At 72.8% G+C, this 110,625-nt stretch carries 105 protein-coding genes and 2 pseudogenes (2 of these 107 only partly in view); 44 read left to right on the forward strand and 63 right to left on the reverse strand.

Annotation, left to right across the window (positions count from 1 at the left end; translation table 11 throughout):
- Both AB5J73_RS29820 and AB5J73_RS29825 read left to right on the forward strand, forming a co-directional pair.
- Window positions 1-292: the final stretch of an SDR family NAD(P)-dependent oxidoreductase gene (locus AB5J73_RS29820; RefSeq protein ID WP_370961987.1), read on the forward strand. It extends 416 nt beyond the left edge of the window; 292 of the gene's 708 nt are visible here — the last part of the coding sequence; its start codon lies beyond the left edge, outside the window; its stop codon occupies window positions 290-292.
- Window positions 292-651, forward strand: a complete 360-nt coding sequence (locus tag AB5J73_RS29825; protein ID WP_370961988.1) for an SgcJ/EcaC family oxidoreductase — start codon at window positions 292-294, stop codon at window positions 649-651. The genes AB5J73_RS29820 and AB5J73_RS29825 overlap by 1 nt, the downstream gene beginning before the upstream one ends.
- Here AB5J73_RS29825 and AB5J73_RS29830 read toward each other — a convergent pair.
- The 7 genes from AB5J73_RS29830 to AB5J73_RS29860 are packed head-to-tail and all read right to left on the reverse strand — an operon-like array spanning window position 620 to window position 7,032.
- The gene (locus tag AB5J73_RS29830; RefSeq protein WP_370961989.1) at window positions 620-2,167 is read right to left on the reverse strand and encodes an FAD-dependent oxidoreductase; all 1,548 of its coding nucleotides are present in this window, start codon (window positions 2,165-2,167) and stop codon (window positions 620-622) included. The genes AB5J73_RS29825 and AB5J73_RS29830 overlap by 32 nt on opposite strands.
- Entirely contained in the window at window positions 2,164-2,868 is a 705-nt protein-coding gene (locus tag AB5J73_RS29835; protein ID WP_370961990.1) for a class I SAM-dependent methyltransferase, read from the reverse strand. The genes AB5J73_RS29830 and AB5J73_RS29835 overlap by 4 nt, the downstream gene beginning before the upstream one ends.
- Complete coding sequence (locus AB5J73_RS29840) at window positions 2,865-3,182, reverse strand: lycopene cyclase domain-containing protein (RefSeq protein ID WP_370961991.1); 318 nt, start codon at window positions 3,180-3,182, stop codon at window positions 2,865-2,867. Before AB5J73_RS29840 ends, AB5J73_RS29835 begins: the two co-directional genes overlap by 4 nt.
- A complete protein-coding gene (locus AB5J73_RS29845; protein ID WP_370961992.1) occupies window positions 3,182-3,538 on the reverse strand; it encodes a lycopene cyclase domain-containing protein in 357 nt (118 codons plus the stop codon). Before AB5J73_RS29845 ends, AB5J73_RS29840 begins: the two co-directional genes overlap by 1 nt.
- 1 nt (window position 3,539) lies before the next feature.
- Window positions 3,540-4,478, reverse strand: coding sequence for a phytoene/squalene synthase family protein (locus AB5J73_RS29850; RefSeq protein WP_370961993.1), 939 nt, complete (start codon window positions 4,476-4,478; stop codon window positions 3,540-3,542).
- Entirely contained in the window at window positions 4,475-5,947 is a 1,473-nt protein-coding gene (gene crtI, locus AB5J73_RS29855) for a phytoene desaturase family protein (protein ID WP_370961994.1), read from the reverse strand. The genes AB5J73_RS29850 and crtI overlap by 4 nt, the downstream gene beginning before the upstream one ends.
- The gene (locus tag AB5J73_RS29860; protein WP_370961995.1) at window positions 5,944-7,032 is read right to left on the reverse strand and encodes a polyprenyl synthetase family protein; all 1,089 of its coding nucleotides are present in this window, start codon (window positions 7,030-7,032) and stop codon (window positions 5,944-5,946) included. The genes crtI and AB5J73_RS29860 overlap by 4 nt, the downstream gene beginning before the upstream one ends.
- Window positions 7,033-7,162: 130 nt before the next feature.
- Between AB5J73_RS29860 and AB5J73_RS29865 the strand changes: the two genes are divergently transcribed.
- Window positions 7,163-8,137 (forward strand): DUF5914 domain-containing protein, encoded by a 975-nt coding sequence (locus tag AB5J73_RS29865; protein ID WP_370961996.1) that lies wholly within the window; start codon window positions 7,163-7,165, stop codon window positions 8,135-8,137.
- A gap of 106 nt (window positions 8,138-8,243) precedes the next feature.
- On the opposite strand, the gene AB5J73_RS29870 is transcribed toward AB5J73_RS29865, so the two are convergent.
- Both AB5J73_RS29870 and AB5J73_RS29875 read right to left on the reverse strand, forming a co-directional pair.
- Entirely contained in the window at window positions 8,244-8,534 is a 291-nt protein-coding gene (locus tag AB5J73_RS29870) for a hypothetical protein (RefSeq protein WP_370961997.1), read from the reverse strand.
- Window positions 8,531-9,079, reverse strand: coding sequence for a MarR family winged helix-turn-helix transcriptional regulator (locus tag AB5J73_RS29875; RefSeq protein ID WP_370961998.1), 549 nt, complete (start codon window positions 9,077-9,079; stop codon window positions 8,531-8,533). Before AB5J73_RS29875 ends, AB5J73_RS29870 begins: the two co-directional genes overlap by 4 nt.
- A 152-nt stretch (window positions 9,080-9,231) precedes the next feature.
- Between AB5J73_RS29875 and AB5J73_RS29880 the strand changes: the two genes are divergently transcribed.
- From AB5J73_RS29880 to AB5J73_RS29890, 3 genes are all read left to right on the forward strand, one after another.
- Window positions 9,232-11,244 carry a phosphocholine-specific phospholipase C gene (locus AB5J73_RS29880; RefSeq protein WP_370961999.1) on the forward strand — a complete coding sequence of 671 codons (2,013 nt, stop codon included), beginning with the start codon at window positions 9,232-9,234 and terminating at the stop codon, window positions 11,242-11,244.
- A 355-nt stretch (window positions 11,245-11,599) separates the two neighbouring features.
- The gene (locus tag AB5J73_RS29885; RefSeq protein ID WP_370962000.1) at window positions 11,600-12,880 is read left to right on the forward strand and encodes an MFS transporter; all 1,281 of its coding nucleotides are present in this window, start codon (window positions 11,600-11,602) and stop codon (window positions 12,878-12,880) included.
- 87 nt (window positions 12,881-12,967) lie between these two features.
- Entirely contained in the window at window positions 12,968-13,264 is a 297-nt protein-coding gene (locus AB5J73_RS29890; RefSeq protein ID WP_370962001.1) for a DUF1540 domain-containing protein, read from the forward strand.
- A 21-nt stretch (window positions 13,265-13,285) separates the two neighbouring features.
- Here AB5J73_RS29890 and AB5J73_RS29895 read toward each other — a convergent pair whose 3' ends face one another.
- Window positions 13,286-14,275, reverse strand: a complete 990-nt coding sequence (locus AB5J73_RS29895; protein WP_370962002.1) for a methyltransferase — start codon at window positions 14,273-14,275, stop codon at window positions 13,286-13,288.
- Window positions 14,272-14,553 carry a hypothetical protein gene (locus AB5J73_RS29900; protein ID WP_370962003.1) on the reverse strand — a complete coding sequence of 94 codons (282 nt, stop codon included), beginning with the start codon at window positions 14,551-14,553 and terminating at the stop codon, window positions 14,272-14,274. The genes AB5J73_RS29895 and AB5J73_RS29900 overlap by 4 nt, the downstream gene beginning before the upstream one ends.
- 309 nt (window positions 14,554-14,862) lie before the next feature.
- Here AB5J73_RS29900 and AB5J73_RS29905 point away from each other — a divergent pair, with 309 nt between their 5' ends.
- From AB5J73_RS29905 to AB5J73_RS29935, 7 genes and pseudogenes are all read left to right on the forward strand, one after another.
- A complete protein-coding gene (locus AB5J73_RS29905) occupies window positions 14,863-15,495 on the forward strand; it encodes a helix-turn-helix domain-containing protein (RefSeq protein WP_370962004.1) in 633 nt (210 codons plus the stop codon).
- A gap of 60 nt (window positions 15,496-15,555) precedes the next feature.
- The gene (locus AB5J73_RS29910; RefSeq protein WP_370962005.1) at window positions 15,556-16,722 is read left to right on the forward strand and encodes an NAD(P)/FAD-dependent oxidoreductase; all 1,167 of its coding nucleotides are present in this window, start codon (window positions 15,556-15,558) and stop codon (window positions 16,720-16,722) included.
- A 2-nt stretch (window positions 16,723-16,724) separates the two neighbouring features.
- A complete protein-coding gene (locus tag AB5J73_RS29915) occupies window positions 16,725-16,973 on the forward strand; it encodes a (2Fe-2S)-binding protein (RefSeq protein ID WP_370973381.1) in 249 nt (82 codons plus the stop codon).
- Window positions 16,970-18,256 carry an NAD(P)/FAD-dependent oxidoreductase gene (locus AB5J73_RS29920; RefSeq protein ID WP_370962006.1) on the forward strand — a complete coding sequence of 429 codons (1,287 nt, stop codon included), beginning with the start codon at window positions 16,970-16,972 and terminating at the stop codon, window positions 18,254-18,256. The genes AB5J73_RS29915 and AB5J73_RS29920 overlap by 4 nt, the downstream gene beginning before the upstream one ends.
- Window positions 18,253-19,164 (forward strand): dihydrodipicolinate synthase family protein, encoded by a 912-nt coding sequence (locus tag AB5J73_RS29925; protein ID WP_370962007.1) that lies wholly within the window; start codon window positions 18,253-18,255, stop codon window positions 19,162-19,164. The genes AB5J73_RS29920 and AB5J73_RS29925 overlap by 4 nt, the downstream gene beginning before the upstream one ends.
- A complete protein-coding gene (locus tag AB5J73_RS29930) occupies window positions 19,165-20,166 on the forward strand; it encodes a proline racemase family protein (RefSeq protein ID WP_370962008.1) in 1,002 nt (333 codons plus the stop codon).
- A gap of 67 nt (window positions 20,167-20,233) precedes the next feature.
- Window positions 20,234-21,036, forward strand: a pseudogene (locus AB5J73_RS29935) (IS5 family transposase).
- A gap of 3 nt (window positions 21,037-21,039) precedes the next feature.
- Here AB5J73_RS29935 and AB5J73_RS29940 read toward each other — a convergent pair.
- Both AB5J73_RS29940 and AB5J73_RS29945 read right to left on the reverse strand, forming a co-directional pair.
- On the reverse strand, window positions 21,040-22,389 hold the full coding sequence (locus AB5J73_RS29940; protein ID WP_370962009.1) for an NAD(P)/FAD-dependent oxidoreductase: 1,350 nt from the start codon (window positions 22,387-22,389) through the stop codon (window positions 21,040-21,042).
- Window positions 22,390-22,413: 24 nt separating this feature from the next.
- A complete protein-coding gene (locus tag AB5J73_RS29945) occupies window positions 22,414-23,772 on the reverse strand; it encodes a nucleotide disphospho-sugar-binding domain-containing protein (RefSeq protein ID WP_370962010.1) in 1,359 nt (452 codons plus the stop codon).
- Between the two features lie 211 nt (window positions 23,773-23,983).
- Between AB5J73_RS29945 and AB5J73_RS29950 the strand changes: the two genes are divergently transcribed.
- Both AB5J73_RS29950 and AB5J73_RS29955 read left to right on the forward strand, forming a co-directional pair.
- The gene (locus AB5J73_RS29950) at window positions 23,984-24,505 is read left to right on the forward strand and encodes a pyridoxamine 5'-phosphate oxidase family protein (RefSeq protein WP_370962011.1); all 522 of its coding nucleotides are present in this window, start codon (window positions 23,984-23,986) and stop codon (window positions 24,503-24,505) included.
- Entirely contained in the window at window positions 24,502-25,281 is a 780-nt protein-coding gene (locus tag AB5J73_RS29955; protein WP_370962012.1) for a trans-aconitate 2-methyltransferase, read from the forward strand. The genes AB5J73_RS29950 and AB5J73_RS29955 overlap by 4 nt, the downstream gene beginning before the upstream one ends.
- Before the next feature lie 47 nt (window positions 25,282-25,328).
- Here the strand turns inward: AB5J73_RS29955 and AB5J73_RS29960 are convergent, their stop codons facing one another.
- Window positions 25,329-26,492 (reverse strand): aminotransferase class I/II-fold pyridoxal phosphate-dependent enzyme, encoded by a 1,164-nt coding sequence (locus tag AB5J73_RS29960; protein ID WP_370962013.1) that lies wholly within the window; start codon window positions 26,490-26,492, stop codon window positions 25,329-25,331.
- A gap of 170 nt (window positions 26,493-26,662) precedes the next feature.
- Between AB5J73_RS29960 and AB5J73_RS29965 the strand changes: the two genes are divergently transcribed.
- Window positions 26,663-27,307 carry a dTDP-4-dehydrorhamnose 3,5-epimerase family protein gene (locus AB5J73_RS29965; protein ID WP_370962014.1) on the forward strand — a complete coding sequence of 215 codons (645 nt, stop codon included), beginning with the start codon at window positions 26,663-26,665 and terminating at the stop codon, window positions 27,305-27,307.
- A 128-nt stretch (window positions 27,308-27,435) separates the two neighbouring features.
- Window positions 27,436-29,028 (forward strand): MFS transporter, encoded by a 1,593-nt coding sequence (locus AB5J73_RS29970; RefSeq protein WP_370962015.1) that lies wholly within the window; start codon window positions 27,436-27,438, stop codon window positions 29,026-29,028.
- A gap of 51 nt (window positions 29,029-29,079) precedes the next feature.
- On the opposite strand, the gene AB5J73_RS29975 is transcribed toward AB5J73_RS29970, so the two are convergent.
- The 9 genes from AB5J73_RS29975 to AB5J73_RS30015 form a co-directional block, all read right to left on the reverse strand.
- Entirely contained in the window at window positions 29,080-29,436 is a 357-nt protein-coding gene (locus AB5J73_RS29975) for a darcynin family protein (protein ID WP_370962016.1), read from the reverse strand.
- Window positions 29,437-29,447: 11 nt separating this feature from the next.
- Window positions 29,448-30,338 (reverse strand): SDR family oxidoreductase, encoded by an 891-nt coding sequence (locus AB5J73_RS29980; RefSeq protein ID WP_370962017.1) that lies wholly within the window; start codon window positions 30,336-30,338, stop codon window positions 29,448-29,450.
- Window positions 30,339-30,433: 95 nt separating this feature from the next.
- Window positions 30,434-32,014 (reverse strand): cellulose binding domain-containing protein, encoded by a 1,581-nt coding sequence (locus AB5J73_RS29985; RefSeq protein WP_370962018.1) that lies wholly within the window; start codon window positions 32,012-32,014, stop codon window positions 30,434-30,436.
- Between the two features lie 105 nt (window positions 32,015-32,119).
- A complete protein-coding gene (locus AB5J73_RS29990) occupies window positions 32,120-33,505 on the reverse strand; it encodes a family 2B encapsulin nanocompartment shell protein (RefSeq protein ID WP_370962019.1) in 1,386 nt (461 codons plus the stop codon).
- A 2-nt stretch (window positions 33,506-33,507) separates the two neighbouring features.
- The gene (locus AB5J73_RS29995) at window positions 33,508-34,911 is read right to left on the reverse strand and encodes a family 2B encapsulin nanocompartment shell protein (protein ID WP_370962020.1); all 1,404 of its coding nucleotides are present in this window, start codon (window positions 34,909-34,911) and stop codon (window positions 33,508-33,510) included.
- A gap of 30 nt (window positions 34,912-34,941) precedes the next feature.
- Entirely contained in the window at window positions 34,942-36,048 is a 1,107-nt protein-coding gene (locus AB5J73_RS30000) for a family 2 encapsulin nanocompartment cargo protein terpene cyclase (protein ID WP_370962021.1), read from the reverse strand.
- Window positions 36,049-36,075: 27 nt separating this feature from the next.
- Window positions 36,076-36,927, reverse strand: coding sequence for a geranyl diphosphate 2-C-methyltransferase (locus tag AB5J73_RS30005; RefSeq protein WP_370962022.1), 852 nt, complete (start codon window positions 36,925-36,927; stop codon window positions 36,076-36,078).
- Between the two features lie 255 nt (window positions 36,928-37,182).
- The gene (locus AB5J73_RS30010; RefSeq protein WP_370962023.1) at window positions 37,183-38,721 is read right to left on the reverse strand and encodes a multicopper oxidase family protein; all 1,539 of its coding nucleotides are present in this window, start codon (window positions 38,719-38,721) and stop codon (window positions 37,183-37,185) included.
- On the reverse strand, window positions 38,714-39,112 hold the full coding sequence (locus tag AB5J73_RS30015) for a hypothetical protein (RefSeq protein WP_370962024.1): 399 nt from the start codon (window positions 39,110-39,112) through the stop codon (window positions 38,714-38,716). Before AB5J73_RS30015 ends, AB5J73_RS30010 begins: the two co-directional genes overlap by 8 nt.
- Before the next feature lie 76 nt (window positions 39,113-39,188).
- On the opposite strand from AB5J73_RS30015, the gene AB5J73_RS30020 reads away from it, so the two are divergent.
- A complete protein-coding gene (locus AB5J73_RS30020) occupies window positions 39,189-40,070 on the forward strand; it encodes a LysR family transcriptional regulator (RefSeq protein WP_370962025.1) in 882 nt (293 codons plus the stop codon).
- Between the two features lie 669 nt (window positions 40,071-40,739).
- Here AB5J73_RS30020 and ligD read toward each other — a convergent pair.
- The 3 genes from ligD to AB5J73_RS30035 all read right to left on the reverse strand — a co-directional run bounded on the left by ligD (window position 40,740) and on the right by AB5J73_RS30035 (window position 45,042).
- Window positions 40,740-42,728: a DNA ligase D gene (gene ligD, locus AB5J73_RS30025; protein WP_370962026.1), complete on the reverse strand. Its 1,989-nt coding sequence runs from the start codon at window positions 42,726-42,728 to the stop codon at window positions 40,740-40,742.
- Between the two features lie 59 nt (window positions 42,729-42,787).
- Window positions 42,788-44,236, reverse strand: a complete 1,449-nt coding sequence (locus AB5J73_RS30030; RefSeq protein WP_370962027.1) for an FUSC family protein — start codon at window positions 44,234-44,236, stop codon at window positions 42,788-42,790.
- Window positions 44,237-44,484: 248 nt separating this feature from the next.
- Complete coding sequence (locus tag AB5J73_RS30035; protein WP_370962028.1) at window positions 44,485-45,042, reverse strand: TetR/AcrR family transcriptional regulator; 558 nt, start codon at window positions 45,040-45,042, stop codon at window positions 44,485-44,487.
- Window positions 45,043-45,165: 123 nt separating this feature from the next.
- Between AB5J73_RS30035 and AB5J73_RS30040 the strand changes: the two genes are divergently transcribed.
- Window positions 45,166-45,864 carry an alpha/beta fold hydrolase gene (locus AB5J73_RS30040; RefSeq protein ID WP_370962029.1) on the forward strand — a complete coding sequence of 233 codons (699 nt, stop codon included), beginning with the start codon at window positions 45,166-45,168 and terminating at the stop codon, window positions 45,862-45,864.
- A 3-nt stretch (window positions 45,865-45,867) separates the two neighbouring features.
- On the opposite strand, the gene AB5J73_RS30045 is transcribed toward AB5J73_RS30040, so the two are convergent.
- Genes AB5J73_RS30045 through AB5J73_RS30075 form a run of 7 tightly spaced genes read right to left on the reverse strand, consistent with a single transcriptional unit; the run spans window position 45,868 to window position 52,508 of the window.
- Window positions 45,868-46,824, reverse strand: a complete 957-nt coding sequence (locus tag AB5J73_RS30045; protein ID WP_370962030.1) for an NAD(P)H-dependent flavin oxidoreductase — start codon at window positions 46,822-46,824, stop codon at window positions 45,868-45,870.
- Window positions 46,821-48,392 (reverse strand): AMP-binding protein, encoded by a 1,572-nt coding sequence (locus AB5J73_RS30050; protein ID WP_370962031.1) that lies wholly within the window; start codon window positions 48,390-48,392, stop codon window positions 46,821-46,823. Before AB5J73_RS30050 ends, AB5J73_RS30045 begins: the two co-directional genes overlap by 4 nt.
- On the reverse strand, window positions 48,389-49,141 hold the full coding sequence (locus tag AB5J73_RS30055; protein ID WP_370962032.1) for an enoyl-CoA hydratase/isomerase family protein: 753 nt from the start codon (window positions 49,139-49,141) through the stop codon (window positions 48,389-48,391). Before AB5J73_RS30055 ends, AB5J73_RS30050 begins: the two co-directional genes overlap by 4 nt.
- The gene (locus AB5J73_RS30060; protein WP_370962033.1) at window positions 49,138-50,322 is read right to left on the reverse strand and encodes a CaiB/BaiF CoA transferase family protein; all 1,185 of its coding nucleotides are present in this window, start codon (window positions 50,320-50,322) and stop codon (window positions 49,138-49,140) included. Before AB5J73_RS30060 ends, AB5J73_RS30055 begins: the two co-directional genes overlap by 4 nt.
- Window positions 50,319-51,038, reverse strand: coding sequence for an enoyl-CoA hydratase/isomerase family protein (locus AB5J73_RS30065; RefSeq protein WP_370962034.1), 720 nt, complete (start codon window positions 51,036-51,038; stop codon window positions 50,319-50,321). The genes AB5J73_RS30060 and AB5J73_RS30065 overlap by 4 nt, the downstream gene beginning before the upstream one ends.
- Entirely contained in the window at window positions 51,035-51,964 is a 930-nt protein-coding gene (locus AB5J73_RS30070; protein ID WP_370962035.1) for a hydroxymethylglutaryl-CoA lyase, read from the reverse strand. The genes AB5J73_RS30065 and AB5J73_RS30070 overlap by 4 nt, the downstream gene beginning before the upstream one ends.
- 52 nt (window positions 51,965-52,016) lie before the next feature.
- Window positions 52,017-52,508: a MarR family winged helix-turn-helix transcriptional regulator gene (locus AB5J73_RS30075; RefSeq protein WP_370962036.1), complete on the reverse strand. Its 492-nt coding sequence runs from the start codon at window positions 52,506-52,508 to the stop codon at window positions 52,017-52,019.
- A 100-nt stretch (window positions 52,509-52,608) separates the two neighbouring features.
- Here AB5J73_RS30075 and AB5J73_RS30080 point away from each other — a divergent pair, with 100 nt between their 5' ends.
- Window positions 52,609-53,949, forward strand: a complete 1,341-nt coding sequence (locus AB5J73_RS30080; RefSeq protein ID WP_370962037.1) for an MFS transporter — start codon at window positions 52,609-52,611, stop codon at window positions 53,947-53,949.
- On the opposite strand, the gene AB5J73_RS30085 is transcribed toward AB5J73_RS30080, so the two are convergent.
- On the reverse strand, window positions 53,946-54,824 hold the full coding sequence (locus AB5J73_RS30085) for an RNA polymerase sigma-70 factor (protein ID WP_370962038.1): 879 nt from the start codon (window positions 54,822-54,824) through the stop codon (window positions 53,946-53,948). The genes AB5J73_RS30080 and AB5J73_RS30085 overlap by 4 nt on opposite strands.
- Before the next feature lie 133 nt (window positions 54,825-54,957).
- Between AB5J73_RS30085 and AB5J73_RS30090 the strand changes: the two genes are divergently transcribed.
- Window positions 54,958-55,431 (forward strand): carboxymuconolactone decarboxylase family protein, encoded by a 474-nt coding sequence (locus AB5J73_RS30090; protein WP_370962039.1) that lies wholly within the window; start codon window positions 54,958-54,960, stop codon window positions 55,429-55,431.
- Between the two features lie 23 nt (window positions 55,432-55,454).
- Complete coding sequence (locus tag AB5J73_RS30095) at window positions 55,455-56,060, forward strand: class I SAM-dependent methyltransferase (RefSeq protein ID WP_370962040.1); 606 nt, start codon at window positions 55,455-55,457, stop codon at window positions 56,058-56,060.
- Here the strand turns inward: AB5J73_RS30095 and AB5J73_RS30100 are convergent.
- Window positions 56,014-56,664: a hypothetical protein gene (locus AB5J73_RS30100; protein ID WP_370962041.1), complete on the reverse strand. Its 651-nt coding sequence runs from the start codon at window positions 56,662-56,664 to the stop codon at window positions 56,014-56,016. The genes AB5J73_RS30095 and AB5J73_RS30100 overlap by 47 nt on opposite strands.
- A 242-nt stretch (window positions 56,665-56,906) precedes the next feature.
- Window positions 56,907-57,656: an HAD family hydrolase gene (locus AB5J73_RS30105; protein WP_370973383.1), complete on the reverse strand. Its 750-nt coding sequence runs from the start codon at window positions 57,654-57,656 to the stop codon at window positions 56,907-56,909.
- Between the two features lie 40 nt (window positions 57,657-57,696).
- Here AB5J73_RS30105 and AB5J73_RS30110 point away from each other — a divergent pair, with 40 nt between their 5' ends.
- Window positions 57,697-58,428: an ATP-binding protein gene (locus AB5J73_RS30110; RefSeq protein ID WP_370962042.1), complete on the forward strand. Its 732-nt coding sequence runs from the start codon at window positions 57,697-57,699 to the stop codon at window positions 58,426-58,428.
- 23 nt (window positions 58,429-58,451) lie between these two features.
- Here AB5J73_RS30110 and AB5J73_RS30115 read toward each other — a convergent pair whose 3' ends face one another.
- From AB5J73_RS30115 to AB5J73_RS30140, 6 genes are all read right to left on the reverse strand, one after another.
- Entirely contained in the window at window positions 58,452-58,661 is a 210-nt protein-coding gene (locus tag AB5J73_RS30115) for a DUF2188 domain-containing protein (protein WP_370962043.1), read from the reverse strand.
- 61 nt (window positions 58,662-58,722) lie between these two features.
- Window positions 58,723-59,589 carry a 4-hydroxyphenyl-beta-ketoacyl-CoA hydrolase gene (couO, locus tag AB5J73_RS30120; protein WP_370962044.1) on the reverse strand — a complete coding sequence of 289 codons (867 nt, stop codon included), beginning with the start codon at window positions 59,587-59,589 and terminating at the stop codon, window positions 58,723-58,725.
- Window positions 59,590-59,600: 11 nt separating this feature from the next.
- On the reverse strand, window positions 59,601-60,494 hold the full coding sequence (locus AB5J73_RS30125) for a 3-hydroxyacyl-CoA dehydrogenase NAD-binding domain-containing protein (RefSeq protein WP_370962045.1): 894 nt from the start codon (window positions 60,492-60,494) through the stop codon (window positions 59,601-59,603).
- Complete coding sequence (locus tag AB5J73_RS30130; protein ID WP_370962046.1) at window positions 60,491-62,371, reverse strand: acetoacetate--CoA ligase; 1,881 nt, start codon at window positions 62,369-62,371, stop codon at window positions 60,491-60,493. Before AB5J73_RS30130 ends, AB5J73_RS30125 begins: the two co-directional genes overlap by 4 nt.
- On the reverse strand, window positions 62,368-63,144 hold the full coding sequence (locus tag AB5J73_RS30135) for a crotonase/enoyl-CoA hydratase family protein (RefSeq protein WP_370962047.1): 777 nt from the start codon (window positions 63,142-63,144) through the stop codon (window positions 62,368-62,370). Before AB5J73_RS30135 ends, AB5J73_RS30130 begins: the two co-directional genes overlap by 4 nt.
- On the reverse strand, window positions 63,141-64,712 hold the full coding sequence (locus AB5J73_RS30140) for a long-chain fatty acid--CoA ligase (protein ID WP_370962048.1): 1,572 nt from the start codon (window positions 64,710-64,712) through the stop codon (window positions 63,141-63,143). The genes AB5J73_RS30135 and AB5J73_RS30140 overlap by 4 nt, the downstream gene beginning before the upstream one ends.
- 371 nt (window positions 64,713-65,083) lie before the next feature.
- Between AB5J73_RS30140 and AB5J73_RS30145 the strand changes: the two genes are divergently transcribed.
- Window positions 65,084-65,503, forward strand: coding sequence for an STAS domain-containing protein (locus AB5J73_RS30145; RefSeq protein ID WP_370962049.1), 420 nt, complete (start codon window positions 65,084-65,086; stop codon window positions 65,501-65,503).
- A gap of 46 nt (window positions 65,504-65,549) precedes the next feature.
- On the opposite strand, the gene AB5J73_RS30150 is transcribed toward AB5J73_RS30145, so the two are convergent.
- Window positions 65,550-67,340: a thiamine pyrophosphate-requiring protein gene (locus tag AB5J73_RS30150; protein WP_370962050.1), complete on the reverse strand. Its 1,791-nt coding sequence runs from the start codon at window positions 67,338-67,340 to the stop codon at window positions 65,550-65,552.
- A gap of 105 nt (window positions 67,341-67,445) precedes the next feature.
- Complete coding sequence (locus AB5J73_RS30155; RefSeq protein ID WP_370962051.1) at window positions 67,446-68,690, reverse strand: low temperature requirement protein A; 1,245 nt, start codon at window positions 68,688-68,690, stop codon at window positions 67,446-67,448.
- A 449-nt stretch (window positions 68,691-69,139) separates the two neighbouring features.
- Here AB5J73_RS30155 and AB5J73_RS30160 point away from each other — a divergent pair, with 449 nt between their 5' ends.
- The 4 genes from AB5J73_RS30160 to AB5J73_RS30175 are packed head-to-tail and all read left to right on the forward strand — an operon-like array spanning window position 69,140 to window position 73,703.
- Window positions 69,140-72,025: an ATP-binding protein gene (locus AB5J73_RS30160; protein WP_370962052.1), complete on the forward strand. Its 2,886-nt coding sequence runs from the start codon at window positions 69,140-69,142 to the stop codon at window positions 72,023-72,025.
- A complete protein-coding gene (locus AB5J73_RS30165) occupies window positions 72,022-72,525 on the forward strand; it encodes a roadblock/LC7 domain-containing protein (RefSeq protein WP_370962053.1) in 504 nt (167 codons plus the stop codon). Before AB5J73_RS30160 ends, AB5J73_RS30165 begins: the two co-directional genes overlap by 4 nt.
- A complete protein-coding gene (locus AB5J73_RS30170; protein WP_370962054.1) occupies window positions 72,522-72,902 on the forward strand; it encodes a DUF742 domain-containing protein in 381 nt (126 codons plus the stop codon). The genes AB5J73_RS30165 and AB5J73_RS30170 overlap by 4 nt, the downstream gene beginning before the upstream one ends.
- Before the next feature lie 12 nt (window positions 72,903-72,914).
- Complete coding sequence (locus AB5J73_RS30175) at window positions 72,915-73,703, forward strand: MHYT domain-containing protein (protein ID WP_370962055.1); 789 nt, start codon at window positions 72,915-72,917, stop codon at window positions 73,701-73,703.
- On the opposite strand, the gene AB5J73_RS30180 is transcribed toward AB5J73_RS30175, so the two are convergent.
- The 7 genes from AB5J73_RS30180 to AB5J73_RS30210 form a co-directional block, all read right to left on the reverse strand.
- Window positions 73,683-76,079, reverse strand: a complete 2,397-nt coding sequence (locus tag AB5J73_RS30180; protein ID WP_370962056.1) for a hypothetical protein — start codon at window positions 76,077-76,079, stop codon at window positions 73,683-73,685. The genes AB5J73_RS30175 and AB5J73_RS30180 overlap by 21 nt on opposite strands.
- 295 nt (window positions 76,080-76,374) lie before the next feature.
- A complete protein-coding gene (locus AB5J73_RS30185) occupies window positions 76,375-77,073 on the reverse strand; it encodes a GntR family transcriptional regulator (protein WP_160701166.1) in 699 nt (232 codons plus the stop codon).
- 95 nt (window positions 77,074-77,168) lie between these two features.
- Complete coding sequence (locus tag AB5J73_RS30190; protein WP_370962057.1) at window positions 77,169-78,662, reverse strand: beta-N-acetylhexosaminidase; 1,494 nt, start codon at window positions 78,660-78,662, stop codon at window positions 77,169-77,171.
- Window positions 78,662-79,480 (reverse strand): carbohydrate ABC transporter permease, encoded by an 819-nt coding sequence (locus tag AB5J73_RS30195; RefSeq protein WP_370962058.1) that lies wholly within the window; start codon window positions 79,478-79,480, stop codon window positions 78,662-78,664. Before AB5J73_RS30195 ends, AB5J73_RS30190 begins: the two co-directional genes overlap by 1 nt.
- Entirely contained in the window at window positions 79,477-80,418 is a 942-nt protein-coding gene (locus tag AB5J73_RS30200; RefSeq protein ID WP_370962059.1) for a carbohydrate ABC transporter permease, read from the reverse strand. The genes AB5J73_RS30195 and AB5J73_RS30200 overlap by 4 nt, the downstream gene beginning before the upstream one ends.
- A gap of 76 nt (window positions 80,419-80,494) precedes the next feature.
- Window positions 80,495-81,769 carry an extracellular solute-binding protein gene (locus tag AB5J73_RS30205; RefSeq protein ID WP_370962060.1) on the reverse strand — a complete coding sequence of 425 codons (1,275 nt, stop codon included), beginning with the start codon at window positions 81,767-81,769 and terminating at the stop codon, window positions 80,495-80,497.
- Between the two features lie 33 nt (window positions 81,770-81,802).
- Complete coding sequence (locus AB5J73_RS30210; protein WP_370962061.1) at window positions 81,803-82,984, reverse strand: carbohydrate-binding protein; 1,182 nt, start codon at window positions 82,982-82,984, stop codon at window positions 81,803-81,805.
- A gap of 181 nt (window positions 82,985-83,165) precedes the next feature.
- On the opposite strand from AB5J73_RS30210, the gene AB5J73_RS30215 reads away from it, so the two are divergent.
- The 5 genes from AB5J73_RS30215 to AB5J73_RS30235 all read left to right on the forward strand — a co-directional run bounded on the left by AB5J73_RS30215 (window position 83,166) and on the right by AB5J73_RS30235 (window position 88,545).
- Window positions 83,166-84,332, forward strand: coding sequence for an acyl-CoA dehydrogenase family protein (locus AB5J73_RS30215; RefSeq protein WP_370962062.1), 1,167 nt, complete (start codon window positions 83,166-83,168; stop codon window positions 84,330-84,332).
- Window positions 84,329-85,102, forward strand: coding sequence for a MaoC family dehydratase N-terminal domain-containing protein (locus tag AB5J73_RS30220; protein WP_370962063.1), 774 nt, complete (start codon window positions 84,329-84,331; stop codon window positions 85,100-85,102). Before AB5J73_RS30215 ends, AB5J73_RS30220 begins: the two co-directional genes overlap by 4 nt.
- Before the next feature lie 121 nt (window positions 85,103-85,223).
- Window positions 85,224-86,246 carry an amidohydrolase family protein gene (locus AB5J73_RS30225; RefSeq protein ID WP_370962064.1) on the forward strand — a complete coding sequence of 341 codons (1,023 nt, stop codon included), beginning with the start codon at window positions 85,224-85,226 and terminating at the stop codon, window positions 86,244-86,246.
- Window positions 86,243-87,157, forward strand: a complete 915-nt coding sequence (locus AB5J73_RS30230; RefSeq protein WP_370962065.1) for an amidohydrolase family protein — start codon at window positions 86,243-86,245, stop codon at window positions 87,155-87,157. The genes AB5J73_RS30225 and AB5J73_RS30230 overlap by 4 nt, the downstream gene beginning before the upstream one ends.
- Before the next feature lie 20 nt (window positions 87,158-87,177).
- Window positions 87,178-88,545 carry an MFS transporter gene (locus AB5J73_RS30235; protein ID WP_370962066.1) on the forward strand — a complete coding sequence of 456 codons (1,368 nt, stop codon included), beginning with the start codon at window positions 87,178-87,180 and terminating at the stop codon, window positions 88,543-88,545.
- A gap of 7 nt (window positions 88,546-88,552) precedes the next feature.
- On the opposite strand, the pseudogene AB5J73_RS30240 reads toward AB5J73_RS30235, so the two are convergent.
- The 3 genes and pseudogenes from AB5J73_RS30240 to AB5J73_RS30250 all read right to left on the reverse strand — a co-directional run.
- Window positions 88,553-89,372: pseudogene (locus AB5J73_RS30240) on the reverse strand (IS481 family transposase); the annotation flags it as partial.
- Window positions 89,373-89,547: 175 nt separating this feature from the next.
- Window positions 89,548-90,855, reverse strand: coding sequence for an MFS transporter (locus AB5J73_RS30245; RefSeq protein ID WP_370962067.1), 1,308 nt, complete (start codon window positions 90,853-90,855; stop codon window positions 89,548-89,550).
- A gap of 75 nt (window positions 90,856-90,930) precedes the next feature.
- A complete protein-coding gene (locus tag AB5J73_RS30250) occupies window positions 90,931-91,719 on the reverse strand; it encodes an NAD(P)-binding domain-containing protein (RefSeq protein ID WP_370962068.1) in 789 nt (262 codons plus the stop codon).
- Between the two features lie 75 nt (window positions 91,720-91,794).
- On the opposite strand from AB5J73_RS30250, the gene AB5J73_RS30255 reads away from it, so the two are divergent.
- The 6 genes from AB5J73_RS30255 to AB5J73_RS30280 all read left to right on the forward strand — a co-directional run bounded on the left by AB5J73_RS30255 (window position 91,795) and on the right by AB5J73_RS30280 (window position 98,201).
- Window positions 91,795-92,469: a GntR family transcriptional regulator gene (locus tag AB5J73_RS30255; RefSeq protein WP_370962069.1), complete on the forward strand. Its 675-nt coding sequence runs from the start codon at window positions 91,795-91,797 to the stop codon at window positions 92,467-92,469.
- Window positions 92,470-92,522: 53 nt separating this feature from the next.
- Window positions 92,523-93,227, forward strand: coding sequence for a 4-carboxy-4-hydroxy-2-oxoadipate aldolase/oxaloacetate decarboxylase (locus AB5J73_RS30260; RefSeq protein WP_370962070.1), 705 nt, complete (start codon window positions 92,523-92,525; stop codon window positions 93,225-93,227).
- Entirely contained in the window at window positions 93,224-94,267 is a 1,044-nt protein-coding gene (locus tag AB5J73_RS30265) for a 4-oxalomesaconate tautomerase (RefSeq protein ID WP_370962071.1), read from the forward strand. The genes AB5J73_RS30260 and AB5J73_RS30265 overlap by 4 nt, the downstream gene beginning before the upstream one ends.
- Window positions 94,268-94,277: 10 nt before the next feature.
- The gene (locus AB5J73_RS30270) at window positions 94,278-95,234 is read left to right on the forward strand and encodes a catechol 2,3-dioxygenase (RefSeq protein ID WP_370962072.1); all 957 of its coding nucleotides are present in this window, start codon (window positions 94,278-94,280) and stop codon (window positions 95,232-95,234) included.
- Window positions 95,235-95,308: 74 nt separating this feature from the next.
- Window positions 95,309-96,526 (forward strand): MFS transporter, encoded by a 1,218-nt coding sequence (locus tag AB5J73_RS30275; RefSeq protein ID WP_370962073.1) that lies wholly within the window; start codon window positions 95,309-95,311, stop codon window positions 96,524-96,526.
- Between the two features lie 397 nt (window positions 96,527-96,923).
- Window positions 96,924-98,201 (forward strand): diguanylate cyclase, encoded by a 1,278-nt coding sequence (locus AB5J73_RS30280; RefSeq protein WP_370962074.1) that lies wholly within the window; start codon window positions 96,924-96,926, stop codon window positions 98,199-98,201.
- Here AB5J73_RS30280 and AB5J73_RS30285 read toward each other — a convergent pair.
- Window positions 98,198-99,190 (reverse strand): LacI family DNA-binding transcriptional regulator, encoded by a 993-nt coding sequence (locus AB5J73_RS30285; RefSeq protein WP_370962075.1) that lies wholly within the window; start codon window positions 99,188-99,190, stop codon window positions 98,198-98,200. The two genes, AB5J73_RS30280 and AB5J73_RS30285, sit on opposite strands and share 4 nt — an antisense overlap.
- 79 nt (window positions 99,191-99,269) lie before the next feature.
- On the opposite strand from AB5J73_RS30285, the gene AB5J73_RS30290 reads away from it, so the two are divergent.
- Window positions 99,270-100,118 (forward strand): phytanoyl-CoA dioxygenase family protein, encoded by an 849-nt coding sequence (locus AB5J73_RS30290; protein WP_370962076.1) that lies wholly within the window; start codon window positions 99,270-99,272, stop codon window positions 100,116-100,118.
- 40 nt (window positions 100,119-100,158) lie between these two features.
- On the forward strand, window positions 100,159-100,299 hold the full coding sequence (locus AB5J73_RS30295) for a hypothetical protein (protein WP_370962077.1): 141 nt from the start codon (window positions 100,159-100,161) through the stop codon (window positions 100,297-100,299).
- A 41-nt stretch (window positions 100,300-100,340) separates the two neighbouring features.
- Here AB5J73_RS30295 and AB5J73_RS30300 read toward each other — a convergent pair whose 3' ends face one another.
- The 3 genes from AB5J73_RS30300 to AB5J73_RS30310 form a co-directional block, all read right to left on the reverse strand.
- Window positions 100,341-100,466, reverse strand: a complete 126-nt coding sequence (locus AB5J73_RS30300; RefSeq protein ID WP_255481994.1) for a hypothetical protein — start codon at window positions 100,464-100,466, stop codon at window positions 100,341-100,343.
- A gap of 169 nt (window positions 100,467-100,635) precedes the next feature.
- On the reverse strand, window positions 100,636-100,971 hold the full coding sequence (locus tag AB5J73_RS30305) for a hypothetical protein (RefSeq protein ID WP_370962078.1): 336 nt from the start codon (window positions 100,969-100,971) through the stop codon (window positions 100,636-100,638).
- A gap of 17 nt (window positions 100,972-100,988) precedes the next feature.
- Window positions 100,989-101,594 (reverse strand): SRPBCC family protein, encoded by a 606-nt coding sequence (locus AB5J73_RS30310; RefSeq protein ID WP_370962079.1) that lies wholly within the window; start codon window positions 101,592-101,594, stop codon window positions 100,989-100,991.
- 93 nt (window positions 101,595-101,687) lie between these two features.
- Between AB5J73_RS30310 and AB5J73_RS30315 the strand changes: the two genes are divergently transcribed.
- Together AB5J73_RS30315 and AB5J73_RS30320 are read left to right on the forward strand one after the other, a co-directional pair.
- A complete protein-coding gene (locus AB5J73_RS30315; protein ID WP_370962080.1) occupies window positions 101,688-102,317 on the forward strand; it encodes a TetR/AcrR family transcriptional regulator in 630 nt (209 codons plus the stop codon).
- Window positions 102,318-102,480: 163 nt separating this feature from the next.
- Window positions 102,481-106,128, forward strand: coding sequence for a CARDB domain-containing protein (locus AB5J73_RS30320; protein ID WP_370962081.1), 3,648 nt, complete (start codon window positions 102,481-102,483; stop codon window positions 106,126-106,128).
- 58 nt (window positions 106,129-106,186) lie between these two features.
- Here AB5J73_RS30320 and AB5J73_RS30325 read toward each other — a convergent pair whose 3' ends face one another.
- The 5 genes from AB5J73_RS30325 to AB5J73_RS30345 all read right to left on the reverse strand — a co-directional run bounded on the left by AB5J73_RS30325 (window position 106,187) and on the right by AB5J73_RS30345 (window position 109,808).
- The gene (locus tag AB5J73_RS30325; RefSeq protein ID WP_370962082.1) at window positions 106,187-107,056 is read right to left on the reverse strand and encodes a trypsin-like serine protease; all 870 of its coding nucleotides are present in this window, start codon (window positions 107,054-107,056) and stop codon (window positions 106,187-106,189) included.
- A 67-nt stretch (window positions 107,057-107,123) separates the two neighbouring features.
- Window positions 107,124-107,750, reverse strand: a complete 627-nt coding sequence (locus AB5J73_RS30330; RefSeq protein ID WP_370962083.1) for a TetR/AcrR family transcriptional regulator — start codon at window positions 107,748-107,750, stop codon at window positions 107,124-107,126.
- Between the two features lie 9 nt (window positions 107,751-107,759).
- Entirely contained in the window at window positions 107,760-108,656 is an 897-nt protein-coding gene (locus AB5J73_RS30335) for a CU044_5270 family protein (RefSeq protein WP_370962084.1), read from the reverse strand.
- Window positions 108,649-109,236 (reverse strand): RNA polymerase sigma factor, encoded by a 588-nt coding sequence (locus AB5J73_RS30340; RefSeq protein WP_370962085.1) that lies wholly within the window; start codon window positions 109,234-109,236, stop codon window positions 108,649-108,651. The genes AB5J73_RS30335 and AB5J73_RS30340 overlap by 8 nt, the downstream gene beginning before the upstream one ends.
- Window positions 109,237-109,343: 107 nt before the next feature.
- Window positions 109,344-109,808, reverse strand: a complete 465-nt coding sequence (locus tag AB5J73_RS30345) for a MarR family winged helix-turn-helix transcriptional regulator (RefSeq protein WP_370962086.1) — start codon at window positions 109,806-109,808, stop codon at window positions 109,344-109,346.
- Between the two features lie 66 nt (window positions 109,809-109,874).
- On the opposite strand from AB5J73_RS30345, the gene AB5J73_RS30350 reads away from it, so the two are divergent.
- Window positions 109,875-110,625: the 5' portion of a helix-turn-helix domain-containing protein gene (locus tag AB5J73_RS30350; RefSeq protein ID WP_370973385.1), read on the forward strand. The gene runs 110 nt beyond the window's last position; only the first 751 of its 861 coding nucleotides appear in the window; its start codon is at window positions 109,875-109,877; the stop codon falls past the right edge of the window.

Genomic DNA, 110,625 nt, shown 5'->3' on the forward strand with positions numbered 1-110,625 from the left:
CTCGGTGCCCTCGGCGCTGGCGTCGCTGACGAAGGGCGGCCTCAACGCCGTCACGAAGGCGCTGGCGATCGAGTACGCGACGCGCGGGATCCGCGTGAACGCCGTGTCGCCCGGCGTCATCCGCACGCCGATGCACCCCGCCGGAACCCACGAGTTCCTGGCGGCGCTGCACCCGGTCGGGCGCATGGGCGACATCGCCGACGTCGTCGGCGCGGTCGCCTACCTGGAGGGCGCGCCGTTCGTCACCGGCGAGATCCTGCACGTCGACGGCGGCCAGAGCGCGGGCCACTGATGACCGCCGAAGCGGACGTCCTCACCGGCGTCCTGGACGAGTGGAAGTCCGCGGTCGACGCGCACGAGCCGGCCCGGGTCGCGGAGTCTTTCACCGAAGACGCCGTTTTCCAGGGCCTGCACCCCTACAGCGTCGGGCGCGCGGGCGTCGCCGAGTACTACGCCGCGCAGCCGCCGGGCCTGACGGCGGACTACCGGGTCCTGGAGACCCGGCGGCTCGCCGAGGACGTGGTGCTGGGCTACGTGAGCGTCGACTTCGGCTTCACCGACCGGCCGGTGCTGCCGGTCACCCTCGGCGTCGTGCTCCGCCGCGCCGGCGGCGCCTGGCTCATCGCGCACTACCAGGTTTCGCGGCGCTGACCGGCCGGGCCGCGAGCCGGTCCAGCAGCGGCAGGCGGCCGCGGTTGGGCACCGTGCGCAGCGGGTGGCCGGCCAGGCCCCAGCCGCCGAGGAGCTCGTTCGCCGCCGCCCAGCCGGTCGTCGCCGCGCGTTCCATCAGGGCCACCGGGAGGTCGACGCGGATCGCGTCGCCCGCCAGGACCAGCCCGGGTTCCGGGGTGCGCACCGGCGGCCGGCGGGCGAACCCGCCGACCGGGAACAGCGGGCAGTCCTGCCGCACCAGCGTGATCTCGCCCAGCACCCGGGCCGCCGCGGTCTCGGGGTAGAGCCGGTGCAGCCGGTCGTCCAGCGCCCGGCTGACGTCTTCGCGGCCGGCCGCGTAGGCGTGCAGCTCCACCACGGAGCCGCCGGTGCGCCGGGCCCAGCGGCGGGCCTCGCCCTCGTAGCGGTCCAGGACGCTGATGTTGTCCAGCGGCGGCAGCCCGCCGGTGCCGAGGAACGCCGGGCGGGCCGCGTCGACGGGCCGGTCGAGCCACAGTCGCCGGACGACGAACGGCGGGGCCGTGCGGAGGTCTTCGACCGCGGCCCGCCACGACGGCGTGCCGAGGCCGGGCGAAGCGGCGACGATCCGGCGCAGCCCCGGGACGTCGCAGGCGAGCACGACGGCGTCGAAGCGCTCCCCGTCGATCGCGAACCCGGCGCCGTCCCGCCGGATCGCGGCCACCTCGGTGCCGCGGCGGAGATCCGCCCGCCGCTCGGCGAGGTGACCGGCGAGCGGGTCCCACAGCGCCTGCGGGAACGGCTCGGCCGGGACGTCGAAGAGCAGGCCTTCGGCCGACCCGAGGAAGTACAGGTGGAACATGGTGGCGAGCTCGGCGGCCGAAAGCTCGCCGGGGTCGGCGAAGAAGCTGCGCGAGAACACTTCGAACGCCAGGTGCCGCGCCGCGGCCGGGAAGTTGATCGCCGCCAGGAACGACGCCGCGTCGAGGTGGTCGAGCTGGTGGTAGACCCGCGGAACGCTGACCGTCGCCAGTGGCAGCGCCCGCCGCCCGTCCAGGCGCAGCAGGTCGCGGGCGCGGAACGTCGGGCTGCGCAGCGCGAACGCGAGCGCGTTGACCGGCGGCGTCCGCGGCAGCCCGGCGAAGGTGTCGGTGCGCCCGTGCGGGTCGATCAGCGGGTAGTCGGGGACCGGGGTGAGCCGGTCCAGGCCCGGGTCGGTGCGGGCCAGGAGCGCGCGCAGGTTGTAGTACTGGCGGAAGAACGCGTGGAAGCCGCGGCTCATCGTCACCGGGGTGCCGTCGGTGAGCCGGTCCGCCCAGCCGCCGGCGCGGCCGCCCAGGTGGGCTTCGCGCTCGAACAGGGTGACCTCGACACCGCGTTCGGCCAGGCCGGTCGCCGCGGTGAGCCCGGCGATCCCGCCCCCGACGACGGCGGTGCGCGGGCGGCGGCCCAGCCGCCCCGCGTCGGGGAGCCCGGCGGGCGCGGGGAGGGTCTCGGCCCGCCGGTCGCGGCCGGTGACACCGGCGTCGCGCCTCACGCCGCGGTGCCCAGTACCGTGTGGACGATCCCGCGGTGCCAGCCCGGCATCGTGCCGGTGCGGACGTCGGTGAAGCCCGCGGCGGTGAGCCGCGCGCAGAGGTCGCCGACGCCGTCGAAGGCCAGCACGCTGCGGCGCAGGTGCCGGTAGAGCGTGGCGTCCCCGGTGGCGAGCCGGCCGGCCGGGATGACGATCGCGCCGCACACCGCGTTCCACACCGCGCGCGAGCGGCGGGAGTCGCGCACCGAGTACTCGTGCAGCGCGAGCACCCCGCCGGGCCGGAGCCGCCCGCGCAGGGTGCGCAGGGTGGCGTCGGGGTCGGCGACGTTGCGCAGCAGGTACGCGGCGAGGATCGCGTCGAACGGGCCGTCGGCGGCGGACAGCTCCTCGACCGGGACGTGCCGGAAGTCCACTGTGGACGGCCAGGTCTTCGCCCGCGCGCGGGCGAGCATCGAGGCGGAGGCGTCGATCGCGGTGACGCGCGCGGCCGGGGCGGTGGCGAGCAGGGCCGCGGTGGACGCGCCGGTGCCGCACCCGGCGTCGAGGACCCGCTGCGCGGAGCCGCCGTCGAGCAGGCGGCGCGCCGAGATGCGGAGGTCGCGGTGGTAGCCGGGGTTCAGCCCGACGAGCCGGTCGTAGGACGCGGCGCCCGCGTCGAACGCCGCCGGCACCTCGGCGCGGGGCAGGCCGTTGCCTTTCATGCACTGTCCTTTCGCGACTTCCCGCGCTCCCACAGGAGCAGGACCGCGGTGACGAGGGCGTAGCCGAAGAGGAAGTCCTCCACGGGGATGTCCCAGGGGAACCGCCAGCCGGTGATCCCGCCGGGGGAGTACCGCACGATCGGTGCCGAGAGCTTGGTCAGCCAGCCGTCCACCGGGATCTGGAAGGCCACCACGATCGCCATCGTGACCCAGTAGGCGGGCCGCCGGAACAACCCGGTGCGCAGCGCGAGAAGCTCCGCCGCGACGACCGCGAGCACGGCGGCGACGGCGGGAACGGTGTAGCCCCACGGCATCAGCCGCGCACCTTCCGCCGGCCGGCCCGGGCCCGCGTCAGCCGCCGCAGCAGCTGCCCGGTCAGGCCGACCGCTTCGTAGGTCAGCACCCCGCAGACCGGGATCACGACGAAGAACAGGACCTCTTCCAGCGGGATCCCGAACGGCGCGCGCACGCCGGAGACGAACGCCGGGTCGAAGTCCCAGACGCCGGCCGCGATGGCCGCGGCGTCCCAGACCAGGAAGATCGCGGCCACCGGGAGCACCGCGCGGGCCAGCCGGGCCGGCCGGCGGTAGACCCGCGAACCCGCCAGCTCCAGCGGCAGCGTGACCACCACGCAGGCCAGGAGGACGAGCAGGTATTCCGCGCGGCCCACGTCAGGCCACCGCCCGCCGCCGGGCCCACTGCGCGCGGACGAGCGCGTCGCAGGCGGCGATCAGCCGCCGGTGCTTCGGCACCCGGGCGCGGCCCGCGAAGACGTTGTACCCGGCGGCTTCTATGCGGTCGAGGATGCCGCCGTAGAGGACGAACGCCGTCCCGACGCACGGGCGCGACGCCGGGTGCAGCATGGCGATGCCCGGCTCCGCTTCGGCGTAGACCCGGCGGGTGCGCTCGACCTGGGCGGCGAGCGCGCGGCGGACCGGCGGGTCGACCCCGCGGGTGCGGGCGCACCAGCGGAGCCGGTCGCGGTCGACGCCGTCCGCGGCCAGTTCGTCGGCGGGCAGGTAGACCCGGCCGCGGTCGAGGTCCTCGGCGACGTCGCGCAGGAAGTTGGTCAGCTGGAAGGCCTTCCCGAGGGCGGCGGCGCGCGGGGCGGCCTCCGCGCGGGGGACGACGGTGCCGAGCACCGGCAGCACCTGCAGCCCGATGACCTCGGCCGAGCCGTGCACGTACTCGTCGAGGGCGGCCCGGGTCGGGTAGCCGGTGACGGTGAGGTCCATCCGCATCGAGGCGAAGAACGCGCGGAAGTGCGCTTCGTCGATGGCGTACCGGGTCGCGGTGTCGATCACGGCCGCGCGCAGCGGGTCTTCGCTGTGCCCGGCGGAAAGTTCGCCGAGGAAGCGGTCTTCGGTGGCGCGCAGCGCGGCGGCGATCGACTCCGGGGTGGCGCCGGCCGGCGGTTCGTCGACCACGTCGTCGACCCAGCGCGCGAACCCGTAGAGCGCGTGGACGGCGGGGCGCTGCGCGGGCGAGAGCAGGCGGGTGGCGAGGAAGTAGGTCCGCCCGTGGCGGGCGTTGAGCTCCCGGCACCGCTGGTAGGCCAGCCGCAGCCGGGCGCCGGTGATGCCGGCGGCGTCGAGTTCCCGGCGGGTCATCGCGCTCCTTCCCCGGTGATCCGGCCGGCGGCGAGCCGGCCGGAGAGCAGGACCGTGGGGACACCGACGCCGGGCACGGTACCGCCACCCGCGAGGACGACGTTTTCCGTGCCCGGCGGGAGGTTCCGGGGCCGGAACGGTCCCGTTTGGACGAACGAGTGCGCGTAGCTGAACGGCGTGCCCGCGACCATCCCGCGCCGCGCCCAGTCGGCCGGGCTCAGGACGTGCCACGCCTCCGGCTCGAACCCGGGCAGCAGGCCGGCGCGGACCCGGTCCAGGATTTCCTTCGCGTACGGCTCGGCTTCGGTGTCCCAGTCTTCGGGGCCGCGCTGCAGGTTCGGGACCGGCGCCAGGATCGAGAACAGCTCGCGCCCGGGCGGGGCGAGGCCGGGATCGGTCGCCGTCGGGCGGGTGATCAGCAGCGACGGGTCGCTCATCCGGCTGCCCTCGGTGATCAGCTCGCGGAACGTCGACGCCCAGCCGTTGCCGAACGAAATCGTGTGGTGCCCCACCGGCCAGTAACCGGGGCCGCCCACGTGCAGCACCAGCGCCGACGGCGCCGGGCGCAGCGGGACCGGGCGGCGCGGGGCCCGGCCCAGCAGCCGGTAGCTCTCGTGCGGTTCGGTGGTCAGCACCACGGTGTCGCAGGGGATCCGCTCCCCGGCCGTGCGGACGGCGGTGACCCGGGCGCCCCGGCGTTCGAGCGCGGTCACCGCCGCGCCGAACCGGAACTCCACGCCGGCCGCCGCCGCGACCCGCGCCATCGCCCGCGGCACCGCGGCCATCCCGCCCTGGGGGAAGTAGACCCCGCCGACGGTGTCCATGTAGGAGATCACCGCGTACAGCGCGAGCGCCCGCATCGGCGACTCGCCGGCGTACAGCGCCTGGAAGGTGAAGACGCGCTTGAGGCGCTCGTCGCGCAGGAAGGTGCCGATCTTGCGGTCCAGGCGCCGGAACCCGCCGAGCGCCACGAGCCGGGCGAGGTCGCGGGAGACCAGGCCGAGCGGGGAGTCGATGTTGCTGCCGACGAACCGGTCGAACTCCGCCGCGTACAGCCGGGTGAGCCAGGCGCGGAGCCGGCGGTACCCGGCGGCCTCGGCCGGGCCGGCGAAGTCCCGGACCGCGTCGGTCATCCGCTCGGCGCCGGTGTGCACCGGCAGCACGGACCCGTCGGCGAAGCGCGCGGTGTAGGCCGGGTCGAGCCGCGTCAGCCGCAGCTCGGAGGCCAGGTCGGCGCCGGCCGCGGCGAACGCGTCCGCGAGGATCGACGGCATGGTCAGCACGGTCGGGCCGGTGTCGAGGTGGTAGCCGCCGGTCTCGAGCCGGCCCGCGCGGCCGCCCGGGCCGTCGTCGCGTTCCACCACGACGACCTCCCGGCCGCGGCCGGCCAGGTGCAGCGCGGCGGACAGCCCGGCCAGTCCCGCGCCGACGACCACGACCCGGCCGGTCGGCCCGGCGACCGTCCTCATCGGACCCGCTCGGTGCAGTGGCGCGCGAGCACCGTCAGCGCGGCGGCCGGCTGCTCGGGCAGGTCCACCAGGTCGATCGCTTCGAGCGCGCGGCGGACGCGCTCGTCGATGAGCTTCTCCAGCTGGTCGCGCGCGCCGGTCGCGGTGATCAGGTCCCGCCAGCGCCCGACGGCCGCGCCGTCGACGACGTCGAGGGCGAGCAGGCCGTCGAGTTCGGCGCGCTGCCCTCGGCCGGCCAGCTCCGCGGCGAGCACCACCACGCTGGACGCCTTGCGCTCGCGCAGGTCGTCGCCCGCGGGTTTCCCGGTGACCGCCGGGTCGCCGAACACGCCCAGCAGGTCGTCGCGGAACTGGAACGCTTCCCCGAGCAGCCCGCCGTACGTGCCGAGCGCGGCGAGGACACCGTCCCCGCAGCCGGCCAGCGCCGCGCCGAATTCGAGCGGGCGGCGGACGGTGTAGTTGCCGGACTTGCGGCGGACGACGTCGAGGACGTCGGCCCAGGACGGCAGCGCGCGGGCGTCGTTCACCAGGTCCCCGAGCTGCCCGACGGCCAGTTCGGACCGCAGCCGGTCGTAGACCACCCGCCCGCGGGCCAGCGCGCCGGCGTCGAGACCGCTTTCGTGCAGCAGCTGCCCGGACCAGACGAGGTAGAGGTCGCCCATCAGCACCGCGGCCGACTCCCCGAACCGGTCCGCCGGCCCGCCGAGGCCCTGGCTTTCGTGCCAGCGGGCGAAGCGGATGTGCATCGCCGGGTTCCCGCGCCGCCGCGCCGAGCCGTCCATGACGTCGTCTTGGACCAGCGCGAAGCAGTGCAGCAGCTCGAGGCTGGCGGCGGCACGCAGGGCGGCCGCGCTTTCCGGGCCGCCGCAGCGCCAGCCCGTGTAGGCGAACATCGGGCGGAGGAACTTCCCGCCGGTGACGAACTCCGGCAGCGCGGCGACGGCGGGGGTGTCCGCCGCCCGGCCGGTGAAGTGCTCGCGCACCCGCTCGGTGACGAAGGCGTGGACGTCCGTCGCGCACCGCCGGCGCAGCGCGGCCAGCCACGCCGTCGTCCCGGTGGCGCCGGTCGCGGGGATCGCCGCCATCCGGTCTCCTTCCGCGATTCGCTGCAAAGTCGATGCGTGCCGCCGCATACCCCGAACAGACTCGCATAAACGCGGGTAATCCGCTCGTCGTTGCGTTGCGGGTGCGATGCGGATCGGCGACGATGGGCCGGTGAACGTCCGGCGATGGCCCATCCAGCTGTTCAACGAGCCCGCGTGGGCGAAACAGGAACCGACGTACCGCGAGTGCGCGCCCGCGCTGATCGAAGCCGCGGGGAAACGCGCCGCCGCCCGGCCGTCCGGGAACTGGTTCGTCCTCGGGGCCAGCCGGTCGGTCCGCGCCGACCGGCCGTTCGGCGGCACCGTCGGGGGCCGCGAACTGGTCGCGTGGCGCGGCGAAGACGGCGAAGTCCGGATCGGCCCCGGCGCGTGCCCGCACCTGGGCGCGCCGCTGGCCGACGCCCGGGTCGACCGCGGCGGGCTCGTCTGCCGCTGGCACGGCCTCCGGCTCGACGGCACGCGCTGCGGAACCTGGTCACCCGTTCCGGCGTACGACGACGGCGTGCTCGTCTGGGCGCGCCTCGACGCGCTCGGCGGGGAACCGCCGACCGCCGAGCCGGTGGTGCCGGCCCGGCCGGCCGGCGGCCCGAGCATCGACGCCGTGGCGACGCTGACCGGGACGTGCGAACCGGAAGACGTCGTCGCGAACCGGCTCGACCCCTGGCACGGTGCCTGGTTCCACCCCTACTCGTTCAGCAGGCTGCGGGTGCTCGAAACGCCGGACGGGGCCGACGGCCCGGACCGCTTCCTCGTCGAAGTGACGTTCCGGCTGGCCGGCCGCTGGGGGGTGCCGGTGCTGGCCGAGTTCACCTGCCCGGAACCGCGCACGGTCGTGATGCGGATCGTCGAGGGCGAAGGCCTCGGCAGCGTGGTGGAAACGCACGCGACCCCGCTCGGCCCCGGCCCGGACGGCAAGCCCCGGACCGCGGTCGTCGAAGCGACCATCGCGGCGTCCGGGCGACCGGGGTTCGCGGTGGCGGCGAAGCTGTCGCCGGCGATCCGCCCGCTGATGCGCCGCACGGCCGCGCGGCTGTGGCGCGACGACCTCGCCTACGCGGAACGCCGGTACGCCTTGCGCGCCGGCTGAAGTTTGCCGTCCGCGAAGCCGGGTATGCCGATCGCGGCGGTGCCCCGTCCGTGTTCGAGCTCAGCTCGTGGTCTCCGCAACCCGGGCAGGCGGACGGGCACCGCCGCTACCGCGCCGCCGCCATGACCGGGTGCCAGCGCGTCGCGTCGAAGATCAGCGTGATCGCTTCGATCTTCCCGTCCCGCAGCCGGAAGTGCTCGGCCGTGCGCTGGACGCCCACCGGGGTCGCGGTGTGCACGTCGTAAACGAGCGTGGCCTCCGACTCGCCGTAGAGCTCGCTGATCAGCGGGCTCTCGAAGGAGAAGGTGTCCGCGAGCCGGGCCGCCGCGGCGGTCACGTCGCCGTCGAAGCGCGCCCGGTGGTAGGCCTGCACGGCCTCGCGGGTCGGGTCGGTCATCGGTCCTCCAGGTAGCGGGCGAGGTGCTGCTGGTTTTCGACGAGGCGCAGGCAGAGGTGCCGGAGCACCGCCGCCTCCTCGGCGGTGAAGCCGCGGAACACGGCGGCCATCGCCGCCTGGGACGGGCGCCGGAAGTCCTCGAGCCACGTCCGGCCGTCCGGGGTGATCCGGACCAGCACCGACCGGCGGTCGCGGGGGTCGGGGACCCGCGCGGCGAGGCCCGCGCGTTCCAGGGTGTCGACGAGGCCGGTGACGTTGCGCGAGCTGACCCCGGCGGACGCGGCCAGGTCCTTGACGTTGGTGCCGGCTTCGCGGCCGGCGAGGCGGATGAGGATGTCGAGCGCGCCCGGGCTGAGGCCGCGGCTGTCGGTGCCCCGGGAACGCAGCTGGTCGAGGCTGCGCGCGGCCGAGCGGACGGCGGCCGCCGCTTCCAGCGCGGCGGTGTCGCCGTCGACGGCGAACCCGGTCAGCGCCGTGCGGACGTCGGGGGAGAACAGGTGACCGTCCGCGTCCCGGTCGAACACGCTGTCAGTTACGTCGTTCATAGTGAAGCACTACATTAGTACGTACTTCCCTATCTGGGAAGAGCAGCTCGTTAACCAGGCTTTCAACCGGAGTTAGCCTCTGTCGTGGCACAGGTTCTCGATCAGCGACCCATACTGACCCGGCTCTCCACCACGACACCCCCGGAGTCCCCATGACGGACGTCAATCGTCGGCGCTTCCTGCAGCTGGCCGGCGGCACGGCTGCCCTTTCCGCACTGTCCACCAGCATCGCCCGCGCGGCGGAGATCCCCGCGTACCGGCACAGCGGGACGATCCGGGACATCGAGCACATCGTGGTCCTGATGCAGGAAAACCGGTCGTTCGACCACTACTTCGGCACGCTGCGCGGCGTGCGCGGCTACGGCGACCCGCGACCGGCGACCCTGGCGAACGGCAAATCCGTCTGGGCGCAGTCGGACGGCAAGCGCGACATCCTGCCCTTCCGCCCCGAAGCGGACAACCTCGGCCTGCAGTTCATCCAGGACCTCCCGCACGGCTGGAACGACACGCACGCGGCGTGGAACGGCGGCAAGTACGACAAGTGGGTGCCGGCCAAGGGGTCGACCACCATGGCGTACCTGACGCGGGAAGACATCCCGTTCCACTACGCGCTGGCCGACGCGTTCACGATCTGCGACGCCTACCACTGCTCGTTCATGGGCTCGACCGACCCGAACCGCTACTACATGTGGACGGGCTACACGGGCAACGACGGCCAGGGCGGCGGACCGGTCCTCGGCAACGACGAAAAGGGCTACTCCTGGACGACCTACCCCGAGCGGCTGGAGAAGGCCGGGGTGTCGTGGAAGATCTACCAGGACATCGGCGACGGCCTCGACGCCGCCGGCGGCTGGGGCTGGATCGACGACGCCTACCGCGGCAACTACGGCGACAACTCGTTGCTGTACTTCAACTCCTTCCGCAACGCCAAGCCCGGCGACGCGCTGTACGAAAAGGCGCGCACCGGCACGAACGCGAAGGCGGGCGAGGGCTACTTCGACCGGCTGCGCGCCGACGTCAAGGCCGGGAAGCTGCCGCAGGTTTCGTGGATCACCGCGCCGGAGGCGTTCTGCGAGCACCCGAACTGGCCGGTGAACTACGGCGCCTGGTACATCGCGCAGGTGCTCGACGCGCTGACGGCGAACCCGGAGGTGTGGAGCAAGACCGCGCTGCTCATCACCTACGACGAGAACGACGGCTTCTTCGACCACGTCGTCCCGCCGTACGCGACCGCCGGACAGTCCACTGTGGACACCGCCGGCGAGATCTTCGCGGGGTCGGCCTCGAACCCGGCCGGCCCGTACGGCCTCGGCCAGCGCGTCCCGATGCTCGTGGTGTCGCCGTGGAGCAAGGGTGGTTACGTCTGTTCGGAGACGTTCGACCACACGTCGATCATCCGGTTCATCGAGCAGCGCTTCGGCGTGCACGAGCCGAACATCTCGGCCTGGCGGCGGTCGGTGTGTGGCGACCTGACGTCGGCGTTCGACTTCTCCCGCACCGACGCGCGGGTGCCCGCCCTGCCGGACACCGCCGGCTACGAGCCGCCGGACCGCGACCGGCACCCGGACTACGTCCCCGCCGTCCCGGCGAAGAACGTGCTGCCGAAGCAGGAACGCGGCCTGCGCCCGGCGCGGGCGCTGCCCTACGACCTGGCGGCCGACGCCCGGCTGACCGGCGGCGGCCTGGCGGTGACGTTCACCAGCCACGGCCGCGCGGGAGCGGCGTTCTACGTCGTCACGCCGTCGGGGGAACCGCGGACGTACACCGCGGGCGCGGGCCGGTCGCTCACCGCCACGCTGCCGGCGCCGGGCGCGTACGACTACACCGCGTACGGACCGAGCGGTTTCGTCCGCCGGTTCCGCGGCGGCGCGGCAGGCCCGGAGGTCGCGGTCCGCTGCGGCGACGGTGCCCTGACGCTGGTCCTGACCAACTCCGGCACCGCACCGGTCCGGCTGACGGTGAAGGACGCGTACGGCCACCACTCGGTGACGCGCTTGGTCCGCCCGGGCGCGAAGGTCGTCGAGCCGGTGGGGCTCCGGCGGAGCAACAACTGGTACGACGTTTCGGTGACGTCGGACGGGGACCCGAAGTTCCTGCGCCGCCTGGCGGGCCACGTCGAGACGGGCCGCCCGAGCACGAGCGACCCGGCGATCCTGACCGACTGAGCACTGGTCCGCCGCTCCGGTCGCGCCCGGGTTCCGCAAGGCCGCACGGCCGGGCCGCTCCGTCGCCGATGATCGGCTAGACCTCGGCGAAACGCTGCGGGCTGAGCCGGCGCGACTTTGCCGGGCCTCTGGTCGCCCGTCGTCGGGCGGTTCAGGCTCGGCGTCCCAACGTCATGAACGGGTCGTTCACCACGTCCGACGTGGTGAACGACCCTTTCATGACGTCCGCCCTGCCGCTCCAGGACCCGGCCCGCTTCTCGCAGGCCGGGTTTTCGCAGGTCAGCGACCCTTGCGGATCATATCGGAAATTATATACGATCTGGCATCACGGTCCGCGGACACCAAAGGAGCCGTCATGCGACTGTTCGGCAGCATCGATCGTGAGCACCGGCGCGTGGTTCTCGCCGCGATGGCCGGGACCACCATCGAGTGGTACGACTTCTTCATCTACGCCATCTCGGCCGGGCTCGTCTTCGCCACCCAGTACTTCTCGGCGCTGGGCAAGGACGCGCTGCTGCTGTCCTTCGCGACGGTCGGGATCAGCTTCTTCTTCCGCCCCATCGGCGCCGTGGTCGCCGGGCACCTCGGCGACCGCTTCGGGCGGCGGGCGCTGCTGATCGCCACGCTGCTGCTGATGGGCGTCTCGACCGTCTTGATCGGGCTGGTCCCCGGAGCCGGCTCGATCGGGACCGCGGCGCCCGTCCTGCTGGTCGTGCCGCGGATCGTGCGAGGGCTTTCGGCGGGCGGGGAGTGGGGTGGTGCGGCGCTGCTCGCCGTCGAGCACGCGCCGGCCGACCGGCGGGGGCTCTACGGCGCGTTCCCGCAGATCGGTGTCCCGATCGGGCTGCTGCTCGCCAACGGCGCCCTCGCGCCGGCCGCGGCCGTGACGACGCCGGCGCAGTTCCTCGCCTGGGGGTGGCGGATCCCGTTCCTGCTCAGCTTCGTGCTCATCGTCGGGGGGCTGCTGATCCGCGGCCGCGTCGCGGCAAGCCCCGTGTTCGAGGAGGTGCGCCGCACGCGCAGCCGGTCGAGCCTGCCGCTGGTGCCGCTGTTCCGGCACCACGGCGTGCTGGTCCTGCTCGGTGCGGTGCTGTTCGCCGCGAACAACGCGGTCGGCTGCATGACCACCGGCGGGTACGTCCCGTCCTACGCGGTCAAGACGCTGCACCTGGACCGGTCCACGGTGCTGGCCGCGGTGATGGTGTCGGCGGTCGCCTGGCTGGTGAGCACGCTGGTGGGCGGGCACCTCGCCGACCGCGTCGGGCGGATCACGGTGTACCGCGCCGGGTTCGCCGTCCAGCTGCGGTGGCTGGTGCCGTTCTCCGCCGGCCTCGGGCTCACCTACGGCCCGCAGGCCGCGCTGTACGCGGAGATGTACCCGACGCGGGTCCGCTACAGCGGCGCGGCGATCTCCTACGCGCTCGGTGCCGTCCTGGGGGGTGCGTTCGCGCCGACGATCGCCGAAGCCCTGCAGTCGAGCACGGGGACCGTCTACTCGGTGTGCGCGTACCTCGCGGGGATGACGCTGCTGGGGCTGCTGGCGACGTTCTTCGTCCGCGACCGGCGTGGCGTTCCCCTCCGGACGGCCGACGAGCCGGTGGAGTCCCGCGCCGGGCGGGGTTCCCCGACCGGGTAGTGCCGGGCCCCGCGAATTGCGAGGCCCGGTTGCGGGTGGGAGCGTCGGGGGACCGACTGCCTTCCCACCACGGAACCAGGAGCTCGCATGACCACCACCGAAATGCCCGCCGTGCACGAATGCACCGTCAGCGGCTGTTCCTACAACCACGACGGCTGCCACGCGTTCGCCATCACCGTCGGTGGTGACAACGGGTCCGCCGACTGCGGCACGTTCGTCCCGCTGAACACGAAGGGCGGGCTGGACCGCGTCGTCGCGCAGGTCGGCGCGTGCTCCCGCGCGGACTGCCGGCACAACTCGGCCCTGGAGTGCACCGCGCCCAGCGTCCGTGTCGGGCCGGGCGACGGCGGGCACACGGCGAACTGCCTGACCTACGACCGGTAGCGGTCCGTCCGAAGGGGACGTTCAGCGAGCGTCCCCTTCGGACGGTGCGAATTCCAGCGCGGTCCGGCCGTCCGCCACCACGCTCGCGCCGCGCGGCGCGAGACCGCTTTCGGCGGCCAGCGCCGTGAGTTCCCCGACGGTCCGTTCGCGGCCGCCGAAGCACATCAGCATGAACAGGTCGATCGCCGTGTCCGCGCCCTGGTCGCGCACCGGCTCGATGACCACCACGGTGGCGTCCGGGCCGGCCGCCCGGCGGCAGTTCGCCAGGATGCGGCGGGCCGCGGCGTCGTCCCAGTCGTGCAGGATGTCCGACAGCAGGTAGGCGTCCGCGCCGGTGGGCAGCGGGTCGAAGAAGCTGCCCGGCACCGCGCCGGCGCGGTCCGAGAGCCCGGCGGCCGCGAACCGGTCCGCCGCGGCGGTGGCCGACGGCGCCAGGTCCAGCACCTCGCCGCGGACCCCGGGGTGGGCCCGCAGGATCGCTTCGAGCACCGTGCCCTCCCCGCCGCCGACGTCGAGGATGCGGGGGAAGCGGCCCCAGTCGAAGCGCTCGGCGATCTGCGGGGCCTGCACCCGGAAGCGCCAGCGCATCTGGGCGTCGAACGAGCGCCGCAGGGCCGGCTCGGCGTCGATGTCCGCCCAGAACTCCCGGCCGTAGCGGTGCACGTAAGCGGGCTCGCCGGTGGTGATCGTCCCGAGCAGGTCCGCGAAGGCGAGTTCGGCCCGCCCGCCGGCGGCGCCGATGTCGAGCAGCGGCTTGATCCCCTCCGGCGCGTCTTCCCGCAGCTGGGCGCCGAGTTCGGTGGGCCGGTACCGCCCGGACGCCACTTCGAAGACGCCGACCGCCACCAGGTGGTCGAGCAGCCGCCGCAGGGCCGGTGCGGAGGCGCCGGTTGCGGCGGCGAGCTGGTCCGCGGTCGCGCCCTCGTCGCCCGCGCGTTCCGCCAGGCTGAGCGTCGCCGCCACCCGGATCGCCATGGGAGTGGCCAGGCCGGCCATCGCGAGGAGCTTCATCGGGTCGTGTGGGCGCCGCCGTTGACGTGCAGCGTCTGCCCGGTGCTGTGCCGCGCCCCCGCCGAAGCGGGGAAGTACGTCGTGTCCGCGATGTCGCCCGGGTGCCCCGCGCGGCCGTCGTGCGTGGCGCCGATCAGCGCTTTCCGCCGCTCGTCGCTCAGCTTCCCGCGGAAGAACGCGTATTCGGCGCCGATCGAGCCGACGTTGACGATCGTCCCGCCGGGCCGCGCCTTGCCGAGCCCGCTGCTCCCGCCGGTGACCAGCACGATGCGACTCACGTCAGCTCCTCACTCCTGCTGCGTTTGGCTCCAACGTAACCGCCGGGAGCCGCCGCGGACATCGCTGCGGCCTGGGAGCGCGAGCTGCCCGGCGTCCGCACGGAATCCATCGAGACCACCACGCCGGCCGAGCTGGGGATCGACCCGTCCACTTCGGACCTGCTGAGCGTGGTCCGGCGCGCGGCCGGGGTCAGGCTGACCGAGGCCGACCTGACCGGTGCCGAGCGGGGCGCGGGTCCCGGCGACGCCGGTGGCGGCGTGGCATCATGACGCTGGCCCGATCGGCAAGCCGAACGGAGGGCTGGGCAAATGTACGCTTTACCGAACGGCGGGAAGAACGTGGCGGAGGACGGCGGCCCGTCGATCCGGGACATGCTGGCGGTGAACCTGCGCGCGGCGCGGGCGGCGCGCGAGCTGTCGCTGTCCGAGCTGTCCCGGCGCTCGGGGATCGGCAAGGCGACTCTCTCGCAGCTCGAAGCCGGCACTGGCAACCCGACCATCGAAACGGTCTTCAGCCTGTCCCGCGCCCTCGAAGTGGCGATCTCCGACCTGCTCGACCACCGGCCGCGCGGCGGGCTGACCGTCGTGCGGGCGGCCGACGTCGAGGTGCTCCGCGGCGAGGGCGTCGACCTGCGGCCACTGCGCCGGATCGAGGCGGAAAGCAGCGTCTTCGAGGTCTACGACCAGGTCGTGCGGGGCGACGCGCCGCAGCGCTCGCAGGGGCACGTCGGCGTGGAGCACACCGTCGTGCAGACCGGCGAGCTGCGGGTCGAGGTGGGTGGCCGGGTCGTCGACCTCGGGCCGGGCGACTACGTGGCGTTCGACGCCCGCGAGCCGCACAGCTACACCGCGCTGGCGGCCCCGGTGCATTCGGTGCTGCTGCTGCAGTACCGCGCGGACGAGCGGCTCGACGGCCGCCCGCACCCCGTGCTGCGGGATTGACACCTCTCCGGCGGCGGATCTACGCTCCGATCGTTCGCTATACCGAACGCTGGAGGGTCGATGAACCGAACGCGGGTGGTGGTGATCGGCGCCGGGATCATCGGCGCGGCGTGCGCCAGGGAACTCCGCCTGGCCGGGTTCGACGTCCTCGTCGTCGACCGCGGCCGGCCCGCGGGCGGCACCACCTCCCACGGTGAAGGCAACCTCCTCGTCTCGGACAAGGGCCCGGGCGCCGAACTCGTGCTCGCCCAGCTGTCGAACCGGTTGTGGCCGCGGCTGGTCGGGGAGATCGCCGGGGAGGACCCGCGGGCCGCGGCCGCCGTGGAGTACGACCCCAAGGGCGGCATCGTCGTCGCCACCACCGAGGCCGGCGCCGGCGCGCTCACCGCGTTCGCCGAAGCGCAGGCCGCCGCCGGGGTGCGCACCGAGCGGCTGTCCGCGGCCGACGTCGCCGCGGCCGAACCCGCGCTGACCCGCCAGGTGACCTCCGCCGTCCGCTACACCGACGACGCGCAGGTGCAGCCGGCCGGCGCGGCGCTGGCCCTGCTGGGCTCGGCGCTCGCCCACGGCGCCCGGCTGCGCGCGGACACCGAAGTGACCGGCGCCCGCGTCGAAGGCGGCCGGCTCACCGGGGTCCGCGTACCCGGCGAAGTCCTCGACGCGGACGTCGTCGTGAACGCGGCCGGCCCGTGGGCGGGCGAAGTCTCGGCGCGGCTCGGTGCCCCGATCGCCGTCCGGCCGCGCCGCGGGGAGGTGCTGGTGACCACGCCGATGCCCGGCGTGGTGCGGCACAAGGTCTACGACGCCGACTACGTCGGTGCGGTCGGCACCGGCAGCGGCGAGCTGCAGACGTCCGCGGTCGTCGAGTCGACACGGGGCGGCACCGTGCTGATCGGCTCGTCGCGCCGCCGGGTGGGCTTCGACGACGCGATCCGCCCGGACGTGCTGGGCGCCATCGCGGCCAAAGCCGTCCGGCTGTTCCCCGCGCTCGCCGACGCGGCGGTGATGCGGGCCTACGGCGGCTTCCGGCCCTATGTGGCCGATCACCTCCCGGTGCTGGGCGAAGATCCGAGGCTGGGCAACCTGTGGCACGCGACGGGACACGAAGGCGCGGGCATCGGCCTCAGCGTCGGCACCGCGCTGCTGTTGCGAGAACTGGTGACCGGGAGCGAGCCGTCGATGCCGGTCGAAGAGTTCACTGTGGACCGTCCGGCGGTGGTGGCGTGACCATCGAAATCACCGTCGACGGCGAACCGGTGGCCGGTCTCGACGGCCAGACCGTGGCCGGCGTGCTGCTGGCGGCCGGGCGGAAGTCGTGGCGCACCACGCGCTCGGGCGCGCCGCGCGGCGTGTTCTGCGGGATCGGCGCCTGCTTCGACTGCCTGCTCACCGTGAACGGCGTGCCCGACGTCCGGGCCTGCCGCCGCCGCGCCGCCGACGGCGACGAAATCCGGACCCAGTCCCGGGAGGACGCGTGACGCGGGTGGTCGTGGTCGGCGCCGGGCCCGCGGGACTCGCCGCCGCCGGACACGCCGCGCGGGCCGGGGCCGACGTCACGCTCCTGGACCAGTCCGACGCGCCGGGCGGGCAGTACCACCGGAAGCCGCCGGGGGCCCCGCACGGCTTCGAAGCGGTGCTGAGCCGGTGCTCGTGGTGGCCGGAAAGCACGGTGTGGGCGGTGGACGGCAACCGGGTGCACGTCCTGCGCGGCCCGGCCGACGGCGCCGGGCGGCGGCGGCACGTCCTCGAGCCCGACGCGCTGGTCCTCGCCACCGGCGCGCACGACCGCACGCTGCCGTTCCCCGGCTGGCAGCTGCCCGGCGTCTTCACCGCGGGCGCCGCGCAGGCACTGGCCAAGGGCGATCGGGTGGCCGTCGGCAACCGGGTGCTCGTGGCCGGGGCCGGGCCGTTCCTGCTGCCGGTCGCCGAGTCGCTCCTGGCCGCCGGGGCCGGAGTTCTCGCCGTCCTGGAAGCGAACCCGGCCTCGACCGTCCGGAAAGGATGGTCGTGGCGGGACGCGCGCAAGGCGGGGGAGCTCGCCCGGTACGCGCTCGCGCTGGCCCGGCACCGGGTGCCGTACCACCTGGGCCGGGCGGTCGTCGAAGCCCGCGGGGACGACCGCGTGCGGGAGGCGGTCACCGCCCGCGTGCGCCCGGACTGGTCGGTCGTGCCCGGCACCGAACGGACCCACGAGGTCGACGCGGTCTGCGTCGGGCACGGGTTCGCGCCGCAGCCGGAACTGGCCGTCGCGGCCGGGTGCGACCTCGACGGCGGGTTCGTCCGCGTCGGGGCGGACCAGGGCACCAGCGTTCCCGGGGTGTTCGCCGCGGGGGAGCTGACCGGCATCGGGGGCGCGGACGCCGCGGCGGCCGAAGGCGCGGTCGCCGGGTGCGCCGCGGCCGGGGGCGTGCCGGACCGCGCGCTGCTGCGCGAGCGGGACCGCCTGCGGGCGTTCGCCGCCCGCCTGGCCGCCGCCCACCCGATCGGCGCGGCCTGGCCGGGCTGGCTGCGCGAGGACACGATCGTCTGCCGCTGCGAGGAAACGACCGCCGGCGAACTGGCGCGCGCGGCCCGCGACCCCGCCGCCCCCGGCCCGCACGCGCTCAAGCTCGGCACCCGCGCCGGCCTCGGCCCCTGCCAGGGCCGGATGTGCGGCGCCGCCGTCAGCGCGCTGTGCGGGACCGCCGAGCGCCACCACCGTCCGATCGCCCAGCCGATCCGCCTGGGCGAACTCGCCGACGCGAAGGAGAACGAGGCATGAGCACTCGCGACCTCGGGGGCGTGGTCGTCGCCGCCGCCCTGCCGTACCGGGAGGACGACCGCGCGCCCGCCGGGCTGGCCGTCGACTACGACGCCTACGCCGAGCACTGCCGGTGGCTGGTGGCCAACGGCTGCCGCGGGGTCGGCCCGAACGGGTCGCTCGGCGAGTACTCCTCCCTCACCGACGAAGAACGCCGCCGGGTGGCGCGCACCGCGATCGAGGCCGTCGGCGACGCCGGGATCGTCGTCGTCGGCGTGCACGGCCCCGGCGCGCACCAGGCCCGGTACTGGGCCGAAGCCGCGGCCGAGGACGGCGCGCACGGGGTGCTGTGCCTGCCGCCGACGCTCTACCGCGCCAACCGCGGCGAAGTGCTCGCCCACTTCGAAGCCGTCGCGTCGGTGGGGCTGCCGGTGATGGTCTACAACAACCCCTTCGACACCAAGGTCGACCTCACGCCGGACCTGCTGGCCGAGGTCGCGCAGATCGACAACGTCGTGGCCGTCAAGGAGTTCTCCGGTGACGTCCGGCGCGTGCTCGAGATCCGGGAACGGGCACCCGGGCTCGCCGTCATCGGCGGCGCCGACGACGTCGTCCTGGAGAGCCTGCTGATGGGGGCCACCGGCTGGTTCGCCGGGTTCCCGAACGTCTTCCCGGCCGAGTCGGCCCGCCTGTTCGAACTCGCCACGGCGGGCAAGCTCGACGAAGCGAGGGCGCTGTACGAGCCGCTGGTGGCCGCGTTCCGCTGGGACTCGCGCACCGAGTTCGTGCAGGCCATCAAGCTCGGGATGGACCTGGTGGGGCGCCGGGGCGGGCCGTGCCGGCCACCCCGGGGGCCGCTCTCGGACGTCCACCGCGAGCAGGTCCGCGCCGACATGGGCCGCGCGCTCGCCGCGCTGGGGGTGGCGTAGATGCGGTCTTCGCTGGCGATCACGGCGGTCGATTCGCACACCGAAGGCATGCCGACGCGGGTGGTGACCGGCGGTGTCGCCCCGATCCCCGGCGCCACGATGGCCGAGCGCCGCCGGTACTTCATGGCGAACCTGGACCACATCCGGCAGTTCCTGATGCACGAACCGCGGGGCCACTCCGCGATGAGCGGCGCGATCCTGCAGCCGCCCTGCCGCGACGACGCCGACTGGGGTGTGGTGTACATCGAGGTGTCAGGCTGCCTGCCGATGTGCGGCCACGGCACGATCGGCGTCGCTACGGTGCTGGTGGAGACCGGCATGGTCGAGGTGACCGAGCCGGTGACCGTGGTGCGGCTGGACACCCCGGCCGGGCTCGTGCACGCCGAGGTCTCCGTCCGCGACGGGCGCGCCGAACGGGTCAAGCTGCGCAACGTCGCTTCGTTCCTCGCCGAGCGCGACGCCGTGGTTTCCGTGCCGGGCCTCGGCGACGTCCGCTACGACCTCGCCTACGGCGGGAACTTCTACGCCATCCTCGAACTGTCCCAAGTGGACATCCCGTTCGACCGGGCCGAGAAGGACCGGATCCTGGGCGCCGGCCTGGCGATCATGGGCGCGATCAACGAGCAGCGGCCGCCGAAGCACCCCGAGGACCCGCTGATCGGCGGCTGCAAACACGTCCAGTTCCTCGCGCCGGGCTCGGACGCGCGGGCGTCGCGCAACGCGATGGCCATCCACCCGGGCTGGTTCGACCGCTCGCCGTGCGGCACCGGCACGTCCGCCCGGATGGCGCAGCTGCACGCGCGCGGCGAGCTGCCGCTGCGCACGCCGTTCGAGAACAGCTCGTTCATCGGCACGACGTTCACCGGCGAACTGGTGGGGGAGACCGAGGTGGGCGGGGTGCCGGCGGTGATCCCGGAGTTCTCCGGCCGGGCGTGGATCACCGGCACCGCCACCTACCTGCTGGACCCGGCGGACCCGTTCCCGGCGGGCTTCGTGCTCTAAGGGGGCAGTTCAGAATGAGTCGGCGTGTCATCTTTGCCTGGTCTGCGGGGCTTTCCAGAATGTTGGTATGCGTGAGGAGGTTCTGACCGACCAGCTGTGGGAGCGGCTGGAGCCGCTGCTTCCGGTACATCCACGGCGTTTCCGCTACCCGGGCCGCAAACGTGCCGATGACCGGGCTGCGCTGGAAGGCATCCTGTACGTGATCCGTACCGGTATCGGCTGGAACCGGCTGCCGACAGCGTTGTTCGGCGCCTCCGGGGCGACCTGCTGGCGGCGGCTGACCGAATGGCACGAGGCCGGCGTCTGGCGGCAGCTGCACGAACGCCTGCTCGCCGAGCTGCGTGCCGCCGGGCTGCTGGACCTGTCGGCTGCGTTGGTCGACTCGACCCACCTGCGTGCCCTCAAAGGGGGGACCACACCGGCCCCGGCCCGGTAGACCGGCGCAAGCTTGGCTCGAAGCACCACCTGATCACCGACGCCCACGGCACCCCGCTCGCGGTCACCCTGACCGGCGGGCACCGCAATGACGTCACTCAGCTGATTCCGCTGCTCGATGCCATCCCGCCGATCCGCGGCCTGGTCGGCAAGCCACGGCGCCGCCCTCGCCGGCTTTAGGCCGACCGCGGCTACGACCACGACAAGTACCGCCGCCTGGTCCGCGCCCGCGGCATCACCCCGCTCATCGCCCGCCGCGGCACCGAGCACGGCTCAGGGCTGGGCACCATCCGCTGGCCGGTCGAACGCACCTTCGCCTGGCTGAAGAATTTCCGCCGTCTGCGCATCCGCACCGAACGACGAGCCGACGTGCATCAAGCCATCCTCAGCCTCGCCTGCTCGATCATCTGCCTCCGCAAACTCATTCTGAACTGACCCCTAAGCGGCGAGCCGGCCGTCGTCGCGGCCGGTCCGGCGGGCACCGCGCAGGACGCGCACCGCCAGCCGGGGGCGCAGCAGCGCCTGCGGCGGGTCGATCAGGCCGGCGACGCGCATGAAGGCGTTGGTGACCTCGGCGTCGCGCGTCGCCGCGGACTGGACGCGGGCGACGTAGGCGTTGCCGATGTGCGTCTTCACGCTGCGGCGGCCGGTCACGCCCGGGAACGCGAGGTCGCCGCCCGCGGCGATCTCCCACGGGGCGTCGACCACGCGGGCCGCGTCGGCGAAGAACTCGGCCGGCCGGAGCGCGCGGCCGAGGTGCCGCCGCAGCGTCCGGGCCTGCAACACCGCCGCTGTCATGCCCTGGCCGTACACGGGGTTGAACACGCAGAGCGCGTCGCCGACGACGACGAAGCCGTCCGGGACCCGGGACAGGAGCTCGTAGTGGCGCCGGGTGCTCGCCGGGAAGCGGAAGGACACCGGCTCGGTCAGCGGCTCCGCGTCCGCGACGGCGTCGTGGACGTCCGGCACGGGCAGGGATTTCGCGTACGCCAGGAACGCGTCCGGGTCCGTCGGCGGGTGGTCGCCCAGCAGGCCGGTGAGCGAGAGCAGGCACTCGTCGCCGCCGAGGGTGTGGAAGAACGCGCCGCGCGGGTGGCCGGGGGTGGCGATCACGTTGATCGACTGCTCGTCGGTGAACGGGTTCGCGCGCAGCCGGTAGCGGCGGCTCGTGTACGCGAGGTCGACCTTGACGCGCTCTTCGGGCACCTCCGGGCAGCCCAGTGCGCGCAGCCACCGGGGAGCCCGCGAACCGCGGCCGGTGGCGTCGACGACGAGGCCGGCTTCGAGGCGCCGCGGGGTGCCGCCCCCGGCGCGCTCCTGCAGGTGGACCCCGGTCACCCGGCGCCCGTCGGCCGTCGCGGCCAGGCCGGTGATGTCGTGGCCTTCGAGGAACCGGACGGCGGGCAGCGCGCGGACGCGGGCCCGCACGTGGTGCTCCAGCACCGGCCGCGCGGCGCCGATGACGAGCAGGCCGGTCGGGCCCGGCCGCAGCCGGTCCCCGCCGACGTACCAGCGCATGCGCGCCGAGACGTCGCCGACCGGCACACCGGCCCCGCGCAGCTCGTCGGTGAGCCCGGGGAACAGTTCCTCCACGGCCTGCTGCCCGCGGGCCAGCAGGCCGTGGGCGTGCCGGCCCTGTGGCACGCTCTGGCGCACCCCGGGGCCGGTGAACCGGTCGCGGTCCACCACGAGCACCTCGTCGTAGACCTCGGCCAGGACGCGGGCCGCGAACAGCCCCGCGATGCTTCCGCCGAGGACCACGGCGCGCGCCACGCTCCCGTTGCTCATCCCGGCACCTCCTCGGGTTCGCGCCTAGGCGGCTCGATCGGTGGCCCGGCTCGAGAAGCGCGACGGCTGCGCGAGCTTCTCCAGCTGGGCGACGACGTCGGTGGGGCTGGGGGCGGTCAGCAGATCGCCGTAGAGGCGGTCCGCGCCGTCCCGGAAGGACTCGTCGGTGAGGACCCGCATCACCTGGGCGCGGATCGCCTCGACCGAAGGCCGGCTCAGGTCGATCACGTCGCCGGCACCCGGGCCGGAGACGAACCCGACGGTGGTGGGCGCGACGACGTACCGGGTGGCCGCGATGCCGCCGTCGAGGGCGACCGCGGTGACGTCCTCTTCGAGGAAGTCCACGACGAGCTGCGGCACGCGCGAGTTCGCGGCGGCGATCGTGGTCCCGAAACCGCCGTGGTGGATCAGCGCGGAGCAGGTCGGCACCAGCTGGTCGAGCGGGACGTAGTCGACCACCCGCACGTTGTCCGGGACGCGGGAGACCGCGCTCAGCTGCTTCTGGTTGAGCGTCGCGACGACCTCGATGTCCAGGCCGCCCAGCGCCTCGAGCAGGACCTCGACGTACTCCCAGCCGGTGGTCATGTAGTTGCGCATCGACAGCCCGAGCGACAGCGCGACCCGGGGCCGTTCCGGCAGCGGGTAGAGCCAGTCCGGGATGATCTCGGCGTTGGCGTGCGGGATCCACCGCACCGGGACCATCGTCGTGTCGACCGGCCAGTTGATGGCCGCCGGCATCGGGTTCAGCGTCCACTGCCCGAGCATCGTCTCCCGGTCGACCGGGACGCCGTACTTCTCCGCCATCGGCCGGAGGGTCTCGGCCAGCGGGTTGTCGACGGCCGGCGCGCCCGGCCGCCCGGTGATCTCCTCGAAGGTGTCCAGGCACCAGCCGACGAAGTCCGGCCCGGTGTACCGGGCGTGCCGGGCTCCGACCGCCCGCGCGGCCACGCCGGCGCCGGCGAAGCACGGGTCCCAGATGACCAGGTCGGGCCGCCAGCCCCGGAAGAACTCCACGAGCCCGTCCATGGCGGGCAGGTCCGCCGCGTCGCCCTGGTAGGGGTTGAAGTCCCACATGGCAGGCAGCAGGAACTGGCTGAAGATGTTCCACCGCTCGCGGGCCGCGTCGGGCAGGTCCAGCGCTTCGGTGATCAGCTCGACCTTGGCCCGTTCCTCGGTGTAGGCGTTGCCCGGACCCATCGGCACCGGCATCGCGGCCTCGTCGCACACGGGGACGAACGGCAGGCCGGAGTTGGTGGTCACGGTGGCGAGCGCCGGGTGCGACACCACGTAGACCTCGTGCCCGGCGGCGCGCAGCGCCCAGGCGAGCGGGACCATCGGGTACAGGTGGACCGGGTTCGGCCACAAGGCGAACGCGACGCGCATGACGACTCCTTACATCCTATTTGTTCCCAATGGTCGCTACGTCCCATCCAACGGTCTTCTTCCCGGGTGCGACGCCGCCCGGATCCCGGGCCGGCTGCGGGCACTGAGCACCTTCGGAGAAGAAAACCGCGCGCCGATCGGTCATGATCGCTGGCGAAAGCTGGACAAATGCGACTCTTGCCTCGAACCGGGCTGTGAGGAGGATTGCCGGATGACTGCGGAAGCACCAGAAGGCAAGGTGATCAGCGGGTACGACGCCCCCGCGCCGAGCTGGGAGCTGGTGGAAAAGGGCCTCGTCCACGGGAACTCCACGTACTGGCTCGCGACGGTGCGCCCGGACGGCCGGCCGCACGTCATGCCGCTGTTCGGGGTCTGGGTCGACGGCTCGATGTACTTCACGTCGAACCCCGCCGCGCGCAAGGCGAAGAACCTCGTGGAGAACCCGCACTGCGTCATCACCGCCACCAGCGACGACCTGGACATCGTCGTCGAGGGCACGGCCGCGAAGGTGACCGCCGAGGCCGAGCTCCAGCGGATCGCCGAGGTGTACATCGACAAGTACGGCTGGCCGCTCACCGTCGAGGACGGCGCCTACACCGCGCCCTTCGGCGCGCCGACCGCGGGACCGCCGCCGTACGAGCTCTACGAGGTCACCGTCGAGACCGTGTTCGGCCTGGGCACTTCGGAGCCCTACGGGTCCGCCCGCTGGCGCTTCGGGGAGGGGACGTCATGACCGGCGACGCCGACCGCAGCTGGGCCGAGATCCACGGCGCCTGGGGCGACGACCACGCCGAGCTCTACGACCTGGTCTTCACCAGCCGCGGCAAGAACTACGAGAACGAAGCCGACGACATCACCCGGATCATCCGGTCGCGGCGGCCCGGGGCGGAGAGCCTGCTGGACGTCGCCTGCGGCACCGGGGCCCACCTGGGCCGCTTCGGCAAGGCGTTCGACCACACCGAAGGCGTCGAGCTCGCCGAAGCCATGCGCTCGGTCGCGCGGCGCCGGCTGCCCGACGTCTCCGTGCACCCCGGCGACATGCGCACCTTCGACCTCGGCCGCACCTTCGACGCCGTCGTCTGCCTCGGCAACGCGATCGCGTGCGTCGAGACCCTCGCCGACATGCGGCTCGCCGTCGCGCGGCTGGTCGAGCACCTGGAACCGGGTGGCGTGCTGGTGGTCGAGCCCGGCTGGTTCCCCGACCAGTTCCTCGACGGCTACGTCGGCGGCCACCTGGTGGAGGAGGAACGGCGGATCGTCTCGCGCGTCACGCACTCCACCCGCCAGGGCGGCAGCGCCCGCGTGGAGATCAAGTTCGTCGTCGCCCGGCCGGACGGCATCCGGGAGTGGACGGACATCTTCCTGATGAAGCTGTTCACCCGCGACGAGTACGTGAGCGCGTTCGAAGACGCCGGCTGCGCGGTCGAGTTCGCCGACATCCCGTGGCGGCTCGGCGAGCGCCCGCACAACGCGCCGGGCTTGTTCATCGCCGTGCGCAAGGATTCCTGAGTCCCGCCGGTCGGACGGCCGGACCTCGCCGAGGCCCGGCCGTCCGGTCAGGCCGCGCGGACCTGCCCGCCGGTGCACGCTTCCCGGATGATCCCGCAGATCCCCGCGATCTCGGCGGGTCCGACGGCCGTCCCGGTCGGCAGCGAAAGCACCCGTTCGCACAACGCTTCCGTGCGCGGCAACGGCAGCGGCGTGTGCAGCCGCGGGTTGTCGCGGTAGGGCGGGATCTGGTGGCAGCCGGGGTGGAAGTAGCGCCGGGCCAGCACGTTGTGCCGGGCCAGGGCCCCGAGCACGGTGTCGCGATCGGCGCCGGCGACCGCTCCGTCGACTTCGATGACGACGTACTGGTGGTTCGCGCGTTCGCCGGGTGCCATCTCGTGCAGGCGCACGCCGTCGAGGCCGGCCAGGCCCGACCGGTACAGCCGGTGGTTGCGCCGGTTCGCGGAGATGATCGTGGCCATCGCTTCGAGCGAAGTCAGCCCCATCGCCGCGGACGCCTCGGTCATCCGCCCGTTGATGCCGCACACCACCTGGTCCCGCTCGTCGTTCATCCCCAGGTTGCGCATGGCGCGGGCGCGTTCGGCGAGTTCGTCGTCGTCGGTGACGATGGCCCCGCCTTCGAAGCTGTTCAGGTACTTGGTCGCGTGGAAGCTGAACACCTCGGCGACGCCGAAGCCGCCGATCGGCCTGCCGCGGTAGGTGCACCCGACGGCCTGGGCGGCGTCCAGGATGAGCGGCAGGCCGTGCTGTTCGGCGAGCGCGGTCAGCCGGTCGATCCGGCACGGGCGCCCGAACACGTGCACGCCGACGATCGCCCGCGTCCGCGGCCCGATGAGGCGGGCGACGTGGCCGGGGTCGGCGTTGGCAGTGTCGTCGACGTCGCAGAACACGGGCGTGGCGCCGATCCAGTGCAGTGCGTGGGCGGTCGCGGGCGAGGTGAAGGAGGGCACGACGACCTCGTCGCCCGGTGCGACCCCGGCCGCTTTCGCCGCGATCTGGATGCCCACCGTCGCGTTCCCCACCGGGACGCAGTGCCGGGTCGCGGCCAGTTCGGCGACCCGCGCTTCGAATTCCCGCACCAGCGGGCCGTTGTTGGCCAGCCAGTGCCGGTCCAGCGCGCCGCCGAGCCGGTCGAGGAACCGGCTCCGGTCGCCGATGTTCGGACGGCCGACGTGCAGCGGCGTGCTGAACCGCGGCGGTGACCCTGTCATCTGCACTCCTTCCCCAGCCGGCCGCGTGCGTCCGGCAGGCCCGCCGTGTTTCGCGTAATTGCGCACGTAAGGCCTTCTTGGTCCTGTTGATGGCGATCTGACCGTTTTGTGCGCGATAATCCTGCCTCAGGTCTTCGCGTTCATCGCCGGTCCGGAAGAGGGTGGGCACATTGGGAGAGATCGTCGAGGCCAGGGAGCTGGCGGTACCCGGCGCGTTCGAGTTCGGTCCGCGGGTGTTCCCGGACGAGCGGGGCCTGTTCGTGTGCCCGTTCCAGGAAGCGGGCTTCGTCAAGGCGGTCGGTCACCCGCTGAAGGTGGCGCAGCTGAACCACAGCCGGTCCCGGCGCGGCACGATCCGGGGGCTGCACTACGCCGACGTGCCGCCCGGCCAGGCGAAGTACGTCTACTGCTCGCGAGGGGCGCTGCTGGACGTGGTGGCCGACATCCGCGTCGGCTCCCCGACCTTCGGCGTGGTGGACGCGGTGCGCCTCGACCCGCTCGAATTCCGCGCGGTGTACGTGCCGGAGGGCCTCGGCCACGCGATCATGGCCCTCGAGGACGACACGGTGCTGTCCTACCTGTGCACGACCGAGTACGACGCGGGCCGCGAGCACGGCCTCGACCCGCTCGACCCGGACCTGGGCCTGCCGTGGCCGGCGGACGTCGAACCGCTGCTGTCACCCAAGGACCGCGCGGCACCCCGCCTGGCCGAGGCGGTGGCAGAGGGGCTGCTGCCGCGGTACGCGGAATGCGTAGCGCACTACCGGCGGCTGCCCGAAAATCGGCTGCCCGCCGATTCGACATCGGCGCACTGAATTGCGAACATAGTGTCGAAACCGCCACGGCGCCGCAAAGAAGCCCCAACTTCGCATTTTCAAGGATGCCCGCACCGCCGATCCGGTCGAGGGTTGACGGTATATGCCGGACGCATGAAGGGCTTCTCATGACAACGAACAGCTCGACCCACTCCGGTGAGCGGGCGGGCAGGCGGGAGTGGGTCGGCCTGGCCGTCCTCACCCTCCCGACCCTGCTGCTGGCGCTGGACATGAGCGTGTTGCTCCTGGCGATTCCGCACGTGACCGCGGATTTGCATCCCAGCAGTTCGCAAATGCTGTGGATCATCGACATCTACGGGTTCACCATCGCCGGTCTCCTCGTCACCATGGGGAACCTCGGCGACCGCATCGGGCACCGGAAACTGCTGATGATCGGCGCGACGCTGTTCAGCGCCGCCTCGGCCGTGGCCGCGTTCTCGACCAGCGCGACGATGCTGATCCTCGCGCGGGCGGCGCTGGGGATCGCCGGGTCCACTTTGGTCCCCACCGAAATGGCCCTGATCAGCAACATGTTCCGCGACGCGAAGCAGCGCGGCATGGCGCTCAGCATCTGGACGAGCTGCTTCATGGTCGGGCTGGCGATCGGCCCGCTCGTCGGCGGCGTGATGCTGTCGGCGTTCTGGTGGGGCTCGGTGTTCCTGCTCGGCCTGCCGGTGATGGTGCTGCTGCTGATCGCCGCGCCGATCCTGCTGCCGGAATCCGAACGCGGGCAGGCGGGCGGCCGGCTGGACCTGATCAGCGCCGCGCTGTCGCTGGCCGCGGTCCTGCCGGTCATCTACGGCCTGAAGGAACTGGCCCGCGGCGAGTCGGTGCTCGTGCCGACCGTGGTCCTCGTGGTGGGACTGCTCTTCGGCACGGCGTTCGTCCGCCGCCAGCGCCGGCTCGCCGACCCGCTGCTGGACATCCGGCTGCTCGGCCGCCCCGCCTTCAGCGGCGCGCTCGGCATCCTCCTGCTCGGCGGGTCCACGATCAGCGGCATCCTGCTGCTGTTCAACCAGTACCTGCAGCTGGTGCTCGGCCTGTCGCCGCTGAACTCCGGCCTCTGGCTGATCCCGTACACCGTCGCGATGATGGTCGGGTACATGGTGGCGCCGCCGCTGGCGCAGCGGTTCCGCCCGGCGTTCGTGATCGCCGTCGGGATGGCCGTCTCCGCCGCCGGTTTCCTGCTGCTCACCCAGGTTCCGGTGACGAACGGGCTGCCGGTCACGGTGGTCGGCACGGTCCTCGCGACCGGCGGGCTTTCCCCGATGGTGGTGCTCGGCATCAACCTGGTGATCGGCTCCGCGCCGCCGGAGAAGGCGGGCGCGGCGGGCGCGATCTCGCAGACCAGCAACGAGCTCGGCATCGCGCTCGGGATCGCGCTGTTCGGCAGCATCGCGACGGCCGCCTACCGCGGGCAGATCGAGGTCCCGGCCGGGGTGCCCGCGGACGTCGCGACCGCCGCCCACGGCGGCATCGCCGAGGGCACGGCCGCCGCCCAGGGGCTGTCCGGGCAGGTCGGCAGCACCCTGCTCGCGTCCGTCCGCGAGGCGTTCACGAGCGGGTTCGCCGTCGCGGCGCTGGTCTGCGCGATCCTCATCGCGCTGCTCGCGACGCTCGCGCTGGTCCTGTTCCGCGACGTCCGCCTGGGCGGCGAGGAAGCCGCACCGGCCGACGCCGACATCACGCCGGATCAGGTGGCGGCCGACGAGGCCGCTTGACCGAGGTGCGAAAGCGCCGAGGGCACACCGCCCTCGGCGCTTTCGGCTTTCCTAGAGGTCGACGGTGGCGGAGGTGCTCACGCCGTAGTTCTTCGCGTACCCGTTCTCCACCCCGACCAGGATCTCGGTGATCTCGAAGTACCGGTCCCAGAACGGGGTTTCGCGCAGGGCCTCGATCACCAGCTGGTAGGCCTGGTGGTCGGCGGCCTCCCAGACCCAGACGTCGGTGACGCGCGCGGAGTAGAACTCGGTGTCGAAGAACCGCGACCGCACCCCCTGCGCCTTTTCCTTGACGACCGGGAGGATCTCGGTCTCGAACGCGTGCACCCGCTGCGCCACCGAGAGACCCAGCCACTCGGGCGTCGTCTTCACGAGCATGAACGCGGTGACTTCGGCTTCGAAGGACATGACTTCCCCTTTCAGGCGTACGCGCCGGCTTCGATGTCCTCGACCAGGCCCGGTCCGGACGGCGCCCAGCCGAGCAGCTCGCGCGTGCGGGCGCTCGACGCCGTCATGTCCAGCGCGAAGAACCGGCCGACGAACCCGAAGTGCCCGGCGACGTCCTCGGGCGCCAGCGAGACCGCCGGGACGTCGAGCGTGCGCCCGACCGCTTCCGCGATTTCCCGCGCGGTCACGGCTTCTTCCGCGACCGCGTGGAGCTTGGTCCCGGCCGGGGCGCCTTCGAGGCCGAGGCGGACGAGCCGGGCCGCGTCCGGGCGGGCGACCGCGGACCACGCCGTGCTGCCGTCGCCGGGGTAGGCCGACACGCCGTGCTCGCGCGCCGCCGCCGTGATGGCGGCCAGGAACCCGTGGTCGCCGGGGCCGTGCACCGACGGCGCGAAGCGGACGCTCAGCACCCGGACGCCCTTCTCCGCGTACTCGAGGGCGAGGTTCTCGGCCCCGCCGCGGTGCGAATCCGGGCCGACCTCGGGGGAGACGTCGGCCTCCGTCGCGGGACGGCCTTTCACCAGGCCGGAGAGCCCGGCCGCGAGGGCGAACGGCCGGTCGGTGCCCACGAGCGCTTCGGCGAGCGTCTCGACCGCGGCCCGCTCGGCCCGGTTGCTCTCCGCCGGGTTGCCCCAGTCGTGCTTGTTGGCGAGGTGGACGACGGCCTGGGCGTCGAGGGCGCCGTCGCGGAGCCCGGCCAGGTCGTCGAGGTCGCCGCGGCGGACCCGCGCGCCCGACTTGGCGAGGGCGAGCGCGGCGGCGTCCGAGCGGGCGAGGCCGGTGACCTCGTGCCCGGCGCCGAGCAGCTCGTCGACGACGGCCGAACCGATCCAGCCGGTCGCGCCGGTGACGAACACGTGCATTCTGGTGCTCCTTCTTCGGAATCTCTGTGGTCGAGATCGAAGTTAGGAGCCGTGGGGGCGCTCGTGCCACGCAACTTCGGCAAGCAGTGTTTGCGTCAGGCGCAACTCGCCGTGGTGCCGGTGCCGGTCCCGGTGCCCTGGTAGCCGAACTCCGTCGACTGGCCCGGCGCGAGCGCGCCGTTGAACGTGACGTTCGTGAACCGGACCGCGCCGGTGTCCCCGCTGCGCCCGGCGTTCCACGCGGAGGTGATCGCGGCGCCGGCGGGCAGGTTCGCGGTGACCGTCCAGCCGGTGATCGGGGTGGCGCCCGCCGTGACGCGGACCGTCGTGACGAACCCGCCCGTCCACTGGTTCACCGACACCGCGGCGGTGCAGGCACCACCCACCGGTGTCGTCGGGGTGGTCGGTGTCGTGGGGGTCGTGGGCGTGGTCGGGGTGGTGGTGCCCGGGCCGTCGGTGAGCGACGGCGTCGTCCAGTCGCGCCAGTCGGCGAGGTTCCCGGACTTCTGGGCCGAGACCCGGAACGTCCCGGCGGCGCTGCCGGTCTTGAGCAGGAACTTCTGGATGTTCTCCTGCAGCGGGGTGCGCCACTCGGGCCGGGACGCGCAGTGCGTGCCGTCCTGGACGTCGGACCAGTAGCTGATGTTGCCGCCCGCGCCGAGTGCTTTGTAGACCTCCGCGCCGGCCAGCGCCGCGACGCTGCCGGACCGCGCGCCCAGCCAGTCGATGTGCGGGTTCTCCATGATGAACAGCCCGCGCGGCGCGACCATGGCGACCAGTTCGTGCGTGTCGACCGGCAGCGCGGCCGGATTGCCGGTGTACGCGCTGAAGGCGTCCCCGAACCACGGCTGTTCCCCGTAGGCGTTGCCCAGCGGCTGCGACCCGCTCTCGCCGGGGATCCCGCGCAGGATCGGGACACCGGCGGTCCCCGACTCGATCGGCATGGTCAGCGCGACGCGCTGGTCGAGCACGCCGACCGCGAAAGCGCCCTTCCCGTACCGCGAGCACCCGGTGACGCCCAGCGCGTCCGGTTTGAGGATCCCGCCGCCGGATTGTTCGACGACGTCGATGATCCGGCTCACGCCCCACGCCCAGGCGGCCAGCAGCCCGGTGCTGCTCGACGAGCCGTAAACGCTGTAGAACGCGCCCTGTTTGTTGTTCCGCGGGGTGCCTTCCTTGCCGACCGCGAGGGGGTCGTAGGTGATGACCGCGGCCCCGGCGGCTTTGATGGTGGCGGTGTCCGCGCCGAATCCGCCGACCACGACGACGGCGGGGAACGGTCCCGTGCCGCCGGGCAGTTCGACCCCGGCGGAAAAAGCGGCGCTGCGCCCGTTTTCGCTGACGTTCACGGTGATGCTCGTGGCGGAAACGGTGCCGGTGACGCTCGCCGGCTTCGCGGGTTTCTCGCCGTAGATCGACCGTTCCGCCAGCTTCTTGATTTCCGCGCGCCGGCAGCGCCAGTCCGACTTCGCGGTGATGCGCGTGCCGTCGATCCTCTTGAAGGGATCGGGGAGTTTCGCCGACGACGGGAACGAGCCCGGCAGCGAGACCGGGCAGCCGGCACCTTCGTCTTCGACCGCCGCGGCGGTCCCGGAGGCGAACGTGACCATCCCGCCGACGGCGAGCGCCGTCGCCGCCAGCAGGACGAGGGCAGGACGGATCCGCGCACCGCGCACCGGGGTTCTCCCTTCCGGGGAAACGAATGGGGAAAACGGTAGAACCCATTCGTTTCCGTCGTCAAGGATTTCGAAACTTTCGGAATGGTGCGGATTTCGAAAGTTTCAGCGCGCGACCTCGACGTCGTCGAGAATGCCCAGCGCGTCCGGGACCAGCACGGCCGCGGAGTGGTAGGCGCTGACGAGGTAGGAGGTGACCGCGCGGTCCCCGGTCCCCATCAGCCGCACGTTGATGCCCGGCTCGTACTCGTCCGGGAGTTGTTTGGGACGCAAGCCGATCACCCCCGCGTCGTCCTCCCCGGTGCGCATCGCCAGGATCGACGTCGTCCCGGTGTCGGTCACCGGAATCTTGTCGCACGGCAGGATCGGCACGCCGCGCCAGGTCTGAACCCGTTTCCCCTCCAGGACAACGGTATCCGGGTAGACCCGGTGGGCGGTGCAGGCCCGCCCGAACGCGGCGATCGCGCGGGGGTGGGCGAGGAAGAACTTCGTCTTCCGGCGCCGGCACAGCAGGTCGTCCATGTCCAGCGGTGTGGGTGGCCCGCTGCGGGTGGTGATCCGGTGCTTGAGCCCGGCGTTGTGCAGCAGCCCGAAGTCGGTGTTGGTGATCAGGTCGTGTTCCTGCCGTTCCCGCAACGCTTCCACGGTCAGCCGCAGCTGCTGTTCGAGCTGGTTGTGGGGCTGGTTGTAGAGGTCGGTGACGCGGGTGTGGACGTGCAGCACGGTTTGGGCGACGGCGAGTTCGTATTCGCGGGGTGCGGGGTCGTAGTCGACGTAGGTGCCGGCCAGGCGGGGTTCCCCGTCGTGCCCGGCGGACAGGTCGATGCTGGCTTCGCCCTTGGTGTTCTGCGGTTTCCGGGGCCGTGAAGCCGCTTCGGCCACGTGGGTGCGCAGCGATTGCAGGCGGCCGTTGAGGCGGGCGTAGGTCGCGGCGGGCAGGACGAGGGCGGTGACGCGGGTGGCGGCGCGGGCGGTGAAGCCCCAGGTGGCGTCGTCGCGGGTGAGCAGGTCGGCGCCGAGGTGGTCGCCGTCGGTGGCGGTGGTGAGGGCGGTGTCGTCGCCGTAGGGGCCGGTGCGGTGGCGGGTGACTTTCCCGTGCGCGATGAGGATGAGGGTGTCGAGCGGGGTGCCTTCGGTGAGCAGGGTCGCGCCGGGTTCGTATTCGCGGTGCTCGAACGCCTCCGCCAGTGCCCCGAGTGCGGTGTCGTCGCCGAAGCCGCGCAGGAGGGCGAGTTCGGTGAGTTCGGCGGGGACGACGTGGACGCGGGTGCCGGTGGTGTAGAAGGAGAGTTTGCCGTCGCCGAGGGTGTAGGTGAGGCGGCGGTTGACGCGGTAGCTGCCGGCGGGAACGTCGACCCACGGCAGCTGCGAGAGCAGCCAGCGCGGGGTGATGCCCCGCATCTGCGGGCGGGTTTTGGTGGTGGTGGCCAGGGTCCGGGCCGCGGGCACACCGAGGGACAACTGCACCGAGGGTTCGTCGGTGACCGTCACGGTCAGTGTTCCCGGCCGAGTTCGACGCTTTCCAGCACGGCCAGGGCGTCGGGGACGAGGACGGCGGCGGAGTAGTAGGCGGAGACGAGGTAGGAGATGATGGCCTGGTCGTTGATGCCCATGAACCGGACGTTGAGGCCGGGCTGGTATTCGTCGGGCAGGCCGGTCTGGTGCAGGCCGATGACGCCTTGGGCTTGTTCGCCGGTGCGCATCAGCAGGATGGAGCTGGTGCGGGTGTCGGTGACGGGGATTTTGTTGCAGGGCAGGATCGGGACGCCGCGCCAGGCGGGGACCTGGTGCCCGGCGAGGTCGACGGAGCCGGGGTAGATGCCGGCTTTGGTGCATTCGCGGCCGAACGCGGCGATGGTGGTGGGGTGGGCGAGGAAGAAGCCGGGGTCTTTCCAGACGAGGGTGAGCAGTTCGTCGAGGTCATCAGGGGTGGGTGGGCCGGTGCGGGTGGGGATGCGCTGGGCGAAGTCGGCGTTGTGCAGGAGCCCGAAGTCGGTGTTGTTGACCAGTTCGTGTTCCTGGCGTTCGCGCAGGGCTTCGACGGTGAGGCGGAGTTGTTGTTCGATCTGGTTGTGGGGCTGGTTGTAGAGGTCGGCGACGCGGGAGTGCACGCGCAGGACGGTCTGGGCGACGGAGAGTTCGTATTCCCGCGGTTGGGTGTCGTAGTCGACGAAGGTGCCGGGGAGCTGGGGTTCGCCGTCGTGGCCGGAGGCGAGGGAGATTTCGGCTTCGCCGTGGTCGTTGCTGGCTGCGGAGCCGCGGGCCTGGTAGGCGTTGAGGTGGGTTTGGAGGGTGTCGGCGCGGGCGAGGACGTCGTCGAAGGCTGAGCGGGGGAGGGTGAGGACGGTGCAGGCGGTGACGGCTTTGGCGGTGAATTCCCAGATGCCGTCGGTGCGGGTGAGGGTGGTTTCGCCGAAGTGGTCGCCGTCGGCGAGGGTGGCGAGGGTGGTGTGGTCGCCGTAGGCGCCGGTGCCGATTTTGGTGATTTTGCCGTGGGCGATGAGGAAGACCTGGTCGGCGGGGGAGCCGAATTCGACGAGGGCGTCGCCGGGTTCGTAGTGGTGCTGGGTGAAGCGGGCGGCGAGTTCGGTGAGGACGTCTTCGTCGTCGTAGCCGCGCAGGGGGGCGAGTTCGCCGAGTTCGGGGGGGATGACGCGGACGGTGGCGCCGGTGGTGGTGAAGGTGACGCGGCCGTCGCCGACGGAGTAGGAGAGGCGGCGGTTGACGCGGTAGGAGCCGGCGGCGACGTCGGTCCAGGGGAGGGCTTTGAGGAGCCAGCGGGTGGAGATGCCTTGCATCTGGGGGACGGATTTGGTTGTGGTGGCCAGTGTGCGGGCGGCGGCCCGGCCGAGGCTCAGTGGTGCCTGTTCGGATTCCACCGGGTCGGTGACAGTCACAGCGAAAACCACCCAATCATTCGAGGATTGTCAAGACTGGTAACGGGGATTCGTGGCGTGCCAGGTGAAGCCGCCACCCATCCAGGAACGGACCCCCACGAGGAAGCGCTGCAGCTCCGGGGACGGCACGGCCATCAGCTCGCGGTGGCCGTCCTCGAACTCGTGGACGATCTGGTTGTGCAGGGCGACGGTGGCTTCGACCGCCTCCTCGACCGGGCAGCCCCGGTCCGCGGCGATCTGCAGGACCATGTTGCAGACCGGTTTTTCGTCGGCCGCGTCCTTGGCCACCGAATGGAGATCGTTGACCAGCACCGATGCCGTCCCGGCGCGCATCATCGCCTCGCGCACGCGCGGGTCGTAGTAGAACGGCGCGGCCAGCTCGTAGCCGCCGACGGCGTCGACGAGGGTCATCGAGGTGTAGAAGCTGTCGTGCTGGCGCGCCGCGAGGTACTCCCACGCCGGTGGGTAGCGTCCGGTGTGGCGCCACGCCGCGTAGGCGTCCCAGCTGACGAACATCGCGAACGTCGAGTAGCAGACCCGCTGCACGAGCACCGGCGAACCGTGCCGGCCCAGGTGCTCGGTCGCCGAGTGCAGCCCGACCAGGATCGGGTCCGCCCGCAGCGCTTCTTCCAGCGGTGGCGTGAACTCCCCGGCCGGCGCGACCGGGTCCATCGCCGCCATCACGAGCGCCAGGCGCGGCGGGAGCTCGGTGGGCGCCGCACCGAGCTCGCTGTCGTCGGCGTAGTAGTCGTCCGCCGCCCACCAGACCGCGTTCAGCTGCGCCGCGACGAGCAACCGGTCCGGGTCGTCGCAGTCGCTGTGGGCGAGCATCACCAGCCTGCCGAACCCCGCGCCGGCGATCTGCGCCAGGCCTTCACCGGTGAACCCGCAGTCCTCCGCCCACGCGACCAGCCGCCGGTCGACCTCCGCCGCGAGGGCGTCGTCGACGCGGCCCACCACCGGGCAGTACAGCGGCGACGCGCTGCCGTCACCCCACGGCAGGTACGCGTACGCCGGATCCTGCCCGGGCGCCGGCGCGAACTGCGTCGCGATCCGCGCCGCCGACGTCCCGAGGCCGAACGGTCCGGTCAGCAGCCCGCCCGCGTCCCCGGTTGTCCATTGTGGACACACGGTCATGGTGGTCTCCCTGGGCACCGGCCCGGCTCAGACGCGGTCGGCGGCGATGAGCAGGTAGTGGAAGCTGCCCTCGCGGTAGGCCGTCAGGAACGGGTCCTCGATCCCGGTCGCGACCGACGACTGCGCCCGCAGCTCCCAGTAGGGGATCGTCGCGGCGGTCAGGTCGACGACGTTGATCGGCACGAACCCGTTGGCGGACAACGCCTTGAAGTAGTCGCCGCGGGCGTGGATGTTGCAGATGTAGTGCTGGTCGATCTGGCTCACCGCCCGCGACCGGCCGCCCGTCACGTCGTTGTAGCACCCGGTGATGGTCACGTACCGCCCGCCGGGCTTGAGCTGCCGCGCGTGTTCGGCGAAGAGGTCGTGCAGGTCCACGTACATCGTGCTCTCGTTGTTCCAGATGCCCTGGAACGCCCCGGTTTCGAAGCCGGTGTCGAGCATGTTCCGCAGGTGGTAGCGCACCGAGCCGTCGATCCCGCGCCGGCGCACGTGCTCGTTGGCGAACCCGACCTGCTGCTCGGAGATGGAGATCCCGTCGACCTGGCAGCCGAAGCGCAGGTGGGCCATGACGCTCGTGCCGCCGCGCCCGCAGCCGGCGTCGAGCAGCCGGTCCGACGGCGCGATCGGGCCGAGGTGGTCGAGCAGGACTTCGGCCTGCGCGGTCTCGAGCCGGTGCATCTCCGCGATGATCGCCTCGTCGCGCGTCGCCTCGGGGGTTTCGAGGACGGCCGGGTCGTAGTCGCCGAGCCCGTAGTGGTGGTGGTACAGACCGTCGACGTCGCCCAGCCGGAGGTTCACCGGATCCTTTTCCGCGTTCCAGTAGTCGGCGACCGACTGCTGGTAAGCGGTGCGGGCCACGGGCTGGTCGAGAGCGGTCATCGAGTAACTCCTCGGTCGGTTTCCTTGGGGGACAAGGAATCGGCCGGCACCGAGCGAAGGCGCTCCGGCTTCGTCCCCTCGGGATCGACGCTAGTGCCGGGAGTTTCGCGGGGACAAGGAGCTTCACTCGCGCCGCTCGGGCGTTGCCCGTCTGGCCCAGTGGCGTCCCTGCACGGGGTGCACCGTGTCCCGGGCAGCGGCACTCGATCGGGACCCCGGGCACCCCGTCAGGGGGACGGCACGCGACCGTGGGTGTCAGACGACTTCGAGGTTGGCCATCATGCCCATGTCTTCGTGTTCGGCGTTGTGGCAGTGCAAGAGGTACCGCCCGCGGTAGCCGTCGAACCGGGTGACGACCTCCACCGCTTCACCCGGGCGGAGCGCGACGGTGTCCTTGAGGCCGCCGTCGTGCGGCAGCGGCGGCCGCCCGCCGCGGGAGAGCACCCGGAACGCGGCGAGGTGCAGGTGGACCGGGTGGTGGACGTCCGCGACCAGCCGCCACACCTCGACGTCGCCGAGCCGGACGGTGACGTCGGTGCGGGCCGGGTCGAACGGCCGCCCGCCGATCACCCAGCCGTGCCCGCCGGGCACCTGCCCGGCGCTGAAGGAGAACTCGCGCACGCGCACGGGCGGGCCCCACGACGGCAGGTCCGCCGCCGGCACCGGCGGGACCCGGCTGTCGTCGGCCGCGCGGCGCGCGATCCGGAACGCCAGCACGTCCGCGGTCCGCCCGGCACCGAGCCGGTTGAGCAGCCGGACGCGGCCGCCCACCGGCACCCCCGCGAAGTCGACGACCACGTCGTAGCGCTCGGCGGGCGCGATCGGCAGCGAGAGGTGCGTGACCGGCGCCGCGAGCAGGCCCTGGTCCGCGCCGATCTGCGTGAGCGGCAGCCGCCGTCCGTCGTCGGTGACGGCTTCGAGCTCGTAGTGCCGGGCGTTCGAGGCGTTGAGCAGGCGCAGCCGGTACCGGGCCGCGTCGGCTTCGTGCACCGGCCACGGCGCGCCGTTCACCAGGATGACGTCGCCAAGCACCCCGCCGAGGAAGCTGTCCCGCACCCCGGGCCGGTCCCGCAGCGTCGCGTCGACCGACGGGTAGTCGAGCGTCCCGTCCGCGGCGAACGCGCGATCGGTGAGCACCAGCGGCAGTTCGCGTTCCCCGGCGGGCAGGCCGAGCGCCTCTTCGGCGTCGTCGCGGACGATGTGGAGCCCGGCGAGGCCGCGCCAGAGCGCCGGCGCGGTGAAGTCCATCCGGTGGTCGTGATACCAGAGCAGCGCCGGGCGCTGGTCCAGCGGGAACGTGTAGTCGCGCGTCCCTTCGGTGCGCACCGCCCGCGGGTCGGGCATGGCGTGGTGGTCCACCCAGCCCGGGGGCAGCACGAGGTCGGTCGGGTAGCCGTCCGACGCGGCCGGGGTCCGCCCGCCGTGCAGGTGCACCACGGTCGGCACCGGCAGCTCGTTGCGGTGGGTCACGGTCACCGGCCGGCCGCGCCGCGATTCGATCGTCGGGCCGGGGAAGGTGCCGTCGTAGGTCCACATCGGCGTCCGGATCCCGGGCAGGATCTCCAGTTCCGCCACGCGCTGGGTGAGCTCGTAGCGGCCCGGCGCGACCGGCTTCAGGACGGCGGGCACGGGCAGCGGCACGGTGTACGGCGGAGGCAGCGGGACGGCGCTGCGGAGTTCGGCGCCGGTGACCGGCGGGCGCCGGGCCAGGCCGGCCGCGGTGGCCAGGCCGGTCGCGGCCAGCAGGCCGAACGCCCCGAGGCCGAGGACCTGGCGCCGGGTCGGCTCACGCATCGGCGGCCGCCCGCGTCAGGGGCCGCCGCCACACCGCGGCGACCAGCACGACGAGCCCCGCGACGGTCAGCACGCCGAGCGGGAGGTGCAGCCACAGCGCGCCGTCCAGCCCGGCGAAGTACTGGACCGTCTCGGCGGCCGCCACCGCCGTCGTGGCGAAGAACGGCCACGCCCGCCGCAGCCGGGCCCACACCACGACGGCGACGACCACCTGGAGGTAGGCGAGCGACGTCACGACGTCGGCACCGGTCGCGTGCAGGCGCAGGGCGTCGTAGTCGCCGCTGAGGTACACGCCGGCGAACACCGGCTGGCCGGCGATCGCGACGACGTGCCCGCTCGCGACGGCCCGCAGCGCCCAGCCGGCGGGCCGCGTTTTCGTTGTGCTGTCCACGGTTCGAAGCTATGACCGGCGGGCTATCGTGTCTAAGATCAATATCGCTATGCCGTTATGACGGGGGAGGCATGACGTGGACCTGGGCACGCTGCGGCAGTTCCTGGTGGTGGCCCGGCTGGAGCACCTCAGCCGCGCGGCCGAAGAACTGCGCGTCGCCCAGCCGTCGCTGAGCCGCACGATCGCGCGGCTGGAGGCCGAGCTCGGCACGCCGCTGTTCGACCGGGCGGGCCGGCTCCGGCTGAACGACGCCGGCAAGCTCTTCCGCGGCTACGTCGAGCGCTCGCTGGGGGAGCTCGACGCGGGCCGCCGCGCGGTCGCTGAGACGTCCGGGGAGGGTTACGGAACCGTGCGGCTGGCGTCGGAGTCGTTCCTCACCCTGACCGGTTCGCTCGCGGCGTTCAAGCGGGCCCACCCGGCGGTCGAGGTCGTGCTGCACCAGCTGCCCGCCGACGAGATGGCCCGCGCCTTGCGGGCCAAGGAGATCGACCTCTGCGTTGCGTCGCAACCGATCCTGGCCGACGGGCTGGCCGGGGCCGAGCTGCTCGACGAGCCGGTGTGGGTGGCCACGCCCGTCGGGCACCGGCTGGCCGGGCGCGCCTCAGTCCGCGTCGAAGACCTCGCGGACGAGCCCTTCATCACCGCGCGCCGCGGGCACTGGCACCGCCGGTTGCTCGACCGGCTCTTCGCCGCGCGCGACCTGACCCCGAAGATCGTCTTCGAAGGCGACGAGCCCGGTGCCATCCAGGAACTCATCAGCGCCGGCCTCGGCATCGGCCTCAACCCGGCGATGGCCCGCCGCGTCGCCGCGCAGGTGCCGGTCGTGTGGCTCCCGGTGGACAGCCCGGACTGCCGCCGCACGATCACCTTGTGGTGGGTCGCGGGCGCCCGGCTCCCGGGCGCGGCCCGGTTGATGCGCACGGCGCTGACCGAGTGGGACTGGGCCCCGCCGGGGTGATCCGCCCGTAAGCTGGGGCGGTGGAGCGGGATGCGGGGCCGCGGAGCGATCATGGGGATTCCTGGGGCTTGGGGCGGGCGGAGCTGGCTCGCGAACTGGAGCGCGTGGGCGCCGTGGCACTGCGGACGACGGCGTGCGGTCTGCTCTGGATCCCGGCTCTCGCGTTCTTGCTTTTCTCCTACGGCATCGGTGGCGGTGCCGCTCCCCGGAACACCGCGGCGGGTGTGCTGGCACTCTTCGTGATCGCGGTGTCGTTGTGCTTTGCGCCGGGGGCGGTGCTGTGGTGGCTGCGCTACGAGTCGGTCCGGCGCACCGGCTGGCGAGCCGCGACGGTCACGGCGGTGGTCGTGGACCCTAGAGGGTGCCTCGCGGCGTTCGCTCCTCCGGGGCGGAACACCGACAGAAGTCTCGACTACGTCGTCCGATACCGGGGCGGCGGTGGTGCTCGGCTGAAAGGTGGTGCCAGCTTCTGGCACCACCCTCCGCTTTCGGCCTTCGACGCCGGGCAATCCGCGTGGGTCGGTGGCTCGGGCCGTGCGGGCGTCGTCCTGTTCGCCTGCACCCGCTGGGGTCCCCGCCGTTCGCGTGCGGTCCCCCGCGACGTTGGCCGGCGTCCTTCCCGCACGCTCGCAGTAGCCGCAGGTCCTGATCCTGCTTGGCGGTGCGGTGCTAAGGCAGCGGCGCGCGCTCCCCGGTCAGCCCGGCGAGGAGGTCGCCGTGGCCGCCGACGCGGTCGAGGACGTCGTCGGCGGTGAACGTCAGGTGGCTGACGTGCCGGCACGCGCGGACCTCGTCCCACGTCACCGGGGTGGAGACCGTCGGGTGGTCGCGCCCGCGCAGGGAATACGGCGCCACCGTCGTCTTGGCCGGGTTGTTCTGGCTCCAGTCGATGAACACGCGGCCGGGCCGCTGCGCCTTGGCCATCACCGCGGTCACCGTCTCCGGCGTCTCCTTCGCGAGCCGCTGGGCGAGCCGCTTCGCGTAGGCGGACGGGGCCGCCGGGTCGCCGGTCTCGATACCGCAGTAGAGCTGCATCCCCTTCGAGCCGGACGTTTTCGCGTAGGGCGTGAGCCCGTCGGCGACCAGGACGTCGTGCAGGCGCTCGGCCACCCGGCAGCAGTCCACGATGGACGTTCCCGGGCCGGGATCGAGGTCGAACACCAGCCGGTCCGGCAGTCCCCGTCCCGTGCCTTCCACTGTCCATTGCGGAACGTGGAGTTCGAGCGCGGCGATGTTCGCCGCCCACACCAGGCCCGGGAGGTCGTCCAGCAGCGGGTAGTCGATGGTGTCGCCGCTGCCGCGCGAGCCGGTGCTCGGCAGCCGCGCCGTGCGCAGCCAGGACGGCGCGCCGTTCGGGACGTTCTTCCCGAACCACTTCTCGCCCTCGACGCCGTCCGGGTAGCGGATGAACGTCACCGGGCGGCCGGCCAGGTGCGGCAGCAGCACCGGCGCGACGCGGGAGTAGTAGTTGATCACCTCGCCCTTGGTGAAGCCGTCCGCGGGGTAGAGCACCTTGTCCAAATTGGACAGCGTGAGCCGGCGGTCCCCGGCCTGGACGGTGATCCGCTGGCCCGGCGGTTCGGGTGGGGGTGGCGGCGGCGGGGCCGGGTCTGCCTGGGGGACCGCGCGCGGGGCGATGACGCCGGCGGGGTCCTTGTCGGCGCGCAGGCCGCGCCAGGCCGTGTGGCGGACGCGGCCGGCGCGGGTGAACTGCCGGTAGACGACCTCGCCGACCAGGCGCGGCTCGACCCACCGGGCGCGGGCGGTGTCCTCGCGCGGCGGCGCCGTCGCGAACGGGTGCGTGCGGCGCTCCAGGCGTTCGAGCTGCGCCTTCAGGTCGGCGCGGGCGGCCTGGCTGAAGCCGGTGCCGACGTCGCCGATGTAGACGAGGGCGCCGGTCCCGGGGTCGTGCGCGCCGAGCAGCAGCCCGCCGAGGGTGCCGGTGAAGCTGCGCTGGCCCGGCCGCCAGCCGCAGACGACGACTTCCTGGGTCCGGATCAGCGGGTGCTTGAGCCAGGAGTCCGGCCGCTGCCCGGGCACGTAGGCGGAGCTGCGCAGTTTCGCGACGACGCCTTCGTACCCGGCCGAGGCGGCGTGGGCGAGGAAATCCGCCGGCGTGCGGCGGTCGGCGGCGAGCTCGTCGAAGGTGACCGCGCGCACCACCGAAACGCGGTACGGGTCGGGCATCGGCAGGCTCTCGAGCAGGGCGCGGCGCTCGTCGTACGGCGTGGCGAGCAGGTCGCGGTCGCCCAGCCGGAGCAGGTCGAAGGCCAGGAACCGGACGGGCACGTCGGTGAACTCGCGGCCCTTGGGCCCGCTCTGGTGCCGGACCCAGCGGCCGCGGCGTTCCTGCATCAGCTCGAAGTCGATCCGGCCGTCCTCGCCGTAGACGACGACTTCGCCGTCCAGGTAGGCGGCCCGGCCCTCGAGCGCCGGGGCGAGGACCCCGTCGAGCTCGGCGAACTCGGCGGTGAAGTCGATGTTGTTGCGGCTGGTGAGGACGGTGGTGCCGGCCGGGGCGATCCGCATCGCCGCGCGGTAGCCGTCCAGTTTGTACTCGTAGGCCCACTCGGGGCCGCTGCGCAGCCGCCCGCCGTCGGCCTTGGCGAGCATCGGCTCGACCCAGGCCGGGGCGCGGGCCGCGTCGTCTGCCGCCATGCCGGACCTCCGTCACCTTCCGAAGCCAAGGTAACCCGTTCGGCCTAGTTTTGCCGGGTTTACGCAGGTGGCCGGAACGCGCGTGCCCACCGCCCGGCGTCGACCCCGCCGGCCCAGCACGCCGCGAGGAGGTCGTAGCCGAGGTGGACGAGCGCGGCGTGGGCCGGCCAGTGCGCCCGCGTCCAGCGGACGTCGTTGTGCGCGGAGTCGACCGCGGCGCGGGTGGCGCCTTCGAGCTCGAACTGCAGGTCGCGCCGCGCAGTCCGGTCCTCGGTCGTCAGCACGGCCTGTGCGGCGGCGCGGATGCGGGTTTCGGTCCAGCGGAACGTCGTGCGGTGCGCGTTCGGGGCGAGGAGGTACTGCGCGAGGACGGCGAGCGCGACGCCGAGCACGGTCTCGACGAGCCGGTCGCGCAGCACCGGACCGACCGGGCCGCTCGCCGCGGCGCCCCCGGCGAGCAGCGCGACCGGCGTGATGAAGACGACGGCGACCGCGTAGTTGCGCGGCACGAACAGCTCGATGCAGAACTGCAGCACCGCGATCGTGGCGACCAGCGCGAGCCCAGCGGGCGCAAGCGCGGACACGGCGGCGAACACCCCGAGGCCGACGGCGGTCCCGGCGAACCGCTGCAGGCCGCGGACGTTGGCGCGGACCCGGTCGGTGCCCTGCTGCAGGACGACGAGCGCGCTGAGGATCGCCCAGTGCGGGCGCGCGAGGCCCAGGCTCGCGCTCAGGGTCCCGGCGGCGGCGCAGGTGACGCCGACGCGCAGCGCCGTCACCATCGCGTGCGAGCGGAGGGTCGCCGACCGGCGCAGCCGGTAGCCCACCCCGGGCCGGGGCAGCGGCAGGGTGGCTTCGTCCTGCCCGCCGGCGGCGTCGGCGAACCGGCGGTGGGCGGCGATCAGCGTAGTGGCGAGCTCGGAGCCAGCCCCGTGCCCGGCGTCGTGGACGGCGTTCCACGCCGCGGAAATGCTCGAGCCGGCGGCGTGCCGGGCCTCCGCGCTGGGGTCACCGGCCGCGGCTTCGACGGCGGCGACGGCTCGCCGGACGGCCGCGCGTTCCGGCTTGCCCCGGTCGGCGAGGACACCGGCCATCGAAACGACCGCCGACGCGAGGCCGCCCAGGGCGGTGCAGCCGACGATGGCCACCGGGTCGGCGCCGGCCTCCGTCGCGACGGTCGCACCGCCACAGACGAGCGCGAAGAACAGCGCACCGGGCGGCCCGAGCCGGAGCGCGTCGACGGCGTAGACGGCCAGGACGCCGACACCGGTGACCACGACGATGACGGCGGCTTCGCGGCCACCGGCACGCCCGGCGACGGCACCGAGCGCGGCGGCGAGCAACAGCGCGGCAGCGGAGGTGAGGACGACCCGCGCGCGCACGCGATAGGGCCGCCCTTCGCCGTAGAGGACGGCGAAGGCGCCGAAGGTGACGAAGAGCGCGATGTCCGCGTGTCCGCTGAGGACGACGACCCCACCGGGAAGGGCAACCGCGGCGGCGGCCCGCAACCCAGCACTCCACCGCCGACCGGCGGCGGGAAGCGCGAACAGCAGCGCCCGGGGACGAGCGATCCGGGGGAGCGGGTCCGGCTGTTCGGGTGACACACCCCCATTCCAGCACGCGACCCCGGCGGCGGTCGGGTGGGCCGCGAGAGTCCAGCCTCTCGCGGCCCGGCTCCCGAACGTCATGAAAGGGTCGTTCACCGCGCCAGACGTCATGAACGACTCGTTCATGACGTCCAGGGAGGAACCTCGGGTCAGGCGGGGAAGAAGTCCGCCACCGCCCGGCGCAACGTCGCCCGCACCGTCTCCGCGTCGTCCAGTTCGCCGCCGTGCAGGGCGCCGTCCCGCAGCAGGACCAAGACGCGGGCTGCGTGGCCCGGGTCCGGGTGGCCCGAGGCTGCCGCTTCGTCTCGGAGGACTTCGAAGAACCACTGCCGGTGGTCGTCGATCACCTTCCGGACCAGCGATTCCGGGTCCGGGTACTCCGCGGCCGCGTTGAGGAACTGGCAGCCTCGGAAGTCCTCGCCGCACGTCGCGTCGCCCACCACCGAAAGGGCCGCCGCGAGGGCTTCGCGTGGGGGTTTGCCCGCGCGGGCCGCGTCGACCGCCGTGCGGATCGCGTGGCTCGTCTCCGTCAGGTAGGCCGCGACCAGGTCGTCCTTCGTCGGGTAGTGCCGGTAAAACGTCGCCCGCGTCACCGACGCCTCCGACACCAGACGTTCCACCCCCACCGCGTGGATGCCCTCCGCGTAGAACAGCCGGGACGCGGTCGCGAGCAACCGGTCCTTCGGGTGCACCGGGGCAGACGTCATCCCGCGAGCATAGAGAAAGACCGATCGTTCTGCCAGATCGGCTTCGTCACATTGCGCGGCCCGCCGGAACGGAGCACAGTACGGAGGCAGAAAGACCGATCGTTCTCTCTGAAGGAGCCAGCCATGAGCAAGCCCACCATCGTCCTGGTCCACGGCGCGTTCGCCGACTCGTCCAGCTGGACCGGCGTCGTGTCGCAGCTGCAGGAGAACGGCTATCCGGTCGTCGCGGTGGCGAACCCGCTGCGCGGCCTGGAGTCCGACGCGGCCTACGTCGCGGACGTCGTCAACGGCGTCGAAGGCCCGGTCGTGCTGGCCGGTCACTCCTACGGCGGCGCCCTGATCACCCGCGCCGCCACCGAGACGCCGAACGTCCGCGCCCTCGTCTACATCGCCGCGTTCCAGCCCGACGCGGGGGAGAGCGTCTTCGAGCTGTCCGGCCGCTACCCGGGCGCCAAGCTCGGCCCGGAGACCACCAACGTCCTGGTGCACGACGGCAACCCCGAGCTGTCCATCAAGCCGGAAGACTTCGCCGAGGTCTTCGCCGGCGACGTGCCCGCCGAGACCGCCGCGGTCCTGGCCGTCACGCAGCGGGCCGTCGCGCAGCAGGCGCTGGCCGCGCCGTTCGAGGGCACCCCGGCCTGGTCGAAGCTGCCTTCGTGGACGCTGATCGCCAACCAGGACAACGCCATCCCGGCCGCCGCCCAGGAGTTCATGGCCGAGCGCGCGAAGTCGACCGTCCGGCGGATCGACGCCTCGCACGCCGTCGCGGTGTCGCAGCCCGGCGTCGTCGCCGAGGTGATCCTGGCGGCCGCCGCCGAGTGACGCTCAGGTGATCGGCGGGAGTCCGGCGCGCGCCGCCCGGTACTCCCGCACGATCCGGGCGACGATGTCGGCCGCGGGCAGCACGGAATCCACCAGCCCGGCCGACTGGCCCGCTTCGAGCTTCCCCTCGGCGACGTCGCCGTGCAACGCCGCATCGCGCAACGTGGCCGCGTGGAAAGCCTTGCGCCGCAGGTCTTCTTCGGCGCCGGACTCCTCCAGGGCCAGCATCCGCGCGGTGAAGTCGTTGTCCAGGGCGCGGATCACGCCCAGGCCGCGCCCCACCGCGCGGGTGCCGTCCACCCCGGCCGCGGCCACCGCTTCCTTGTACGCGGGGTGCACCGACGCCTCCGCGCTGGCCAGGAACCGCGTGCCGAACTGGGCCGCGCCCGCGCCGAGGGCGAGCACCGCGGCCAGCCCGGCACCGTCCGCGATCCCGCCGGAAGCGACCACCGGCAGACTGACCGCCGAAGCCACCGCCCGCACCAGCACCGACGTCGTCACCATCGCGGGCGGTGGGTGGCCGCCCGCCTCGGCGCCGACCACGACCAGGCCGTCGACACCCGCGTCGGCGGCTTTGCGAGCGTGCGCGACCCCGGCCACGACGTGCAGGCAGCGCGTTCCGGCCTCGTGGAACCGGTCCAGGTACCGTCGCGGCCCGCCCTGGGACGCGATCAGCACCGGCGGCCGGTGCCGCAGCACCAGCTCGATGACCTCGTCCACGCCCGCCCGGTACAGCGGCAGGTTGACCGCCCACGGCCGGGACGTGCCCGCGGCCACCTCGGTCAGCACCCGGTCCAGGTCGGGCAGCCGCATCGGGCCCGCCGCCACCACGCCGAGCCCGCCCGCGTTCGACACCGCCAGCGGCAGCGCCGGACTCGACGACGCCCACGACATCCCCGCCTGCACGATCGGCAGGTCGATCCCCAGCAGCCGGGTCACCGGCGTCTCGATGCGCGTCACGCCCGCTCCAGCAGGGAGCGCGCGTGCGCGGCGAGCCGGTTCTTCTGCACCTTCGAACTCGCGGTCATCCCGATCCCCTCGAAGCCTTCGACGATCCGCAGGTGCCGCGGCACCTTGAACCCCGCCATCCGGGCCCGCGCCCAGCCCAGCAGCTCCTCCTCGGAGACGCCGGGCCCGGTCACCACGACGAACGCGAACGGCACCTCGACCAGCCGGGCGTCCGGCACGCCGACGACGGCCGCCTGCCGCACCATCGGGTGCCGGTGCAGGGTGTCCTCGATGTCGGCCGGGGCCACGTTCTCGCCGCCGACGCGGATGATGTCCTTGGTGCGCCCGGTGAAGTGGAACCGCCCGGTCTCGTCGAGCAGGCCGACGTCGCCGGTGGTGAGCCAGCCGTCGGCGTCGATCGTCTCGGCCGTCTTCACCGGGTCGTCGAGGTAGCCCGCCATCACGTTCCAGCCGCGCACCAGCACCGACCCGGGTTCGCCGGGCGCGCAGTCGCGGTCACCGTCGAAGGCGCGGATCCGCACTTCGACGCCGGGTTCGACGGCCATCGCGCCGGCCGCGCGGATCTCCTCCGGCTCCCACCAGGCCGACTGCGCGACGTTCGGTGAGGCTTCCGAAAGCCCGTACCCCGCAACGCATTCACGTGCACCCAGCTCGTCGATGACCCGCCGGATCACGGTCGGCGACGCGGCCACCCAGGCCCCGCGCAAGCACAACCGCCGTGACGGCCGGGACGGGTGGTTGAGCAGCAGCAGCGCGATGGTGTCGTTGCCGGAGAAGTGCGTGCAGCGCTCGGCTTCCAGCAGCCGCAACGCTTCCCCTGGCTCGAACTTCGGCATCGTCACCAGCGTCGTCGCGTGCTGGATCGACGCCAGCACCGACAGCGTGCTGCCGGCGACGTGGAAGAACGGCCGCGCGGAGTGGAACCGGTCGCCGGGGCGCAGGCCCATCCGCGCGCCCGAGAAGAACGCGTCCGCGCACATGCTGCGGTGGGTGAGCAGGACGCCCTTCGGCCGCGATGTCGTGCCGGACGTGTACTGCACCAGCAGGATGTCGTCGGGAGCGCCGACCGGCGGCGGCACCTCCGCAGCGGCGGCGAGGAAGTCCGCCCACGGCGTGGCGAACGACGGCACGTCGTCCCCGAGCACGATGACCGCGGGGAGGGCCTCGGCGCCGATTTCCCGCAGCATCGCGGCGAAGTCCACGTTGAGCACCCGGGACGCCACGAACAGCGTCCGCACCTGCGCGTGCTCGAGGGTGTAGCGGACTTCGCCGGCGGTGAACCGGGTGTTGACCGGCACGGCGACCGCGCCCGCCGCGCCGATCGCCAGGAACAGCGCCACCCAGTCCGGCCCGTTGCCGAGGCAGATGCCGACGCGGTCGCCGCGGCCGAGCCCGGCGGCGGCGAGCCCGGCGCGGACCCGCGTGACCCGCTCGGCCAGCTCGCCGTAGGTGATCCGCTCGGTGTCCGTGACGACGGCTTCGACGTCCGGCGCGAGCAGAGCCGCACGCGCCAGCACTTCGTGCGTGGTCAGCGGGCAGGCGGTGCGCAGGTCGGTCATCGCGGTTCTCCGTTCCCGGCGGTGAAGCGGGCGACGCCGTCGCGCCAGCCGCCGTCGGCGAGGCACTGTTCGATCGCGGCCAGTTCGATGCGGATCCCGCGGTCGAGGTCGGTTTCCGCGCCGAGGTCGACCGCGCGCTTGGTGAGCGAGATGGCCAGCGGCGGCGCCTTCGCGATGCTCGCGGCCGTTTCGCCGCCGGCCTCGGCGAGCGCGTCCGCCGGGACGACGCGGGTGACGACGCCCAGCTCGGCGGCCTCTTCCGCACCGAGCGCGCGGTTGGTGAACAGCAGTTCCTTGGCCCGGCGCTTGCCGATGGCGCGCTGCAGGCGCTGGGTCGCGCCGACGGTACCCCAGTGCGGCTCGGGGAACCGGAAGACCGTCCCCGACGCGGCCAGCGCGAAGTCGGCGGCGAGCGTGATCTCGCCGCCGGAGCCGACGACCGCGCCCTGCACCAGGGCCACGACCGGCACCCGGCACTGCTCGATGGCGGCGTACGCGGCGAAGGAAGCGACCCGGCGGCGCCGCACCCACGAGGCGTCCTTGCCGGTGCGCTCCTTGAGGTCGGCGCCCGCGCAGAACACCGGCCCGCGCCCGCTCAGGAGCACCACCCGGACGTCGTCGTCGAGCGCCTCGAACGCTTCCCGCAGCTGGTGGCACATCGGCAGGTCCACGGCGTTGCGGGCCTCGGGCCGGGTCAGCTCGACCCGCGCGATCCCGTCCTCGACGGTGACGCGCACGCGCTCGGTCATCGGATCACCCCCGCGGCCCGCAGGCCCTCGATTTCGGTCGCGTCGAGGCCCAGGCCGGCCAGGACGTCGTCGGTGTCGGCGCCGAGCAGCGGCGGCGTGCCCACCGCCGGCGGCTCACCGCCAGTCTCACGCAGGGGCGTCCGCAGTGCCGGGAACGTCCCCTCCGCCGGGTGGGTGAACTCGCCGACGACCCCGCGGGCGACGGCGTGCGGATCGGCGAGCGCTTCCCGCACCGAGCGGACCGCGCCGGCCGGCACGTCGGCCGCGCGCAGCTCCTTCACGAGCGCGTCCCGGTCCTGCCGGGCGATCGCCCCGCGCAGCGCCTTCATCACGCGAGCGCGGTGCTCGACGCGGCCGGAGTTGACCCGCAGCACCGGATCCGCGGCCAGGTCGGCCAGCCCCAGCACCGTGCACAGTGGACCCCAGTGCTGGTCGCTGCCGCTGATGTGCAGCCATTCGCCGTCCCCGGCCTGGAACGCCGCCGACGGGACGCGGCCCGGGTGCTCGGTGCCGGTGCGCACCGGGTCCTCGCCGAGCGCGAAGAGCCGGGCGGCGTTGAGCGCGTGCAGGCTCAATTGGACGTCCATCATGGACACGTCGAGGTGGCGGCCCCGCCCGGTCGCCGCGCGCCCGGCCAGCCCGGACAGCACCGCGATGACCACCCAGAGCCCGGAAGTCAGGTCCGCCACCGGGATCCCGGTCTTCGACGGCGGCCCGCCGGGCTCGCCGGTCATCGCCATCACGCCGGACAGCGCCTGGAAGACGGTGTCGTAGCCCTTGCGGTCGCGGTCCGGGCCGGTCTGCCCGAACCCGGTCGCGGACACGTAGACCAGGTCCGGGCGCGCCAGGTCCGCGTAGCCGAGGCCCATCCGGTCCATCGCGCCGGGCAGGAAGTTCTCGACGACGACGTCGGCTTCGGCCGCCAGCTTCCGTGCGACCGCCTGGCCGCGCGGGTCCTTGAGGTCGAGCGTCACGGACTTCTTGCCCCGGTTGAAGGCGAAGAAGTACGCGCTTTCGCCGTGGGGGAGGCGGGGTTCGAAGCCGCGGGTCTCGTCGCCGGACCCCGGTCGCTCGACCTTGACGACGGTCGCGCCGAGCTCGGCGAGGATCTGCGTCGCCAGCGGCGCGGCGAGGACGCGGGAGAAGTCGAGGACGGTGATCCCGGACAGCGGGCCGGTCATCGGCGGAACCCCCGCATCAGCGCGTTGACGTCCTGCCCGGCGCGCACGGCGGCGTCGGTCGGCAGGTCGGCGACGCGGTAGAAGAGGTCTTTCGCGGCGGCGATCGCCCGCGGTTCGACCTTCGCCCAGTGCCCGGCGATCTCCAGCGCGGCGGGCAGTGCGTCGGCGGGGTCGACGACCCGGTTGACCAGGCCGTGCTCGAAAGCCTCGGCCGCGGTGAGCAGGCGCCCGGTGCTGACCAGCTCGAACGCGAGCTTGCGGCCGAGGTGGTGGACGAGCCCGGTCATCACCAGCGCCGGGACGATCGAATGCTTCAGCTCGGGGTAGCCGAACTTGAGGTCGGTGCCGGCGACGACCATGTCCGCCCCGATCGCCAGGCCCGCGCCGCCGCCGACCGCGGCACCGCGCACGGCCGCGACCACCGGGATCCGCAGCTGTCGCGCCTGCACCTGCAGCTTCGCGGTGAGCGCGGCGCGGTCCAGGACGGCGTCGGCGTGCTCGGGCGTCAGCTCCGAGAACTCGCCGAGGTCGGCGCCCGCGCAGAAGCCGCGGCCGGCGCCGGTGAGCACCAGCGCGCGGATGCCGCGATCGGCGTCGGCCGCGTAAAAGGCTTCGCTGAGCGAGCGGGTGAGGGCGGTGTCCAGTGCGTTGAGCTTCTCGGGCCGGTTCAGCGTCAGGACGCGGACGGCGCCGTGGTCCTCGGCGATGACGGTCACGGGTTCTCCTGGTTCGGGGTCGGGGTGAAGCCGGCGCGGGCCACCATGCTGTGCAGGGGACGGCCGAGCGCTTCTTCGCAGGCGGCGGACGCCTTGGCGAGCAGGTCGAGGTCGATGCCGGTGTCGACGCCCATCGCCTCGAACAGGCTGACGAGGTCTTCCGTGCAGACGTTGCCGGTCAGCCCGGCGCCGTAGGAGATCGCCGACGGGTGACCGCCGACGCCGCCCAGCGCGGTGTCGAAGTTCCGGCAGCCGGCGTCGAGGGCCGCGACGGCGTTCGCGATGCCGGTGCCGCGGGTGTTGTGGAAGTGCGCGACCACCGGCACTCCCGGGTCCAGGCGCTTGAACAGCGCGCGGACCGACGGCGGGGTCGCGACGCCGGTCGTGTCGCCCAAGGTGACCAGGTCGGCGCCGAGGTCGGCGAACCGGGCGACGTCCTCGGCGACGCGGCCGGGGTCGACCGTGCCTTCGAACGGGCAGCCGAAGGCGACCGACACCACGCCGACCAGCTTGAAGCGGCCGCCGGCCAGCTCGGCCATCTCGGTGACGCGCTCCCACTGCCCGGCTCTCGACGTGCGCAGGTTGCGTTCGGTGTGGCTTTCGCTGGCCGAGACCAGCAGGCTCAGCTCGTCGGCACCGTGCCCGGCGTCGAGGTCGGCCAGCGCCCGCCGCACCGCGCGGGGGTTCGGGCAGGTCGCCTTGAACCCGACGCCGGGGCGGCGCCGGATCGCCGAGAGGACCTCGGCGGCGTCCGAGAAGCCGGGCACCCGCCCGGGGTGGCTGTAGCTCGTCGCCTCGATGCGCCGGAACCCCGCGTCCGCGAAGGAGTCGAGCAGCGCGACCTTCGTCGCGGTCGGCACGAACTCCGGCTCGTGCTGCAGCCCGTCGCGGGCGAAGCACTCGCAGAGCGTGACGGCGTCGGACATCGGGCCACCTTTCGTTCGGTGGCTCCAGATCTACGCGGCTGTGTTGATAAAGTCAACAGTTGTGGTCGCCGGGGTGGGCGCGCTCACGCTCCTCGACGGCCAGCGCCAGGTCGGCGAGCTTGTTAAGCGCGCCGCTCAGCGTCTCCGCCTCGGCCGGGGTCAGCGCGGCGAGGAACTCGGCGTCGCGCTCGTTGGCCGCGGTGATCAGGCCGCGGTAGACGCGGGTGCCTTCGGGGGTCAGGGCCAGCTGCGAGGTGCGGCCCGAGCCGGCCGTCCGGTCGACCAGGCCGCGCTCGGTCAGGCGGCTGACCACCCGGCTCATCTGCGCTTTGTCGAGCCCGGCGCGGCGGGCCAGCCGGTTCAGGGTGAGGGTGGGGTCGGCGGCGATGAGCGAAATCGCCCGCCATTCGCCGAGACTGACGTCGAACTCCCGCCGGTAGCGCAGCGCGGCGCTGCGCGACATCGCCGACGACGTGCGGGAGAGCCGGTAGGAGAGGAGTCCCGAAATGGGCACGAGGTCTCGGCCGTCCACGCGTTCCGCCATGCCGGTCATCGTAGCCGTTGCCGATCAGGTGTTGACAAACTCAACACTGGATGCCGACACTGCTGCCGCACGCCCCGCCTGACGAAGGAGTCGAGTAGCGATGGCCGAACAGCCCGCCGTCACCGGACGGCCCCCCGCGGTGGGTGACGCCGGACGCGCGTCGACCTACCGGACCATCGCCCTGCGGGTCATGCCGCTGCTCGTGGTCTGCTACGTGGTCAGCTTCATCGACCGGACGAACATCGGCATCGCGCAGCAGGGCCTCAAGCGCGACCTCGGCTTCGGCTCGGCGGTCTACGGGCTCGGCGTCACGCTGTTCTTCGTCGGGTTCATCCTCTTCGAGGTCCCCAGCAACGCCCTGCTGGCCAAGATCGGCGCCCGCAAGACGCTGGTCCGGATCATGGCCACCTGGGGCGTGGTCACCATCGCCACGCTGTTCGTGCGGGACGAGCTGACGTTCTACCTCGCGCGGTTCCTGCTCGGCGTGGCCGAAGCGGGCTTCTTCCCGGGCGCGCTCTACCTGCTGTCGCGGTGGTTCCCGTCCGCGCGCCGGACGCGCATGACGGCGGTGTTCTTCATCGGCGTCCCGGTCTCGGGGGTGCTCGGCTCGCTCGTCTCCGGCTGGATCATGCACGCGCTCGGCGGCGTCGCCGGCCTGGCCGACTGGCAGTGGCTGTTCCTCATCGAGGGCATCCCGCCGATCCTGCTCGCCGTCGCGGTCGCGTTCTTCCTCGCCGACGGGCCCGAGCGGGCGAAGTGGCTGACGCCGGCGCAGAAGGCGCTCGTCCAGGCCGATCTGGAAGCCGACCGGAGCGCGAAAGCGGACTCGTCGGCTCAGCACGGCGGCATGCTCTCGGCGTTGCGCGACCCGAAGGTGTGGATCCTCGGGCTGTGCGCTTGCGGGGCATACACGCTGGCCAACGCCGTCTCGTACTGGACGCCGCGGATCATCGCCGAGGCCGGTGTCGGCGACGTGCTGAACCTCGGGTTCTTCTCGGCGATCCCGCCGCTGCTCGGCATCGCCGTGATGCTGCTGGTCGGCCGCCACTCCGACCGCACCCTGGAACGCCGCCGGCACGCGGCCGTCAGCTGGCTGGTGGCGGCGATCGCGATGCTGGCGCTCGCCTTCTCCGGCGGCAGCGTCCTGGTGGTGGTCGTCCTCCTCGCGGTGATGGCGGCAGCGCACTACTCGGGCCTGACGGTGTTCTACTCGATCCCGTCGATCTACCTGAGCGACCGCGCGGCGGCGACGGGCATCGCCGTGGTGACGTCGATGGGCTCGTTCGCGGCCGCGGCTTCGCCGTCCCTGCTGGGTTTCATCCAGTCGGCGACCGGGAGCCTGTCGCTGGGACTGGTGATCAGCGCGGGGATCGTGCTGCTCGCGGTCGGTGTCCTGCTGGTCGGGGTGAAGGCGGCGGACCTCAAGGAGAAGCACCGCTAACGGCGCAGCGTGGTCTCTTCGTCCAACCGGGACAGTTTCGCCGGGTTCCGCACCGCGTACAGACCGGTGATGAGGCCGTCGTCCACCCGCAGGGCGAGCACGGTGTCGACCTCGCCGTCCCGGCGCAGCACCAGGGCCGGGTGGCCGTTGACCTGGGCCGGGGCCAGGGTTCCCGTCGCGAAGTTGCCGATCCCCGCCGTGAGCAGGCGGGCCACCGCGGCCGAACCGGTCACCGGGGCCGGCACGGCCTGGACGACGCCGCCGCCGTCGCCGAGGAAGACCACGTCCGGGGCCAGGATCTCCAGCAGCTGCCGGAGGTCGCCGGTCGCCACGGCGTGCCGGAACGCCTCGAGCGCGTCCCGGGAGGTCGTGGGGGAGACCCGGCCGCGCGGCCGGCGGGCGGCGACGTGCGAGCGCGCGCGGTGCGCGATCTGGCGGACCGCGGGCGCGGTCTTCCCGACGGCTTCGGCGATCTCCTCGTAGCCGAGGTCGAACACCTCGCGCAGCACGAACACCGCGCGCTCGGCCGGCGTCAGCGTCTCCAGGACCAGCAGCATCGCCATCGAGACGCTGTCGGCGAGCTCGACGTCTTCGGCGACGTCGGGCGCGGTCAGCAGCGGCTCGGGCAGCCACGGGCCGACGTAGGACTCCTTGCGGCGGCCCAGTGTCCGCAGCCGCATCAGGGCCTGGCGGGTAGTGACGCGCACGAGGTAGGCGCGCTGGTCGCGCACCTCGGCCAGGTCCACGCCCGCCCAGCGCAGCCACGTCTCCTGCAGCACGTCCTCGGCGTCGGCCGCCGAGCCCAGCAGCTGGTAGGCGACGGTGAACAGCAGGTTCCGGTGGGTGAGGAACGCCTCGGTGGCGGCGTCGGCCATGGGCTCCTCCTTTCGTCCGTTTCCCACCAGATGCTCGGCGGGGCCGCGGTGTGACCGTGACGGTCGTCACTGTCACGGGTCCGGGGTGGCCCGGCATCTCCTGGTCGTCCGGTTCCGACGAAAGGACGAGATCATGGAACCCCGCTTCAGCCTGACCGACAACGAGATCGGTGCCAAGTTCGCCAAGCGGTTCGGCACCGCGAGCCTCGCGATCATCCAGTCGCCGCTGCCGAAGATCACCCAGGAGCTGGTGTCGCTGCGCGTCAGCCAGATCAACGGCTGCGGGTGGTGCGTCGACATCCACACCAAGGAGCTCGACGCGGCCGGCGAGCCGGCGGTCCGGATCAACCTGGTCGCCGCCTGGCGCGAAGCCACCGTGTTCACCGAGGCCGAGCAGGCGGCGCTGGCGCTGGCCGAGGAGGGCACCCGGATCGCCGACGGGCGGCCCGGCGTTTCCGACGACACCTGGGAGCGGGTGCGCAAGCACTACGACGACGACCGGACCGCGGCGCTGGTCGCCCTGGTCGCCCAGATGAACTCGGCCAACCGGCTCGCCGTGATCGTGCACCAGAAGGGCGGCTCGTACGAGCCGGGCATGTTCGGCTGACGGGTTCGTGCTTCCCTGAGGGGATGGCGAAGCGGTGGCGGCGGTACTGGGACCGGAAGTCGGCGACGTACGACGCGGAGATGGCCGTCTGGGACCGCCGCCTCTTCGCCGACTCACGGGAGTGGGCCTGCGGCCAGGCCGGCGGCGACGTGCTGGAAGTCGCCGTCGGCACCGGCCTCAACCTCCCGCACTACCCGGCCGGGGTGAGGCTCACCGGCCTCGACCTCAGCGAGGGCATGCTCGAGGTGGCCCGCGCCCGCGAGCCGGCCCGCCCGGCGACGCTGCGCCAGGGAGACGCCGAGGCCCTGCCGTTCGAGAACGCGTCCTTCGACACGGTGGTCTGCACGTTCGGCCTCTGCGCGATCCCGGACCCGGCGACGGCGGTGGCGGAGATGCTGCGGGTACTGCGCCCGGGAGGCCGCCTGATCCTGGCCGACCACGTGGTGTCGACGTCCCGTGCGGTGCGTGTGGCGCAGTGGCTCCTGGAGCTGGCGAGCGTGCCGCTGGCAGGCGAGCACTTCCGGCGGCGGCCGGTGAAGCTGGTGGAGGCCGCGGGGATGGTGGTGGAGCGGCGGGAGCGGTTCAAGCTGGGCCTGGTGGAGCGGCTGGTGGCCCGGAAGGTCGGCTGAGCGTTTGCCTCGCCCGGTACGACGCTTGGCGGCATGCGTCGGAGCAGTAGTGGCGGGGACGGCCGAAGTCGGAGGTAGCCGATCGTGGTGGCGTGACCGGGCAGGGGCACATCGAGCAGAGGATCGATCCCGCGGCCAGCTCGAAGTAGCCGTGGCGGGGGCACTGCCCGAGTTCCGGGGTTTCGGCCCCGCCCATGATCTTGGCCCGCACCCGGTCCGGAACGACGGCTTGATCCGAGTCGAGGTAGTCGCGGAGAACGTCCGAGCGCGCCGGATCGCGGAGTCGTGCGAAAGCAGATGCTTCGAGGCGTAGCACGTCGGCCCCGGGCAGGGAAAGGATCGCCGCTGTCTCGGCACGCGAGCGCGGGATGCTGTCGCGCAGCCCGAATCGCAGAACGATGATTTCCGCTTGCGTGGCCGACAACGTGGCCAGGACGGACCTGAGCTCGCGGCGGCCGTTCAGCCTGCGGAACACTCGTGTCGCCTCGGTGAAGATCTTCGGCACGTCTTCGGGTCGTGCCTGGCACAGGGCCACGATCGACACCACGCCGAAGATCGCGATGAGCAGCAGCATCGGCGACAGGTAGATGAGCAGCGTCAGCAAGGGGACCTCCGGGCACGACGAAATCGCCGGGGGGACCCGGCGGAGAAAGGGCAGAAAAAAAGCCCCGGCCGACTCGGCGGGGCTCGTGGGCACATCGATGCCCGAACTGCAACCAGGTTAGCACAGCGAAAACGCTGCCGTCAGGGACAAACGAGCAAAGGCCATCCAGGCTTTGCCCTGGTCAGGCAGGTGAACAGGAACACCCGACAGCGAGTACAAGGACTTTCGTAACGCGCCGCAAGTCAGCCGAGCAACACGCTCTCGTCCAATCCCGCCAGCAGCGCCGCGGGGTCGTCGTACACCGCGACCGCGCCCGCCTCCGTCAGTTCCGCGGCGCTCACCCCGCCCGAGCGCACCGCGACCGTCCGCACGCCCGCCTTCGTGGCCGCGTGGACGTCCCACACCGCGTCGCCGACGAAAATCGTCTCCTCCGGCGCTGTCCCGGCTCCGTCGAGGGCCGCGTACACCGGCTCCGGGTCGGGTTTGGTCGCGTCGACGTCCTCGCCGGAGACGATGGCGGTGACCACGTCGTCGACGTCGAGGACCTTGCGCAGTGCCGCCAGCTCGTCCGGACCCGCCGACGTGGCCAGCACCACGCGCACGCCTCGCGCGGCCAGGGTGCGGACCAGGTCGGGGGCGCGGTCGAACGGCCGCAGCAGCTCCGCCGTCTCCAGGTAGAAGCGGCTGTGCAGCTCCTTCGCCCGGTCGCCGACGCCGGCGGCGTCCTCCTCGCCCAGCAGCGCGCTCAGCAGCTTGCCGGCGCCCTTGCCGATCGCGCGGTGCACGCGCCACGAGTCGACCTCGCGGCCCAGCTCGGCGAACGCGCGGTGCCACGCGTGGACGTGCAGGTAGTTGGAGTCGACGAGCGTGCCGTCGACGTCGAACAGGACCGCGGTGGCGATGGCCGGCTCCTCACGTCGGGTGAGCAGCGGATACCCGCGGTCGCGCGGGAGTACACCTGGGAAGGTCGTCGCGTTTGACGGGTTCCCCAGCGGCTATCCGGTCAGCTGACACTTGTGGAGGTGGTCCGCCATGCGGGTCCGGAACCCAGCGGTGTGGCTCATCCCGCGGCACGGAGCGATCGCGAGGGCATCCGTCGGCGGGGTGCTCGACCGGACGACCTACCCACGCCTGCGGGATCGGCTGCTCGAGTTCGCGGCGGAGGCCGAGGACGCCGTGGTGATCGACGTCGAACGCCTCGAACTGCGCGACGAGCCGCTGGCTCGCGTGTTCGCGCTCGCCGCCCTGCGAACCGGTGACTGGCCGGCGATTCCGCTCGGGCTGGTGACCGATCGGCCGGAGCAGCGGGCGGTGCTGACCGCGCAAGGGGTGACCGTGCCCGTGTACCGCGACTTCGCGACGGCCGAGGCCGAGCTGGCCCGGCCGGTGCGCAGGCGGGCCGGGCAGGTGCTCGACCGGTGGCCGCGCGCTTCGGTCCGGGCTCGCGGGTTCGTCGAAGGCGTGTGCGCGCGGTGGCAGGTGCCCGAACTGGCCGAAGACGCGGCCCTGGTCGCCACCGAATACGTCGAGAACGCGCTGCGGCACACCGATTCCGCGCCTCGGCTGTGCCTGGAGCTGCGCCGCGACGGGCTGGGGATCTCGGTCTCCGACGACAGCGCGCGGCCCGCCGTGCTGCGCGAAGGGCTGGACGTGCTCGAGACGGGGCTCGGCCTGCGGATGGTGGCCAAGGTCGCGAAGACGTGGGGGAGCAGCCGGGTGCGGTCCGGCGGCAAGGTCGTGTGGGCGGTGCTGGCCCGGCGGTGAAGTGTCCGTTGTGGACACCCGGCTCAGGCCCGGCGGCGGTAGTCGCGTTCGGACTCGACCTCGCCCTGCGGGGTGTGGACCACGTGGCCGACCCGCCGCTTCTTCGCGAGCTGCCGCCCGGCCAGTACGGCGTCGACGCGGCGGGGGGACGTGTTGGACGCCCGGGTGCCGCCTTCGAGCCGGTTCTTCCACAGCCCGTCCTCGTAGTAGGTGTGCACGTCACCGTCCGCCACGACGCCTCCCATCGAGAACCCGGACCCGTCGGGTGCCCGGAGGCGGTGCGGCCAAACGTGTTCAGGCCAGGCCGAGCACCCGGACGGCGTTGTCCTTGAGGATCAGCGGCCGGACCTCGTCCTTGAGGTCGAGCGCGGCGAAGTCGGCGAGCCAGCGGTCCGGGGTGATGACCGGGAAGTCCGAGCCGAACAGGACTTTCCGCTTCAGCAGCGAGTTCGCCGCGCGGACCAGCTGGGGCGGGAAGTACTTCGGCGACCAGCCCGACAGGTCGATGTACACGTTCGCCTTGTGCGTCGCGACCGAGATCGCCTCGTCCTGCCACGGCACCGACGGGTGGGCCAGGATGATCGTCAGGGCCGGGAAGTCCGCGGCGACGTCGTCGAGCAGCATCGGGTTCGAGTAGCGCAGCTTGATGCCGTGCCCGCCGGGCAGCCCGGCGCCGATCCCGGTCTGGCCGGTGTGGAACAGCGCCGGCACGCCGAGCTCCTGGATCGCTTCGTACAGCGGGTAGAACCGCACGTCGTTCGGCTCGAACGCCTGCAGGCTCGGGTGGAACTTGAAGCCGCGCACCCCGTGCTCGCCGACCAGCCGCCGCGCGCGGGCGACCGCGGCCTTGCCGGCGTGCGGGTCGACCGAGCCGAACGGGATGAGCACGTCGGCGTGCTCGGCGGCCGCGTCGGCGATTTCCTCGCTCGACAGCGCGGGGTGCCCGGTGGCGGCCGGCGCTTCGACCGTGAAGACGACGGCGGCCATGTTCCGCGCCCGGTAGTGCTCGGCGATCGAGGCCACCGTCGGGGTGCGGTCCTGATCGGCGCGGAAGTACTTCGCCGAAGCGTCCAGGAGCTCCTGGTCGAGGGCGAAACAGCCGTGGCCGTCCTGTTCGACGTGGGTGTGCACGTCGATGGCGGTCAGCGAGGAAAGATCCACGAAAACTCCAGTCAGGGCAGGTCGGGCTGGGCGGCCTTGGCGGCCAGCAGGCGGTGCAGGACGGCGTCGCGCGCGGTGACGAGGGTCCGCTGATCGGTGCCGGCGAGCTCGGCGTCGACGCCGGCGACGAGCGTCTCGGCGAGCTCCGGCGTGAGGTGGACGCGGCCGAGGTCGCGCCACCACGCTTCGGTCGGCGGGCCGAGGTGGGCCAGGACGTGCGCCAGCCCGCCCGCGCCGCCGGAGAGGTGCTGGTTGACGAACGGCCCGAGCACGGCCCAGCGCAGGCCGGGGCCGTTGGCGATCGCGGCGTCGATGTCGGCGACGGTCGCGATGCCGCGCTCCACCAGCGAGTACGCCTCCTGCCACAGCGCGGCCTGCAGCCGGTTGGCGATGTGGCCGGGCACCTCGCGGGACAGCCGGATCGGCCGCTTCCCGACCGAGGTGTAGAACGCCACGGCCCGGTCGACGGCCTCGGGCGCGGTGTCGCGGCCGGGCACGACTTCGACGAGCGGGATCAGGTGCGGCGGGTTGAACGGGTGCCCGACGACCACGCGTTCCGGGTGGTGCGGGCAGCCGCGCGCGATGGCGCTCGGGAGCAGCCCGGACGAGCTGCTGGCCAGGATCACGTCGGGGCGCGCGGCCTCGTCGAGGACGGCGAACAGGGCGTGCTTCACGTCTTCGCGCTCAGGACCGTTCTCCTGGACGAAGTCCGCGGCGGCCGCCGCTTCGCCGGCGTCGGCGACGAACCGCAGCCGGTCCGCCGGGGTGCCTTCGAGGGCACTTCGCAACCGCTCTTCGGCGCCGGGCGCCGGATCGGTGGCGACGACGTCGAGGCCGCCGTCGAGGAAGAGCCTCGCCCAGCTCGCGCCGATCACGCCGGTGCCGACGACCGCGACGGTGCTCATGCGGGCGTCCCGAAGTGGTCCAGCGCGGTGGGATCGGCCAGGACGTCCCGGCCGACGACGTCTTCGGCGCGGGCGCCGAGCAGGAGCTTCTTCACGGGCACCTCCAGTTTCTTCCCGGTGCGGTTGCGGGGGATCGCCGGGACGGCGGTGATCGCGTCCGGCACGTGCCGCGGCGACAGCGCGCTCTTCAGCGCCTCCGAGATCTTCTTGCGCAGCGACGCGTCCAACGTGCCGTCGCGGAGGACGACGAACAGCCGGAGGTCGCCGTTGCCGCCCGCGGGGTCTTCGAGGTGCACGACCAGGGAGTCCTCGACCTCGGGCAGTTCCTCGACCACCGCGTAGAACTCGGCGGTGCCGAGCCGGACGCCGCCGCGGTTCAAGGTGGCGTCCGAGCGGCCCGCGATGACGCAGCTGCCCCCGGGGGAGAACCGGATCCAGTCGCCGTGCCGCCACACGCCGGGGTAGGTGCCGAAGTACGTCTCCCGGTAGCGCTCGCCGGTGTCGTCGCCCCAGAACCCGACCGGCATGGACGGCATCGGCGCGGTGATCACCAGCTCACCCAGCTCGCCGACGACCGGCTTCCCGGCTTCGTCGAACGCCTTCGCGTCGACGCCCAGGCACGGCCCGGAGATTTCGCCGGCGATGACGGGCTGCAGCGGGCCGCCCTGGACGATCCCGCTGCAGACGTCGGTGCCGCCGCTGCCGACGTTGAGCAGCACGTCCGGCCCGAAGACGTCCCGCACCCAGTGGTAGCCCTCGGCCGGCAGCGGGCTCCCGGCCGCGCCGAGCTGCCGCAGCGCCGTCAGGTCGAACGAAGCGGCCGGATCGAGGCCCGCTTTGCGGCACGCCATCAGGAACCCCGGGCTCGCGCCCATCAGCGTCGCGCGGGTTTCGGCGGCCAGCCGCCATTGCCACGCCAGGTCCGGGTGCAGCGGGTTGCCGTCGACGAGCACGATCGACGCGCCGGTGAGCAGGCCGGAGACGAGCGCGTTCCACATCATCCAGGCGGTGGTGGAGAACCACAGCATCCGGTCGCCGGGGCGCAGGTCCCAGCTGAGCCCGTGGTTCTTGAGGTGTTCCAGCAGCAGTCCGCCGTGGCCGTGCACGATCGCCTTCGGCTTCCCGGTGGTGCCGGAGGAGAACAGCACGCAGAGCGGGTGCGCGAACCCGACGGGCTCGAACCCGGGCGTGCTTTCGGTCAGCAGCTCGCCCCAGGGCGTCGTGCCGGGGAGGCCGTGCTCGCCGTAGGGGACGTGCACGACGTGCTCGACGGTCGGCAGGCCGGCGCGGATCTCGGCGACTTCGCCGCGGCGGTCGACGTCCTTGGCGCCGTAGCGGTACCCGGACACGGTCAGCAGCACCCGCGGCTCGACCTGGCCGAACCGGTCGACCACCGAGCGGGCGCCGAACTCCGGTGCGCAGGACGCCCAGACCGCGCCGAGGCTCGCGACCGCGAGGTGGGCGACCACGGTCTCCGGGATGTTCGGCAGGTACGCGACGACCCGGTCACCGCGCCGGACACCGAGCCGGCGCAGCCCGGCGCGGGCCCTGGCGACCTGGTCGCGCAGCTCACCCCAGGTCAGCTCGGTGCGTTCGCGCGTCTGGGAGTACGCGATGACGGCGAGCTCGCCCGCCGGGCCGCCGAGCGCGTGCTCGGCGTAGTTCAGGGTCGCGCCGGGGAACCATTCGGTGCCGGGCATCCGCGGGTCCGGGACGACGGCCGTCGCGGGGGAGTGGAAGCGGACGCCGAAGAAGTCCTTGATCGACGACCAGAAGCCGTCGAGGTCGGTGACGGACCAGCGGTGCAGCGCGGCGTAGTCGTCGAACGCGTGGCCGCGGCCGGCCAGCCACGCCAGGTACCGGCCGATCTCGGTCATCGGCCGACCTTCCCCGCGCGCTTGTCGAGGAACGCCCGCATCCGTTCCTTCGCTTCGGCGCTGCCGCTCGCGACCGCCGCCATCAGCGCCTCCATCAGGTACCCCTCGGCCGGGTTGGCCTCGGCGATGCGGGGCAGCGCCTGCAGGACGGCGAAGTTCGTGATCGGCGAGTTCGCGGCGATCTTGCGGGCCAGCTCCATGGCGTGCTCGAGGCCGTTTTCGGCGCGGTAGTGGGAAAGCCCGGCGGCGTGGCCTTCGTCGGCGTCGAGCACGCGGCCGGTGAGCATCATGTCGGCCATCCGGTGCGCGCCGATCAGCCGCGGTACCCGCACCGACGCGCCCCCGCCGACGAACAGGCCGCGCTGGCCCTCCGGCAGCGCGTAGAACGCCGAGGCCTCGGCGACGCGGATGTGCGCGGCGGCCGCCAGCTCCAGGCCGCCGCCGACGACCGCGCCCTTGAGCACGGCGACGACCGGGACGTGCCCGCGTTCGAGCCGCTCGAAGGCGCGGTGCCACATCATCGAGTGCGCCAGGCCCTCGAACGCGTCGCGCTCGGTGAGCTCGGCCAGGTCGAGCCCGGCCGAGAAGTGCTCGCCCACGGCGTCGAGCACAACCGCCTTCACCCCGGACGGCGGCGCTCCGAAGAACGCTTCGAGACCGAGCACGGTGGCGTCGTCGAGGGCGTTGCGCTTCTCCGGGCGGGCCAGCCGCAGCACGGCGACCTCGTCGTGCAGTTCCAGGCGCAGGGAAGGGGGCAGCAGGGCGGTGGTCATGCGGGTCCGTTCGGGAAGGTGGTGGCGGCCCGCGCGCGGAGTTCGACGCGGCGGATCTTGCCGGTGGCGTTGCGGGGCAGGGCGTCGGTGAACTCGACGTGCTTGGGGACCTTGTAGCGGGCGAGGTGCTGTTCGAGGTGGGCGCGGAAGGCCGCCTCGTCGAGCCGGGAGCCGGGGCGCGGGACGACGAAGGCGGCGCCGACCTCGCCCCAGCGCGCGTCGGGCACGCCGACCACGGCGACCGCGTCGACCGCGTCGAGCTGCGCGGCGACCGCCTCGACCTCGGCGGGGTAGACGTTCTCGCCGCCGGAGATGATCACGTCCTTGACCCGGTCGACGACGTGGGCCCAGCCGTCGTCGTCGACGCGGACGACGTCCCCGGTCCGGAACCAGTCGTCTTCGACGAAGCTCGCTTTCGACTCCTCGGGCCGGTTCCAGTAGCCGGAGAAGACGTGCGGGCCGCGCACCAGCAGCTCGGCGGGTGCCGCCCCGAGCGGCTCCGGGCCGAGGTCCGGGCCGAGCGCGGCGACGTCGGTGAAAAAGTGCGGGACGCCGGCCGCGACCGGGTGGGCCGGAGTGCCGTCGTGGGTGGCCATCGAGACGCCCGGCGCGGCTTCGGTCATGCCGTAGCCCTGCAGCAGTTGCACGCCGCGGTCGAGCCAGGCGCGGGCGACGCGCTCGGCCACCGGCGAGCCGCCGTAGAGGACGCAGGTGAGCGAGCTCAGGTCGGTGCTGTCCCAGTCTTCGTGGCGGCACAGCATGTCGAGCATCGTGGGGACGGCGGAGAAGCTCGTGATCCCGGCCGCGCCGATCCGGCCGAGGATCGCGCCCGCGTCGAACTTCGCGACCGGCTCCACGCTGCCGCCCTTGAACAGCGTCGGCAGCGTGATCTGGCCCAGCCCCACGCAGTGGAACAGCGGCGCGATGCACAACGCCCGGTCGGTGCCCAGGACGTCGAGGTGGGCGAGCTGGTTGACGGTGTTCCAGGTCAGGTTGCCGTGGGTGAGGACCGCCGCCTTGGGCCGTCCGGTGGTGCCGGAGGTGTAGAGCAGCAGGCACGGGTCGGCCAGCCGGACCCCGGTGGCCGGCGCGGGTCCGCCCGCGGTCAGCTCGGCCTCGAAGGCCAGCCCGCCGGCCGGGCACGACGCCGGGTCCGTCGCCAGGACGTGCCGCACCGGCAGCGGGCCGGCCGCCGCGACCAGCGCGTCGGTGTCCGGGCTGTGCACCAGGACCGAAGCGCCGCTGTCGTCGAGCATGTACCGGATTTCCGCGCCGGAGAGCCGGTAGTTGAGCGGGACGAAGAGCGCGCCGCAGCGGGCGGTGGCGAAGAGCGCTTCGAAGACGGTGACGGCGTTGACGCCGAGGTAGGCCACCCGGTCGCCGGGGCGCACTCCCAGCCGGGTCAGCGCGCCGGCCAGCCGCTCGACGCGCTCGGCGAGGGCGGCGTACGTCAGCGTGCGGTCTTGCCCGCCGCCGGCGACGAGCGCGGTGCGGTCCGGCGAGATCCGCGCCCGCCGCGCGGGCCAGCTGCCCAGGCCGAAATCGGCCGGGCCGGGAGATCGGGTCACGGCTTTCGTCTCCTTGTCACCGGTGACAGGGTTCCTGGTACGGGCGGTTGCGGACCGTCTTGCTCAGCGGAGATTCCGCGGGGGTGGATGTAAGGAAACCTGATATACGTCCAGGATGCGCAGTGCGCGCTCCGGTGTCAAGAGTGAGGTGCCGCGCCGGAAACTTCACCCGGATGGGTGGTTTGAACTGCGAAGACGCCCTTCGCATGCGGGGGCGCCGGGTTCGGCCGTTGGCGGGGTTGCGCCGTTTGGATCAAGGGATAGGCTGCGAAGTGCGGTTCAGCAAGCATCAGCCGCCCCCCGATTTGTCAGCGTTCGAGCGGGCCGGTGAGACCCGTTCGTCACGTCATCTTCGAATGAGGCGTGGAGAAATGTTAGTCGTCCAGCCCCCCGCGACGGCGATCCCCGTGGTGCCGTCGGCGCGTCAGCCGCGCAGCCCGTTCGACATCCAGGTCGTCCGCCCGTACTTCGGCGCGGTCATGGTGAAGATCCGCGGCGCCCTCGACGAAGACAGCGCCGCCCAGCTCCGCTCGGCGCTGAGCACGTGGGCGCACCGCCGGTTCCCGGTCCTGGTGCTCGACCTGTCCGAGGTCGACCTCCTCGACTCGGCCGGCCTCGCCGCCCTCGGCGGCATCCAGGCCAGGACGGTCCGGGAGAACGCGACCCTGCGGATCGTCACCGGCGACAACCGCGTCGTCCGCCGCGCGTTGTCGGGCAGCGGGCTCGACCACGCCCTGAACGTCAGCCGGCTGCCGTCCGGCTGGGAACGGGCCACGGAGATCCACAGCTGACCCGGAACACGGTGCCGCCGGTGGGGATTCCGGCGGCACCGTCCGGTCAGCGGCTCCTCGGCAGAAACTCCTGGAGCTTGGTCTTGAGGCCCTGCGCGACGAGGTGGAACGCCTCCGGGTCGCCCTTGAGCACCGCCTGGGCGGCCGACTTCACCTGCTCGAACGTCGCGTGCGGCGGGATCGGCGGCACCTCCGGGTCGCAGCGGACGTCCAGCACCGCCGGTTTCCCCGCGGACAGCGCGGTGTCCCACGCCGACGCGAGCTGGTCCGGCTTGTCCACGGTGACCGCGGTGAGCCCGAGCGACAGCGCGAACCCGGCGTAGTCGACGTCCGGGAGGCTCTGGGACTCCTCGAACTTCGGCGCGCCGCCCATCGCGCGCAGCTCCCAGGTGACCTGGTTGAGGTCGTTGTTGTGGAACACGCAGATCACGCACGTCGGGTCGGTCCACCGCGCCTGGTAGCGGGCGATGGTGATCAGCTCGGCGAGACCGTTCATCTGCATGGCGCCGTCGCCGACGAGGGCGATCACCGGCCGGTCGGGGTGGGCGAACTTCGCGCCGATCGCGTACGGCACGGCCGGGCCCATGGTGGCCAGCGTCCCCGACAGCGACCCGCGGATGTCGCCGCGGATGCGCAGGTTGCGGGCGTACCAGTTGGGGGCGGAACCGGAGTCGGCGGTGACGATGGCGTTGTCCGGGATCCGCTTGGACAGCTCGGACACGACGGCCATCGGGTTCACCGGGTCGGCGTCGACCTCGGCCTCCTGCTCGACGGTGTCCCACCAGGAGGCGACGTTCTTCTCGATCGTGTCGCGCCAGGAGCGGTCCGGTTTGCTCGTCAGCTTGGGCAGCAGGGCGCGCAGGGTGGCCGCGGCGTCGCCGACGAGGGTGACCTCGGTGGGGTAGCGCATGCCGATGAGCCGGCCGTCCAGGTCGATCTGCACCGCGCGGGCCTGGCCGAAGGCGGGGAGGAACTGGCTGTAGGGGAAGTTGGAGCCGACGATCAGCAGCGTGTCGCAGTCGCGCATCAGCTCGTAGCTCGGCCGGGTACCGAGCAACCCGATCGCGCCGGTCACCCACGGCAGCTCGTCGGACAGGACGTCCTTGCCCAGCAACGCTTTCGCCGCCCCGGCCGCGGTGACCTCGGCGACCTGGCGGACCTCCTCGGCCGCGCCGCGCGCACCCTGCCCGACGAGGATGGCGACCTTCTCCCCGGCGTTGAGCACTTCGGCCGCGGCGTCGAGGTCGGGCTCGGGCGGGACCGGCGCGGTCCAGGACGTGCTCGGCGGGCTGGAGGGCACGTGCTTGAACGCGTGCTTCGGTGCTTCGTACGGTTCTTCCTGCAGGTCGGCGGGGATGATCAGGGCGGTGGGGCAGCGGGCGGACTCGGCGGTGCGGAACGCGCGGTCGAGCGCGTTCGGCAGCTGCTCGGCGACGTTGACCTCGACGAGGTATTCGCCGGCGACGTCCTTGAACAGCGACTGCAGGTCGACTTCCTGCTGGTAGCTGCCGCCCATGGCGCTGCGCGCGGTCTGCCCGACGATCGCGACGACCGGGACGTGGTCGAGCTTGGCGTCGTAGAGGCCGTTGAGCAGGTGGATCGCGCCGGGGCCGGAGGTGGCCAGGCAGACGCCGGGTTTGCCGCTGAACTTCGCGTACCCGACGGCGGCGAAGGCGGCCATTTCTTCGTGCCGGGTTTGCACGAAGCGCGGCTCGTTGCCGGCTTTGCCGAAGGCGGCGACGATGCCGTTGATCCCGTCGCCGGGGTAGGCGAAGACCTGCTCGACGCCCCATTCGCGCAGTCGCTGGAGCAGGTAGTCGCCGACGGTCTGGCTCATGAGTACTCCCTTGTGCTGCGATACCGCTTCGCAGTGGGCGTACCCGGTTTCGGCGACATCATGTTTGCCGGCGCTCCGGCGGCCGGGGTCAGGCCGGCGCCGGGTTCACGGGCCCTCCAAGCTGCGCTGCCGCAGGAAGGTCAGCGGGTCGTCGCCCATGCGGTCCAGGGCCCGCCGCCGGAACGTCGACGCGATCGCGGCCGCGCCGACGCCCCACACCGCGATCACCAGGATCACCGCCGGTGCCGGGAGGAGGCGGTCCAGGAAGGCCAGGCACACCGTGGTCGCCAGGGCCGCCGTCCGGGTCAGGCCGTGGTACCAGCGGTGGGAGCCGGCCGCGAAGACGCGGGTGCCGAGCAGGTAGATCGTCAGGCCCGCCGTGGCGAACCACACCGCCGCGTGGGGCGGGGACTCGTGCAGCGCCAGGTTCACCCCCGCCGCGATGAGGACCAGGGCGAACGCCGGGGGCAGGTGGCCGCCCGCGTACAGCGAATACGCGAGCGCCGGGTTGCCGCCGGAGAGGTCGAGCATCCGCTCGTAGATCCGCGCCGCCGACGTGAAGTACAGCCACCACAGCGCGCCGGTCAGCACCAGGCCGCCGATCATGGCCAGCCAGTAGGCGACGTCGTCGGCCGGGCGCTCGAGCGCCGCCGTGCCGACCGTGATCACCAGCTCGCCCAGCAGCAGGATCATGAACAGCCCGAAGCGCTCGGCGAGGTGGGCCGAGTCGACCGCGAGGTTGGGGTCGTGCGGGGCCGCGATCAGTTCGCGCCACCGGGTCGCGCGCGACGGCCGTTCGCCGCGCCGCCGGCGGGGCCGGTCGCCCAGCAGCAGGAAGCCCGCCTCCTGCAGCAGCGCGAACACCCAGAACGCCCACGTGTGGGGCGCGAACGCCGAGGCCGCGAAGAGCACCGCCGACGCCGTGTAGCCCCAGCTGATCCGGCGCTGGTCGAGCCCTTCGCGGGACGGCCACCGGTGCGCGGCCGCCAGGATCACGCGGACGCCGGCCATGGCCAGCGCGAAGATCGCCGGGTGCCCGTCGAAGACGTGGTGCGCCTGGGTGGCGGCGATCGCGCACGGGATGGTGCCGGCGAGCACGAACAGCCGGTCGGCGGCGCGGCTGTCGTCGCCGCGGCGGTTGTAGAGCACGGCGAAGCCGATCCACGTCCACCACAGCGTCGCGAACAGGCCGAGCGCGGCGGCGACCCGCGGCCACTCGGGTTCGGCCACGATGCCGTGCGCCACCTGGCCCACCGCGAACACGAAGACCAGGTCGAAGTACAGCTCGACCCACCCGACCCGCTTGCCGTGTCCCGGCGCGGCGCCGGCGTTGTCGTCCACATCGGTCACGGCGGCGATTCTGCCGGGTCGGGTGCGGGGCGGCCCACCCGGCGTGGGTGAGAATGAATAACAAACCATTTGAACAATGGCCGACTTCGCCACGGACGGTCAATGCGCAGCGGGCGTGGGTAAATCTGCCGACATCAGTTCGTGTTGCTCAGTAACGGCTGGAGCTGGGCGAATATAGCTTGTACGGTGTACAAGCAGCGACCGGTGAAACACCAAGCGTGAGCCGCGAAAGAATTCGATGCCGACCCTCGCGAAACGCCGCGCCCAGGGTTGACACGAGAGCTGGGCGTGCTGTTCGCTTCTGGTCGGCTCGATCATCGTCACGTCCTCGCCCGGCCGGGAGAGAGGCATTTCCACCGTTGGCCCGGGACGTCGGTGACCGGCCCTGGGGTCTCTCCTGTCCGAGTTCGACGTCAGCCGCGCGCGGCTGGGAATCGAGCGGTTCCGCCATGCACGAAAGAACGCCCACGCCCCGCCGGATGGCGGACGCCGCGTGGTGGCCGGCGCACTGGAGCGTGCGCACCAAGATCAGCGTCGTGCTGCTGCTGCCGGTGCTGGTCGCGGTGGCGCTGGCGGAGATCCGGATCCAGGGCGAGCTCGACCGCGCCACCCAGCTGAGCGCGGCCCGCGACCGGCTGCCGGTGCTGCACGACACGATCGGCCTCACCGAGTCGCTGGGGCAGGAGATGGTCGCCGCGGTGGCCGTCCCGGCCGGGGCGCCGAGCGCGGTCACCGCCGCCGTGGACGCGAAGGTGGCCGCGATCCAGCGCGACACCGGCTTCGCGCCGCTGCCCGGCGACAGCGGCCGCGCGCTGAACACCGCGCTGGGCAAGCTCGCCGGCATCCGCGCGGCGGGCGCCGCGAACGGCGACACCCGCACGAAAGCCGCCGGCTACAACGACATCATCGCCACGCTCGGCGACCTCGTGCCCGAGACGGTCCCGGCCGACGTCGCCGGCACCGCGGAGGTCGCCCAGCTGCTGGTGCACCTGCGCGGCGAGCTGGCGACCGAAGAGACGTACGTGCGGGCGACGCTCGCCAGCCCCGACGACGCCTCGCTCCGCCCGGCCGCCGTCCAGACCGCCGCCGAGCAGGAAGTGCTCGCCGAACAGGCCGAACACCAGCTGACCGGTGCGCTGCTGGCGAGGTTCAAGACCGCGACGGAAGGCGCCGAAGACCGGCTCGACGCCACCGCGGCGTCGCTGTCGTCGATCGCCACGGAGACGACGGGCGTGACGGCCGTGCTGAACGACGTCACGGCGAAGCTGGCTTCGGACGTCTCGGCGGCCGCCGACGACGCCCGGTCGGACTCGCTGCGCGACACGGCGCTGGTGCTCGGCGCGCTGCTGGGCGCACTCGCCATCGCCTTGCTGGTGGTGCGCTCGCTGGTCACGCCGGTGCGCCGGCTGCGTGCGGCGGCGCTGCACGCGGCGAACGAGGCGCTCCCGGAAACCGTCCGGCAGGTCCGGGAAGGCACGGAAGTCGACTGGCGCGCGGTGCCCGCGGTCGGCGTCCGGACGAACGAGGAGATCGGCCAGCTGGCCAGCGCGTTCGACGACATGCACCGCGAGGCGGTGCGGCTGGCGGTCGAGCAGGCCGACCTCCGCAAGCAGGTCAGCGAGATGTTCATGACGCTCTCGCGGCGGAGCCAGTCGCTGGTGGAGCAGCAGCTGACGATCATCGAGGACCTCGAGTCCGGCGAGCAGGACCCGCGCCGGCTGGACGAGCTGTTCCGCATCGACCACATCGCCACCCGGTTGCGCCGCAACGGCGAGAACCTGCACGTCCTGGCCGGCGGCCGCCCGGTCCGCCACGGCCGCGAGCCGGTGCCGACCCGTGACCTGTTGCGCGCGGCGACCTCGGAGGTCAAGGACTACCGCCGCGTCGCGCTGGGCAACGCCCCGCGCGGTTCGGTCCAGCCGGAGGCGGCCGCGGACGTGGTCCACATCCTGGCCGAGCTGCTGGAGAACGCGACGCGGTTCTCGCCGCCGGAGCACAAGGTCGCCCTGACCGCGGACCGCGGCGCCGACGGCGGCCTCCTGATCGAGGTGGTCGACCAGGGCCTCGGCATGACCCCGGACGAGCTGACGACGGCCAACGCCCGCCTCGCCGCGGCGGCGACGGTCGGCCCGGAAACGACCCGGCGCATGGGCCTGTTCGTGGTCGGCAGGCTCGCTGCCCTCCACGGCGTGACGGTCCGCCTCCGCGCCACGGCCCCGGGCGTCCGCCACGCCGGCGTGACGGCGAGCGTCCACGTACCCGGTGCGCTGGTGATCGCGGACTTGGCCCGCCCGATCGGCGGCAGCCGCGCGGCCGCCCGCCAGAACGGCCACGCCCGCCCGGTGGCGGTCGTGCCGGCGCAGGCGTCGACGCCGATCTTCGAGCAGGTGGTGACGAGCTGGTTCACCGAGCCGTCGGCGAAACCGATGCCCCGCCGGACACCGCGCACGGAACCCCCGGCGGCACCGGCCGGCTGGCCCACCGAGGCCGACGTGGCCACGAACGGCACCACCGGCAGCGGCGAATGGCCGGTGGTCCCGGACGCGGAGACCGGCGCGCGGGCCGATCGGTCGGGAACGGGCGAGTGGCCGGTGGTCCCGGCGGCGGAGAGTGCGGGGCGGCCGGACCGTTCCGGCTCCGGTGAGTGGCCGGTGGTTCCGGCCACCGAGGGGTCGGCGAGGGCGGATCGCGCCGGCGCGGCGGGCCGGCCTGGCTCGGGTGAGCCGGCCGGCAGTAGCGGCCGGGCGGATCGCTCCGGCGAGGGTTCGACGCGAGCGGAACGGTCCGGCTCGGGTGAGCCGGTCGGCAGTGGCGGCCGGGCGGGTCGCTCCGGTGAGTGGCCCGTGGTCTCGGCGGTGGACCGGCGCGGTCCGGGCGAGGCGGGCGACTCGCGGCAGGCGCCCGATGCCGGCTCGGGCGATCGGCCTGCCGAGAGTGCCGGCCGGGCCGATCGTTCCGGCGAGTGGCCCGCAGTCCCGGCCCCGGCAGCCAAAACTCCGGCCGCCAACTCCCCGGACACCGAACCCCCGGCCGTCAAAGCCCTGCCGGACTGGTCCGGCCCGGCCGACCAAGCGCGGCTCGCTGCGGAAAGCGCTCTCCAGCCCGCCGCCGTGCAGAACCTCAGCTCCGCCGGCCTGCCGACCCGGCGGCCCGGGGCGCAGCTCGCTCCCGGGGCCGCCCTGCCCCGGGTGCGGGAGCCGGACGGGGCGGCGTTCCGGGACGCCACCGCCGTCCGCAACAGCTTGTCCCGGCACTACCAGGGCATGCGCGCGGCGCGGCAGCAGAGCGCCGGCCGTGCGGACGAATCCGGAAAGGACGGAGTGGAACCCCGATGACCGAACTCCCCGACGTGCACCAGCGGCGCGCGCCCGGTGCCGAACCGTCGGCCCGGCCGCTGGGGGCCTTTCCCGGCACCGCGCCGGCGCCCGAACGGACGGCCGCGCTGAACTGGCTCGTCCACGGCTTCGTCCAGGACGTGTCGGGGGTCGCGCACGCGGTGCTCGTGTCCGCCGACGGGTTGCTCGTCGCGGCCGACGAATCGCTGCCCCGGGAGCGCGCCGACCAGCTCGCGGCCATCGCCGCCGGGTTGTCGAGCCTGTCGCTCGGGACCGCGGAGCTGTTCACCGCCGGGCGGGTCGTCCAGTCGGTCATCGAGATGGAGCAGGGGTTCCTGCTGCTGATGAGCGTCGGCGACGGCTCGAACCTCGTGGTCCTCGCGTCGACCGGCTGCGACATCGGGCTCGTCGGCTACGAGATGACGATGCTGGTCGAGCGGGTGGGGCGACAGGTCGACGTGCCCGCGCGCGAGATGCCGGTGGCCCAGGACCGGCGGTGACCGGCTACGCGGGCGAAGGGGAGCCGCGCCGGAGCCCGGCGCTGGCCCGCCCCTACGCCTGGACCGAGGGCCGGACGGCGCCGTCGGTCACCATCGCGGTCGAAGCGCTCGTCGAAACCACGGCGGCGGGCCGGGCCTCGGCCGGCTACCAGTCGACCAGCGCGCTCGACCAGGTCATCGAGCTGTGCCTCCGGCCGCGGTCGCTGATGGAGGTCGCCGCGCTGCTGCGGCTGCCGCTGGGGGTGGTCCGGGTGCTCGTCTCGGACCTGATGGAGGACGGCCTGGTGATCGTCCGGGACACCCTCGGCGAAACCGTCGGCTGGGACGAGCGCCACGACCTGATGGAACGCGTGCTGCACGGCCTGCGCGACCTGTAGAGAGGACCGATCATGGAACACTTCGCGCTCGGGCACTGGCTGCTCGTGCTCGCCTACCTGACTTCGGTGGTCGGCTGCGCGCTCGGCCTCGCCTGCGCGGTGCAGGCCCGCCACGCGGCGAGCAGCCGGCACCGCCTGCGATGGCTGGTGCTGGCGGCGATCTCGATCGGCGGCGTCGGCATCTGGCTGATGCACTTCGTGGCCATGCTGGGCTTCAGCACGCCGGGGATGCCGGTGCGCTACGACGTCTTCCGCACCGTGCTGTCGGCACTGCTGTCGGTCGCCGCGGTGTTCGCCGGGCTCCTGGTCGTCGGCGGCCGCGCGAAGTTCGGCTGGTGGCGGCTCGCGCTCGGCGGCGTGATCACCGGCCTCGCGGTCAACGTCATGCACTACACGGGGATGTCGGCCCTGCGCGTGAAGGGCGACTTCGGCTACGACGGCTTGCTGGTGGCGCTGTCGGTGGTGATCGCGGTGGTCGCGGCGACGGCCGCGCTGTGGTTCGCGGTCTTCCTCGACCGGCTGTCCCTGCGCCTGCTCGCCGGGTTCGTGATGGGCGCGGCGGTCACCGGCATGCACTACACGGGCATGGCCGCGGTGCGGATGACCATGGACATGACCGCGCCGGACCCGGCGGGCGTCGAGGTGTTCTCCTTCCTGTTCCCGGTGTTCGTGCTCGCCGCGATCGCGATGGCGGTCCCGCTCTGCGCGGTCCTGATGGCCCCGGCGGTCGGCCGGGACGGCCCGCGGGAAGCGCCGGAACGCCTCCCGCGGCCGGTCATCCTAGAGAACGCACAGCAGTGAACAGGCCTTCGCCGACGACCAGTTCGTGTGCGAAGGCGGCGTCCCCGGCGGGACGTTCACCGGCACGTAGCTCACCTTCGCCTGGTTGGTGATCGGGAACAGGCTCAGCAACGCGTACGTCGAGCAGTGGACCTGCTGCGACTGCCCGGCGACGAGGGTGAACGGACCCGTCTGGCAGGACGGTTCCACGCTGTCCACCACCTGCGCCGAGGTGACGGCGACCGGACCTTCGTTCGTCACCGTGATCCGCCAGTACGCCGTCGCGAACAGCAGACCGAGCAGGCCGACGCCGGCCTGTTTCGCCCACGGCCCGGTGCCACCCGGTCCGCACTTGGCGGCCGTCGACGCGGTGCAGATCTCCTTCTCCACCTTGACCTTCGGCGTGCACGACGTGCCCGGCGCGACCGGCAGCGTCACCGTGTTCGACGTGAACGAGCCCGTCGAGTCGGTGCCGGTGGCCGTGTTCGCCACCGACGACACCGCGCAGTCCGGCGCGATCGTCGTGCGGAAGCACAGCTGTGGCGCGTCGCCCGCGTAGTCGACCACCAGCGAGCCGGTGAAGCCCGCCGCGCTGTGCAGCACCAGCGTGGTCGTCACCGTGATCGACGGGTGCGCCGCCACGGAGACGCCGGTGAGGTCCACCGAACCGTCCGGGGCGAAGCCGGGCGTCGGCACGACCGCGTCGTCCTGATCGGTCACCGTCACCCGCGACGCCGCGAAGTCGACGTTCGCCGGGTCGACGCCGGTCAGCCGCGCTGCCGTGTAGCCCTGGACGTGACTCCCGCCGTCACAGGAGAAGTCACCCGGTTTCAGCGTGACCTGCCCGCCGGACCGGACGCACGGCGTGGCGCCGGTGGCCGGGTCCATCGAGAACAGCACGCCCGCGTCGCCGAGGCCGATCAGGCAGCCCGACGGCGCGTCGTAGGAATAGCCGTAGTCCCGGGTGGCCCCGCCGTTCGCCGACGGGTGCGTGATCAGGGCCGGCAGCCCCGCGCACGCCGCCCCCGTCGTCCAGTCGTGGCAGACCGCCGCGCCCGCGATGCCGCCGTTCCAGACCGGGAGGTAGGTGCGCACGTGGCCGTTGGGATCGGTGACGACCTCCGGCGGGAAGGCGTAGACGCCCCCGCCCAGCGCGGCCGGTCCCGGCGGCGCCGCGAGCGCGGAGCCGTCGAGGGCGTAGCACGTCGTTCCGCCGGTACCGCCGGTCGTCGTCGCGCACGCGCCCACCGGGGCGCCGTTCGTGCCGAACGCGGTGTAGGAGTTGTAGTTGTAGCTGCCCGCCGGTCCCGTGGGCCGCGAAGACGCCCAGTTCGCGCACGCCGTGGCCGTCGCCGGGTCGAAGCAGCCCAGCGAAGGCTGCTGCGCGGAACCGGGGTTCGACGTCGACGCGAACACCTTGCCCGCCACCAGGGTCAGCGCGCCGTAGACGTAGGGCTGGTTGGCGGCCGGCACGATCGGCGCGTACGGCTGGCCGGCGCAGGCGCTTTGCGTGGCGATGGTCCAGCAGACCACCGCACCGGAGCTGATCAGGCCGTAGACGTTGCCGCCGCTCTGCACCAGCCCGGTGATGCTGCTGACCGGGGGCGACCCGCCGAGGGCGGCCAGTGCCGAGTAGCCGCAGTTGGCCGCGGCGGCCAGGTCGAGGCACCCGACCCCGACCGAGGTCGCCGTCACGGCGGGGTAGTAGACCTTCGCGGGCGCGGCGGGGTCGCGCACGTACTGCTCGACCATGGTGCTGGCGATGTCGCCGGCGCCCAGGGTGCCGAGCGGGCCGGGCGCGGTGTTGAGCACCTTCGGCCACGGGCCGCCCGGGCAGCGCTGGCCGGTGCCGAGGTCGGTGCACACCACCTTCGGGGCAGTGGCGCCCAGGTGGTGGTAGATGTTCCACGCCTGCAGCACGCCACCCTGCGTGCGGTGCAGGATCGGCGAGAAGCCGTCGCCGCCGGTCGCGGTGGTGACCGCCTGCACGGGCGGGGTGAGGGCACCGGACAGCTGGGTCGCGTCGGGCCCGGAGTCCGGGTTCGCCGCACGCACCGCCGTCACGCCGGAAGCCGGTTCGGCGCCGGTGAACGTGCTGCCGTCGGTGGACCACTGCGGGGTCCAGCCGGGCGGCACGCGCAGGGAACCGGGCTGGAACGCCTGGCCCGCCCCGACGGCGTCGGTGATGGTCGCGGCACCCGTCGTCGTGGCGCGGTCGTCGTACCCGATGACCCAGTTCGCGGTCGCCCCGTGGTCGGCGGGGGAACCGGTGCCCTGCACGGACTTCGTCAGCCCGGAGACCGCGGCGGGCGCGGGATCGGCGGCCGCGGGTGGCGGGACGGCGGTCGCCGCCACGAGCACCAGCGGCAGGAACGCTCCCAGCATGCGTCTTCGCATGAACTGTCCTCGATTCTTTCGCGGTGGAGGGGTTCCAGGAATCGTTTTCCTGGCCGAAGGAAAAGCCTATGCGGCGTCCCCGGTGCGTTGAAGCGCCCTCACCCGCGCGCCGAAAAGGCGATGCCAACAGCGCAATTCGTGACCTGCACGCAATCGTGTGCACCTGCTGTGACAGCGGTGTTCCCGGCGCGAGCTCACCCGGTTGCCGTCACGAGGTCACTCGTTCGGGTAACGAGGGAACACTAAGAAGCCCGGTATTCGCGAGCCGGTGAAGATTTATTTTCCGGATGCGCGATCAACCGGATTCGGCGTCGAAGCGGAGTTTCGACGTGATGCGGTACCGGTCGCCCCGGTAGACCGAGCGGGTCAGCTCGACCACGCGGCCGGTCGTGTCGCGGGTCAGCCGCTCGATGTGCAGGATCGGCGCGTACACCGCGATTTCCAGCAGCTCGGCCTGGTCCGGGTTGGTCACCGCGGGCTCGATCGTCTGCACCGCGTCCTGCACGGCGATCCCGAAGCGCTCCCGCAGCAGCCGGTAGAAGTTGCCGGTCTCGAGCTCGGCCGGCCGCAGGCCCGGGACCAGCGACGCCGGCAGCGCCAGGCTTTCGATCGCGATCGGCTCGTCGTCGACGTACCGGACCCGGGTGACGCGCAGGACCGGCGTACCCGGCTCGCACTCCAGCTCGCCGGCGAGCGAGCGGGCCGCCGGTGCCGTGGTGAACGCGACGACCCGGCTGGTCCAGTGCCCTTCCGCGGGCGGGACGGCGAGCCCGGTGGCCAGTTCCTGGGTGACCTTCTGCGGGCTGGTGAACGTGCCGCGGCCGCGCTGGCGCACCAGGAGCCCGGTGCGGGTCAGCTCGTCGATCGCCGCCCGGACGGTCGGGCGCGAGACGCCCAGCTCCGCGGCCAGGTCCCGCTCGGAGGCCAGGCCGGTGCCGGGGCCGGCGTTCTCGATCACCTTCAGCAGGTGCCGCCGGACGCGGTCGCGCTTCACGGTGGGCGGCCGGTCCGCCGGCTCGCCACCTTCGTTTCGGGGGCCCCGGGTGGCGGAGCCCCCGGCCTGGGGCGGAGCCCCGGATGGCTCAGCGGTCAAGGCACCGTCTTTTCGGGTACGGGGACCGCACCGGCGAACCGGACGCGCTCCTTCGGCAGGGCACCCAGCGCGCGCAGCCGGGTGAGGTGCCCGGCCAGGCGCTGGTGGAAATCAGCATAACCGCGGCCCGGTGGCGACCACGCCCGTTCGGCCAGCGCGCACAGCCGCGGGAACGCCAGGTGGCGCACGTGGTCGGGGGTCGGCGCGTGCTCGGTCCACAGCTGGGCCTGCGTCCCGAGCACACCCGGCCGGGTGCCGTCGCTGACCGGGAGGCCGCCGGCCAGCGGGTCGAAGCGGTAGACGTCCTCCAGCGTCGTCACGGGTTCGCGGGGCGGCTCGCCCGGTTCTTCGGTCTGCCGGTAGTCGAAGTACGTCGAGGTGTGCGGGGCCATCACGACCTGGTGGCCGCGGGACACGGCCAGCGCGCCGTGCGCGGCGTCGCGCCACGCGGTGACGACCAGCTCGGCGGGCAGCCGGCCCGCGGCGTGGCCGGTCTCGTCCCAGCACACCGCCCGCCTGCCGAGCCCGGCGACCACGCGGTGCAGCTCGCCGAGGAACCACGGGTGGAGTTCGGCGGTGGTGCGCAACCCGAGCCGCGCCGCCTTCTCCCGCGCGACCGGGCTGGTTTCCCACTGCGTCGTCGGGCATTCGTCGCCGCCGATGTGCAGGTGCGGCCCCGGGAAGACGTCCGCGACCTGCGTGAGCACGTCCCGGCAGAAGGCGAGCGCGCCGTCGTGGACGCCGAGGATGTCCGGGCTGATGCCCCACTCCGTCCACACCGGAAGCCGCACGTCCGGCCGGTTGCCGAGTTCGGGGTAGGCGGCCAGCGCCGCGCGGACGTGGCCGGGCAGGTCGATCTCCGGCACGATCCGCACGCCGCGCCCGGCGGCGAAGGCGACCAGGTCCCGAAGCTCCCGCTGGGTGTAGGAGCCGCCGTGGGGAACGCCGTCGAAGACGCCGCTGCCCGCGGCCCCGATCATCGATTCCGTGCGCCACGCCCCGATCTCGGTGAGCCGGGGCCACCCGTCGACCTCGATCCGCCAGCCCTGGTCGTCGGTGAGGTGCAGGTGCAGGACGTTGTACTTGTGCAGCGCCAGCAGATCGACGAACTCCCGGAGGAACTCCAGCGGCAGGAAGTGCCGGGCGACGTCGAGCAGCACCCCGCGCCACGGCAGCCGGGGCGCGTCGCGGATCGTCAGGCAGTCGAGCCGGGGGAGCAGCTGGCGGACCGTCTGCACGCCGGCGAGCAGGCCCGCTTCCGTGGCCGCGGTCAAGAGCGCGCTTTCCGGGGTGATGTCGAGGGCGTATTCCTCGGGCCCGAAACCCGGTTCCAGGGCGAGCCGGATGACGGGTCCACTGTAGACGAGCGGGAGGTCCGCGTACTCGGCGAGCAGCCGGGCCGGTCCTTCGGTGCCGGGTCCCGCCTGGACGCCGGCGGGCGTGAAGGAACCGGCGCGGCGGGTCAGCCGCGCGGGGTGGGGGATGAGCATCAGCCCTTCACCGCGCCCGCGGTCATGCCCTCGACCAGGTGGCGCTGCACCAGCGCGAAGAAGACGACGACGGGCAGCGCGAACAGCGTCGACGCGGCGATGAGGCCGCCGTAGTCGGTGCCCGTGCTGGTGCTGAAGGAGACCAGCCAGACCGGCAGCGTGTAGCCCGAGCTGTCCTTCATGATCACGTAGGCGAACAGGAAGTCGTTCCACGCGGTGATGAAGGCGAACACGCTGGTCGCGATCAGCCCGGGCAGCACGAGCGGCAGCAGGACCGAGCGCATGACGCGCCCGCGCGTCGCGCCGTCGACCATCGCCGCCTCCTCCAGTTCGACGGGGATGCCGTGCAGGAACCCGCGCAGCGTCCAGATCGTGAACGGCAGCACGAGCGCCACGTACGTGAGCACCAGGCCGAAGAGCGTGTCGAGCAGGTGCGCGCTCTTCAGGCTGAGGAACAGCGGGATGACCAGCGCGGGCACCGGGACCATCTGCAGCACCAGCACCCCGACGAGGAAGCTGCGGCGCCCGAAGAACCGGAACCGCGTCAGCGCCGTCGCCGCGAGGAACGCGACCACGATGGACAGTGCGACGACGGCCACGACGACCACGACGCTGTTGAGGAGGTCCTGGAGGAACCCCGGCTTGGCGAGGGCGCTCGCGAAGTTGTCGAAGGTGACGTCGAAGGGCAGGAACTCCGGGGTGGGGCTGAGGATCTTCCCCGCCGGCTTGAACGCCGTGAGCACCATCCAGTACACCGGGAAGATCCACACGAGGCAGAAGGTGGCGGCCGCGGCATTCCGGCCGGCGCGCCGGATCACAGGTCCTCCCCGGACCGGACGAGCCGGCGCACGTACACCGCGGTCAGCCCGACGAGCAGCGCGACCGAGACGACGGCGATCGCCGCGCCCTGGCCGAAGTCGTTGCGGCTGAAGGCGCGGGTGAACGTCCAGATGCCGAGCGTCGTGGTGCCGCCGTCCGGGCCGCCCTGGGTGAGGATCCAGATCTGGTTGAACACGGTGAAGTCCCAGATGACGGAGAGGATCGTGACCAGGCCGAGGATCGGCTGCAGGAACGGCAGCGTGATCGTGCGGTGCGCCCGCCACGGCCCGGCGCCGTCGAGCGCCGCCGCTTCGTAGTAGGACTGCGGGATCTGCGAAAGCCCGGCGTAGAGCGTGAGCGCGACGAACGGCACCGACTGCCAGACGACGAGCAGCCACACCAGGGTGAACGCCGACGCGGGCGAGGTCGTCCAGTCGTGCTGGGTGAGGTCCCCGAAACCGAGCCGGGTCAGCAGCCAGTTCACCACGCCGTACCCGGGCTGGAAGAGCCACTGCCAGACCAGGGTGGACGCCACGTTCGGCAGTGCCCAGGCGGCGATCAGGCACAGCGTCACCGCCGTGCGCATCCCGCGGCCCAGCTTGCGCAGCATGAGGGCGACCCCGAAGCCGATGAGGAGCGTGCCGAGCACCAGCGCGGCGCAGAACCCGACGCTGCGGGCGAGCACCGGGAGCAGCTGGCCGTCGCCGAGCACGGCGGCGTAGTTGTCCCAGCCCGCGAAGCCCGTCGTGCCGGTGAACAGCGACCGCAGGCCGTACTCCTGCAGCGAGATGACGACCAGCCGCAGCAGCGGGTAGCCGAGCACCAGCCCGAGCAGCGCGGCCGCGGGCAGGAGCAGGCCGTACGGCAGCAGCGATCGGCGCCGCCGGGGCGCCGCCGGTCTTTCCGGCGCGCGCGGCCGCGCTTTCACGAGCAACACGGGAACTCCTTCTCGGAAGCGGGAAAGGGGCGGGGCGGCCCGGCGGGGACGGCGGTCGGCCGGGCCACCCCGCCGGTCAGCGGGTGTTGAGCGCTTCGGTGAGGTGGGCGTCGAAGTCCTTGGCCGCCTGGGCGATCGGCTTGCGCCCGGTCGCGATGTCGGCGAAGAACGTGTTGATCGACTTGTCACTCTCGATCGTCGCCCAGCCGGGCGCGGCCGGCGTCGCGACGCTGGTCTTGGCCGCGGTGGCGAACGCGGCGTTGAGCGGCGGCAGCGACGGGGTGATCCGGTCGATCAGCTCGGTCGAGATCGGGGTCCAGCCGTCGATGCCGACGATCGCGTCGCGCTGCACGGCCGGGTCGGTCGCCGCCTTGACGAAGGCGAGCGCGAGGTCTTGGTTGCGGCTCTTCGCCGCGATCGCCAGGTCGGACCCGCCGAGGAACACCGGCTGCGTCTTGCCGGGGGTGGCGCTGGGGAAGGGGAAGGTGCCCAGCCGGTCCTTGAGCTCCGGCTTGTTCTTGACCACGGTGTTGACGCTCGTGTCGAGGATGGCCGCCGCGCCGCCGGCGGAGAAGATCGCGGCCTGGTCGGGTGCCTTGGTGTCGACGTTGCGGGACGCCGCGGAGGAGTAGGCGTTCTGGAAGTCCTTCCAGGCCTGCAACCCCCGCTGCGCCTCGGGGCTTTCGAGGGCGCCGGCCCACTTGCCGTCCTTCTGCGTGGCGATCCGGCCACCGGCGTCCCAGACGAACTGCAGCGCGCCGAACCAGTACTTGCCGGGGAAGTGGAAGACCGAGTAGTCCGGCGCCGGGTGCTTCGCCTTGATCTTGTCGAGCGCGGCGGTGAGTTCGGCGTAGGTCTTGGGTGGGGCGGTGACGCCGGCGTCGGCCCAGACCTGCTTGTCGTAGATGACCGAGCGGTTGCCCGCGAACAGCGGCGCCGCGTAGACGTGGTCGTCCACAGTGGCCGGTCCGATCAGGCCGGGCAGCCAGGTCTGGCCCGCGGCCAGTTCGGCGCGGTGCGGCGTGAGGTCGGTCAGCGCGCCGTTGGCGGCGAACAGCGGGACGTTCGTGTTGCCGATCTCGATGACGTCCGGCGTGGTGTCCTGCGCCAGCGCGGTGCTGATCTTGGTGTTGATGTTGTCCCATTCCTGGATCTGGACGGTGACCTTCGCGCCGGTGGCCTTTTCGAACGCGGCGGTGATCGCCGCGGTGGCCTTGTCGCTCAGGTCGCCGTTCATCAGCCAGACGGTCAGCGTGTTCCCGCCGGCGGCGGGCGCGGGGGTTTCGGCGCCGCAGGCACTGGCGGTCAGGGCGGTGACGGCCAGTGCGGCGGCGAGGATGCGTCTGCGCATGGGGATTCCCGGGAGGCGTGAGGGGGTGCGGGGTCAGCAGTGGCCGAGGTCGGCCCACTGGGCGGTGAGACCGGGCTCGGAGCCCTGGGTCCACCAGTTCGCCTGCCAGAGGTGGGCGCTGTGCTTCACGCGCTGGCCGCCGAGGTACACCGTGCCCCAGTCCCATTCCGGCGCCGTCGAGCAGTCGGCGGGCTGGGACGGCGTGGTCGGGGTCGTCGGCGTCGTGGGGGTGGTCGGCTTGGTGGTCGTGGTCGGCGGCGGGCTGGTCGGGGTGGTGCACCCGGTGACGGTGTCCACGTGGGCCGTTCCGGCGGTCCGGTACTGCGCGGCCTTCGCCGTGGCGTCCGCGGGTGCGACGACCTGGTTGCCGGCGTAGTAGGTCCAGTCCACCTGCTCGGTGTAGACGCTGTTCCCGCTCGTGTGGCCCGCCGTGTCGATGAACCACATGTTGTAGTTGATCGACATCGGCGTGCGCGGGTAGACCGGGTTGCCCTGGGCGTCGGTGGTGTGGTCGGCGGTCAGGACGCCGTCGATGTAGTACTTGACGTGCCCGCCGGAGACCTGCGTGACGATGTCGTGCCAGCCGGCCAGGCTGCGGTTCTGCGCGGTGGACGTGCGCAGGCCGTCCCACGTCGGGTTGTTCCAGTAGGTGTACCAGCTGGTCTGGTAGTTCGCCTGCGAGCCGCCCCAGCCGCCGTTGGGCAGGTATTCGGAGAAGTCCAGCTCGCTGTAGAGCGGGTCGCGGTCGTACCGCAGCGGCGAGATCGTGAAGTAGGTCTCGTTGACGTGGTCGCCGTCGGTGCCGCTGTCCGGCGCGTCGGTGAAGCGGACGCGGCTGGCGTACGTGCCTTCGAAGAACCGCAGCTGGTTCTGGTACAGCTCGGCGTGCGTGGTGCCGTTCGCGGAGCCGTCGGTGCTCGCGGTCAGCTGGGCGACGCGTTCGCCGTTGACGGCAGGGAAGCTGACGTTGCCGGTCAGCCACCGAGCCCCGGGCACACCGGGGCTGCCGACGTCGTTGCGGGTGGTCCACCCGGCCCCGCTGAAGGCGGAGTCGGTGGGCGAGGCGTAGTGGAAGTCGTCGAAGAGCACACCGCAGTCGGCGGCCGCGGCGGCCGACGGGCTGGCGTCGGCCCCGCCGGAGAGGATCAGGGCCGTGGCGGCCACGGTGGCGATGCTCGTCAGGGCTGCGGTGGTGGTCCGGGTGGTGCGGGACATGGGTCTCCTCCTGGGGATGCCGTCCGCGGGGAGGCCGATTGGTCTAGACGAATCGGGTGGCCAGTACCCTCCTCCTGACCATTGGTCATGTCAAGAAGCCGGCAGAACTTACCTTTGGTAATTTCCGGCGCCGTGCCGCCCGAGCGGTGAAGATGGGGTCAGCCGACCGAGAGGACCGGGAATGGACGGGCTGACCGAAGAGGAGGCCGCGATCGTCGCGGTGGTGCGCGACTTCGTGGACCGCGACGTCCGGCCGTCGGCGCGGGAACTGGACCACGCCGACACCTACCCCGAGGCGCTCATCGAGCAGATGAAGCGGCTCGGCGTCTTCGGGCTGGCCGTCCCCGAGCCGTGGGGCGAGGCGCAGGTGTCCGCGCAGTGCTACGCCGCGATCACCGAGGAGCTGGCGCGCGGCTGGATGAGCCTGGCCGGCGCGATGGGCGGGCACACCGTGGTCGCGAAGCTCATCGCCGAGCACGGCACGCGCGAGCAGCAGGACCACTACCTGCCGCGGCTGGCCACCGGCGAGGTCCGCGCGACGATGGCGCTGACCGAGCCGGGTGGCGGCTCCGACCTGCAGGCCCTGCGCACCACCGCCCGCCGCGACGGGGACGGCTACGTCGTCGACGGCGCCAAGACGTGGATCACCAACGCCCGCCGCTCGCAGCTCGTCGCGCTGCTGTGCAAGACCGATCCGCACGCCGAACCCGCGCACGCGGGCATCAGCATCCTGCTCGTCGAGCACGGGCCGGGCTTCGAGGTCGCCCGCGACCTGCCGAAGCTCGGGTACAAGGGCGTCGAGAGCTGCGAGTTGTCCTTTGTGGACTTCCGGACGCCGTCGACGTCGCTGCTGGGCGGGGTCGAGGGCAAGGGCTTCGCGCAGATGATGCGGGGCCTGGAGATCGGCCGGATCCAGGTCGCCTCGCGCGCGCTCGGCGTCGGCCGCGCCGCGCTGGAGGATTCCCTGCGCTACGCCCAGGAACGCGAGGCGTTCGGGAAGCCGATCTGGCAGCACCAGTCGGTCGGCAACCACCTGGCCGACATGGCCACCAAGCTGGAGGCGGCGCGCCAGCTCGTCCGCCACGCCGCCCGCCGCTACGACTCCGGGGAAAGGGCCGACCTCGAAGCCGGCATGGCGAAGCTGTTCGCCTCGGAGACCGCGATGGAGGTCGCGCTGGCCGCGGTGCGCATCCACGGCGGCTACGGCTACTCCACGGAGTTCGACGTCGAACGCTACTTCCGGGACGCGCCGCTGATGATCGTCGGCGAGGGCACCAACGAAATCCAGCGCACGGTCATCGCGCGGCAGCTGGTCAAGCGCCACCCGATCGGCGGTGATCGCGCGTGAGCACCGAACCGATCCTCCCCGGGCCCGCCCGCGCCCTGGGTGCGCTGCTCGGGGTCCCGGTCCCTGAAGACGGCGTCCTGCCGCTGCTGTGGCACTGGGTGTACCTGCTCGACCGGCCCGCCCAGGCCGACCTGGGCGCGGACGGGCATCCGGTGCGCCCCGGGACGCCGCCCGGGCGGCGCATGTGGGCCGGCGGCCGGGTGCGCACGACCGGGGAACTCCGCTGGGGCGAGGAGGCGACCCGCCGCTCGGAAGTCCTGGCGACGCGCGAGAAGCAGGGCCGGTCCGGGCCGCTCACCTTCGTGACGGTGGCCCACCGCATCCACCAGGCCGGCCGGCTCGTCGTCGACGAAGAGCAGGACATCGTCTACCGCGGGGCCACCACCGGGGAGGCGCCGCCGGCCGACGGTCCGGAGGTGCCGCCGGAGGTGGGGGAGTGGGCCCTGGACGTGACGCCCACGCTGCTGTTCCGCTTCTCGGCGCTGACCTACAACGCCCACCGCATCCACTACGACCGCGACTACTGCCGCGACGTGGAGGGCTACCCCGGCCTGCTCACCCACGGGCCGCTGCAGGCGGTCGCGATGGCCGAAGCCGCCCGGGCCCGCGGGGTCGCCGGGCCGCTGGCCTTCGAGTACCGGCTCGTGGCGCCGCTGTTCGACTTCCAGGGGCTGATCGCCTCGGCCCGGCCGGGCGCGGACGCGACGGCGACGGCCGTCCGCGACCGGTCCGGGCGGCGGACGGCCGCCGGAACCTTGCGGCCCGGGTAGCCCGTCACGGGCGGTCCGGGGTGCGCAGCGCACGGTCACAACCTCGTCGCAGATATTGTAAACAATTTCATCGACGATTAGGGTGCGACCGACAAGCACCGCGAAGCGACGAGGATTGACCTTGATCATCGACTGCCACGGCCACTACACCACCGCACCGCCCGCGCTCGCGGCGTGGCGCGACCGGCAGATCGCCGCCCTGGCCGGCTCTGCCGCCGCGCCCGTGCGGGCCGACCTGCGGATCAGTGACGACGAACTGCGCGAGACGATCGAGCCGAACCAGCTGAAGCTGATGGACGAACGCGGGATCGACCTGACGATCTTCTCGCCCCGCGCGTCCTTCATGGCCCACCACGTCGGCGGCTTCGAGACGTCGTCGGAGTGGGCCGCCCTCTGCAACGAGCTCTGCCACCGAGTGAGCACGCTCTACCCGGACCGGTTCGCCCCCGCGGCGATGCTCCCGCAGTCCCCGGGCGTCGACCCGGCCACCTGCCTCCCCGAGCTGACCCGCTGCGTCGAGGAGTACGGCGCCGTCGCGCTGAACCTCAACCCCGACCCCAGCGGCGGGCACTGGACGGCCCCGCCGCTGACCGACCGGTCGTGGTACCCGATCTACGAGAAGATGGTGGAGTACGACATCCCGGCGATGGTGCACGTCTCCACCAGCGTCAACCCGGCGTTCCACACGACCGGCGCGCACTACCTCAACGCCGACACGACCGCGTTCATGCAGCTCGTGCAGGGCGACCTGTTCACCGACTTCCCGGCGCTGCGGCTGATCATCCCGCACGGCGGCGGCGCGGTGCCCTACCACTGGGGCCGGTTCCGCGGCCTCGCCATGGCGCTGGGCAAGCCCGAGCTCGAGGACCACGTGCTGGGCAACGTCTTCTTCGACACCTGCGTCTACCACCAGCCGGGGTCCGACCTGCTCTTCGACGTCGTCCCGGCCCGCAACATCCTCTTCGCGTCCGAGATGATCGGCGCGGTCCGCAGCGTCGACCCGCGCACCGGCCACCACTTCGACGACACCCGCCGGTACGCCGAAGCGAAACTGTCCGAAGCGGACTGGGCGGCGATCCGGGAGCACAACGCCCGTACCGTCTACCCGCGCCTGGACGCGCTGCTGAAGGGGCAGGGCCGGTGACCGCGCCCAAGACGCCGGGCTGGCTGGACTGGTACGCCGGTCCGGCCACACCGGACTTCTCCCTGCCGCCCGGCGCGGTCGACGCCCACTGCCACGTCTTCGGGCCGCAGGCGGAGTTCCCGTTCGCGCCCGAGCGGAAGTACACGCCCTGCGACGCGAGCAAGGACCAGCTCTTCGCGCTGCGCGACCACCTCGGGGTGTCCCGGAACGTCGTCGTGCAGGCCACCTGCCACGGCGCCGACAACTCCGCGATGCTCGACGCCGTCCGCGCGGCCGGCGAGCGCGCCCGCGGCGTCGCGACCGTGCGGCCCGACATCGGGGACGCGGAACTGCGCGAGCTCGACGCGGCCGGCGTCCGGGGCGTGCGGTTCAACTTCGTCAAACGGCTGGTCGACGCGGCGCCCACGGAGGACCTGGCCGCGATCGCGAAGAAGATCGCCCCGCTCGGCTGGCACGTCGTGCTCTACTTCGAAGCCGCCGACCTGCCCGGGCTCGAGGACTTCTTCGGGACGCTGCCGGTGCCGCTGGTGATCGACCACATGGGACGGCCGGACGTCACGAAACCGGTGCGGGGCGAGGAGTTCGAGCGGTTCCTGCGCTTCGCCGGCCGCACCGACGTCTGGGTGAAGGTGAGCTGCCCCGAGCGGCTCACCGTGACCGGGCCGCCGGCCCTGGACGGCGAACGGCACGCCTACACCGACGTCGTGCCGTTCGCCCGCCGCGTCGTCGAGGAGTTCCCCGACCGGGTGCTGTGGGGGACCGACTGGCCGCACCCGAACCTCAAGAGCCACATGCCCGACGACGGGCTGCTCGTCGACCACGTGCCGCTGATCGCGGAAACCGCGGCGGCGCAGCGGAAGCTGCTGGTCGACAACCCGATGCGCCTCTACTGGCCCGGCGAAACCGCCTGAAACCCCCCGAAGGGCATGCAATGCAGCACGCCAACGCGCTCAACCGGCTGAACCGCCTGCCGATCTCGCGCTTCCACAAGATCACCCTGATCGCCGTCTCGTTCGCGTACTTCTTCGAGTTCGCGGACATCAACAGCTTCGCCACCACCGCGCCCAAGCTCATCAAGCTGTGGGGCGTGACGGTCGACCAGGTCGCGTACGTGACCTCGCTGTCGTTCGTCGGGATGTTCTTCGGGTCCGTCGTCGCGAGCACGATCGCCGACCGCTGGGGCCGGAAGAACGCGCTGATGTGGACCACCGTCTGGTTCGGCGTCTTCTCGTTCGCCGCGGTGTTCTCCTGGGACGTCGTGTCGCTGGGCGTGTTCCGCGTCCTCACTTCGGCCGGCCTCTCGGCGATGACCGTCGTCGCGGTCATCTACGTCAACGAGCTCTACCCGGCGGCCAACCGCGGCAAGTACCAGGCCTACGCGATCGTGATCGGCATCTGCGGCACGCCGGTGACCAACCTGATCGCGAGCGTCGTGGTCCCGCTCGGCGACTGGGAGTGGCGGCTGGTCTACCTGTGGGGCGCGCTCGGCGTCCTGCTGGTGCTGTTCACCCGGCAGCTGAAGGAATCGCCGCGCTGGTACGAAAGCCGGGGCGAGCACGCGAAGGCCGACGCGGTGCTGCGGGAGATCGAGGCGCTGGTCGCGGCGGAGAAGGGCCCGCTGCCGGAGCCGGCGCCGCCGATCGAGGAAGCGCCGGTGGCCAAGGCGCCGCTGCGGTTGCTGCTGCGCAAGAAGTACCTGCTGCCCACGCTGCTGCTCACGGTCCTGTGGGTGACGCAGACGATCGGGTTCTTCGGGTATTCGAGCTGGGCGCCGACGTTGCTGGCCAAGGAGGGCTTCAGCGTCGAGAAGTCGGTCTTCTACGTGGCGCTGACGACGGTCGGCGCGCCGCTCGGGTCGTACCTGGCGGCCCTGGTCACCGACCGCTTCGAGCGCAAGTGGTGCCTGGTCGCGTTCGGCGGGATCATCGCGCTGTGCGGCCTGTTCTACGGGCTGACGTTCAACCCGGTCCTGATCGTGGTCTTCGGCTTCCTGGTCAACATGTTCGAGCGCGGCTACACGGCTCTCGGGTACGCGTACTCGCCGGAGCTGTTCGACACCCGCGGCCGCTCGCTGGGCACGGGCGTGTCGTACGGCCTCGGGCGGCTGTCGAACGCGGCCGGGCCGCTGATCGTGGCGTCGCTGTACAACGGCAGTGGCTACCAGAGCGTGTTCTTCTTCATCGCGGGCACCTGGCTGGTCGGCGCGGTGGTGCTGGCGCTGTTCGGACCGCGGACCCGCCGGGCCCGGCTCGCCCAGACCGCCGCCGAGCCGGCCGGGACGGGGACCGGGATGTCCTGAACGAGGTGTGATGTCCGGGGAGGTTGGTCAGCCGGGTGATCGGTGGCTTGCCTCCGGTGGATGAGTGGGGTCGGTGATGATTGTAGAAGTGCAGCCAGCCTGGTAGCGCCGCCCGGCGTAGGCCCAGCCTTCGGCCAGGGTGCGGTGGAACCGTTCGATCTTGCCGTTGGTTTGGGGCCGGTAGGGCCGGGTCCGTTTCGGGACGACGCCCAGCTCGGCGCAGGTGTCCCGCCAGGCGTGCGAGCGGTAGGCCGACCCGTTGTCCGACAGCACCCGCTCGACGATCACGCCCAGCTCGGCGAACCAGGCCACTGCCCGGCGCCGCACCGCGATGGCAGTCACTGCTGTCTCGTCGGCGTGGATTTCGGCGTAGGCGACATGGGAGTGATCATCGATGACGGTGTGCAGCATGGCGGTGCCGGTGCGGGGCTTGTAGTCCGCGCCGCGGGTCAGGCCCGGGGTCGCTCGTTTGTTGATCTCGCCTTGCTGCCGGCCGACGAAGCGGTGTCCGCCGCCGTCGGGGATGTTGCCGAACTTGGTGACATCGACGTGGATCAGCGACCCGGGATGGCCGTGCTCGTAGCGGCGCAACGGCTCACCGGTGACCCGGTCGAGCCGGAAGAGGCGGTTGATCCGGCAGCGGGTCAGCACCGCGTGCGCCGTGGAGGCGGGCAGGTCGAGCCGGCCGCCGATCTGGACCGGGCCCAGCCGCTGCAGCCACCGCAGCCGCACGATGGCCCGGACGAGGTGTGCGGGGGTGCGGGCCGGGCTGTGGTGCGGGCGGCTGCGATCAGGCGGGCGAGCCGCAGGCGGGTGCGTGGGGTCAGGGTGGCGTTAGGGTGGGACACGAAGGCCTCCGGTGGGCGAAGCGGTTCCTAGACAGCTCCACTTCACATCCGGAGGCCTTCACCTGTCTGCACGACAGGCCGTCACAAGGTCACCTCAACTCGGGAAAACGTCCCTGAACATAACAACGAGGCGCCGCCGCCGGCCCGGGGGCGGTCAGACGGTCTGCGCGACGGGCCGGGCCTGCGCCGTCCGCCGGATCAGGGCGACCATCGCCGCGCCCAGGAGACCGGCCACCGCGAAGACCAGGAAGCCCAAGGTGGACAGTCCGCTCGCGACCAGGACGCCGCCGAGCCAGGGGCCGAACACCGCGCCGAGGCGGCCGACGCCGGAGACCCAGCCCAGGGCGGTCGCGCGGCTGTCGGCGGGGTAGTAGGCGCCGACCGCCGCGTAGATCAGCGTCTGCGCGCTGAACAGCCACGCGCCGGTGAGGAACACGACGAGGTACGTGACCACCAGCGGCAGGTGCACCGCCAGCAGGCCGACGCCGCCCGCGGTGAGGGCGAACCAGGTGATCGCGACCGGCCGGGCCCCGAACCGGTCGGCGAGCCGGCCGGCGACGAGCATGCCCGCGATGCCGCCCAGGTTGATCACCAGCAGGAAGCTGATCGCGGAGCCGAGGTTGTAACCGCTGCCGCGCATCATCGTCGGCAGCCAGGTGTTGACGCCGTACACCAGCAGCAGGCCGGCGAAGGAGGCGATCCAGAACAGCACCGTCGTCAGCCGGACCGACGGCGTGAACAGGCCCCGCAGGCCGCCGCGCTTGTCCTCGGCCGGTTCGGGGGCGAACGCGGCCAGCGCGACCGCGTGCCGGTCCGCGATCGCCTGCGCCCGTTCGGTCTTCCCCTTGGCCAGCAGGAAGGTCAGCGACTCGGGCAGCAGGAAGACGATCGCCGGGAGCACCGGGACGAGCAGCAGCGCGCCCAGCCAGTACACCGAGCGCCAGCCCAGCGATCCGACCAGCGTCATCCCGAGCGCGCCGGCCAGCGCGCCGCCCGCCTGGTGCGCCGTCATCACCGTGGTGACGGCGAGGTTCCTCCGCCACGCCGGCGCGTACTCCATGACCATCGCGATCGCCGACGGCAGCAGCCCGCCGAGCCCCACGCCGGCGACGAACCGCGCTGCCCCGAACCAGGGCGGTGCCGGGGCGGCGGCGCTGGCGGCCGCGGCGAGCGAAAAGACGACGACGCCGGTGATGATGATCTTCCGGCGCCCGATCCGGTCGGTGAGGATGCCGGCCGAGAGCGCGCCGAGCATCATCCCGAACGTCGTCAGGCTGCCGATCGTCCCGCCGGTGACGGCGGTCAGGCCGAAGCCCTTGTCCGCCAGCACGCCCGGCAGGGTCGCGCCGTAGACGAAGAGGTCCAGGCCGTCGAGCAGGACCAGGACCCAGCACAGCGCGGTCACCCGGAGCGAGAGCCGGACCGTGGCGGCGGTCGAGCCGCCGGATTCTCGTACGGACATCCTCGTCCCTTTCGTCCCGGGGCTGCGAAGAGGTCCGAAGCTACATCGTGTGAGATATTGAACACAAGACTCAATTCAAGATTGTTGACAATCCTGTGAATCAGCTAGGTGCCGAAGCTGGTCGCGGGCGGCCGCGGCGACGTCGGCCCGGACGTCGAGCTCCCCGAGCATCTCGGCGGCGGCCGCCATCTCGGCGGTGCGGCGGACGGCGTGCCGGTAGGAGCCGCTGACCAGCCGGTCCACCGTGGCGGCACCGGCGGCGGTCAGTTCGCCGACGACGACCTCGCGCAGCCAGTCTTCGCAGCCGGCGGCGCGGGCGGCCTGGAGAGCTTCGACCACGGCGGCGGACATGCCCTTGAAGAACACGCTGCGGAGCAGCTTGCGCTCGGCGGCGAGCCCGGCCTCCCCGGGCACGACCTCGACGGCCGCGCCGAGGCCGTTCAGGGTGGCGGCGACGGCTTCGGCGGCCTTTCCGCTGCTCAGCATGGGGACGCGCAGACCGCGGCCGGGGACCGGGGCCATGATCGCGACGTCGGCGAACGGGACGTCGTGCGCGGCGGCGAGTTCGGCCAGTCGGCGCTTCGTGCCGGGCGCGGCGGTGTTCAGGTCGGCCCAGACCGCACCCGGGCGCAGGCCGGCGAGCCCGGCGCGAAGCGCGTCGACCGCCGCCGAAGCGCTGTTCACGCTGAGCACGAGCTCGGCCCCCTCGGCCGCGTCGGCTTCGGACCCGGTGACGACGACGCCCGCCGCGGCGGCGCGGACGGCCGGGTCGTACGCGCGCACCACCGCCCCGGCCGCCGCCAGGTCGCGGGCCAGTTCGCTGCCCGCTTCCCCCAATCCGAGTACCGCGATGGTTCCGGTCATAGCAGAATCCTCCTTGCCAGCTACGATCGAGTACACGATGTGCTCGACAAAATTGTCAACAAACGGAGTCGGGGTATGACCGAGAGTGCTGCGGACCGGCAGCCGGGGGAGCGTTCGGTGGTGGCGGCCATCCGGGACGCCATCGTCCGCGGCGAGTTCGTACCCAACCAGCGGCTGGTCGAGGCGGACCTGTCCGCCCAGTTCGCCGCGAGCCGCGCCACCGTGCGGGCCGCGCTGATCGAGCTCACCAACGAAGGGCTCGTCGAGCGCGTGCAGAACCGCGGGGCCCGCGTGCGCGCGGTGTCCCTGGAGGAGGCCGTCGAGATCTCCGAGGTGCGGATGATGCTCGAATCGCTGTGCGCGGCCAAGGCGGCCGAGCGTGTTTCCGACGCCGAGGTCGGCGAGCTGCGCGAACTCGGCGAGCTCATGCACCAGGCCGTCGCGAGCGGGGACGTCGTCGGGTACTCCGGGCTCAACCAGCGCCTGCACCGGCGGGTCCGCGAGATCAGCGGGCAGCAGACGGCCGCGCAGGTGCTCGAACGGCTGCGCGGGCAGAGCGTCCGGCACCAGTTCCGGCTGGCGATGCGGCCCGGCCGGCCGCAGGTCTCGCTGCCGGAACACCTCGCGATCATCGACGCCATCTGCGCGCACCACCCCGAGCGGGCGGCCGAAGCCGCGCGGGTGCACCTCGGCAGCGTGATCGAGGCGCTCAAGGCGGCCGACGCCGAGGTTTCGCCGCTGCACCCGTAAGACGTCTACAAGATTGTTGACAATCTTGTAGACGGAACCGTACGGTGGCAGGCATGAAGCCCGTCATCGTCACCGACCCACCGCGCGCGGACCTCGAGCAGGTGACGCGCCTGGCCGACTACGGCGTCGCCACCGTGCACGAGGCCCTCGGCCGCTCCGGGCTGCTCGGGCCCGGCCTGCGGCCCATCCAGGACGGCGTGCGCGTCGGCGGCACCGCCGTCACCGCGCTCTGCTGGCCCGGCGACAACCTGATGATCCACGCGGCCGTCGAGCAGTGCCGCGAAGGCGACGTTCTCGTCGTCACCACGACTTCGCCGTGCCAGGACGGGCTCTTCGGAGAACTCTTCGCCACCGCGCTGCGCCACCGCGGGGTGCGCGGGCTGGTCACCACCACCGGCGTCCGCGACGTCACCGACCTGCGCGCCCTCGGCTTCCCGGTGTGGTCGGCCGCGATCAGCGCGCAGGGCACGGTCAAGGCGACCGCCGGCGCGGTCAACGTCCCCGTCGCCATCGGCGGCCAGCTGATCCGCCCGGGCGACGCGATCCTCGCCGACGACGACGGCGTCCTGCGCGTCCGCCGCGAGGATGTCCTGACCGGACTGGACGCCGCGAAAGCGCGCCTGGAAAAGGAAGCCGCCGCCCGGGAGGCGTTCGCCACCGGCCAGCTCGGCCTGGACCGCTACGGGCTGCGCGAAAAGCTCGAGGCCCTCGGCGTCCGGTACCTGACCGCCGAGGAGTACGAGAAGGAGCAGGCATGACCGGCGTCCGCTGCATGCTGATGCGGGGCGGCACCTCGAAAGGCGCCTACTTCCTCGCCGGGGACCTGCCCGCCGACCCCGCGGCCCGCGACGACCTGCTGCTGCGGATCATGGGCACCCCCGACCCGCGCCAGATCGACGGCCTCGGCGGCGCCCAGCCGGTCACCAGCAAGGTCGCGATCGTCTCGGCCGCCGACGACCCCGGCCACGACGTCGACTACCTGTTCCTGCAGCTCGGCGTCGAAGAAGCGACCGTCTCCGACCGGCAGACGTGCGGCAACCTCCTGGCCGGCGTCGGGCAGTTCGCCGTCGAACGCGGCCTCGTGCCCGCCGGCCCCGACCGCACCACCGTGCGCGTGCGGCTGGTCAACACCGGAACCATCGCCGTCTCGACGTTCGCCACCCCCGGCGGCGAAGTCGACTACCGCGGCGGCACGGCCATCTCCGGCGTCCCCGGCACCGCCGCCCCGGTGGAGCTGGACTTCACCGGGACCGAAGGATCCGTCTGCGGCAGCCTGCTGCCCACCGGCCGCGTCCGCGACGACGTCGGCGGCATCGAAGTGTCCTGTGTGGACAACGGAATGCCGGTCGTCGTCGCGCGCGCCGCGGATCTCGGCATCACCGGGTACGAGCCGGTCGAGGAGCTCGCCGGCACCGAGCTCGCCGGCCGGATCGACGCCCTGCGCGTCGAAGCCGGGAAGCTGATGGGCCTCGGCGACGTCCGCGGCAGCTCCATCCCCAAGACCACGCTGGTCGCCGCGCCGCGCGACGGCGGCGCCATCTGCACCCGGACCTTCATCCCGGTCAAGCCGCACCCGTCGATCGGCGTGCTCGGCGGCGTCAGCGTCGTCACGGCGCTGCTGCTCGACGGCGCCGTCGGCCACGAGCTGCTCGAAACCGGCAACGGACCCGTCCAGCTCGAGCACCCGAGCGGAAAACTCGCCGTGGCGATCGAATTCGAAGACTCCCGCGTCCGCCGCTCGACCGTGCTCCGGACCGCGCGGAAGGTGTTCGACGGCACCGTTTTCCCCCGTTCCTGAGGAGCCAGCCATGCCCGAACCCTCGCCGCGCCACGAGATCGCGCACCTCGGCCACGTCGAACTGCGCACGCCGGAGCCGGAGAAGAGCCTCGACTTCTTCGTCCGCGTGCTCGGCCTGACCGAGAACGGCACCGACGGCGACTCGGTCTACCTGCGCACGTGGGACGACTACGAGCACCACAGCCTGAAGCTCACCGCGGCGAAGACGTCCGGTGTCGGGCGGACGGCGCTGCGCGCGTCGAGCGAGGACGCCCTCGAGCGCCGGGTGGTGGCGCTGGAAGAGCGCGGGCTCGGCATCGGCTGGGTCGATGGCGACACCGGGATCGGCCCCACGTACCTGTTCCGCGACCCGGACGGGCACGAACTCGAGCTGTACTGGGAGACCGAGCGCTACGCGCCACCGGAACACCTGCGGCCCGCGCTCAAGAACCAGGCGCAGGCATACCCCGGGCGCGGGGTCGGCGTCCGCCGCCTCGACCACGTCAACTACCTGGCCGAGACCGCGGAAGCCAACGGGCGGTTCATCTGCGACGCGCTCGGCGGCCGCGTCACCGAACAGATCCGGCTCGACAGCGGCGTCATTTCCGGGCAGTGGACGCACTTCGCGCAGAAGTCCTACGACCTCGTCTACACCAACGACCGGACGGGTTCTCGCGGGCGCCTGCACCACATCGCCTTCGCGACCGACACCCGCGAAGACATCCTGCGCGCGGCCGACATCGCGCTCGAAAACGGCGTCCACATCGAGACCGGGCCGCACAAACACGCCATCCAGCAGACGTTCTTCCTCTACGTCTACGAACCGGGCGGCAACCGCGTCGAGCTGTGCAACCCCACCGGGCGGCTGATCTTCGCGCCGGACTGGGAGCCGGTCACCTGGACCGAGGCCGAGCGCGCCAAGGGCCAGGCGTGGGGGCTGAAGACGATCGAGTCCTTCCACACGCACGGCACCCCGCCGGTGGCGTAGTGGTGGACCGCGGCTCCAGGCACTACGCTGAGCGCTTCAGGCGGCGCTCTCCGTGACAGCCTGGGGGGTGGGGGATGGCCGGGACGTGGTCGGCGTTCGCGGTGCGGGGGTTCCGGGAGGTGTGGCTCGCCGGTCTGCTTTCGGTGGCCGGGGACCAGCTGGCCCGCGTCGCGTTGTCCATTCTCGTGTTCCAGCGCACGGGTTCGGCGGCGCTGAGCGCGGCCACGTACGCGCTTTCGATGCTGCCCGCGCTCGTTTCGGGGGCGCTGCTGTCGTGGCTGGCCGACCGGTTCCCGCGGCGCCGCGTCATGGTGGTGTGCGACGTCGCCCGTGCGGCGCTCGTCGCGGTGATGGCCGTGCCCGCGACGCCGCTGCCGCTGATGGCCGCGCTGCTGGTGCTCGTCCAGCTCGCCGAAGCGCCGTTCTCCGCGGCGCAGGGCGCGGTCCTGCCGGAGCTGCTCGGCACGCGGTACGAAGCGGGCCAGGCGGTGCAGCAGGTCACCACGCAGCTGTGCCTGGTGCTGGGGTTCGCGGCGGCCGCGTTCGTGGTGACCGGGGTCGGCGCGCACACCGCGCTGGCGATCGACGCCGCCACCTTCGCCGTTTCGGCGCTGCTGATCCGCGCGGGGCTGGACAGCCACCCGCCACCGGGCGGCCGCGCCCGGCACGGGACGTCGTGGTGGCGGCAGGTCGCCGGCGGCGCGGTCGCCGTCCGCCGCGACCGGACGCTCTCGACACTGGTGTGGCTGGGCTGGCTGGCGTTGTTCACCGTCGTCCCCGAAGGGCTCGCGGTGCCGTTCGCCCGGGAGATCGGCGCGGGCGGCGGCTGGATCGGGGTGCTGCTCGCCGCGGAACCGGCGGGCGCGGTCGCGGGCGCGCTGCTGCTGCGGCTGGTCGCGCGGCGGGTGCGGGTGCGCGCGCTGGGCGTGCTCGCGGTCGGGACGTCGGCGCCGCTGGTGGCCTACTGGGCCCAGCCCGCGCTGGGCACGGCGCTGGCGCTGCTGTTCTTGTCCGGGGTGTGCTCGGCGTACCAGGTCACGGCGGGGGCGACGTTCGTCCAGCTCTCCCCGCCGCCGCTGCGTGGCCGGGCCCTCGGCTTCGCGCGGACCGGGATGATCGCCGGGCAGGGCCTCGGCATCGTCCTCGGCGGCGTGCTCGCACAACTGGCCGGCGCGGCGACGGCGATCGCCGTGGCGGGCACCGCGGGAGCGCTGGTCGCGCTCGCCGCGGCCGCCGCGTGGTCGCGCCGGCGGCCGGACGCGGTCTCGGCCGCGCTGCCGGCCGAAGCCTGACCCGGGTTCACCAGCCTTTGTCGCTCATCGCGTGCTCCTTTTCGGTGGCGGGGGACGGTCGGGCGGTCGTGGGGGTTCACCAGCCCTTGTCGCTCATCGCTTGCTCCTCGTCGGTGGTGGTGGGTGGGTGCGATCGTGGGGCTCACCAGCCTTTGTCGCTCATCGCGTGCTCCTCTTCTCGATGCCCGGGGGAACGGGGGCGGACGTCCGGGTTCACCAGCCCTTGTCGCTCATCGGCTCGCCTTTCCGTGCGGTTCGTCCGGTCTCGGATACCCGGAATGGTCCCAGCCGCCCGGTCGGGTCGCGCCGTGGGGAAACGGCTGACACCCGACCGCAACGCGACTACCCTGGGCGAGCAGGTGTTCACCGGCGCGGAGCAGGGCGGGGAGGCGCTGCGATGAGCGGAGACACGAGCACTCCGGGGGATTGGGCTCCACCGCGGTGGAAGCTGTGGTCGTTGCCCGGGCGGGTGCGGTTCTTCGTACTGGCTGTCGATCTGGCGGCGCTGGCCGTCCTGGTGGTGGCGGCGCGGGCGGCGCCCTCGCCGCAGCAGTGGGCGACGGCCGGCTGGCTCGCCGCGGCCGCGTTGCCGCACCTGCACGCCTCGCACCTGATCGAGCAGCGGCGTCGCGATCGTTCCGGCTCGCCGTACGTCGACCTCTGCAGCGTCTGGATCTTCGCCGGGGTGCTCGCCCTGCCGCTGGTGCTGGAGCTGGCGCTGGTCGCGGTGATCTACGGCCACCGCTGGCTGCTGGTCAACCGCTTCGACCCGGTCCGCCCGCCGCACCGCACGGTGTTCACCGCCGCCACGCTCGCCTTGGCGGCGGCCGCCGCGGCCGCCGTGCTGCGGCTGACCGGCGCGCACGAGCACCTCCTCCACGTCGGCGACGGCGCCCGGCCCGGCTGGGCGGACCTCGCCGCCGTGCTCGCCGCGGGCGCCGTGCAGTGGACGGTCAACACCGCGCTCGTCGGCGCGGTCATCGCCTGGACGGTCACCGTCGAGCACCCCCGCCGGCTGCTGGGCAGCGCCTCGGACAACCTCCTGGAGGTCAGCCAGCTGGCGCTCGGCGTCTTCGTCGCGCTCGCCCTGCTGTGGTGGCCGCCCGCGGCGCTGCTGATGATCATCCCGACGTTCGCGCTGCACCAGTGCGTCCAGCTCGACCAGCTCAAGCTGGCCGCGCGCACCGACCAGCGCACCGGGCTGCTCAACGCGATCGCGTGGCACCAGCAGGCCGAGCGGGCGCTCGAGCGCGCCCGCACCACCGGCGGCCGGACCGGGGTGCTGATGATCGACCTCGACTGGTTCAAGCGCATCAACGACACCCACGGCCACCCGGTCGGCGACGACGTCCTCGCCGAGGTGGCCACCGTGCTCGCGAAGACCGTCCGGCGCGGGGACACGGTCGGGCGGTACGGCGGGGAAGAGTTCGCGGTCCTGCTGCCCGACGTCGACGAAGCCGAGGTCCGGGCGGTCGCCGAGCGGATCCGCGTCCGGATCCGGGCGCTGCGCATCACCGCGCCCACCGGCGAACCGGTCGCGCTGTCGGCGACCATCGGCGCGGCCCTGCACCCGGCGGTGGCCGAAGCGGGCCTGGACGGGATCATCCGCGCGGCCGACGAAGCCCTGTACGCGGGCAAGAAAGCGGGCCGGGACCGGGTGGCGCTCGCGCTCTAAGCGGGGCTGGTGCCGCGCACGACGAGCCGGTGCGGGGCGACGATCGACCGGGGTGCCGCGGCCGGCTGGGTCAGCCGGTCCAGCGCCAGCTCCGCGATGCGGTCCTTGTCCGGCGACACCGTCGTGAGGGCCGGGACGCTGTAGCGGCCGTCCTCGATGTCGTCGAAGCCCACCAGCGCCAGCGCGTCCGGTACCGCGACCCCGCGGTCGGCGGCGGCCCGCAGCGCGCCCAGGGCGAGCTCGTCGGTGAAGCAGAAGACCGCGTCCGGCGGTTCGGGCCGGTCCAGCAGGGCCAGCAGCGCCGCGTGGCCGTCGGCGCGGTGCAGCCGCCGCACCGCGACCTCCAGCTCCGGGTCGGCCGGCAAGCCCGCGTCGGCCAGCGCCTGGCGGTAGCCGGTGAGGCGCTGGCGGGCCGTCGCGTTCAGCGAGCGCGGCTGGATGCCCAGCGCCGCGACGCGCCGGCGGCCGCCGGCCAGCAGGTGGGCGGTGGCTTCGCGCGCCGCCGCGACGTTGTCGATCGCGACGTGGTCGACGCCCGCCGTGCCGTCGTGCTCGCCGAGCAGCACCAGCGGGACCGGGTCGGTGCGCGCGGCCAGCTCCGCGGGCGCCACCGCCCACGGGCTGAACAGGACACCGTCGACCAGCTGGCTGCGCTGCCCGTGCAGCAGCTGCTTCTCGCGCTCGGCGTCGCCGTCGGTCTGGTCGATGAGCACCGTCAGGCCGCGGGCCTCGGCGATGCGCACGGTCCGCGCGGCGAGCTCGGCGAAGTACGGCGAATCGATCTCGGGGATCACCAGCGCGATCAGCCCGGTCCGGCCGCGCCGCAGCGTCCGGGCGGCCAGGTTCGGCCGGTAGCCGAGCGCGTCGATGCTGGCCTGCACCCGCTCGCGGGTCGCCGGGGCCACGTAGCGGAACCCGTTGACCACGTTGGACACCGTCCGGACGGACACGCCCGCGTGCTCGGCCACGTCGCGCAGTTTGGGGTTCACCGGGGCAGCGTACCTCTTGCAACGTGGCATGCCACGTTGCAAACTGAGGTGCCACGCCGTCGTGCCCCAGGAGGCCAGGATGACCTCGCACCAGACCGCCCCCGCTCCGCTGCCCGCCGCCGAGCTCGCGACGCTGACCGAGCGCCTGCACCGGGACGGCATCATCGGCCTGCCCCAGGCGTTCACCCGCGACTGGGTCCGGCGCCTCGGCGAAGACATCGACACGGCGTTCGCCGAGGCCCGTGCCCGGCCGGACGGCGCCGTCGGCCGCGGGCCGAACCGCTTCTACGTCGAGATCCACCCGGAGCAGCTGCGGGGGTTCGCCGAGCTGGCGGGCCACCCGTGGATCACGGCCGTCGCCGAAGCGGTGCTGGGGCCGGACTACCGGATCGTCGAGGTCGGCTTCGACGTTCCGCTGGCCGGCGCGGCCGACCAGCCGTGGCACCGGGACTTCCCGATGCCGGAGGAGACCGCCCGCCACCGCAGGCTGACGTCGCTGGCGGTCAACGTGACCGCGGTCGACACCGAGCCGGACATGGGCCCGTTCGAAATCGCGCCCGGCACGCACTGGGACGACGGCACCGCCTTCGACCACGGCATGTTCCCGCCGCGGACGGCGTACCCGCGCTACCGGGAGCTCGCGGCGCGCAAGTTCCCGCGGATGGGGGACATCTCGATCCGCTCGGCGCTGACGGTCCACCGCGGCACGGCGAACCACTCGGCGAAGTCCCGCCCGGTCCTCGTCCTCGGCCTCGACGCGCCGGGCGCGGGCAACGACGCCCGCCACGACACCGCCGTCACCCGCGAATTCCGGGCCTCACTGCCGGAATCCGTGCGCGCGCACCTGGACTGCCCGGTCGTCGACGTCCTGCGGCCGATCACCCAGAAACACACGATCGAAGGACTGGTGATGGGCGACGCGGGGTAGCGCCGATGTTTGCCGCGCCCGGACGCGGGCATACCTGGCCATGGCTGATGCGGGAATCACCGAACTGACGGGCCGCGCCGGAGTCATCGCGGCGTTGCGACGCGTACTGCTCGCCTTCGGGGTCGGCGGCGCACTGGCGTGCCTCGCCTGGATGGCGTTGTGGCTGGCCATGCACCTTTGAGGGCCCGGCGCCGGCCGGGGTTCCCGGCCGGCGCCGCGGGCTCACTGGCAGGCTTCGCAGTCCGGGTCGTCGATCCGGCAGGCGGCGCCGTCGGTGAGCTCGAAGTCGAAGTCGTCCAGCGCGGGCACGGCCGGCGCGGTGGCTTCTTCCGGGGTGGTGGTGGACATGGCGCTCCCTCGGGTCGAACGGGTTCTCTCCGGGTGTAGCGCCGAAGATCGCCGGGCATTCCGTGACCCGCGCCACAGTCGACATATCGGCAGCCCAGGGTGGCGCGACCGCACCACGTCGTCAGCGGACGGGCCCGGTCTTCCGCCCCATGGGGCGCATCGGCGGAGCTCAGCGACCCCGGCGGCGGCTCACCACGGCGGCGACCGCCACCGCGACCCCAGCCGCGGCGAATACCCCCGTGGCGACCGGGCTCAAGAACTTCGACAAGCTCGGTGCGCTGCTCGGCCCCAGCAGCCAGGCCCCGGCCAAAGCGGCATACACCGCCGTCAGGCCGGCGGCCCACCAGCGCAACGAATTCCCGGCACGCAAGGTGCCGACCAGGACGACGGCGATGGGGACGACGCTCAGGAAAGCGAACTGGCCGAGCACCATGATCGGCACCGTCCAGGCCGCGACGAGCACGGCGGTCGAAGTGCGGCGGGCCGGAACTGTGGTCGTGGTCATCGGGTTCTCCTCGTGGTTCAGCGGTGGCAGGGGGCTTCGGCGGTCGTCTTGAGGTCGGCCAGCCAGGCGTCGAGCCCCGGGGCCAGGTACTTGATGGCGGTCGCCGGGTCGGCTTCGATCTGCTCGCCCGTCCAGCTCTCCTCGGTGCGGACGAGGACGCCGCCGCGGGCCGGGGTGAACGTCCAGACGTGCACGCCCCGGTCGATGCGCAGGCCCTCGCCGATGGCCGGGCCGCTCCAGCGGATGCAGCGGCCCGGCTGGGACTGGTGGACGGTCGACGTGATGACCAGCGTGGTCGCCGGGGTCGCGGGGGTGGCCGGGACCGGGGTCGTCCACCGGAACCGCGAGCCGGGCCGCAGCGGGCCGGGGTCGAGGCGCTTCGCGCCGCTGACGGCGCTCTGCCACGAAGGCCAGCCCGCGACGTCGGTCTGCAGGTTCCAGACCGCGCCCGGCGGCGCCTTGATCAGCGTTTCGGTCCGGTAGTGCAGCCGGGCGGCGGGGTCGATCCCCTCGCCGCGGCAGGTGACGGGCTGCACCGAGGCCGCGGGTGCGGCGGGAGCGGCGACGCCGAGCAGTCCGGCGGCCAGGGGCAGGGCGAGCAAGGTGGTGCGCAAGCGGGTCACGGGGTTCTCCTTGTTGTTAGTGCCTGTTGTGATAGTTAGAAGCTATAACCAACGCGGAGTGAGTGTCAATAGGAAAAGTGATAGCCTCTAACCGTGACGGAGAGCCCGCGGGAGCGCTACCGCGCCCAAGTGCGTGAAGAGATCAAGCGGCACGCCTGGGAGCAGATCGCCGCGGCCGGCGTGCCGGCGCTGTCGCTCAACGCCATCGCCAAGCGGGTGGGCATGAGCGGCCCGGCGCTGTACCGGTACTTCGCGAGCCGGGACGAGCTGATCACCGCGCTCATCCGGGACGCCTACCGCAGCATCGCCGACGTCGTCCAGGGTGTGCGCGGCCAGGGCGTCGCCATGCTGGCCAAGGTCATCCGGGACTGGGCGCGCAGCGACCCGCAGCGCTACTTCCTCATCTACGGCACGCCCGTCCCCGGCTACCACGCGCCCGCCGACACGACCGCGCTCTCGCACGAGGTGATGGTCGTGCTGATCGAAGCCTGCGCGGAACTGCCCGAGCCGGAGGTCCCGTCGCCGTTCGACGAGCACCTCGAGACCCATCGCGAGTGGGCGGGCGGCAGCGGGGTCACGGCCGGGGCGCTGCGCCGCGCGCTGGCCTTCTGGACCCGCCTGCACGGCGTGCTCTCCCTCGAGCTGGCCGGCCACTTCGCGGGCATGAAGTTCGATCCCGACCTGCTGATCGACGAAGAGCTGACGGCGCTCGCGCTGGACTGACCCACCCATTTCGGACACCGGATCCGCGGCGATCCCGCACGTCCACGTGCCTAGTCGTCAAATTTCTGAATCATGTCAAGTTCTTGCATGTTGTCTCCTCGTTGTTGCATGCTCGTGAGGCTCGCGCTCCCTCCCCTGCCGCTCTCGACGAAGAGAAGACGCCATGACACGCATGCGCTTGCCCCGGCTCCTGGCCGGATTCCTCGCCGTGGGGCTGTCCGTCGCCGGGCTCTCCCTCGCCTCCGCCGCCGGCAGTCCGCCGCCTCCGGCGCAAGCCGCGGCCGCCGTCGCCGACGTGCCGCTGGCCCGCACGGTCTCGGCCAGCAGCGCGCTGCCCGGCTACCCGGTCGCCAACACGGTCGACGGGAACCAGGCCAGCTACTGGGAGTCCGCCAACAACGCGTTCCCGCAGTGGCTCCAGGCCGACCTCGGCTCGGCGAAGCCGCTCTCGCGGATCGTGCTGAAACTGCCCGCCACCTGGGAGTCCCGCACCCAGACCCTCGCCGTGCGGGGCAGCACCGACGGCAGCGCGTTCACCGACCTCGTCGCCTCGGCCGGGTACGCGTTCGCGCCGAGCGCCGGCACTGTCACCATCCCGGTGACAGTGACGACCCGGTACGTGCGCCTGCAGATCACCGGCAACACGCAGTGGCCCGCCGCGCAGCTCTCGGAGTTCGAGCTGTACGGCCCGGACTCCGGCGACACGCAGGCGCCCACCGCGCCGGCGAACCTCGCCCTGACCGAGCCCGGCGCCGGCCAGATCCGGCTGACGTGGTCGGCCTCGACCGACGACGTCGGCGTCACCGGCTACACCGTCTACCGCGACGGCACCCCGGTCACCACCGTCACCGGCACCACCTTCACCGAGACGCGGCCCGCGGGCACGCGCGTCGAGTACTTCGTGCGCGCCAAGGACGCCGCCGGCCACGAGTCCGCCGACAGTGGCCACGTCGTGCGCCAGGGCACCCAGGCCGGGCAGAACCTGGCCGCCGGCAAGCCGATCGAGGCGACCTCGAGCGTCTTCTCCTTCGTCGCCGCCAACGCCAACGACAACAACACCGGTACGTACTGGGAATCCGCCGCGGGCTACCCGAACTCGCTGACCGTGAAGCTCGGCGCCGGTGCCGACCTCGACGCCGTCGTCGTGCGGCTCGACCCGGACGCCGTCTGGGGCGCGCGGACGCAGAACTTCGAGGTGCTCGGCCGCGACCAGGGCGCCACGGCGTTCACCACGCTCAAGGCCCGCGCCGACTACCGCTTCGACCCGGCCGCCGGCCAGAACACGGTGACCATCCCGGTCACCGGGCGCGCCGCGGACGTGCGGCTGCAGTTCTTCGCCAACTCGGGAGCGCCGGGTGCGCAGGTCGCGGAGTTCCAGGTGCTCGGCACGCCGGCGCCGAACCCCGACCTGGTCGTCACCGGCACGACCTGGACCCCGGCGAACCCGGACGAGACCAGCCAGGTCACCGTTTCGGCGACGGTGAAGAACGCGGGCACCGCGGCCGCGCCCGCCACGACCGTGAACGTCGCACTGGGCGGCACGGTCGTCGGCAACGCCGCCGTCGGCGCGCTCGCCGCGGGGGCGGCCACCACGCTGACCGTGAACGCGGGCACGCGGCCGCAGGGCAGCTACCAGGTCACCGCGACCGTCGACCCGGCCGACACCGTCGTCGAGCAGAACGACACCAACAACACCTACACCGCACCCGCACCGCTGGTCGTCGCCCAGGCGCCGGGACCGGACCTCGAGGTCACCGGCATCACGTCGAACCCGCCGAACCCGGCGGCCGGCGCGGCGGTGTCGTTCACCGTGGCCGTGCACAACCGCGGCACCGGCGGCGCGGGCGCCTCGGTGACCCGGCTGACCGCGGGGGCCACCACGCTGAGCGGCAGCACGCCCGCCGTCGCGGCCGGGTCCACAGTGGACGTCGCCATCGCGGGCACGTGGACCGCGACCAGCGGCGGCGCGACCCTCGCCGCGACCGCCGACGCGACGAACACGGTCGCGGAGACCAACGAATCCAACAACGGGCTGTCCCGCACGATCGTGGTCGGCCGCGGCGCGGCCCTGCCGTACACCGAATACGAGGCGGAAAGCGCGCAGTACCAAGGGCAGCTGCTCGAAGCCGACCCGCTGCGCACGTTCGGGCACACCAACTTCGCGACCGAATCCTCCGGCCGCCGATCGGTGCGGCTGGCGAACCAGGGCCAATACGTCGAGGTCACGTCGGTGAACCAGGCGAACTCGATCGTCGTCCGCAACTCCGTGCCCGACGCGCCCGCCGGCGGCGGCCAGGACTTCACGCTCAGCCTGTACGTCAACGGCACCTTCGCGCAGAAGCTGACGCTGTCGTCCAAGCACAGCTGGCTCTACGGCACCACCGACGACCCCGAAGGCCTGACCAACACCCCGCAGGCCGACGCGCGCCGGCTGTTCGACGAGTCGCACGCGCTGCTGAGCCAGTCGTACCCGGCGGGCACGAAGTTCAAGCTGCAGCGGGACAACGGCGACAGCGCGGCCTACTACGTCATCGACCTGGTCGACCTGGAACAGGTCGCGCCGGCGCTGCCGAAGCCGGCCGAGTGCACGTCGATCACGGCGTACGGCGCGGTGCCGGACGACGGCGTCGACGACGCCCCGGCGATCCAGCGCGCGGTCACCGACGACCAGAACGGCGTCATCCCGTGCGTGTGGATCCCCGAAGGCCAGTGGCGGCAGGAGGCGAAGATCCTCACCGACGACCCGACCGTGCCCAACGGCGGCGGGCAGTACAACCAGGTCGGCATCTCCGACGTCAGCATCCGCGGCGCCGGCATGTGGCGCTCGCAGCTGTACTCGCTGATCCAGCCGCAGGACGCGGGCACCATCAACCACCCGCACGAAGGCAACTTCGGGTTCGACATCGACAAGAACACGCAGATCTCCGACATCGCGATCTTCGGCTCCGGCCGGATCCGCGGCGGTGACGGCAACGCCGAGGGCGGGGTCGGCCTCAACGGCCGCTTCGGCACCGGCACCAAGATCTCGAACGTCTGGATCGAGCACGCGAACGTCGGCGTGTGGGTCGGCCGCGACTACAGCAACAAGCCGGAGCTGTGGGGCCCCGCCGACGGGCTCCAGTTCAGCGGCATGCGGATCCGCGACACCTACGCCGACGGCATCAACCTCACCAACGGCACGCGGAATTCGAAGGTGTTCGACTCGTCGTTCCGCACCACCGGCGACGACTCCCTCGCCGTGTGGGCCAACCAGTACGTGAAGGACCCGTCGGTGGACATCGCGCACGACAACGCCTTCACCAACAACACCATCCAGCTCCCGTGGCGCGCGAACGGCATCGCGATCTACGGCGGCTACGGCAACAAGATCGAGAACAACCTGGTGTCCGACACGATGAACTACCCGGGGATCATGCTGGCGACCGACCACGACCCGCTGCCGTTCTCCGGGCAGACGCTGATCGCGAACAACGCCCTGTACCGCTGCGGCGGCGTGTTCTGGGGCGAGCAGCAGAAGTTCGGCGCGATCACGTTCTTCGCGCAGGGCAAGGACATCACCGGGGTGACGCTGCGGGACACGGAGATCCACGACTCCACCTACGACGGCATCCAGTTCAAGACCGGCGGCGGGACCATGAACGTGGCCGTCACGAACGTCAAGATCGACAAGTCGAACAACGGGGCCGGCATCCTCGCGATGAGCGGCGCCCGCGGCAGCGCGACCTTGTCGAACGTGACGATCACGAACTCGTCGGCGGGCAACGTCGTCGTCGAGCCGGGGTCGCAGTTCGTGCTCACCGGCGCGCCCTGAGCCTGGGCAGCGGCGCCCGCGTCCCGGGCGCCGCTGCCCAGCACCAGCCGATCACGGGTCACCCGGTCTGGGCGCGGATCCAGTCCGCCACGACGTCCACCCGCGCGATCGTCTCGGCCCCGGGCTGCGGGCACGGCGGCCCGGTGTTGACGATGGCGACCAGCGTCCCGGTGCGGTCGTCGCCGGAGACGAAGAACGGGCCGCCCGAATCCTCCGGGCACGGGCCGTTTTCGACGGTTCGCGTACCCACCGGCACGGCTTCCAGCGTCGACTGGCCGATGCCCGAGACCGTGAAGCGCCCGCGTTTGAGGTGGTCGGACGGCCCGAGCACGGTCGCCGAGTGCGAGCCCCAGCCGGCGAACTGCAGCTGCCGGCCCACCACCGGCCGCTCGCGGTTCAGCTCGACCGGCACGATGTCGGTGATCGCGAGGTCGAGCTTCGCCAGCGCCAGGTCGTTCAGCGGGGACTGCCGGACGTCGACGACCTTCGCCGTGTGCCCGCCGGGATCGGTGTCCTTCAGGCGGCCGACGGTCACCGTCATCGTGTACCGCGGCCGGCCGCCGACCCGCGCGTCGGCCAGGTCGTGGAAGCAGTGCCCGGCGGTCACGACCCACTGCGGCGCGACCAGCGCCCCGCTGCAGGCGCCGTCGCGCACGCCGCCGCCCGCGACGGGGATGTCGTCCGACGTCAGCTTCGCGTTGAAGGGCAAGGTGGGGGTGGGCGCGGGCCGGGTGGTCGTGGTCACCGGCGCCGGGGCGGGGGCCGCCGGGTCGGGCAGCCCGTGCCCGCCGGCCGCGGCGGCCAGGACGGACCCGGCGACCGGCACGCCGGTGGTGGTGTGCGCGAACGCGAGCCCGGCCCCGGCCAGCACCGCGAGGGCGGTGGCCCGCGGCCGGAAGAGCCGTCGTCGGTGCGAAGAAGTCCTCACACCCCTGATACACGGGCGGGAGCCCGGAATGGTTGCGCGTTTCGCGCGCGAACCGCGTCGGCGCCGGTCAGGCGGGTGGTGCCGCGATCGCCGGCCACAGCACCGAGACGACGGCGGCCGGGATCCCGTCCTTGCCGTCGCCCCGGTAGAAGGCGGCGAAGTAGCTGCCGAAGCACAGCGTGGCGATGGTGTGCTTGTCGATGCCGTCCCGGACCGCGCCGCTGGCCTGGAGCTGGGTCAGCACGTTCTCGACCAGCGCGACGCGCGGTTCGACGGCGTGCTCGCGCAGGATGCCGAGCAGCTCCGGGGTGCGGATCGCCTCGCCGGCGAAGTTGCCCATCAGCACCATGGCGTCCGGGTTGAAGTACGCGGGGTCCAGCCGCCGGACCGCTTCGGTGAAGGCCTCCCGCGGGGCCAGCCGGCTCAAGTCCACTGTGTACGAATCGCGCTGTTTGCGGAAACCGTAGTCCAGCGCGTCCACGACCAGGTCGAACTTGGTGCGCCACCGGCGGTACAGCGTCGGGCGGCTGACCTTCGCGTCCGTCGCGATGTCGCCGATGGTCATCAGCGAGTAGCCGTCGCGGACCAGCCGCGCCCGGGTGGCCAGGATGATCGCTTCGTCGAGCGCCGCGTCGCGGGGACGGCCGCCGGGGCGCGACGCGGCTTCTTCGTCGGTCGCGTCCCGGGAAGCCATCTCCGCAGCCTAACGTCCGGGGCGCTGCCCCACCCGGTCGACGAACGTCTTCACGGTCACCGCGCTGTCCCGGGTGCCCAGGAACCGGTGGGTGGTGGCGTCGAAGACGAGCACTTCCGGCCGTGCCTTCGGCGACGAGCCGGGCGGGACCGGCCAGGTGATCCCGACCCCCGGTCGGCCGGCGCCGTCGGTGACGTGGTCCAGCGCCGTCAGGCCGGGCACCTTCGCCGCCGCCGCGAACAGCGCCGCGTAGGACGCGGGCCGGAGGGCGTGCTCGTAGGCGAGGCTGATCACGTCCTTGCCCAGCGCGTTGACGTCGCCCCGCTCGCCGCTGTGGTGTTCTTCGAGGTAGGCGAGCATCGCGTCCGCGGTCGTCGGCAGGTCCGTCCGGTAGGCGGGGGAGGGACGGCAGTCTTCGAGCGTCCCTTCCTTGCTCGGGTCGTTCGCGCCGTAGACGGGTGCTTTGCCGTCGCGGCAGCCGGGGATCTTCGTGTCGCCGATCAGTCCGTCGCGGGTGCCGTCGACCGAGAACCACACCTCCCGCACGGAGTGGTCGCTGCGTTCGGTTTTCACGTACAGGAACTGGTCCGGGCGCGGGACCGCGGCCTGCTCCCCGAGCGCCGCGCCCGCCGCCTCGGTGAGCACCCGCACCGGATCGGCGTGCGCGACACCGACACCGACGCCGACCCCGGCGCCGGTTTCGCCGGCCGGCGCGAGCGCCACGACGGCGGTGATGCCCGCGGCCAGCGCGGCGGCGGCTCCGGCCGTCCAGAACCACCGCTTCGCCCGCCGAGGCCGCCCGGTGCGCGCCGCGGCCAGCAGCCGCTCCCGGGCGGGGGCGAGGTCCTCCGCCGTCGCGAGGCCGACGGCGTCCGCGCGCTCGCGGATCAGGTCCAGGTCATCCATGATCGGAGGTCTCCTTCACGAGGTCGAGGGCACCGAGTTCGGCGCGGACGCGGTGGCGGGCGCGGCTGAGCCGCGACTTCACGGTGCCGACGGGGATGGCCAGCGCTTCGGCGACCTCCGGGTAGCCGAGCCCTTCGGCGGCGACGAGCAGCAGCACGTCCCGCTCGCGGGGCCGCAGCCCGGCCAGCGCCCGGTCGAGCCGCGCGCCGAGGGCCTGGGCGGTGACCCTCTCGGCGACGCGGTCGTCGTGCCCGGTTTCGGCGGGTGGCGGCCCGAGGGCCAGCCGGAGCTTCAGCTCGCGCACCTCCGCCCGCCGCTGCCGCGCGACGAGGTTCGTGGCGATGCCGTAGAGCCACGGCCGGGCGTCCGGCCGGGCCGGGTCGAACTTGCCCCGGTTGTCGAACGCGATCAGGAAGGTGTCGGCGAGGACGTCGTCCGCGCTTGCCGGACCGAGGCGCCGGACCAGGTAGCGGTGGATGTGCCGCGCGTGGCGGTCGAAGATCACCGCGAACAGGCTCGGCTCCCGCCGCGACCGCGTGATCACGCTCGCGTCGTCGTCTTCCGTGTCTTCCGGGGTCATCGCCCGCCTTCCGCTGCTGCCGGTGTCCTCAGCTGTTCACGGAACGGGCGGGCCGGGTTCCGGAATCGGGGCCGCTCGCGGCCGAAAGTGACACAGGTCACCCGGCTTCAGGGGCAGTCTTCGGCCGCCAGCATGCCGCGGCTGGCCTCGCCGAGGCCGTCGGCCAGCGCGCTCAGCTGGTCCGGGGTGAGGACGTCGAGCAGCAGCTCCCGCACGAGGGCGACGTGCCCGGGCTCGGCCTGGGCCAGCCGGGCCGCGCCCTCGTCGGTCAGCACGGCGTAGACAGCGCGGACGTCGCTCTCGCACGCGCGCCGCCGGACGAGCCCGGCCTGCTCCAGCTGGCCGATCTGGTAGGTCAGCCCGCTCTTGGAGTTGGACACGGCGCAGGCGAGTTCGGCCATCCGCAGCTCGCGGCCCGGTGCCCCGCCGAGCCGGGCGAGGATCTCGTACTGGAGGTGGGACAGGCCGGCGTCGCGCTTGAGCTGCTGGTCCAGCCGCTGGTGGAGCAGGGTGAAGGTGCTGCGGAACGCGTTCCAGGCGCGCTTTTCCCGCGCGTTCAGCGGACCACCCATGCGGCAACGGTACCCGTTGTTCAAATTCGAACCCGTGCTCAGCGCCGCTGTTAGGGTCGGCGCGTGATGTTCGATCCCGGAACCGCGGCCCGGGTGCGGCTCTGCAGCCGGCGGGACAACGGCTGGGCCGCGGTGCTCGTGCGGCTGCTCGACAACGCCCCGGAAGCCGAACTCGACCTCCCGCCCGCCGACGAGCAGACGGTCGTGGTGGTCGGGGCGGGCACCACGACGATCGAGTCGCGGCACGGCGCGCGGTGGCGCCGGGCGGACTACGGCCCGGGTTCGATCGGCCTGACCGCACCCGGCCACCCGGCCCGGCTCCGCTGGCGCGGCCCCGGGCGCACCCTGACCACGCACGTCCACCTGCCGGCCGCGCTGGTCGACCGGACGGCCCTCGAGCTGTGGGGCCGCGACGCGAACCGCCTCGGCCGCCCGGACGCCCTCGCCGTCGAAGACCCGGTGCTGGCGTCGGTCGCCGGGGCACTGGGTTCGGCGGCCCTCGCGGGCGCCGACGAGCTGTACGCGGAATCGGCGGCGGCGTTCCTGGCGGTCCACCTCCTGACCCGCCACGCGGCGGCACCCCCGCCCCGCGTCCCGGGCCGCGACGAGCTGCGCACCCGCCGGGCCGTCCAGTTCATCCGCGACAACCACCACCGCCCCCTCACCCTGGCCGACATGGCGGCGGCGGCCGACCTGAGCCCGTTCCACTTCCTGCGCGTCTTCAAGACGGCGACGGGGCAGACGCCGTACCGCTACCTGACCCGCGTCCGGGTGGAGCAGGCGTGCCGGCACCTGGAGCGGGGCGAGCTGTCGGTGA

The sequence above is a fragment of the Amycolatopsis sp. cg9 genome (assembly GCF_041346945.1).
Classification (GTDB): Bacteria; Actinomycetota; Actinomycetes; order Mycobacteriales; family Pseudonocardiaceae; genus Amycolatopsis.

Coding starts and splice junctions, on each gene's coding strand:
- AB5J73_RS30320 (WP_370962081.1), top strand. CDS start 102,481: ATGACACGCATGCGCTTGCCCCGGCTCCTGGCCGGATTCCTCGCCGTG.
- AB5J73_RS29875 (WP_370961998.1), bottom strand. CDS start 9,079: ATGAACGACGTAACTGACAGCGTGTTCGACCGGGACGCGGACGGTCAC.
- AB5J73_RS29905 (WP_370962004.1), top strand. CDS start 14,863: ATGTACGCTTTACCGAACGGCGGGAAGAACGTGGCGGAGGACGGCGGC.
- AB5J73_RS29945 (WP_370962010.1), bottom strand. CDS start 23,772: ATGCGCGTCGCGTTCGCCTTGTGGCCGAACCCGGTCCACCTGTACCCG.
- AB5J73_RS30190 (WP_370962057.1), bottom strand. CDS start 78,662: ATGCTCATCCCCCACCCCGCGCGGCTGACCCGCCGCGCCGGTTCCTTC.
- AB5J73_RS30305 (WP_370962078.1), bottom strand. CDS start 100,971: ATGACCACGACCACAGTTCCGGCCCGCCGCACTTCGACCGCCGTGCTC.
- AB5J73_RS30050 (WP_370962031.1), bottom strand. CDS start 48,392: ATGACCGACCTGCGCACCGCCTGCCCGCTGACCACGCACGAAGTGCTG.
- AB5J73_RS30110 (WP_370962042.1), top strand. CDS start 57,697: ATGCGGGTCCGGAACCCAGCGGTGTGGCTCATCCCGCGGCACGGAGCG.
- AB5J73_RS30040 (WP_370962029.1), top strand. CDS start 45,166: ATGAGCAAGCCCACCATCGTCCTGGTCCACGGCGCGTTCGCCGACTCG.
- AB5J73_RS30075 (WP_370962036.1), bottom strand. CDS start 52,508: ATGGCGGAACGCGTGGACGGCCGAGACCTCGTGCCCATTTCGGGACTC.
- AB5J73_RS30245 (WP_370962067.1), bottom strand. CDS start 90,855: ATGTCCGTACGAGAATCCGGCGGCTCGACCGCCGCCACGGTCCGGCTC.
- AB5J73_RS29895 (WP_370962002.1), bottom strand. CDS start 14,275: ATGAAGCTCCTCGCGATGGCCGGCCTGGCCACTCCCATGGCGATCCGG.
- AB5J73_RS30345 (WP_370962086.1), bottom strand. CDS start 109,808: ATGGGTGGTCCGCTGAACGCGCGGGAAAAGCGCGCCTGGAACGCGTTC.
- AB5J73_RS30125 (WP_370962045.1), bottom strand. CDS start 60,494: ATGAGCACCGTCGCGGTCGTCGGCACCGGCGTGATCGGCGCGAGCTGG.
- AB5J73_RS29930 (WP_370962008.1), top strand. CDS start 19,165: ATGCGGTCTTCGCTGGCGATCACGGCGGTCGATTCGCACACCGAAGGC.
- AB5J73_RS29890 (WP_370962001.1), top strand. CDS start 12,968: ATGACCACCACCGAAATGCCCGCCGTGCACGAATGCACCGTCAGCGGC.
- crtI (WP_370961994.1), bottom strand. CDS start 5,947: ATGAGGACGGTCGCCGGGCCGACCGGCCGGGTCGTGGTCGTCGGCGCG.
- AB5J73_RS29975 (WP_370962016.1), bottom strand. CDS start 29,436: ATGTCCTTCGAAGCCGAAGTCACCGCGTTCATGCTCGTGAAGACGACG.
- AB5J73_RS30235 (WP_370962066.1), top strand. CDS start 87,178: ATGCAGCACGCCAACGCGCTCAACCGGCTGAACCGCCTGCCGATCTCG.
- AB5J73_RS30005 (WP_370962022.1), bottom strand. CDS start 36,927: ATGACCGCTCTCGACCAGCCCGTGGCCCGCACCGCTTACCAGCAGTCG.
- AB5J73_RS30255 (WP_370962069.1), top strand. CDS start 91,795: ATGACCGAGAGTGCTGCGGACCGGCAGCCGGGGGAGCGTTCGGTGGTG.
- AB5J73_RS30340 (WP_370962085.1), bottom strand. CDS start 109,236: ATGACCCCGGAAGACACGGAAGACGACGACGCGAGCGTGATCACGCGG.
- AB5J73_RS29835 (WP_370961990.1), bottom strand. CDS start 2,868: ATGAAAGGCAACGGCCTGCCCCGCGCCGAGGTGCCGGCGGCGTTCGAC.
- AB5J73_RS30035 (WP_370962028.1), bottom strand. CDS start 45,042: ATGACGTCTGCCCCGGTGCACCCGAAGGACCGGTTGCTCGCGACCGCG.
- AB5J73_RS29940 (WP_370962009.1), bottom strand. CDS start 22,389: ATGAGCAACGGGAGCGTGGCGCGCGCCGTGGTCCTCGGCGGAAGCATC.
- AB5J73_RS30085 (WP_370962038.1), bottom strand. CDS start 54,824: ATGGCCGACGCCGCCACCGAGGCGTTCCTCACCCACCGGAACCTGCTG.
- AB5J73_RS30090 (WP_370962039.1), top strand. CDS start 54,958: ATGGAACCCCGCTTCAGCCTGACCGACAACGAGATCGGTGCCAAGTTC.
- AB5J73_RS29880 (WP_370961999.1), top strand. CDS start 9,232: ATGACGGACGTCAATCGTCGGCGCTTCCTGCAGCTGGCCGGCGGCACG.
- AB5J73_RS29960 (WP_370962013.1), bottom strand. CDS start 26,492: ATGACAGGGTCACCGCCGCGGTTCAGCACGCCGCTGCACGTCGGCCGT.
- AB5J73_RS30275 (WP_370962073.1), top strand. CDS start 95,309: ATGGCCGGGACGTGGTCGGCGTTCGCGGTGCGGGGGTTCCGGGAGGTG.
- AB5J73_RS29910 (WP_370962005.1), top strand. CDS start 15,556: ATGAACCGAACGCGGGTGGTGGTGATCGGCGCCGGGATCATCGGCGCG.
- AB5J73_RS30060 (WP_370962033.1), bottom strand. CDS start 50,322: ATGACCGGCCCGCTGTCCGGGATCACCGTCCTCGACTTCTCCCGCGTC.
- AB5J73_RS29925 (WP_370962007.1), top strand. CDS start 18,253: ATGAGCACTCGCGACCTCGGGGGCGTGGTCGTCGCCGCCGCCCTGCCG.
- AB5J73_RS30270 (WP_370962072.1), top strand. CDS start 94,278: ATGCCCGAACCCTCGCCGCGCCACGAGATCGCGCACCTCGGCCACGTC.
- AB5J73_RS29955 (WP_370962012.1), top strand. CDS start 24,502: ATGACCGGCGACGCCGACCGCAGCTGGGCCGAGATCCACGGCGCCTGG.
- AB5J73_RS30095 (WP_370962040.1), top strand. CDS start 55,455: ATGGCGAAGCGGTGGCGGCGGTACTGGGACCGGAAGTCGGCGACGTAC.
- AB5J73_RS29840 (WP_370961991.1), bottom strand. CDS start 3,182: ATGCCGTGGGGCTACACCGTTCCCGCCGTCGCCGCCGTGCTCGCGGTC.
- AB5J73_RS30290 (WP_370962076.1), top strand. CDS start 99,270: ATGACCTCGCACCAGACCGCCCCCGCTCCGCTGCCCGCCGCCGAGCTC.
- AB5J73_RS30260 (WP_370962070.1), top strand. CDS start 92,523: ATGAAGCCCGTCATCGTCACCGACCCACCGCGCGCGGACCTCGAGCAG.
- AB5J73_RS30205 (WP_370962060.1), bottom strand. CDS start 81,769: ATGCGCAGACGCATCCTCGCCGCCGCACTGGCCGTCACCGCCCTGACC.
- AB5J73_RS30300 (WP_255481994.1), bottom strand. CDS start 100,466: ATGTCCACCACCACCCCGGAAGAAGCCACCGCGCCGGCCGTGCCCGCG.
- AB5J73_RS29980 (WP_370962017.1), bottom strand. CDS start 30,338: ATGCACGTGTTCGTCACCGGCGCGACCGGCTGGATCGGTTCGGCCGTC.
- AB5J73_RS30080 (WP_370962037.1), top strand. CDS start 52,609: ATGGCCGAACAGCCCGCCGTCACCGGACGGCCCCCCGCGGTGGGTGAC.
- AB5J73_RS30250 (WP_370962068.1), bottom strand. CDS start 91,719: ATGACCGGAACCATCGCGGTACTCGGATTGGGGGAAGCGGGCAGCGAA.
- AB5J73_RS30055 (WP_370962032.1), bottom strand. CDS start 49,141: ATGACCGAGCGCGTGCGCGTCACCGTCGAGGACGGGATCGCGCGGGTC.
- AB5J73_RS30135 (WP_370962047.1), bottom strand. CDS start 63,144: ATGACCACCGCCCTGCTGCCCCCTTCCCTGCGCCTGGAACTGCACGAC.
- AB5J73_RS30150 (WP_370962050.1), bottom strand. CDS start 67,340: ATGAGCCAGACCGTCGGCGACTACCTGCTCCAGCGACTGCGCGAATGG.
- AB5J73_RS30335 (WP_370962084.1), bottom strand. CDS start 108,656: ATGGATGACCTGGACCTGATCCGCGAGCGCGCGGACGCCGTCGGCCTC.
- AB5J73_RS29950 (WP_370962011.1), top strand. CDS start 23,984: ATGACTGCGGAAGCACCAGAAGGCAAGGTGATCAGCGGGTACGACGCC.
- AB5J73_RS30295 (WP_370962077.1), top strand. CDS start 100,159: ATGGCTGATGCGGGAATCACCGAACTGACGGGCCGCGCCGGAGTCATC.
- AB5J73_RS30180 (WP_370962056.1), bottom strand. CDS start 76,079: ATGCGAAGACGCATGCTGGGAGCGTTCCTGCCGCTGGTGCTCGTGGCG.
- AB5J73_RS29860 (WP_370961995.1), bottom strand. CDS start 7,032: ATGGCGGCGATCCCCGCGACCGGCGCCACCGGGACGACGGCGTGGCTG.
- ligD (WP_370962026.1), bottom strand. CDS start 42,728: ATGGCGGCAGACGACGCGGCCCGCGCCCCGGCCTGGGTCGAGCCGATG.
- AB5J73_RS30070 (WP_370962035.1), bottom strand. CDS start 51,964: ATGTCCGACGCCGTCACGCTCTGCGAGTGCTTCGCCCGCGACGGGCTG.
- AB5J73_RS30145 (WP_370962049.1), top strand. CDS start 65,084: ATGTTAGTCGTCCAGCCCCCCGCGACGGCGATCCCCGTGGTGCCGTCG.
- AB5J73_RS30000 (WP_370962021.1), bottom strand. CDS start 36,048: ATGACCGTGTGTCCACAATGGACAACCGGGGACGCGGGCGGGCTGCTG.
- AB5J73_RS29825 (WP_370961988.1), top strand. CDS start 292: ATGACCGCCGAAGCGGACGTCCTCACCGGCGTCCTGGACGAGTGGAAG.
- AB5J73_RS30280 (WP_370962074.1), top strand. CDS start 96,924: ATGAGCGGAGACACGAGCACTCCGGGGGATTGGGCTCCACCGCGGTGG.
- AB5J73_RS30160 (WP_370962052.1), top strand. CDS start 69,140: ATGCACGAAAGAACGCCCACGCCCCGCCGGATGGCGGACGCCGCGTGG.
- AB5J73_RS29870 (WP_370961997.1), bottom strand. CDS start 8,534: ATGACCGACCCGACCCGCGAGGCCGTGCAGGCCTACCACCGGGCGCGC.
- AB5J73_RS30130 (WP_370962046.1), bottom strand. CDS start 62,371: ATGACCGAGATCGGCCGGTACCTGGCGTGGCTGGCCGGCCGCGGCCAC.
- AB5J73_RS30175 (WP_370962055.1), top strand. CDS start 72,915: ATGGAACACTTCGCGCTCGGGCACTGGCTGCTCGTGCTCGCCTACCTG.
- AB5J73_RS30330 (WP_370962083.1), bottom strand. CDS start 107,750: ATGGCTTCCCGGGACGCGACCGACGAAGAAGCCGCGTCGCGCCCCGGC.
- AB5J73_RS30165 (WP_370962053.1), top strand. CDS start 72,022: ATGACCGAACTCCCCGACGTGCACCAGCGGCGCGCGCCCGGTGCCGAA.
- AB5J73_RS30215 (WP_370962062.1), top strand. CDS start 83,166: ATGGACGGGCTGACCGAAGAGGAGGCCGCGATCGTCGCGGTGGTGCGC.
- AB5J73_RS30265 (WP_370962071.1), top strand. CDS start 93,224: ATGACCGGCGTCCGCTGCATGCTGATGCGGGGCGGCACCTCGAAAGGC.
- AB5J73_RS30210 (WP_370962061.1), bottom strand. CDS start 82,984: ATGTCCCGCACCACCCGGACCACCACCGCAGCCCTGACGAGCATCGCC.
- AB5J73_RS29850 (WP_370961993.1), bottom strand. CDS start 4,478: ATGACCCGCCGGGAACTCGACGCCGCCGGCATCACCGGCGCCCGGCTG.
- AB5J73_RS29885 (WP_370962000.1), top strand. CDS start 11,600: ATGCGACTGTTCGGCAGCATCGATCGTGAGCACCGGCGCGTGGTTCTC.
- AB5J73_RS29970 (WP_370962015.1), top strand. CDS start 27,436: ATGACAACGAACAGCTCGACCCACTCCGGTGAGCGGGCGGGCAGGCGG.
- AB5J73_RS30010 (WP_370962023.1), bottom strand. CDS start 38,721: ATGCGTGAGCCGACCCGGCGCCAGGTCCTCGGCCTCGGGGCGTTCGGC.